At 62.5% G+C, this 115,343-nt stretch carries 75 protein-coding genes and 2 pseudogenes (1 of these 77 running past the window's edge); 36 read left to right on the top strand and 41 right to left on the bottom strand.

From position 1 onward, the window contains the following. The 5 genes from nahK to AD666_RS09405 all read right to left on the bottom strand — a co-directional run. Positions 1–598, bottom strand: partial view of a hybrid sensor histidine kinase/response regulator NahK/ErcS' gene (nahK, locus tag AD666_RS09425; protein WP_082339721.1) — the 5' portion only. The gene continues 2,039 nt to the left of window position 1, outside the view; only the first 598 of its 2,637 coding nucleotides appear in the window; the start codon lies at positions 596–598; the stop codon falls past the left edge of the window. After that, complete coding sequence (nosP, locus tag AD666_RS09420) at positions 528–1,691, bottom strand: nitric oxide-sensing protein NosP (RefSeq protein ID WP_053150719.1); 1,164 nt, start codon at positions 1,689–1,691, stop codon at positions 528–530. The genes nahK and nosP overlap by 71 nt, the downstream gene beginning before the upstream one ends. A gap of 177 nt (positions 1,692–1,868) precedes the next feature. Further along, the gene (locus tag AD666_RS09415; protein WP_053150714.1) at positions 1,869–3,053 is read right to left on the bottom strand and encodes a porin; all 1,185 of its coding nucleotides are present in this window, start codon (positions 3,051–3,053) and stop codon (positions 1,869–1,871) included. Between the two features lie 306 nt (positions 3,054–3,359). After that, on the bottom strand, positions 3,360–4,634 hold the full coding sequence (locus AD666_RS09410) for a glucarate dehydratase family protein (protein ID WP_053150711.1): 1,275 nt from the start codon (positions 4,632–4,634) through the stop codon (positions 3,360–3,362). Continuing rightward, a complete protein-coding gene (locus tag AD666_RS09405; protein WP_053150708.1) occupies positions 4,631–6,028 on the bottom strand; it encodes an MFS transporter in 1,398 nt (465 codons plus the stop codon). Before AD666_RS09405 ends, AD666_RS09410 begins: the two co-directional genes overlap by 4 nt. A 107-nt stretch (positions 6,029–6,135) precedes the next feature. Here AD666_RS09405 and AD666_RS09400 point away from each other — a divergent pair, with 107 nt between their 5' ends. Together AD666_RS09400 and AD666_RS09395 are read left to right on the top strand one after the other, a co-directional pair. Beyond that, positions 6,136–7,032, top strand: a complete 897-nt coding sequence (locus AD666_RS09400) for a LysR substrate-binding domain-containing protein (RefSeq protein ID WP_053150705.1) — start codon at positions 6,136–6,138, stop codon at positions 7,030–7,032. Positions 7,033–7,149: 117 nt separating this feature from the next. Continuing rightward, positions 7,150–7,584, top strand: a complete 435-nt coding sequence (locus tag AD666_RS09395; protein WP_053150703.1) for a nuclear transport factor 2 family protein — start codon at positions 7,150–7,152, stop codon at positions 7,582–7,584. A 103-nt stretch (positions 7,585–7,687) separates the two neighbouring features. Here the strand turns inward: AD666_RS09395 and AD666_RS09390 are convergent, their stop codons facing one another. Further along, positions 7,688–8,611: a LysR family transcriptional regulator gene (locus AD666_RS09390; protein ID WP_053150699.1), complete on the bottom strand. Its 924-nt coding sequence runs from the start codon at positions 8,609–8,611 to the stop codon at positions 7,688–7,690. Positions 8,612–8,739: 128 nt separating this feature from the next. Between AD666_RS09390 and AD666_RS09385 the strand changes: the two genes are divergently transcribed. Both AD666_RS09385 and AD666_RS09380 read left to right on the top strand, forming a co-directional pair. Further along, positions 8,740–8,946, top strand: a complete 207-nt coding sequence (locus AD666_RS09385; protein WP_013693518.1) for a 4-oxalocrotonate tautomerase family protein — start codon at positions 8,740–8,742, stop codon at positions 8,944–8,946. 304 nt (positions 8,947–9,250) lie between these two features. Further along, positions 9,251–9,985 (top strand): SDR family NAD(P)-dependent oxidoreductase, encoded by a 735-nt coding sequence (locus AD666_RS09380; RefSeq protein ID WP_053150695.1) that lies wholly within the window; start codon positions 9,251–9,253, stop codon positions 9,983–9,985. A gap of 54 nt (positions 9,986–10,039) precedes the next feature. Here the strand turns inward: AD666_RS09380 and AD666_RS09375 are convergent, their stop codons facing one another. Together AD666_RS09375 and AD666_RS09370 are read right to left on the bottom strand one after the other, a co-directional pair. Then, entirely contained in the window at positions 10,040–12,181 is a 2,142-nt protein-coding gene (locus tag AD666_RS09375; protein ID WP_053150691.1) for a TonB-dependent siderophore receptor, read from the bottom strand. Between the two features lie 126 nt (positions 12,182–12,307). Further along, a complete protein-coding gene (locus AD666_RS09370; RefSeq protein ID WP_053150688.1) occupies positions 12,308–13,684 on the bottom strand; it encodes a PLP-dependent aminotransferase family protein in 1,377 nt (458 codons plus the stop codon). A 131-nt stretch (positions 13,685–13,815) separates the two neighbouring features. Here AD666_RS09370 and AD666_RS09365 point away from each other — a divergent pair, with 131 nt between their 5' ends. From AD666_RS09365 to AD666_RS09285, 17 genes are all read left to right on the top strand, one after another. Then, positions 13,816–15,051: an MFS transporter gene (locus AD666_RS09365; protein WP_082339719.1), complete on the top strand. Its 1,236-nt coding sequence runs from the start codon at positions 13,816–13,818 to the stop codon at positions 15,049–15,051. Further along, positions 15,048–15,719 carry a GntR family transcriptional regulator gene (locus AD666_RS09360; RefSeq protein ID WP_053150684.1) on the top strand — a complete coding sequence of 224 codons (672 nt, stop codon included), beginning with the start codon at positions 15,048–15,050 and terminating at the stop codon, positions 15,717–15,719. The genes AD666_RS09365 and AD666_RS09360 overlap by 4 nt, the downstream gene beginning before the upstream one ends. Positions 15,720–15,868: 149 nt before the next feature. Continuing rightward, on the top strand, positions 15,869–16,801 hold the full coding sequence (locus tag AD666_RS09355) for a 4-hydroxyproline epimerase (protein WP_053150681.1): 933 nt from the start codon (positions 15,869–15,871) through the stop codon (positions 16,799–16,801). Beyond that, positions 16,798–17,913 (top strand): FAD-binding oxidoreductase, encoded by a 1,116-nt coding sequence (locus AD666_RS09350; protein WP_053150678.1) that lies wholly within the window; start codon positions 16,798–16,800, stop codon positions 17,911–17,913. The genes AD666_RS09355 and AD666_RS09350 overlap by 4 nt, the downstream gene beginning before the upstream one ends. Then, complete coding sequence (locus AD666_RS09345; RefSeq protein ID WP_053150675.1) at positions 17,906–18,142, top strand: 2Fe-2S iron-sulfur cluster-binding protein; 237 nt, start codon at positions 17,906–17,908, stop codon at positions 18,140–18,142. The genes AD666_RS09350 and AD666_RS09345 overlap by 8 nt, the downstream gene beginning before the upstream one ends. Next, complete coding sequence (locus AD666_RS09340) at positions 18,139–19,395, top strand: FAD/NAD(P)-binding oxidoreductase (RefSeq protein WP_053150673.1); 1,257 nt, start codon at positions 18,139–18,141, stop codon at positions 19,393–19,395. Before AD666_RS09345 ends, AD666_RS09340 begins: the two co-directional genes overlap by 4 nt. A 208-nt stretch (positions 19,396–19,603) precedes the next feature. After that, a complete protein-coding gene (locus AD666_RS09335; protein WP_053150670.1) occupies positions 19,604–20,356 on the top strand; it encodes an AraC family transcriptional regulator in 753 nt (250 codons plus the stop codon). Between the two features lie 229 nt (positions 20,357–20,585). Continuing rightward, a complete protein-coding gene (locus AD666_RS09330; protein ID WP_053150666.1) occupies positions 20,586–21,404 on the top strand; it encodes a transporter substrate-binding domain-containing protein in 819 nt (272 codons plus the stop codon). A gap of 10 nt (positions 21,405–21,414) precedes the next feature. Further along, positions 21,415–23,184, top strand: a complete 1,770-nt coding sequence (locus tag AD666_RS09325) for an aconitase X (RefSeq protein ID WP_053150660.1) — start codon at positions 21,415–21,417, stop codon at positions 23,182–23,184. After that, positions 23,177–23,842, top strand: coding sequence for an amino acid ABC transporter permease (locus tag AD666_RS09320; RefSeq protein ID WP_053150658.1), 666 nt, complete (start codon positions 23,177–23,179; stop codon positions 23,840–23,842). Before AD666_RS09325 ends, AD666_RS09320 begins: the two co-directional genes overlap by 8 nt. A gap of 38 nt (positions 23,843–23,880) precedes the next feature. After that, the gene (locus tag AD666_RS09315; protein WP_053150655.1) at positions 23,881–24,531 is read left to right on the top strand and encodes an amino acid ABC transporter permease; all 651 of its coding nucleotides are present in this window, start codon (positions 23,881–23,883) and stop codon (positions 24,529–24,531) included. Further along, positions 24,524–25,246 carry an amino acid ABC transporter ATP-binding protein gene (locus AD666_RS09310; protein ID WP_053150652.1) on the top strand — a complete coding sequence of 241 codons (723 nt, stop codon included), beginning with the start codon at positions 24,524–24,526 and terminating at the stop codon, positions 25,244–25,246. The genes AD666_RS09315 and AD666_RS09310 overlap by 8 nt, the downstream gene beginning before the upstream one ends. A gap of 116 nt (positions 25,247–25,362) precedes the next feature. Beyond that, the gene (locus AD666_RS09305) at positions 25,363–26,391 is read left to right on the top strand and encodes a proline racemase family protein (protein WP_053150650.1); all 1,029 of its coding nucleotides are present in this window, start codon (positions 25,363–25,365) and stop codon (positions 26,389–26,391) included. Positions 26,392–26,467: 76 nt separating this feature from the next. Continuing rightward, the gene (locus AD666_RS09300; protein ID WP_025213515.1) at positions 26,468–27,385 is read left to right on the top strand and encodes a dihydrodipicolinate synthase family protein; all 918 of its coding nucleotides are present in this window, start codon (positions 26,468–26,470) and stop codon (positions 27,383–27,385) included. 150 nt (positions 27,386–27,535) lie between these two features. Continuing rightward, positions 27,536–28,090, top strand: a complete 555-nt coding sequence (locus tag AD666_RS09295; RefSeq protein WP_053150647.1) for a DinB family protein — start codon at positions 27,536–27,538, stop codon at positions 28,088–28,090. A gap of 25 nt (positions 28,091–28,115) precedes the next feature. After that, positions 28,116–28,466, top strand: coding sequence for a DUF6152 family protein (locus AD666_RS09290; RefSeq protein ID WP_053150644.1), 351 nt, complete (start codon positions 28,116–28,118; stop codon positions 28,464–28,466). Then, on the top strand, positions 28,466–28,969 hold the full coding sequence (locus tag AD666_RS09285; RefSeq protein ID WP_053150641.1) for a DUF6644 family protein: 504 nt from the start codon (positions 28,466–28,468) through the stop codon (positions 28,967–28,969). Before AD666_RS09290 ends, AD666_RS09285 begins: the two co-directional genes overlap by 1 nt. Before the next feature lie 54 nt (positions 28,970–29,023). Here the strand turns inward: AD666_RS09285 and AD666_RS09280 are convergent, their stop codons facing one another. From AD666_RS09280 to AD666_RS09260, 5 genes are all read right to left on the bottom strand, one after another. Then, the gene (locus AD666_RS09280) at positions 29,024–30,088 is read right to left on the bottom strand and encodes a 2,3-butanediol dehydrogenase (protein WP_232775920.1); all 1,065 of its coding nucleotides are present in this window, start codon (positions 30,086–30,088) and stop codon (positions 29,024–29,026) included. An 81-nt stretch (positions 30,089–30,169) separates the two neighbouring features. After that, positions 30,170–31,282, bottom strand: a complete 1,113-nt coding sequence (locus AD666_RS09275) for an acetoin dehydrogenase dihydrolipoyllysine-residue acetyltransferase subunit (RefSeq protein ID WP_053150635.1) — start codon at positions 31,280–31,282, stop codon at positions 30,170–30,172. Continuing rightward, the gene (locus AD666_RS09270) at positions 31,282–32,298 is read right to left on the bottom strand and encodes an alpha-ketoacid dehydrogenase subunit beta (RefSeq protein ID WP_053150630.1); all 1,017 of its coding nucleotides are present in this window, start codon (positions 32,296–32,298) and stop codon (positions 31,282–31,284) included. Before AD666_RS09270 ends, AD666_RS09275 begins: the two co-directional genes overlap by 1 nt. Before the next feature lie 35 nt (positions 32,299–32,333). Beyond that, on the bottom strand, positions 32,334–33,311 hold the full coding sequence (locus AD666_RS09265; RefSeq protein ID WP_053150627.1) for a thiamine pyrophosphate-dependent dehydrogenase E1 component subunit alpha: 978 nt from the start codon (positions 33,309–33,311) through the stop codon (positions 32,334–32,336). 2 nt (positions 33,312–33,313) lie between these two features. Beyond that, positions 33,314–34,396 carry an ATP-NAD kinase family protein gene (locus AD666_RS09260; protein WP_053150625.1) on the bottom strand — a complete coding sequence of 361 codons (1,083 nt, stop codon included), beginning with the start codon at positions 34,394–34,396 and terminating at the stop codon, positions 33,314–33,316. A gap of 342 nt (positions 34,397–34,738) precedes the next feature. Here AD666_RS09260 and AD666_RS09255 point away from each other — a divergent pair, with 342 nt between their 5' ends. Beyond that, entirely contained in the window at positions 34,739–36,604 is a 1,866-nt protein-coding gene (locus AD666_RS09255) for a sigma-54-dependent Fis family transcriptional regulator (protein WP_053150622.1), read from the top strand. A gap of 9 nt (positions 36,605–36,613) precedes the next feature. Here AD666_RS09255 and AD666_RS09250 read toward each other — a convergent pair whose 3' ends face one another. The 3 genes from AD666_RS09250 to AD666_RS09240 all read right to left on the bottom strand — a co-directional run bounded on the left by AD666_RS09250 (position 36,614) and on the right by AD666_RS09240 (position 38,658). Next, positions 36,614–36,943 carry a hypothetical protein gene (locus tag AD666_RS09250; RefSeq protein ID WP_053150620.1) on the bottom strand — a complete coding sequence of 110 codons (330 nt, stop codon included), beginning with the start codon at positions 36,941–36,943 and terminating at the stop codon, positions 36,614–36,616. Between the two features lie 101 nt (positions 36,944–37,044). After that, positions 37,045–38,283, bottom strand: coding sequence for a cytochrome c biogenesis protein DipZ (locus tag AD666_RS09245; RefSeq protein ID WP_053150617.1), 1,239 nt, complete (start codon positions 38,281–38,283; stop codon positions 37,045–37,047). Positions 38,284–38,394: 111 nt separating this feature from the next. Next, positions 38,395–38,658 carry a DUF2790 domain-containing protein gene (locus AD666_RS09240; protein ID WP_053150614.1) on the bottom strand — a complete coding sequence of 88 codons (264 nt, stop codon included), beginning with the start codon at positions 38,656–38,658 and terminating at the stop codon, positions 38,395–38,397. 253 nt (positions 38,659–38,911) lie between these two features. On the opposite strand from AD666_RS09240, the gene AD666_RS09235 reads away from it, so the two are divergent. From AD666_RS09235 to AD666_RS09225, 3 genes are all read left to right on the top strand, one after another. Continuing rightward, complete coding sequence (locus AD666_RS09235) at positions 38,912–39,652, top strand: response regulator (RefSeq protein ID WP_003202589.1); 741 nt, start codon at positions 38,912–38,914, stop codon at positions 39,650–39,652. Then, positions 39,649–40,971, top strand: coding sequence for an ATP-binding protein (locus AD666_RS09230; protein WP_053150612.1), 1,323 nt, complete (start codon positions 39,649–39,651; stop codon positions 40,969–40,971). The genes AD666_RS09235 and AD666_RS09230 overlap by 4 nt, the downstream gene beginning before the upstream one ends. Positions 40,972–41,147: 176 nt before the next feature. Further along, positions 41,148–41,663: a DoxX family protein gene (locus AD666_RS09225; protein WP_053150610.1), complete on the top strand. Its 516-nt coding sequence runs from the start codon at positions 41,148–41,150 to the stop codon at positions 41,661–41,663. Positions 41,664–41,767: 104 nt separating this feature from the next. Here AD666_RS09225 and AD666_RS09220 read toward each other — a convergent pair whose 3' ends face one another. The 3 genes from AD666_RS09220 to AD666_RS09210 form a co-directional block, all read right to left on the bottom strand. Continuing rightward, complete coding sequence (locus AD666_RS09220; protein WP_053150607.1) at positions 41,768–42,514, bottom strand: DUF2063 domain-containing protein; 747 nt, start codon at positions 42,512–42,514, stop codon at positions 41,768–41,770. After that, positions 42,507–43,400, bottom strand: a complete 894-nt coding sequence (locus AD666_RS09215) for a DUF692 domain-containing protein (RefSeq protein ID WP_082339717.1) — start codon at positions 43,398–43,400, stop codon at positions 42,507–42,509. The genes AD666_RS09220 and AD666_RS09215 overlap by 8 nt, the downstream gene beginning before the upstream one ends. A gap of 82 nt (positions 43,401–43,482) precedes the next feature. Then, positions 43,483–43,884 (bottom strand): EF-hand domain-containing protein, encoded by a 402-nt coding sequence (locus AD666_RS09210; RefSeq protein WP_053150604.1) that lies wholly within the window; start codon positions 43,882–43,884, stop codon positions 43,483–43,485. A gap of 255 nt (positions 43,885–44,139) precedes the next feature. Between AD666_RS09210 and AD666_RS09205 the strand changes: the two genes are divergently transcribed. Then, positions 44,140–46,713, top strand: a complete 2,574-nt coding sequence (locus tag AD666_RS09205; protein ID WP_053150601.1) for an EAL domain-containing protein — start codon at positions 44,140–44,142, stop codon at positions 46,711–46,713. Between the two features lie 112 nt (positions 46,714–46,825). On the opposite strand, the gene AD666_RS09200 is transcribed toward AD666_RS09205, so the two are convergent. From AD666_RS09200 to gspG, 9 genes are all read right to left on the bottom strand, one after another. Further along, positions 46,826–59,464 (bottom strand): filamentous hemagglutinin family protein, encoded by a 12,639-nt coding sequence (locus tag AD666_RS09200; protein WP_053150597.1) that lies wholly within the window; start codon positions 59,462–59,464, stop codon positions 46,826–46,828. Positions 59,465–59,675: 211 nt separating this feature from the next. Continuing rightward, positions 59,676–60,842, bottom strand: a complete 1,167-nt coding sequence (locus AD666_RS09195; protein WP_053150594.1) for a substrate-binding domain-containing protein — start codon at positions 60,840–60,842, stop codon at positions 59,676–59,678. Positions 60,843–61,242: 400 nt separating this feature from the next. Further along, a complete protein-coding gene (gene gspF / locus AD666_RS09190) occupies positions 61,243–62,454 on the bottom strand; it encodes a type II secretion system inner membrane protein GspF (protein WP_053150591.1) in 1,212 nt (403 codons plus the stop codon). Continuing rightward, complete coding sequence (gspE, locus tag AD666_RS09185; protein ID WP_053150588.1) at positions 62,454–63,872, bottom strand: type II secretion system ATPase GspE; 1,419 nt, start codon at positions 63,870–63,872, stop codon at positions 62,454–62,456. The genes gspF and gspE overlap by 1 nt, the downstream gene beginning before the upstream one ends. A 133-nt stretch (positions 63,873–64,005) precedes the next feature. Next, entirely contained in the window at positions 64,006–66,366 is a 2,361-nt protein-coding gene (gene gspD / locus AD666_RS09180) for a type II secretion system secretin GspD (RefSeq protein ID WP_053150585.1), read from the bottom strand. Continuing rightward, positions 66,363–66,902 (bottom strand): type II secretion system protein GspM, encoded by a 540-nt coding sequence (gene gspM / locus AD666_RS09175; RefSeq protein WP_053150582.1) that lies wholly within the window; start codon positions 66,900–66,902, stop codon positions 66,363–66,365. Before gspM ends, gspD begins: the two co-directional genes overlap by 4 nt. Beyond that, positions 66,895–68,073, bottom strand: coding sequence for a type II secretion system protein GspL (gene gspL, locus AD666_RS09170; protein WP_053150579.1), 1,179 nt, complete (start codon positions 68,071–68,073; stop codon positions 66,895–66,897). Before gspL ends, gspM begins: the two co-directional genes overlap by 8 nt. Then, positions 68,070–69,056, bottom strand: a complete 987-nt coding sequence (gene gspK, locus AD666_RS09165) for a type II secretion system minor pseudopilin GspK (RefSeq protein ID WP_053150576.1) — start codon at positions 69,054–69,056, stop codon at positions 68,070–68,072. Before gspK ends, gspL begins: the two co-directional genes overlap by 4 nt. Positions 69,057–69,064: 8 nt before the next feature. Next, positions 69,065–69,514 (bottom strand): type II secretion system major pseudopilin GspG, encoded by a 450-nt coding sequence (gene gspG / locus AD666_RS09160; RefSeq protein ID WP_053150573.1) that lies wholly within the window; start codon positions 69,512–69,514, stop codon positions 69,065–69,067. Positions 69,515–69,664: 150 nt separating this feature from the next. Here gspG and gspI point away from each other — a divergent pair, with 150 nt between their 5' ends. Then, positions 69,665–70,039 carry a type II secretion system minor pseudopilin GspI gene (gspI, locus tag AD666_RS09155; protein WP_053150569.1) on the top strand — a complete coding sequence of 125 codons (375 nt, stop codon included), beginning with the start codon at positions 69,665–69,667 and terminating at the stop codon, positions 70,037–70,039. 31 nt (positions 70,040–70,070) lie between these two features. On the opposite strand, the gene AD666_RS09150 is transcribed toward gspI, so the two are convergent. Next, positions 70,071–70,502: a general secretion pathway protein GspC gene (locus AD666_RS09150; RefSeq protein ID WP_053150566.1), complete on the bottom strand. Its 432-nt coding sequence runs from the start codon at positions 70,500–70,502 to the stop codon at positions 70,071–70,073. Positions 70,503–70,622: 120 nt separating this feature from the next. Here AD666_RS09150 and gspH point away from each other — a divergent pair, with 120 nt between their 5' ends. Together gspH and AD666_RS09140 are read left to right on the top strand one after the other, a co-directional pair. Then, positions 70,623–71,075 carry a type II secretion system minor pseudopilin GspH gene (gspH, locus tag AD666_RS09145; RefSeq protein WP_053150563.1) on the top strand — a complete coding sequence of 151 codons (453 nt, stop codon included), beginning with the start codon at positions 70,623–70,625 and terminating at the stop codon, positions 71,073–71,075. Next, positions 71,072–71,683: a prepilin-type N-terminal cleavage/methylation domain-containing protein gene (locus tag AD666_RS09140; protein WP_053150560.1), complete on the top strand. Its 612-nt coding sequence runs from the start codon at positions 71,072–71,074 to the stop codon at positions 71,681–71,683. The genes gspH and AD666_RS09140 overlap by 4 nt, the downstream gene beginning before the upstream one ends. Positions 71,684–71,735: 52 nt before the next feature. Here AD666_RS09140 and pgm read toward each other — a convergent pair whose 3' ends face one another. From pgm to AD666_RS09120, 4 genes are all read right to left on the bottom strand, one after another. Further along, positions 71,736–73,376, bottom strand: coding sequence for a phosphoglucomutase (alpha-D-glucose-1,6-bisphosphate-dependent) (gene pgm, locus AD666_RS09135; RefSeq protein WP_053150558.1), 1,641 nt, complete (start codon positions 73,374–73,376; stop codon positions 71,736–71,738). Positions 73,377–73,466: 90 nt separating this feature from the next. Then, positions 73,467–74,864: a PLP-dependent aminotransferase family protein gene (locus tag AD666_RS09130; protein WP_053150554.1), complete on the bottom strand. Its 1,398-nt coding sequence runs from the start codon at positions 74,862–74,864 to the stop codon at positions 73,467–73,469. A gap of 90 nt (positions 74,865–74,954) precedes the next feature. Further along, on the bottom strand, positions 74,955–76,433 hold the full coding sequence (locus AD666_RS09125) for a hypothetical protein (RefSeq protein WP_053150553.1): 1,479 nt from the start codon (positions 76,431–76,433) through the stop codon (positions 74,955–74,957). Positions 76,434–77,095: 662 nt separating this feature from the next. Next, complete coding sequence (locus AD666_RS09120; RefSeq protein WP_053150550.1) at positions 77,096–78,121, bottom strand: zinc-dependent alcohol dehydrogenase family protein; 1,026 nt, start codon at positions 78,119–78,121, stop codon at positions 77,096–77,098. Between the two features lie 256 nt (positions 78,122–78,377). Here AD666_RS09120 and AD666_RS09115 point away from each other — a divergent pair, with 256 nt between their 5' ends. After that, positions 78,378–79,292, top strand: a complete 915-nt coding sequence (locus AD666_RS09115; protein ID WP_053150547.1) for a LysR family transcriptional regulator — start codon at positions 78,378–78,380, stop codon at positions 79,290–79,292. 91 nt (positions 79,293–79,383) lie between these two features. Here the strand turns inward: AD666_RS09115 and AD666_RS09110 are convergent, their stop codons facing one another. Continuing rightward, positions 79,384–80,949, bottom strand: a complete 1,566-nt coding sequence (locus tag AD666_RS09110; protein WP_053150544.1) for a carbohydrate porin — start codon at positions 80,947–80,949, stop codon at positions 79,384–79,386. A gap of 167 nt (positions 80,950–81,116) precedes the next feature. On the opposite strand from AD666_RS09110, the gene AD666_RS09105 reads away from it, so the two are divergent. The 6 genes from AD666_RS09105 to AD666_RS09080 all read left to right on the top strand — a co-directional run bounded on the left by AD666_RS09105 (position 81,117) and on the right by AD666_RS09080 (position 87,970). Next, positions 81,117–82,391 carry an ABC transporter substrate-binding protein gene (locus AD666_RS09105; protein WP_053150541.1) on the top strand — a complete coding sequence of 425 codons (1,275 nt, stop codon included), beginning with the start codon at positions 81,117–81,119 and terminating at the stop codon, positions 82,389–82,391. 23 nt (positions 82,392–82,414) lie between these two features. Beyond that, complete coding sequence (locus AD666_RS09100) at positions 82,415–83,377, top strand: carbohydrate ABC transporter permease (protein ID WP_053150538.1); 963 nt, start codon at positions 82,415–82,417, stop codon at positions 83,375–83,377. Next, positions 83,374–84,216, top strand: a complete 843-nt coding sequence (locus AD666_RS09095; RefSeq protein ID WP_053150535.1) for a carbohydrate ABC transporter permease — start codon at positions 83,374–83,376, stop codon at positions 84,214–84,216. Before AD666_RS09100 ends, AD666_RS09095 begins: the two co-directional genes overlap by 4 nt. Before the next feature lie 26 nt (positions 84,217–84,242). Next, a complete protein-coding gene (locus tag AD666_RS09090; RefSeq protein ID WP_053150532.1) occupies positions 84,243–85,382 on the top strand; it encodes an ABC transporter ATP-binding protein in 1,140 nt (379 codons plus the stop codon). Then, the gene (locus AD666_RS09085) at positions 85,379–86,902 is read left to right on the top strand and encodes a sucrose-6-phosphate hydrolase (protein WP_053150530.1); all 1,524 of its coding nucleotides are present in this window, start codon (positions 85,379–85,381) and stop codon (positions 86,900–86,902) included. Before AD666_RS09090 ends, AD666_RS09085 begins: the two co-directional genes overlap by 4 nt. A gap of 75 nt (positions 86,903–86,977) precedes the next feature. After that, positions 86,978–87,970 carry a LacI family DNA-binding transcriptional regulator gene (locus AD666_RS09080; RefSeq protein WP_053150528.1) on the top strand — a complete coding sequence of 331 codons (993 nt, stop codon included), beginning with the start codon at positions 86,978–86,980 and terminating at the stop codon, positions 87,968–87,970. Between the two features lie 139 nt (positions 87,971–88,109). Here AD666_RS09080 and AD666_RS09075 read toward each other — a convergent pair. From AD666_RS09075 to AD666_RS09040, 7 genes and pseudogenes are all read right to left on the bottom strand, one after another. Continuing rightward, positions 88,110–90,437, bottom strand: a pseudogene (locus AD666_RS09075) (M10 family metallopeptidase C-terminal domain-containing protein); the annotation flags it as partial. A 120-nt stretch (positions 90,438–90,557) separates the two neighbouring features. Beyond that, positions 90,558–91,880: a TolC family outer membrane protein gene (locus tag AD666_RS09070; RefSeq protein ID WP_053150522.1), complete on the bottom strand. Its 1,323-nt coding sequence runs from the start codon at positions 91,878–91,880 to the stop codon at positions 90,558–90,560. 1 nt (position 91,881) lies between these two features. Further along, positions 91,882–93,201, bottom strand: coding sequence for an HlyD family type I secretion periplasmic adaptor subunit (locus tag AD666_RS09065; RefSeq protein ID WP_053150519.1), 1,320 nt, complete (start codon positions 93,199–93,201; stop codon positions 91,882–91,884). Beyond that, the gene (locus AD666_RS09060; RefSeq protein WP_053150515.1) at positions 93,191–94,936 is read right to left on the bottom strand and encodes a type I secretion system permease/ATPase; all 1,746 of its coding nucleotides are present in this window, start codon (positions 94,934–94,936) and stop codon (positions 93,191–93,193) included. The genes AD666_RS09065 and AD666_RS09060 overlap by 11 nt, the downstream gene beginning before the upstream one ends. Before the next feature lie 250 nt (positions 94,937–95,186). Beyond that, positions 95,187–95,590: pseudogene (locus AD666_RS25940) on the bottom strand (RHS repeat-associated core domain-containing protein); the annotation flags it as partial. Between the two features lie 337 nt (positions 95,591–95,927). Continuing rightward, on the bottom strand, positions 95,928–100,271 hold the full coding sequence (locus AD666_RS09045) for a SpvB/TcaC N-terminal domain-containing protein (RefSeq protein WP_053150504.1): 4,344 nt from the start codon (positions 100,269–100,271) through the stop codon (positions 95,928–95,930). 158 nt (positions 100,272–100,429) lie between these two features. Then, positions 100,430–115,343: non-ribosomal peptide synthetase (locus AD666_RS09040; protein WP_082339713.1), on the bottom strand; the 14,914-nt coding region annotated here is incomplete at its 5' end.

Genomic DNA, 115,343 nt, shown 5'->3' with positions numbered 1-115,343 from the left:
GTCCGCCTTCCTGGGTCGGCCGTTCGCTGACCTGCAACCAGCGCCCGTTCTGCAAACGGTACAGCACATGCTCATCGCCCGGCCCCCGGGTTTCCTCGCTGAACAAGCCGTTGGCGGTCATCAGGCGCTTGACCTCGCCCAGTCGCATCCCGGCGATGATGCGCACTCGACTGTGGGCCCAGAATGCCTTGAAACGGCTGTTGAACAACACGATGCGCTGTTGTTCATCGAACAGCACGAATGCATCGGAAATGCTCTCGATGGCGTCGATCAGATGTCGGTGGGCCGTTTCCGCCCGCAGCCGCGCCTCGCCCAGCAAGTGATTGCCGGCCTTGAGCTCGGCCATGGCCTGGTTCAGCGCGTCGGTGCGTTCGCGGACCTGTTCGGCCAACACCACCGAATGCTGGAATGCCGCATACGGATCGCTGCCTCGGGTCACGCCGGATTCCACCCGCTCGATCAGTGCCTCGTTGATGCGCCGCAACTTACGGTTTTCGTGCTGCAGGTGAGCGATTTGCGCCTGCAGGTCAGCGGTGGCCGGGGACGCGATGTCGGGCAATGGCAACTCCGGTAAAGGTCTGGTTGATGTGCATGCCATTGAACTGTTCTCCGTAGGTGTTGAAGCCCATCACCCGTTGTTCCCGCAGAAACTGCCCGATTTGCTCCAGGCCGCCACGGTCCTCCAGCTCCAGACGCCTGAGGAAACAATCGCAACCGATGGTCAGCAAGAGATCGCCGAGGCGTGCCTGCAAGCCTTCGAACAGGTCTTGCAGGTTGGTCAGCAAGGGACCGGGAGTCATGGCCGTCAGGACGATGCCGTTCTCCACCGCGCAGTAGAAACTCAGGCTCAGGTCCGGGTGCACCTGCTGGATGGCCCGCACGTAGTATTGATCGTTGATGCGCACCGCCAGCGGATGCGCCGCGAAGACCCGGTAATCGAGGCCGCTGACCGGCACGCCGATATGCCGGGCGTATTCCTCGGCGGCGGGTTCGGCGTTGAGTTCATAGACCCGGCGAGAGGTACTGTCGGCACCGGTCACCACCAGTTTCTCCTGCCGGGGCAGGATGTGATGGGTGGTAAAGACTTCAAAGGCCAGCCAGGTGTTGATCAACACCACGACGGCCGCACCGCTGTGGAACTGGCCTTCGAAGTACACGTGGGTATGGGTCAGGTAATTGTCGTCGCCGGCCGAACCACCGAAATGCGGAATGTCTCCCAGGGCGGCACTCAGCGCCGCCAGGACCATTTCTTCACGGCTGGACAGGCCATCCAGCAAGGTCAGCGCAAAGCTGTGGCCTTTGATCGGTGCCAGGGCATTGCTGCGACAAGCGCCGGCCAGCCGTTCGACCATCTGCTGGGCGTCGATCAGGCTGAAATGCTCCATCTCACCGATCAATTCGGCGGCAATGGAAAAATGCCGGTGATCGAACCCCACCGCCGTCACACAGTTGCGACCGTACCCCTGTGGGGTGATCTCCCCCGCGCTGGTGCAACCCACCAGGCGAATGCCACCGAAACTTTGCGAGAGCGCCTGGCCCAGGGCGGGCAGATTGTACTCGGCGGAACAGAAAAACAGCACGAACCCCAGGTAGGGATGCAGCAGCTGACGCGCCAGTTCCTGGGCCGCTTGCTGGACATCCGTTGCCTGGGACATCGCGCTGACCACGCCTTCGTTCTGGGCCTGCTGCATGGTTGCCTCCGTGGTGAGAGCCTTGAGTGTACGAAGCCGAGCCGGGGCGACGAATGCTACTTGGGTAGCGGGTGGGCGCTTCCATGGGAGGAGAACAGCGAAGGCCCCGGCCGCGATGCGCACGGCTGGAGCCTTCAAAAACCCGATCCGAATAGCCTTTACAGCCGTTCTATAGGATTACCAGGTCAACACCGCCCCCACCGCAAAGGTGTCGGTGTCTTCGTTCTGGGCGCTGGTGTCGTGGCCGTTGATTTCGAACTGGTTGTACTCAGCCACGAGCTTGAGGTTGTCATTGACGTCGTGGAACAAGGCGATGCCGCGGGTTTCGTAATCGGCACCGCTGCCCACCACGCCGTTACCGTCGTCATCGGTCTTGCCGTAGGACAGGGCCAGCCGGTTTTTACCCAACTTGTACGAGCCCTGGAGCAGGTAACCCTTGCTGTCGACGTTACGCAGCGTGGCTTCGCCGGCGTTGTTGGTGAAGAACGGGTTGATGCCTTTGGCCTGAAACCCGGAGCCTGTGAGCGACAGCCCACCCATCTTGGCCTGGACGCCGTAGCCCAGGCCTTTGGAGGTCACCGATTCGACCGTGGAGTCGGTGTTTTCCGACGTCTGGTAGCTGCCGTTGAGCCAGCTGTATATCTTCGCCCCGCCCAGGTCGAACTGGTAGGTAATCTCGCTCTCGGTGCGTGGGTTTTCCTGGTAGGCCTTGCCGGTGGCGCTGTTGTCGTTGGTGTCCACCGGATCCATGATCCCCACCGCCACTCGCAGCCCATCCATCACAGGAGTCCGGTAGGTGATTTGCGACGTCGGGAACGGATAGGGATAACCGCTGCCGATGTTGCCGAACGACACACCGCCACCGTCCACCAACCCCAGAGTGTCGCTGACCTGGCCGTAACCGGCCAACAGTTCGTCCAGCAGAATATTGGAGCGGGCAAACAGGCCGAAGTCCTTGCCGATCAACACCTCGCCCCATTCGGGATTGGCGACGGTACCGTAGAACTGGCGCACATCGATAGCGGTGTCGGTGCCGTTGGTTTCGCTGTCGTTGATGGTCACCCAGAATGACGCACGGGCGCCAAGCTTGAGGTCATCGACCTGCTTGCCCATGTTGAAGCCCAGGTAGTTGGGCAAAAAACCCATCTTGACCCGCGACTGACGACGATCGAACTGCTCACCGGCGCGGTCCACGTCACTGTTGACGTAGAAGGCATTGATGTAGCCGTCAGTGGAAAACGTGGTCTGGTCCTTGTCGTACAGCATGATTTCGGCCTGGGCCCAGGGCGTCAGCCCAAGGGTCGAAAGGCTGGCGATGACCGCAGGCAAAAAACGGTGGCGGGTATTTTTATTGTTGTGCATGGCGCGCTCCGCAACAGGGGACGGGATGTCGGAGGCGATTATCGAAAGGCTGGTGGCGGCGCCATACGCTGCCTTGGAGGTAAATGGCGGCTGCTTTGGAAGCGCCGGGCCGGCGCGGTTGTTTGGGCGTAAGACTGCAATGCTCGGAGGCGCAATACTTCAGGCCCAACCCTATCCACCTGTGGGAGCGGGCTTGCTCGCGAAAGCGGTGAATCAGTCACAAAATGTGCTGGCTGATACATCACATTCGCGAGCAAGTCCGCTCCCACCGTGGAGGTAGCCACCCGGGCGATGGATGTCTACGCTTTAGAACCTGGGTTTGACGATTTTCCAATCCGGCCGATAGCGCTGCATCTGCCGCACATCGTCGCGCTGGCGGATGCCGCAGCTGAGGAACTGGTCATGCAGCTTGCCCAGTTGATCACGATCCAGCTCCAGCCCAAGGCCCGGCGCCCGGGTTATTTTCACGCAGCCATCGACGATGGGCAGCTTGCCGCCCTTGATGACTTCTTCGTCCGGCTCCTGCCATGGGTAATGGGTGTCACAGGCGTAGTCCAGGTTCGGCACGGCGGCGGCCACATGGGCCATGGCCATCAGGCTGATGCCCAGGTGTGAGTTCGAATGCATGGATACCCCCAGGCCAAAGGTGGCGCACATTTTCGCCAATGCCTGGGTGTCCCTCAGCCCGCCCCAGTAATGGTGGTCCGCCAGGACAATCTGCACGCTGTTGAGCGCCACGCTGCGGCGGAACTCGTCGAAGTCGGTCACCACCATGTTGGTTGCCAGCGGCAGACCGGTTCGCTTGTGCAATTGGGCCATGCCTTCCAGGCCCGGCGTCGGGTCTTCGTAGTACTGGAGGTCATCGCCCAGCAATTCGGCCATGCGGATGGACGTTTCCAGGGACCAGTTGGCATTCGGATCGATGCGCAGCGGGTAGCCGGGGAACGCCTTTTTCAAGGCCTTGATGCACGCCACCTCATGCTCCGGTTCCAGGGCGCCGGCCTTGAGCTTGATGCTCTTGAAACCGTAATCCTGGATCATGCGCCGGGCCTGAGCGACGATCTGCTGCTCATCCAGGGCCTCACCCCAGCTGTCTGGCGGGTAAGGTGAATCGATGTGTTCGGCGTACTTGAAAAACAGATAAGCGCTGAACGGCACTTCGTCGCGAATCGCCCCGCCCAGCAGATCCACCAGCGGAACGTTCAGGTATCGGGCCTGAAGATCCAGGCATGCCACTTCAAAGGCTGAGTAAGCATTGCTGACCGCCTTGCTCGCATGAGACCCCGGCGCCAGCTCCGCCCCGGCCACGCTGGCCGGCCTCTGCGCAGCCACGGTGGCCTGAACGATGGCTCGCAATTGGTTGAGGTTGAACGGGTCCAGTCCAATCAACTGGCTCTGCAGTTGTTGCTGGATCGCCAGGGCCGGCGCATCGCCATAGCTTTCTCCCAGACCAATGTAGCCATTGTCACTCTCGATCTCGATGATCGAGCGCAGTGCGAACGGCTCGTGGATGCCGCTGGCATTGAGCAAGGGCGGATCGCGAAAGGCAATGGGTGTAACGGTGACGCGTTTGATCTTCATACAGCGGCTCCCGATGGGCCAGGGTTCAGGGCTTGGTTTTTTTCCGGCGGGTCGACGGCTTCGACGGTTTCGCGCCGACCGGACAAGGAGTTGGGCGTGTCACGCCCCGGTGTCGTCCGGGCGAAGAAGATCACCACGGCGGCGATCAGCGAAGTGATCGCCAGCCCGTACAGACCGCCCTCGATGGAGCCGGTGGTCTGTTCCAGGAAACCGAAAGCCGTGGGGGCGACAAAACCGCCGAGGTTGCCGATGGAGTTGATCAAGGCAATCACCGCCGCAGCGATACGGGCATCCAGATAGCCCTGCGGGATGGGCCAGAACAACGCCGACGCTGCCTTGAAACCGATGGCCGCGAAGCAGATCGCAACGAAGGCGAACACCGGTCCGCCGGTGGTGGACATGAACATACCGAACGCCGCAATCACCAGGGTCACGGCGACCCAGGCCTGCTGGAATTTCCATCGACTGGCCAGGGCAGCGAAGCCGTACATCGCCACGATGGAAATGATCCACGGGATGGAATTGAGCAGGCCGACCTGGAAATCCCCCAGGCCGCCCATTTTCTTGATCATGCTGGGCAGCCAGAACGTGGCGCCGTAGATGGTCAGGGCGATGGAAAAATAGATGAAGCAGAACAATGCAATCTGACGGTCGGCCAACAGCTTGAACATCGACGGCTTGATCACCTGGGCGGCTTCCCTGGCCCGTTGCTCCTCGGCAATGGTGGCAATCAGCACGGTCTTCTCTTCGGCCGTCAGCCATCTGGCCTGGCTAGGGTGCGATTGCAGCCAGAACCAGACAAAACCGCACAGCACGATGGAGGCAAACCCTTCGATCAGGAACATCCACTGCCAGCCATGCAGGCCCATGCCGCTGATATGCAACAAGGCACCCGACACGGGGCCGGAAATCACCGAGGCAATCGCCGAACCGCTGAGGAAAATCGCCATGGCCTTGCCGCGTTCGTTCGCGGGCAACCATTGGGTGAAGTAGTAGATGATGCCGGGAAAGAAGCCCGCCTCCGCCGCGCCGAGGATGAAACGCAACACATAGAAACTGGTTTCGCCGCGCACGAAGGCCATTGCCATTGCCGCCGCGCCCCAGGTGAACATGATCCGCGTCAGCCAGGCGCGAGCACCGTAGCGTTGCAGCAGCATGTTGGAGGGCACTTCGAACAGCGCATAACCGACAAAGAACAGCCCGGCGCCCAGGCCGTAGGCCGCGGCACCGATGCCCAGGTCGGTTTCCAGGTGGCTGCGCACGAAGCCGATGTTGACCCGGTCGATGTAGTTGACGATGAACATCACCACCACCAGGGGCAGGACATGACGTTTGACCTTGGCGGCGGCAAGCGCCAGGGTGCTGTCATGCGTGGAGTCCGATACGTTACTCAAGGGAGCCTCCCAATCATTGTTTTTGTGGGGAACGGCTCGATGATGGACGGGGCATATTGTTTCCGTCTAATCTAACTTGGCACTTGATTGATACCTGGATTGAATCAATGTTCGAACTCGCCCAACTGCGCTGCTTCACCACCGTGGCGACTGAACTGAATTTTCGTCGCGCCGCCGAACGGTTGAACATGACCCAGCCACCGCTGAGCCGGCAGATCCAATTGCTCGAGCATCACCTGGGCGTCGAGCTGTTCACCCGCAGCACCCGCAGCGTGGCCCTTACGGCAGCCGGTCGGGCATTCTTCATCGAAGCGCAGAACCTGTTGCAACAGGCACAACAGGCCGCCGTGGCCGCGCGGCGATTCGCCCAAGGCGACATCGGCTCGGTCACCATCAGCTTTGTCGGCAGCGCGGTGTATGAATTCCTGCCCAAAGTGATTGCCGAGGCCCGGCTGAAACAGCCCCAGGTCAAGATCGTCCTGTCGGAGATGAACACCTACCAGCAACACGAGGCCCTGCGCGCCCGCCGCATCGACCTCGGGATCGTCCGCTCGCCGCTACTGGAAACCGGTTACGCCACCGAATGCCTGGTGCGCGAGCCCTTCGTCCTGGCAGTGCCCGCCGGCCATCCGCTGGCCCGCGCCGAATCCGTCAATGTGCAAGACCTCGATGCCCAACCCTTCCTCATGTACTCCCACTCCGCCTACCCGCCGTTCAACGAACTGCTCACCGGCATGCTCCGCTCGGCGCGGGTCGCGCCGCAATTCGTGCAATGGCTGGGGTCATCGTTGACGATCCTTGCGCTGGTCAACGCCGGCATGGGCCTGGCGCTGGTGCCCCGGTGTGCCACCAGCGTGGTGTTCAAACAGGTGGTGTTTCGCGAGATCGATTTGGGCGAAGGGGTGCAGAGCGAATTGCATCTGGTATGGCGCGAGGACAACGACAATCCGGCGTTCACCATGTTGCTGGACGGGATCCGCGGGGCGGTTCGCGAAGGAATGTGACATCAACCACGGCGTTGGGCTATTCCCGTTGCCCCAAACTAGTTGTACGATGACCGATGAGCGTAAGCAATCTTCGTCCGCTCCTTTGCCCGACAACTACAAAAACAAGGAAAGATCATGAGAAAAGCCAAATTGCTGATGGGCTTCGTTTGCCTGTTCAGCGGCTACGTCGCCGCCGCCCCCGCAACGGCCGAACAAGAAGTGGCCGAAGCGGTCGATCACCTGACCCAGGCCATGCTTCACAAAGACATCCCACAACTCCAGGCCCTGGCTTCCGAAAACCTGACCTACGGCCATTCCAGCGGAAACATCCAGGACAAGAAAGCCTTCATTGCCGATATCGAAACGGGCAAGAGCGCGTTCAAGAGCCTGGAAATGAAGAACCAGAAAATCACCCTGTCCGGCGACACCGCCCTGGTGCGTAACCACTTCTCGGCCCAGGCTCTCAAGGGCACTGAAGTGGTGCCGACGGAAATCGAGAACTTTCAGATCTGGCAGAAGCAGAAGGATGGCAAGTGGCTGCTTATCGGTCGTCAGGCGTTCCGGTTCTGATCGCGAATCGATTCAGGCGTTTTCTGTGGCGGCTTCCGGGTGAGTGCTTCGCACTCAAGCGGGTGCAGGCGCTCTCGCCACAGGGAGCGCCTTCAGGCGCGGGTCAGGCACCGGCCCACTGTTGCCGGTATTCCAACAGGAACTCCACGAACGCACGCACCCGTTGCGGCACGTATCGACCATGGGGGTACAACAGAGTGAAAGGACGTGACCGACCGCTGTACGGCTGCAGCACCTCCACCAGGCTGCCGTCCGCCAGTTCCTTTTCGATGATGAAACGGTGAGTCTGGAACAGCCCCGCCCCGTGTTTGGCCAGCGTCACGCCACCCAGTACGTCATCCGAACAGCTATAGCTGCCTTGAGCGAAGAGCTCTTTTTCCTTGCCCTCCACATTGAACAGCCAGGAAATCCGCCGCCCGCTGCTGGGCAATTCGAACTGTATGCATTCGTGATCGTCGAGGTCTTCCAGGGTCTGCGGCGTGCCCGCCGTGCGTAGATAATCCGGGGACGCGACCACGACCAGTCGGGCATCCTCCAGCAACCGGGCGATCATCGAAGAGTCCGGCTGCGCCCGCACCCGGATCGCCAGGTCATAGCCTTCTGCAACGAAATCAATGTTCCGGTTGCTTAAATGGATATCCACGCTGACCTGCGGGTAGCGCGCCCGAAAGGCTGGCAGCAGCGGTAGGATCCGGTGATGGCCATAGGTGGTGGGCAGGCTGATGCGCAGTTGCCCGGACGGCACCGATTGCGCGCCCATCACCTCCTGCTGCGCCTCGACCAGTTGCGTCAATGCCTGGCGGCATTGTTCGAAGTAGGTCCTGCCGGCTTCGGTCAGCCGGATACTGCGTGTGGTCCGCACGAAAAGACGCGAGCCCAGGCGCTCTTCCAGGCGAAAGATCGAGCGGCTCACGGCCGCTGGCGTCACGCCTGCCACCTGGGCCGCCGCCGTAAAGCTGCCCGCCTCGGCCGCCAGGCAGAAGAGTTCGATACTGCCGAGCTGCAAGTCTTCGAAGTGCCGCTTCATGATTTATTACACCAAGTATCAACTGAATATTCCCGACGCCTGTTTACCATCCTGCTACGTATAAATACAGTGGCCTTCGGTTGCGCAGGAATTGTCCTGCGTCCATTTCCCAACAACTGGAGTGCAACATGCCTTTCGTGAACGTACGCATTACCCGTGACGGCGTGACCCGCGAGCAAAAAGCCCAGGTGATCTCGGAAATCACCGAAACCCTCCAGCGCGTGCTGGGCAAGGACCCGCACCTGACTCACATCGTGATCGAGGAAGTCGACACGGATAACTGGGGGTATGCAGGGATGACGACGACGGCGTATCGAAGTCTTCCGAAGGAGTGATGAGGGGTAGTGCCTTTCCGAGCCCGGTCCAGCGACCGGGCTTTTTCATTGGTCCTGCATACAATCCTGTGGGAGCGGGCTTGCTCGCGAAAGCGGTGTGTCAGCAGCGAATATGTAACTGAACCACCACCTTCGTGAGCAAGCCCGCTCCCACATCAGCGGTGATGACAGGAAGATTGATTACACCACGTATCAACTCAAGTACCAGAGCCCCCATTTATCAAACTCCGGTGCAGCAATAACCTGATCCCAACCAGCGCCCACACGGGCACAACGGTTCAACTCAACGATCAGGAGTCACAACATGAGCAGCAAAAAAACCGTCATCATCACCGGCGCCTCCAGCGGCATCGGCCTGGGTCTGGTCAAGGCGTTTCTGGATAAGGGGTACAACGTGGTCGGCAACGCCCGTTCCCAGTCCGGCCTCGATGATGCTGCCGCACAACTCGGCCACCCGGCCGGTTTCATCGGCGTGGCGGGCGATATCGCCGCTCCGGCTACCTCCACTGCGCTCATCGCCAAAGCCATCGAGGCCTTCGGAGCCGTTGACGGGTTGGTGAACAACGCCGGGTTTTTCTTGCCCAAACCCTTCGTCGAATACAGCCCCCAGGATCTGGAAGCGCTGCTGGACACCAACCTCAAGGGGCTCGTCTACGCCAGCCAGGCAGCCGCCGCGCACATGGTCGGCCGGCAGCAGGGTTTCATCATCAACATCTCGGCCGCGGTAGCCCTGCAACCGAACATCCAAGTGCCTGCCGCCCTGCCGGTGCTGATCAAGGGCGGCGTCAACCAGATGACCCGTGCCCTGGCGCTGGAACTGTCACCCCATCACATCAAGGTCAACGCGGTCGCGCCCGGCATCATCGACACGCCCATGCATGACCCGGCACACCGCGAATTCCTCAACAACCTGGCCCCGGCTGGTCGTGTGGGCACCATCGAAGAAATCGCCGAAGCCGTGCTGTACCTGGCGGGTGCCGACTTCACGACTGGCGCGATCCTGCCGGTGGACGGCGGGATGAGCACCGGCAAGTGGTAAAAAGAAAACCCCGGAGGCAGGCAAGTCCTCCGGGGTTTTCATGAAGCGCGGGATTCAGAGCGTGTAGGAGATGCCGGCCTGCACGGTTCGCGGTGCGCCTGGGTAAGCGTAGACGCCGCCAAACGCGCCCTCCTCATAATCGGCGTCGAACAGGTTCTTCAAGTCCAGGTTCAGGCGGATCCGTTCGTTGACCTTGTAGTAGCCGAGCAGGTCCACGACGGTGTAACTATCCATGGTAAAGGTGCTGGCCGCGGTATTGCCGGCCCGCTCGTCGACGTACCGGGTACCCAAGCCCAGGCCGAGCCCCTTGAGGCCACCGTCCTGGAACTCGTAGACGTTCAACAGGCTGAAGCTGTTCTTGGGTACGTTGAGCAGGCGGGTGCCGGACGGGATACTGATGTCCTTGGTCACTTCGGCATCGACGTAGGCGTAGCCCCCAATCACGCGCCACTCCGGCGTCAGGTTGCCGGCCACGTTCAGGTCAAAACCACGGCTGCGCACCTCTCCGGCGGCTACGTTGAAGGTGGTGTCCAGCGGGTCGGGGGTGAGCACATTGCGCTTTTCGATCTGATAGATCGCCGCGTCGACGCTCAACTGGCGGTCCAGCGCTTCCCACTTGATCCCCATTTCGTAGGACTTGCCTTCTTCCGGCTTGAAGCCTCCGCCCTCACGACGGGCACCGGTGTTGGGTTTGAAAGAGCGGGCAGTGTTGGCGTAGACAGCCACCGTGTCGGTCAGGTCGTAGGTCACGCCCAGACGCGGAGTGACCGCATTATGACTGGTGTCCCAATTTCGGCTGCCGGGAGGATTCTGTGGGACGAAAGACTCGTACTCATGCTCGAACCGCTCGAAACGTGCCCCTGCCAGTACTTTCAAGCGCTCGGTGAGCGCCACTTGGTCCTGGACGAACACACCCAAGGTTTTGAGATTCTCTTGGTCATCGGTGGGCTTGCGCGTCAACGCAGGACGAGGCTGCCCATAGACCGGGTCGAAGATATCGATCGGGTAGGCACCTGCCCCTGCAGCGGAGCGTTGGATGATGGACTGGTACTGGTAGTCCTCGTACTCGATACCCGTCAGCAACGTATGCTCGAACCCGCCAGTGGAGAAGTGCCCGGTGAGGTTGAGCTGGGTGTCACGGTCGGTCCATTCCAACTTGCGATAGTTGAAGTTGCGCCCCAGGGTACGCCCGTCGGCAGCGATGCCGTTGCCTTCCACCGCATTGCCCTGCAAGGTGCCGTCGAGCCACTGGGTGCCGCCGGCCAGGGTCCAGTCGTCGTTGAGCATGTGTTCGAAGCGCACCTGCAACATATTGTTGTCGTTGTGCAGCTTGCCGGCGTCTTTTTCGCCGAAGAAGGTATCGCGCGAGGCGGTGCCGCGCTGGCCGGGGTAATGGGTCAGGCCACGGTCCAGCGGTGCATTGTTGCGCATGAAATCGCCTTCGAAGGTCAGGCGCGTGGTGTCGTTGAGCTGCCAGGTGACCACGGGCGCGATGCCATAGCGCTCGGTCTCGACGTGATCGCGGAAGGTGTCGCCGCCCTCGCCTATCACGTTCAGCCGGTAAGCCAGGCGGCCCTCTTCGTCCAGCGGCCCGGAGGCGTCCAGGGTGCCTCGACGCATCCCCTGGTCATTGACCTGGCTGCCCAGGGTCACCGTGCGCTCGGCCAATGGTTGCTTGGACACCACGTTGAATGTCCCGCCCGGGTCGCCACGGCCATACAGCATGGTGGCCGGGCCGCGCAGCACTTCCAGCCGCTCGATGGTGTTGGCATCGGGCATATTCGGGTAGCCACGGTTGATCGGGAAACCATTGCGGTAGAACTCTCCGGTGGTGAAGCCGCGCACCGTGAATGTGGTCAGCCCCTGGCCGCCGAAATTGTTGGCCCGACCCACCCCACCGGCGTAATCGAGAGCCTCTTGCAGGCGCGTGGCGCCAAGGTCTTCCACGACGTCGCGGGACACCACTGAGATGGATTGCGGCGTTTCGTGGATCGCCGTATCGGTGCGGGTTGCGCTGGCGGAACGGGTGGCGTGGTAGCCCTTCACCGGACCTTTTGCAGTCTCGTAATCAGCGCTCCCGATGACGTCGGTGGCTTGCAGTTCTAGCGTTGCCGGGCTGGCCGCGACGGGCTCCTCTGCCCAGGTGGATAAGGAGTAAGCCTGAAGCACACACAGTGAAACGAGAATCCGACGCATCGATGCACAATCCTAATGACAGAACACCGGCCACCTGAGGCCGACAAGAATGTGTCGCGAAAGATACAGCAACTCATTCCTATTTGATATACGTTCCCATTAGTATCTTTCCGGACTCCCACAGCGCTAACGCGCTTCCTCTATCCGCTGAAAAAACCTCTGTGCGCGAACATCCTGGACGTAAGCCACATTCAGCCGCAACCAGTCGCACGCCTCCCCCGCCGGCATGAAGCGGGCGCTGTCGGAAAGCTGGACCTGCGTTTCACGCGCAATCTGCTGCACCCGCCCGCTCTCCAGATGCCGGGGCCGGGCCCAGACGAACAGCCCTCCTGTCGGCTCGGCGAACACCTCCCAATGCCCCTTGTCCAGCAGGCGAAGCGTGCTCGCCATTTGCTTGTTCAAGCGCTGGCGCAAGCGCTGGAGCAGCTTGCGATACGCCCCGTTGGCCAACAGGGTCGCCACGACATTTTCCGCCAGCAGAGAGCAACCGATGCCAGTCACCATCTTCACTTCGGCCAGGCGCTGGATGATGTCGGGTGGGGCGACGACATAACCGATGCGCAATGAACTGGAGAGCGTCTTGGAAAAACTGGCGAGGTAGATCACCCGGTCCAGGCCAGCGAGCGCGGCCAGGCGAGTCGTCGCGCCGTTCTGGAAGTCCGCGTAGATGTCGTCCTCGATAAGGCGCAAATCATGCTGGGTCGCCAGTTGCAACAACCGATACGCCACGCCCGGCGCCAGGCTGGTGCCGGTGGGGTTCTGGTACATGCTGTTGATGAAGAAACAAGAGGGTTTGTGCCGCGCCAGCAACCGCTCCAGGCATTCGAGATCAGGGCCCTCGGCGGTCCTGGGAACCGCCAGGGTCCTGACACCGTACAGCCTCAACAGATTGAACAGGTTGTAATAACCGGGGCTCTCCACCAGCACCAGATCACCGGGCTTGAGCAGCGTGCGCACTAACAGGTCAAGGCCGTGGCTCGCTCCTTGGGTGGTGATGATCTGCTGGGGATCGACGTGGATATCAATCAGCCCCAGGCGTTTTTGAATGTGCTGGCGTAAGTGGGCAGAACCCAGCGGGGTGCTGTAGTTGAACAAGGACTGGCTGTCACTGCGCACCACTTGGCGGATCGCCTGGCCCAGGTCGGTGTCGTCGCGCCAGGCATCCGGCAGCCAGCCACACCCCAGCTTGAGCTGCGTCGACGCATTATCGAACAACGACCACGGGCCATCGCCGGTCTCAACGTCCGGTTCCGTCGGGCAGGAACGCTGCTGCGCCACGAAAAAGCCCGAGCCATGGCGGGACTCCAGGACGCCGCTGGCGACCATCCGGTCATAAGCCTTGATGACCGACGACAGGCTCACGCCATTTTCCTGGGCCAGGGACCGGATGGAAGGCATCCGGGCGCCGGGACGGATACGTTGCGCGTTTATCCAGCCTGTGAGGTGCGTCACGAGCTGCCGGATCACGGGCACCCCGGCATTGCGATCGATATTCAGGTCCATGGCGACGCTCTTGGCGAAGTGTTCTCGATTTTTAAGCGAACAGTTAAACACAAATGGTTCGGATGTGTTCCTTGTCCGTGTGAAGCCCGGACGTGATAGTCGCCCAAACGCCTCAACCTTCAGGAAACACTTTGAACACACAGCACCGGCACGCGTGGGGACTGGCTTTCGGTCTCTGCCTGATCACCCTTGCAGTCAACCTGCAAGCCCCGCTCTATACCACCTACGCGCAAGCCTCCGGCTATGGCGCCGGCGCTACGGCGGTGGCGTTTTCATGTTATGTGTTGGGGGTGTTACCCGTCCTGCTCGCCTTCGGTGGACTGCCTGACCGGGTGGGACGCAAACCCTTGATATTGATAGCGCTGGGTCTGTCGATGGTGGCGACTGTGATGACCTTGCTCTGGCCGAATCTGGTCGCGCTGGGCCTGGCACGATTGATGATGGGGCTGGGCACGGGATTGGCCTCGGCGACATCGACGGCCTATATGAGCGAACTGCTGGCAAACGACGAACCCCGTGCCTGCGCCAATCGGGTCACGGCCAGCACGTCCCTGGGCTTTGGTCTTGGCGCAGCGCTGACCAGCCTGTTCCTGCTGATGTACCCCAGTGTCGTTCCAGGGAGCTTCTGGTTGCAATTGGGATTGGCCGCTATCGCAATGGTCGTGGTTTCACGTCTGCCGGACCCTGCGCCGAAGACCCGCCGCGCCCGCATGTTGCGCCCGCCACTGTTCCCGGCCGGCAGCCTGCCCTATAGCTTTTCGATGCTGCTGGCCTGGGCCACCTCAGGCCTGGTGATCGCCATTCTGCCCTCGGTACTGGCCACCCACGATCTACAGCGCTGGTCGGGGCTCTCGACCTTCACGGTCATCAGCTGCGGCTTGCTCTTCCAGCCCTGGGTACGACGGATGCAACCGGCCCGCGCCACCGGGTTGGGCTTGTTGGTCTTGCCCCTGAGCTATGGATTGTTGGCCTGGGGGGCCAGCCAGGGATCGCTCAGTGCGGTACTGCTGGGAGCGCTGGGGGCCAGCAGCGCGTGCTACGGCTTTCTGTACCTGGGCGGGTTGTCGGCGATCACGACCCTGGCAGGGGCGGAAAAAGCCCGGGTCAGCGCCGGATTCTTTCTGTTCGCCTACGTCGGGTTCAGCATTCCCGTGGTGGTGACCGGGGTGTTGGCGGACCATTTTGGCGCTGATGTGGCGTTGATTCTGTTCGGGGTGGCGTTGTCGTTGGGTGCGTCGGTCACGGGATTAGTCATTGTTCGGACAGAAGCGTACGTAACCCGCATCCAAGATCCAGGACAGCTCGACACCCCTTCTGCCAAGTCGTATACCATATCCCCATCTCAGCCAGCCGACCCGTCGCCGTGACCTTATCCAAGTTCAACCTGCCAGACCTGGGCAACACCCCCTCCACTTCGGAAATCATCACCCGTCACCTGCGCGACGCCATCGTGGCCGGGCATTTTGCCGAGGACGAGCCGATTCGCCAGGACGACATTGCCCGTCAGTTCAATGTCAGCAAGATCCCTGTGCGCGAAGCCCTCAAGCGGCTGGAGGCCGAAGGCCTGGTGATGTTTCAGCGCAATCGCGGAGCGATGGTCACGCGCATTTCCGAAGCGGAACTGGCGCAGATGTTCGAGGTGCGGATGCTGCTCGAAGACAAAGTGCTGCGCCTGGCGATTCCGAACATGACCGAAGACACCTTCACCCGTGCCGAGGCCATCTGCCGCGAGTTCATCGGCGAGGACGACGTGGGACGCTGGGCCGAGCTCAACTGGCAGTTGCACGCCTGCCTGTACGAGCCGGCGCAACGCCCCTTCATGGTCAGCCTGATCCGCTCGGTCCACGACAAGCTGGAGCGCTACCTGCGCATGCAGATGAGCCTGTCGGCCGGCAAGGAACGCGCCGATCATGAACACCGGGAAATCGTCGACGCCTGCCGCGCCAGGGATGTGGAACGGGCAGTGAGGCTGCTGGACGAGCACATCGCCGGCGTCTGCAAGACCTTGTTCGAGTTCCTGCCGCCCAGTCATTGAGCCCACCCCAACACCCCCTGTGTAGCTGGAGCTTGTGGGTGTTGCGGCTGTGCCGATTTCGTCATCAGCACCGGATAAAACCATCAAGCCGCCGACCCTCGGTGCGGGCCACGCTTGCGTTCACTCATCTGAACGGGAGCGGCCTGTCCATGAAACGCATTACCGTCATCGATTCCCACACCGGCGGCGAGCCAACCCGCCTGGTCATCGACGGCTTTCCCGACCTGGGCCGCGGCAGCATGGCCGAGCGCAGGCAACGGCTGGCCGAGGAGCACGATGCCTGGCGCACGGCCTGCGTGCTGGAACCCCGCGGCAGTGACGTACTGGTAGGCGCACTGCTCTGTGAACCGGTGGACCCGAAGGCCTGTGCCGGGGTGATCTTTTTCAACAACAGTGGCTACCTGGGCATGTGCGGTCACGGCACCATCGGACTGGTAGCGTCCCTGGCCCATTTGGGCCGGATCGGCCCCGGCGTGCATGCCATCGAAACCCCGGTGGGCACCGTCCAGGCGACCTTGCACGAAGATCGCTCGGTCAGCGTGCGCAACGTACCCGCCTACCGTTACCGCAAGGCACTGAGCGTGGAAGTGCCCGGCATCGGCCCGGTGGTGGGTGACGTGGCCTGGGGCGGTAACTGGTTTTTCCTGATCGCCGACCATGGCCAGCGCGTGGCGGGCGACAACCTCGACGCGTTGACCGCCTACACCTTCGCCGTGCAACAGGCCTTGGAACAGCAAGGCTTTCGCGGCGAAGACGGCGGCCTGATCGACCACATCGAACTGTTCGCCGAAGACCCGCACGCCGACAGCCGCAACTTCGTGCTCTGCCCCGGCAAAGCCTATGACCGCTCTCCCTGCGGCACCGGCACCAGCGCCAAACTGGCGTGCCTGGCGGCGGACGGCAAGTTGCAACCCGGACAGATCTGGCGCCAGGCGAGTGTCATCGGCAGCGAGTTCGAAGGTTCCTACGAACCGGCGGGCGAGCGCATCGTGCCCACCATTCGCGGTCGCGCCTTCATCAGTAACGAAGCCTCGCTGATCATCGAACCGGATGATCCGTTCGCCTGGGGCATTTGTCCGTGAACGAAGCGCCTGTGGCCGATGTGATCGTCATCGGTGCCGGCATCATCGGCGCGGCCTGCGCCAGGGTATTGGCCCGGCGCGGCCTGGAAGTACTGGTGCTGGATGCCGGCTGGCAGGGCGCGACAGCCGCCGGCATGGGCCATCTGCTGGTGCTGGACGACAACCCGGCGGAACTGGCCCTGAGCCAATACTCCCTGCAACGTTGGCGCGAGCTCGCCCGACTGCTGCCCGAGCACTGCGCCATGCGTAACAACGGCACCTTGTGGCTGGCCGCCAATGCAGAAGAAATGGCGGTAGCCCACGACAAATACCGCAATCTGGCGGCCCATGGCGAAGCTTGTGAGCTGATCGGCCGGGCGACCCTGCGCCAGCGCGAGCCCGAACTGCGCGAAGGCCTCGAAGGCGGGTTGCTGATCAAGGGCGACTGCATCCTCTACGCCCCGGCCGCCACTCGCTGGATGCTGGATTCACCGGGTATCCGCCAGCAACGGGCGCAGGTCAGCGAAGTGGATGGCCGGCGCGTGCGCCTGGACGATGGTCGCTGGCTGAGCGCCGAGGCGGTGATCCTCGCCAATGGCATCCAGGCCACCGAGTTATGCCCGGAACTGCCCATCGAACCGAAAAAGGGCCATCTGCTGATCACTGATCGCTACCCCGCCACCGTCACCCATACCCTGGTGGAGCTGGGTTATGTCACCAGCGCCCACAATGCCAGCGGTCCCTCGGTGGCGTGCAACATCCAGCCACGCCCGACCGGACAGTTGTTCATTGGCGCCTCGCGGCAGTTCGGAACCGTCGATCCGCAGGTGGAAGGCTGGATGCTGGCGAAAATGCTCAAGCGCGCCGTCGAGTACATGCCGGGGCTGGCGCACCTCAACGGCATTCGCGCCTGGACCGGTTTCCGAGCCGCCAGCCCCGATGGCCTGCCGTTGGTGGGCCAACATCCGCAGCGCAAGGGGTTATGGCTGGCGGTGGGGCATGAAGGGCTGGGCGTCACCACGGCACCGGCGACGGCCGATCTGCTGGTCGCCCAACTGTTCAACGAAACGTCACCGTTGGCGGCACAGCCTTATCTGCCGCAGCGCTTCCTTGGGGAACCGGTCCATGCCTGAATTATTACTGGATGGTCATCCATTATCCGTCGCCAGTGGAACCAGCGTCGCGGCAGCATTGGCACTGGGCTCAGACGGCAGCAGCCGCACCTCGGTCAGCGGCCAGCGCCGGGCGCCCTTGTGCGGCATGGGCATCTGCCAGGAATGCCGGGTACTGATCGACGGCCAGCGGCGCCTGGCGTGCCAGACGCTGTGCCGAGACGGCATGCAAGTGCAGACCCGACCATGAACGAAACCACCGACCTGCTGATCATCGGCGCCGGCCCCGCCGGCATGGCCGCCGCCCTCGCCGCGGCGAGCAGTGGCGCATCCATTGTGCTGCTGGACGACAACCCACTGCCGGGCGGACAGATCTGGCGCGACGGCCCCCAAGCCAACCTGCCCACCGAGGCACGACGCCTGCGCGAATGGCTGCTCGCCCGCACCAATGTGCGCTGCCATCCTGGCACCCGCGTGATTGCCCGCGCAGCCGACCAGACATTGCTGGTGGAGGACGCCAAACACGGCTGGCAGATCCGCTACGAGCGCTTGATCCTGTGCACCGGCGCCCGCGAACTGCTGCTGCCCTTCCCCGGCTGGACGCTACCCGGCGTGACCGGTGCCGGCGGCTTGCAGGCGTTGATCAAGGGCGGCCTGCCGGTACGCGGCGAACGGTTGGTAATCGCCGGCAGCGGGCCCTTGTTGCTGGCCAGCGCCGCCACGGCGCGGCACCAAGGTGCGCAAGTGCTGCGGATCGCCGAGCAGGCCGGTCGCGCTGCCGTGGCCGGTTTCGTCGCGCAATTGCCCTGCTGGCCGGGCAAGTTCGTACAGGCGTTCAGCTTGTTCGACGGCCACTACCGCACTGACACCCATGTGGTGCAAGCCTACGGGGACGAACGACTCGAAGGCGTGCGCCTGCTGCAACACGGCAAGCCCATCGAGCTGGCCTGCGACCGGTTGGCCTGCGGCTTCGGCCTCATCCCCAATACCCAGCTCGGTCAGGCCCTGGGCTGTGAGTTGACAGGCAACGCCCTGGCGGTGGATAGCTGGCAAGCGACCACCCGCCCCGGCCATTACGCCGCTGGCGAATGCACCGGTTTCGGTGGAAGCGAACTGGCGCTTGTGGAAGGTGCCATCGCCGGACACGCGGCGGTCGACGATACGGCCGCCGCCCGACGCCTGTGGTCGCGTCGTGCACATTGGCAGGCTTTCGCCAGGACGTTGAACAAGGCGTTCGCCCTCGATGCACGGCTCAAAAACCTGGCCCGCGCCGAAACCCTGGTCTGCCGCTGCGAAGATGTGGCCTATGGCGAGCTGACCGGACATCCGAACTGGCGCGAAGCGAAACTGGCGAGCCGCTGCGGCATGGGCGCATGCCAGGGTCGGGTGTGCGGCGCGGCGCTGGAATATCTGCTTGGCTGGACACCGCCGGTGCCGCGTCCGCCCTTCAGTCCGGCGAGGATTGAAACCTTGCTGGAGCTGGAAGAATTCCCGCGCAACTGAATCCTGGTATCTGTATTGGGTCTGCCGGCCTCATCGCGAGCAGGCTCGCTCCCACAGGGATCCGGGGTAGAGAAGTTGCATTTGCGACTGATCTCGACCTTTTGTGGGAGCGAGCCTGCTCACGATTGCGGCGTGACAGCCACCCATTTTTCGAATGACACTGCGCCATCGCGAACCCGCTCGTTCCTACAAAAGGCGCTGCCGGCCCATGTACCCCTCGCTCACCGCTTTCCCACCTTGCGACCTCGATACCCTGTTGCGCAGCCTGCAACCCATCGCCACGCTGCTCGACACCCTGTCGGACGTGGTGTTTTTCATCAAGGACAAGCAGGCCCGCTACGCCTTCGTCAACCAGACCCTGGCCCGACGCTGCGGCTTCAAGCACAGCGGCGACCTGCTGGGCCTCACCGCCGAGCAGGTATTTCCCGAGCGCTTCGGCCCGCTGTATACCGAACAGGATCGACGGGTCCTGGCAAGCGGTCGGGAACTGGCCGACCAACTCGAGCTGCACCTGTACTACGGCAACCAGCCGGTGTGGTGCCTGACTCACAAACTCGCCCTGTGCGACGCCGATGCACGGATCGTTGGCCTCGCCGGCATTTCCAGGGACTTGCAATTGCCCCGTTCCGCAGACCCGGCGTTCCAGAAGCTGGCGGCGGTCGACGCCCACATCAAACAGCACTTCGCCCGCCCGGTCAGCCTCGCTGAACTGACCGCTATCGCCGGGCTGTCGGTGGCGCAGCTGGAACGTCAGTGCAAACGCATCTTCCAGCTCACGCCCCGACAAATGATTCACAAAGCTCGACTGGAAGAAGCCTCGCGGCTGTTACTGGACAAACACCTGCCGATCACCGAAATCGCCCTGCGCTGCGGTTACACCGACCACAGCGCCTTCAGCCGTCAGTTCCGTGCGCTGACCAGCCTTTCACCGAGCCAGTTTCGCGAGAACCAGCGCCAGTAGCCTGTTCCCTTGCGGGGCATCGGCGGCGCACTTGCTCCTATCTGTAACACTGCGATGAAACAGGCTTGTTTGCTGCTGGGCTTCCGTTCGAAGTAGTCTCTTAACTATCAATGACTTAACCACAGCGAGCGGTAAAACACCGAACAGGCACGTTGATTGCTTCATTTAATATCGTATACGAAATCCTAACTACGATATTTCAACGCACCGATTCGACAGCGAGGCACTTATGAAGAACCCTGCATTGGCCGTAGCGTTAAGCGTTGTCCTGACTCCCCTGTTCATCTCCCCGGCACATGCCGACAAACTCGACGACATCATCGGCTCCGGCAAGCTGCGTTGCGCCGTGACCCTGGACTTTCCGCCCATGGGTTTTCGCGACGAAAGCAACAAGCCGGCGGGCTTCGACGTGGATTACTGCAACGACCTGGCGAAAGTGCTCGGCGTGGAGGCCGAAGTCGTGGAAACGCCGTTTCCCGACCGGATCCCGGCGCTCATTTCCGGTCGCGCCGACGTGATCGTCGCATCGACCTCCGACACCCTCGAACGGGCCAAGACCGTCGGCCTCACCGTGCCCTACTTCGCTTTCCAGATGGTGGTGCTGACCCGCGACAACACCGGCATCAACAGCTTCGCCGACCTCAAGGGCAAGGCCCTGGGCAATACCAGCGGTACCTACGAAGCCATCGCCCTGGAAAAAGACCAGAAAAGCTGGGGCAGCGGCAGCTTCCGGGCCTATCAGTCGCAGAACGACACGTTGCTGGCCGTCGCCCAGGGACACATCGATGCGACGGTGGTGACCAACACCGTGGCGGCCGCGACCATCAAATCCGGCAAGTACAAGAATCTTAAAATTGCCGGCGACGCCCCCTACGTCATCGACTACGTCTCCCTCGGTGCCAAGCGCAGCGAGTACGGCCTGATCAACTACCTCAATCTCTTCATCAACCAGCAGGTACGCACCGGCCGCTACAAGGAGCTGTTCACCAAATGGGTTGGCACCGACATTGCGCCGACCAACCTGACCGTTCCTCAGGTCTACTACTGAGGATCGGGACATGCCAAGCACGCCTGTCCGCGTCGAAGGTCGCTGTCTGGTGGAGGGAGCCGCCCAGGGCACCCTGCTCTTCGCCGATGTGAGCCTGAGTTTCTGGGGTGGTGTGGACCCGGCCACCGGCGAGGTGATCGACCGCCACCATCCGCTGAGCGGTGAACGCCTGGGCGGGCGCGTATTGGCGATTCCCGGTGGGCGCGGCTCCTGTACCGGCAGCAGCGTGATGATGGAACTGATCAGCAACGGTCACGCGCCCGCCGCCCTGGTGCTGGCCGAAGCCGACGAGATCCTGACCCTGGGCGTGCTCGTGGCAGAAGTGATCTTCCAGCGTACCCTGCCGGTCGTGTGCGTCGGTCGCGAGGCGTTCGATCGATTGCGGGGCCAGGGCTTCGCGCGCATCGAAGGGAACGGTGTGACCTTGTCCGGACGCCGTCCCAACGATGGCTGGCAAAGCAGGCAGGCTGCCCTGCCATCATCTGCGCCGTCGAGTGTTCAGCTTACCGGGCAGGATCGGGCATTGCTCGACGGGGCGCATGGCAAGGCTGCCCAGGTGGCGATGCAGATCGTATTGCGCATGGCCGCCATCCAGGGTGCGGAACAACTGCTGGACGTGACCCAGGCGCATATCGACGGCTGTATCTACACCGGTCCGGCCAGCCTGCGTTTTGCCGAACAACTGGTGCAATGGGGGGCGAAGGTACGGGTACCCACCACCCTCAATGCCATTTCCGTGGACCAGCGTCGCTGGCGGGAACTGGGCGTCGACCCGCTTCTGGGCGAGCCGGCCAGCGCCTTGGGCGATGCCTATATGGCGATGGGCGCGCAGATGAGTTTCACCTGTGCGCCCTACCTGCTCGACACAGCCCCCAAGGCCGGCGAGCAAATCGTCTGGGCCGAATCCAATGCGGTGGTCTATGCCAACAGCGTACTCGGCGCACGCACCCAGAAATACCCGGACTTCCTCGACATCTGCATAGCATTGTGCGGACGCGCACCGTTGGCCGGTTGTCACCTGGACGCCCGGCGCAAGGCCGGATTGATCGTCGAGGTGCCGGTGTCGGGCGCCGTCGACGACAGTTTCTATCCGCTGCTGGGCTACCACGTCGGTCACCTGGCGGGCCGGAACATCCCGCTGATTCGCGGCCTGGAACACGCCGCCCCCAGCCAGGACGACCTGAAAGCCTTCGGTGCCGCGTTCGCTACCACCAGCGCCGCGCCGCTGTTCCACATCGCCGGGGTAACCCCGGAAGCCCTCGACCCGGATACGTGGGAGCCGGTTTTGCCGGTCAAAGCCGTCGATATCGCGGGCCTGCTTGCCAGTTGGCGCGAGTTGAACAATGCCCGGGACAACCACGTGGATGTGGTTTCCCTGGGTAACCCGCATTTTTCCCTCAGCGAGTTCGCGGCCCTGGCAAAGCTGTGCGCGGGTCGACATAAACATCCGCAAGTAATGCTGGCGATCACCTGCGGTCGAGCGGTACTGGAACAAGCCCGCGCCGGCGGCTATCTCGCGTCCCTCGAAGCCTTCGGCGCTACGCTGGTCACCGACACCTGCTGGTGCATGTTGGGCGAACCCGTGATCCCGCCACAGGCCACCACGTTGATGACCAACTCCGGCAAATTCGCCCATTACGCGCCGGGCCTGGTGGGCCGCGGTGTGCACTTTGCCAGCCTCGCCGAATGCGTCGAGGCGGCGTGCACCGGCACCACCAGCGGCCAGCCGCCGATGTGGTTGCGCCCTGTCAATCGTCCAGGAAACAGATCCCATGTTTGACTACAGCTTCCAGTGGCGCCCCGCCCTGCGCGCCCTGCCCGATATGCTGGCCGGGGCGTGGGTGACGTTCGAAACAGCGGCCCTGTCGATGATTTTCGGCGTGCTGATCGCCCTGGTGCTGACGGTCATGCGCCAGGCGCGCCACCCATTGCTACGCGGGGTGGGCAACAGCTGGGTTTCCATCGCCCGTAACACCCCCTCGCTGTTCCAGATCTACATCCTCTACTTCGGCCTCGGTTCCCTCGGGTTGCACGTCAGTTCATGGCTCGCGCTGCTGGCCGGGATCACCTTCAACAACGCCGGCTATCTGGCGGAGAATTTTCGCGGCGGCCTCAAGGCCGTGCCCGGCACACAGATGCGCGCGGCGCGTTCCCTGGGGATGAGTGCGTTCCAGGCCTACCGGATGATCATCGTCCCGCAGCTGTTGCGCATCGTCTTCTATCCCTTGACCAACCAGATGGTCTGGGCGGTGTTGATGACGTCGCTGGGGGTGGTGGTCGGCCTGAACAACGACCTCACCGGCGTGACCCAGGAATACAACGTCAAGACGTTCCGTACCTTCGAATATTTCGCCCTCGCGGCAGTGCTGTATTACCTGATCGCCAAATCGATCGTCGGACTGGCCCGGCTGCTGTCCTGGCGGCTCTTTCGCTATTGAAAGCATCGTTATTGAAGCATCCTTATCGAGGGCCCGTCATGTTTGCCACAAGCCTCACCGTCAACGACCTGCTGTTCCTGCTCGAAGGGGCCTGGGTCACGTTGCAACTGACCGCATGGTCGATCCTGCTGGGCAGCCTGGCCGGCCTGCTGTTCGGCCTGCTCCGGGCCCTGGCGCCAAGGGCCAGCCTGCCACTGGCCTGGGTGCTGGATGTGTTTCGCAGCGTGCCGCTGCTGATCCAGTTCGTGTTGTTCAACTCTTTCAAGAGCATTGCCGGGCTGAACCTCAGCGCCTTTGCGGTCGGCTGCATCGTGCTTGGAATCTACGCGGCGGCCTATTTCACCGAAATCGTCCGGGGCGGCGTGCTGGCGGTGCCCCTCGGCACGCGGCGCGCCAGTCGCTCCCTGGGCCTGAGTTATCTGCAGGACCTGCGCTTCATCGTCCTGCCGATTGCCACGCGGGTGGCCTTTCCCGGCTGGCTGAACCTGGTGCTCGGCGTAATGAAAGACACCGCCCTGGTGATGTGGATCGGCATCGTCGAACTGCTGCGCGCCTCGCAGACCATCGTCACGCGCATTCAAGAACCCCTGCTGGTGCTGTGCATCGCAGGCCTCATCTACTACGTCATGAGCCTGGTGGTCGCCCGCCTCGGCGCACGGTTGGAAAGAAGGTGGCAGGAAAATGATTGAAATCGAAAACGTGCACAAATCCTTCGGTGATCTGGAGGTGGTCAAGGGCGTGAGCCTGACGGTGGACAAGGGCGAAGTGGTGTCGATCATCGGCGGCTCGGGCTCCGGCAAATCGACGCTGCTGATGTGCATCAACGGCCTGGAGCCGATCCAGAAAGGCAGCATCCGCGTCGACGGCATCGAAGTCCATGACCGCGCCACCGACCTCAATCACTTGCGGCAGAAGATCGGCATTGTCTTCCAGCAATGGAACGCCTTCCCTCACTTGACCGTGCTGGAGAACGTGATGCTGGCACCGCGCAAAGTGCTGGGCAAGAGCAAGCAGGACGCCGAAGCCCTGGCGGTGCGTCAGCTCGAACACGTTGGCCTGGGCGACAAGCTCAAGGCGTTTCCCGGCAAACTTTCCGGGGGCCAGCAACAACGCATGGCCATCGCCCGGGCCCTGGCAATGTCGCCGGACTACATGCTGTTCGACGAAGCCACCTCGGCCCTGGACCCGCAACTGGTGGGCGAAGTGCTGGACACCATGCGCATGCTTGCCGAAGACGGCATGACCATGGTGCTGGTGACCCACGAGATTCGCTTTGCCCGCGATGTGTCCGACCGGGTGGCGTTCTTTTGCAATGGCCGGGTGCATGAGATCGGGCCGCCGGAGCAGGTCATCGGCAACCCGATGCAGCCGGAGACAGCGGCGTTTCTCAGGTCAGTGAAATAGCCCGATAGCCCTTTCGCGAGCAAGCCCGCTCCCACAGGGGATCTGTATGCACCGCGCCCCCCTGTGGGAGCGGGCTTGCTCGCGAAGAGGCCCGAACAAACAACAAGGATCACCCCATGCGCTCATCAAAGATCATCCATGTAGTCAGCTGCCACGCCGAAGGCGAAGTCGGTGATGTCATCGTCGGCGGCGTCGCCCCACCGCCCGGCGACACGGTGTGGGAGCAGTCGCGCTGGATCGCCCGGGACCAGACCCTGCGCAACTTCGTACTCAACGAACCCCGTGGCGGGGTGTTCCGCCATGTGAACCTGCTGGTACCGGCCAAGGACCCACGGGCGCAGATGGCCTGGATCATCATGGAGCCGGCTGACACGCCGCCGATGTCCGGTTCCAACTCCCTGTGCGTCGCCACCGTGCTGCTGGACAGCGGCATCCTGCCCATGACCGAACCCCGGACGCACCTGGTGCTCGAAGCGCCGGGGGGCCTGATCGAAGCGTTCGCCGATTGCCACGACGGCAAAGTGCAACGGGTAGAAGTCAAAAACGTGCCCTCCTTCGCCGACCGCCTCGATGCCTGGATCGAAGTCGAGGGCCTGGGGTCGTTGCGGGTGGACACGGCCTACGGCGGCGACAGCTTCGTCATTGCCGACGCTCAGGACCTGGGCTTCGCCATTCGCCCCGACGAAGCGGCCGACCTGGTGGCCACCGGCATGAAGATCACCCGGGCCGCCAATGAACAGCTGGGTTTCGTGCATCCGCTGAATCCCGAGTGGTCGCATATCTCGTTCTGCCAGATCGCCGCGCCCATCGTTCATGAGGCCGGTATCGCCACGGGCGCCAATGCCGTGGTGATCCGGCCCGGCAAGATCGACCGCTCGCCCACCGGCACCGGCTGCTCGGCACGCATGGCGGTGCTGCAGGCCAAAGGGAAGATGCAGGTAGGAGATCGTTTTATCGGACGCTCGATCATCGGCTCCGAATTCCACTGTCGTATCGATTCGCTGACCGACGTGGCCGGACGCCCGGCGATCTACCCGTGCATCGCCGGCCGGGCGTGGATCACCGGAACTCACCAACTGCTGCTGGATCCCCAAGACCCGTGGCCGCAAGGCTATCGGTTGTCGGACACCTGGCCTGGGGCCTGATTTTGAACTGGCATCGCCCTGTGTGAGCAAACTTTGCTCCCACACATCACAAACCATTAGCAATCGGAGACAATCCATGAGCAAACGCATCAACTGGAGCGGCGTATTCCCTGCCGTCACGACCCAATTCAACGACGATTTTTCCATCAACCTGGAAAAAACCCACCAGGTGATTTCCAACGTCATCCGTGACGGCGTGTCGGGCCTGGTGGTCTGTGGTTCGGTGGGGGAAAACACCTCCTTGAGCGCCGAGGAAAAAATCGCCGTGACCGAAGTGGCGGTGGACGCCTCCCGTGGCCGGGTGCCGGTGATCTGCGGCGTGGCCGAGTTCACCAGCGTGCAAGCTGCCAAGGTCGCCAATGCCGTGCGCAAGGTCGGTGTCGACGGTGTGATGTTGATGCCGGCCCTGGTCTATGGCTCCAAGCCGTTCGAAACCGCCGAGCATTTCCGCTACGTGGCCCGGCACGCCGATGTACCGCTGATGGTCTACAACAACCCGCCGATCTACAAAAACGACGTGACCCCGGACATCCTGATATCCCTGGCCGATTGCGACAACGTGGTGTGCTTCAAGGATTCGTCCGGCGACACCCGGCGCTTCATCGACGTGCGCAACGAAGTGGGTGACCGTTTCGTGTTGTTCGCCGGGCTCGACGACGTGGTGCTCGAAAGCCTCGCCGTCGGCGCCGAGGGCTGGGTGTCGGGCATGTCCAATGTGTTCCCGAAGGAAGGCGAAACCATCTTCCGCCTGGCCCGCGCCGGGCGCTTCGCCGAAGCGATGCCGATCTACGAATGGCTGATGCCGATCCTGCACCTGGACGCCCGCGCGGACCTGGTGCAGTGCATCAAGCTGTGCGAAGCCATCGCCGGCCGCGGCAGCGCCCTCACCCGCCCACCGCGCCTGGCGTTGCCGGAAGAGGATCGGGTGTATGTGGAGCAGATCATGGCCAAGGCCATGGCCAATCGGCCGGCGTTGCCGGATGTGGGGCTTTAGGACCTTCCTCTAGAAATATGAAGGCCTGTGTGGGAGCGGGCTTGCTCGCGAAAGCGGTCTGTCTGGCAAGACTATGCTGTATGTGCCGCCGTCTTCGCGAGCAAGCCCGCTCCCACAAAATTTGTGGCGGCCATGACAGGGAGGCTCCCCATGAACTATTTCCTGGCCCAGGCTCTGAACAATCAATGGGCCAATCACAGGCTGCTCAGTGCCTGCGCGCAGTTGAGCGAGGCTGACTACGCCGCGCCGCGCACAGGGTTCTTCCCGTCCATCCAAGCCACGCTTTGCCACATCCTGGAAGTGGACCGCTATTACCTCACCGCCCTGGAAGGCGACCGGGACGGCCAGATAAAGGATTTCTCCGAGACCCTGGCCTTTGCCCCACTGGTGCATCAGCAGACCCAAACCGATCAGCGGCTGGTGGCGCTCTGCGAAGCCCTGCGGCAAACAGACCTCGCCCGCTGCGTCGACCTGGTGCGGGCCGACGGCGTCGTGCGCGAACGAATCGACCGGCTGCTGTTGCACCTGTTCGAACATCAGATCCATCATCGTGGGCAGGTCCACACCATGCTCAGCGCCACCCACGTCGAGCCGCCGCAACTCGATGAGTTCTTTCTCGATTGCGACCGCCCCTTGCGCAACGACGAGGAACAGCGGCTTCAACTCGATGAACGGCGGGTCTGGCGCGAATATTTGCCTGGTTGAACCGCCCCCAAAAGGAGATCTTGCCATGAACGTTACCCTGCGTTGCATAGGTTTGGCATCGATGCTGACGGCCACGGCAGCACTCGCTCACCACGGCTGGAGCGAATACGACGCCAGCAACCCCTTGGAACTCGACGGCACCATCAAGGAAGCCGGTTACTCCCATCCCCACGGCTACGTGCGCCTGCAAACCACCGACAAAACCTGGACCGTCGTGCTGGCCCCGCCGTCACGCATGGAGAATCGGGGCCTGACCAAAGACATGCTCAAAGCAGGTAACCGGGCCACCGTAGTCGGCTATGCAAACCGCAACAAACCCGATGAATTGCGCGCCGAACGCATCACCATCGGCGACAAGACCACCGAGTTGCGCTGATGCAGGCCTCCCAGGCTGGCGCGCCCCAAGGCTGGATGGACCAACTGGGGGATTCATCCCTGGCGCTGGCCATGCGCAGCGAGCTGTGGCTCTACCCGCTGGTGGAAGTCGTGCACATCATTGGCTTTTCGGTGCTGGTGGGCGCGGTGGTGATGTTCGACCTGCGCATCCTGGGGCTGTCCAAGGGCATCGCCGTGACCGCCCTGGCCCGTCATCTGCTGACCTGGGCCCTTGCGGCCCTGCTGCTGATCGTGCCTGCCGGGCTGATGATGTTCAGCGCGCACCCCCATGACTTTGCCGGCAACGACGTCTTCGTCCTCAAACTGTGCCTGATCGCGACGGTGGGCCTCAACGCCCTGGTGTTCCACGTTGGAACCTACCGCGGCGTGCAGCAATGGAATATCGGCCACAAGGCGCCCGGCCTGGCCAGAATCCAGGCACTGCTGTCCATGGCGCTATGGTTCGCGGTTATCTGCTGTGGCCGGCTGCTGGCCTATACCTGAAAAAAAAGGCGATGGCCGCTTCGACCATCGCCAAATCGCCCACCTCAGGCGCGCTCAGATCCGTGCGGGCGACACAATGATCTTCACGTTGTGTTCCTTGTTGTTGACCAGTTCCTCGAAGCCCTGCCCGACGATCTGTTCCAGCTGGATACGTCCGGTCACCAGGGGCGAGATGTCCAGGCGCCCGTCGGCGATGAAGGCAATCACATCGGCGAACTCACCGTTGTAGGCCAGCGCGCCGAGCACCTGTTTCTCGGTGGAGACCAGTTCAAAGAAGTTGAATGAACTCGGCTCTTCGAAAATGCCCACCAGCACGCATTTGCCGGCCTTGCGGATCAGGTCGATGGCCACTTTGGCGGTGTGTTTGTTGCCGATGCATTCGAAGCTGACATCGGCACCCAGGCCGCCGGTCAGGCGCCGGACTTCGGCCAGGGCGTCGCACTCGTTCGGATCGATCACATGGCTGGCGCCGACTTCCAAGGCCTTGGCCTTGCGTGCGCTGGACATTTCCAGGGCAATCACCTGGGCCGCGCCGGCGGCCTTGGCGCACATGATGGTGCACAACCCGATAGTGCCGGCGCCCACCACCACAACGTTCTGGCCCAGCAGGCTGCCGGCCTTTTTTACCGCGTGCATGCCCACCGCCAACGGCTCGATCAACGCACCGGCCTCGGTCGGGAAACCGGCTGGCAACTTGTAGAGCAAATTGGCCGGGACATTGACCAGCTCGGCGAACGCACCGTTATTCATCAATCCGGTGAATGCCAGGTTTTCGCAAATGTTGTACAGCCCGTGGGTGCAGTAATAGCAGGTGCCACAATGCTGGCAGGCGTCGGCCGCCACCGGCTCGCCGACACTGAAGCCCTCGACACCGGCACCCAGCTCGACGATTTCACCGCAAAATTCATGACCGAGGATGCACTGGCCCTTGATACCGGTCAGCGGGTGCGGCGCGTCTACCGGAATGAATACCGGTCCGGCCACGTACTCGTGCAGATCGGAACCGCAGATGCCGCACCATTGCACGCGGATCTGCACCCAGCCGGCGGGCGGCGATACAGGCAATGGCACATCCTCGACGCGGATGTCGTTGCGACCGTGCCAGACAGCGGCGCGCATGCTGCGGGTAGGTATGGTTGAAACGTTCATGACGTTGCCTCCAGAAAGCTTGGGGCGACGACCCGGTCGTCGCCCGATCGATCAGTTCTCTTGAATGAACTCGAGAATCAGCCGGTTGACCTGCTCGGCCGCTTCCATTTGCACCATGTGGCCCTGGCCCGGTAGCACCTCGACCCGTGCCGCCAGCCCTTGACTGTGAGTCGCCGGGATGATGGCGTCGTCACTGCCCCAGATCACCAGCGTCGGCACGTGGCCGGCCTGGACCACTTCGCGCAAGTCCATCTGCTGGCGCCCCTCGGCAAACAGCGTCGCCGACAGCTGGCGCAGCGCGGCGTCCACGCCCTCCAGGCGCTTGTACTTGAGCATGTCGTCGAGCATCTGGCGGTTGACCAGCTCGGCATTGGAGAACAACTGCACCAGTTGCGGCTTGAGGGCGTTGCGATTGGCGGCGTCGACAAAACCTTGCAGATAACTGCCGTTGATCTCCTGGCCCAGGCCGGCGCTGCCGATCAGCGTCAAAGAACGCACCCGCTGGGGCATCAGGCGCGCGGTGTTCAAGGAAACGGCGCCCCCCATGGAATGCCCCACCAGGTGTGCGACGTTGATGTCCAGATAATCGAGCAGGCTCAGCACCACCGAGCTCAGTTCATCCAGGTCCCCGCGCTGCAAGGCTTTGCCAGACTCGCCGTGCCCCGGCAGGTCCAGGGCGATGACCCGCCGTCCAGCCGCCAGCGCTTCGTGGTTGAACAGCCAGTTGTTCAGATCACCACCGAAGCCGTGCACCAGCACCAGCGGCGTGCCGCCTTCGCCGCGCTCGAAATAGCGGATCACCCGGCCGTCCAGTTCGATTTTTTGTGGCTTCGGTCCGCTGTCTTCATCGGCGGCATCGCCCGGCACGAAGTTGGACTGGAACTGCTCGATGACCGCATCGATCTCGGCGTCGCTGGCCTCGCCTTCCACGACGATGCCGAGCAAGGCGCCGACCGCCAGGGTTTCGTCCTGGCGAGCGACCTGCCGGCGCAATACGCCGGAAAATGGCGCTTCGACGCTGCTGGAAATCTTGTCGGTTTCCACGTCCATCACTTCATCGCCCTTGGCAATGGCCTGGCCCTCTTCCTTGAGCCAGGCATCGACCCGGCCTTCGGTCATCGACAGGCCCCACTTGGGCATCGTCAGGGTATGAATCCGGCTCATCAGCGCTTACTCCATTCGATCAGTTTGAGCACGGCGCTTTCGATCTTCGCCGCGTCGGGGATGTACAAGTCCTCCAGGGAGTCGGAGAACGGCACCGGCGTATGGGGTGCGGTGACCATTTCAATCGGCGCCTTGAGCGCGCCGAAGGCTTTTTGCGCCACCAGCGCCGAGACATCGGTGGCCATGGAACAACGCGGGTTGGCTTCGTCGATCACCACCAGGCGCCCGGTTTTCTCCACGCTCTCAAGGATGCTGTCCTCGTCCATGGGGCTGGTGGTGCGCAGGTCGATGACTTCGCAATCGATGCCCCGCCCGGCCAGGTTGCGGGCCGCGTCCAGGGCGATATTGACCGTACGGCCATAGGACACGAGGGTCACATCCTTGCCATCGCGCAGGAAATTCGCTTCGCCAAAGGGGATGGTGTACAGCTCTTCGGGCACCTCGCCCTGCATGCCGTACAGCAACTTGTGCTCGCAGAAGATCACCGGGTCGTTGTCGCGAATCGCCTGGATCAACAGGCCCTTGGCATCGTAGGGCGATGACGGGCACACCACTTTCAACCCCGGAATGTGCGTCCACAGCGACGTCAGCATCTGTGAATGCTGGGCCGCTGCGCGCAGACCGGCGCCGACCATGGTGCGAATCACCAGCGGCGTGACGGCCTTGCCGCCGAACATGTAGCGAAACTTCGCCGCCTGGTTGAGGATCTGGTCCAGGCAGCAGCCGGCAAAGTCGACGAACATCAGTTCGCACACCGGACGCACGCCGCACGCCGCGGCACCGACCGCGGCACCGACGTAACCGATCTCCGACAACGGCGTGTCCAGCACACGACCGGGAAACTGATCGTAAAGGCCCTTGGTGACACCGAGCACACCGCCCCAGGCATCGTTTTCACCGGGCGCGCCGGCGCCACCGGCCACATCTTCGCCCATGATGAACACGCTGGCGTCGCGGCGCATTTCCTGGGCCAGGGCCTCGTTGATTGCCTGCTGATAGCTGATTTTTCTCGCCATGATGGGATTCTCTGTTCTTGTTTTAAGGGAGGCGTTCAGGGATAGGAGACGTAGACGTCGGTGAGCAGGTCCGCCGCCGCGGGCTTGGGATCGGACTTGGCCTTGTACACTGCGTTTTCGATCAGCAGCTCCACTTCCTTGTCGATCTGGTCCAACTGCTCGGCCGCCAGCAGTCCGGCCCGGGTGGTGCGCTCGCGGAACTGCATCAAGCAGTCCTGATGCTCGCGAAAGTGCTTGACCTCGTCGGGTGCCCGATAAGTCTGGGCATCGCCCTCGAAGTGGCCGTAGTAACGAGTCAGCTTGACCTCGATCAGCGACGGCCCTTCCCCGGCCCGGGCACGCTCGATGGCGGCCCCGGCGGCTTCGTGCACGGCGAAGAAGTCAAAGCCATCCACCGTCACCCCCGGCATGCCGAACCCGGCGGCCCGGTCGGCGATGTGATCGCAGGCCACCGACCAGTTGGAGGCAGTGGCTTCGGCGTAGCCGTTGTTTTCAGCGACGAACAGGCACGGCAGGTTCCACACCGAGGCCATGTTCATGGCTTCGAACACAGCCCCCTCGTTGGAACCGCCGTCACCGAAAAACACCACGGCGACGCTGTCGGTGCCCTTGAGCCGTGCCGCCAGCGCGGCGCCTACCACCAACGGCGCACCGGCTCCGACAATGCCGTTGGCGCCGAGCATGCCTTTTTCGAAATCGGCGATGTGCATCGAGCCGCCCTTGCCCTGGCAGACCCCGGTCTTTTTGCCGTAGATCTCGGCCATCATCCCGTAGACATCCACGCCCTTGGCAATGCAATGACCATGACCACGGTGGTTGGAGGCAATGCAATCGTCATCGCCCAAGTGGGCCATGACTCCGGCGGCGGACGCTTCTTCGCCAGCGTACAAGTGGACGAAGCCGGGGATCTCGCCCGTGGCGAATTCCACGTGCAGGCGTTCTTCGAAGGCACGGATGGTGCGCATCACCCGGTAGGCGTGCAGCAATTGATCGTGGGTAAGCGATGTCGACATTTTTATTCTCCGAGGGTGTCTTGAAGGCTGTATTGAAGGTTCAGGGGGTGTTGCGGATGTTCGCGGCCGATGGCCAGCAGCCGGTGCTGCGCGGCGTAGGCCAGCACAGCGTTGACATCGATGCTCAGCGGTCCGCCGGCATCGAGGGTGATCGTGGGTCGGTCGTTGGCGTTGAATTCGATTTCCCGCTCGCCATCCAGCGCCAGGGTGCCACTGGACAACGCCAGACCATGGGCGACACCCGGCTCCAGCGGACCGGCAGCAAGCACGCCGCAGCCTTGCAGCAGACCGGGGGCCAGGGGCACCAACAGTGCTTCGGTTGACTGCGGGTCCAGGCGCATCCAGGCGCCGCCCGGAGCCTGGCGGGAAACCGGGAACCACAAACCGCACAACGCCGACAAGCCAATGGCTTGCGGTTCGGCAAAGGTCACGAAGACTTCCGCCAGGTCCTGTGCCCGGCTGATGGCCCGGGCGCCGACAAAACGCAGCGGCGACACGGCCACATCCACCAGGGCGATTTCCCGCAGGCCGCGACCGGCTTCGCACACCAGCAAGCGCTTGTTGCGCCGCAGGGCAATCTGCGACGGCACCCGGCCGCTGGCGTACAAGCCACCGGCCAGTGCGGCACTGGTGGCTTCGCGCAGTTCGGGAAAGGCATTGTTGGTGCCAGTGGAAAGGGTCAGCAGCGGGGTGTCCCCCACTTCGGCGGCCACGGCCTTGTGGGTACCGTCGCCGCCGAGCACGGCGATCAACGAAACCTCGCGCTCAGCCATCAGGCGTGCGGCTCGGCGGGTGTCGTCCACCGTCTGGCGCAGGGTAAGGTCAAGGAACTCCAGGGCCGGCCAGTGGCTGCCGCGGGCTTGTCGGCTGTGGCTGTTCTTCAGGACGGCGGCGGCGATGCCGGTCATGTCGGTGGGCATCAGTACCTGCTCGATGCCGGTGGCCCCGAAGGCTGCCAGCAAGCGCTGGATGACCGATACCTTGTCGGTGCTGGAAAACAGCCCGGCGTTCGCCGTCAGGCGGCGCACGTCGCGACCCGATGCGGGATTGGCGATGATGCCGACGGTCAGTGGCGGCCGGTTCATGGCGCCACCCTGGATTGGGCCGCAGAATGGCCTGGGCAGAAAGTCATGGACACCTCGTTGTTATTATTGGAAGCCCGTCCAGCGGGTCGAGGGGGATAGAGCAAGGGGGGTGCCAAATGCAGCGACTATCGCTGAAAGACGCATGCCAGAGCGGTTTCCACGGCCTTTAAGCAACAACGAAACCCGTCCTCGTGAGACGCGACATGTCAGCCTGCACGGACTCGCGATGAGACGGTGAGACGTAGCGTCTCAGCGGGGTTCCACCTCCCGCCGTGCTTGTCTACGCTTGGCTAACGGCGCTTAATGCACCTACAACGACAAGAAGCTGAACCGGAGGCCCCTATGCTTTCCGCTCACTCCCGGGCGCATGTGGATTGCGTCAGCCGCGTGGTGAAGAACGCGGAGCGCTTGCCGCAAAGGCCCGTGCCGGACCTGATCCTCGACTCCTGGCGCCGCTCCATGGAGCAGCACCACCTCGACCCCGGATCCCTACAGGGACCGCGCATCCTGTCCGAGGCCGTGCTCAGGCAATGCCGCGAGCGTTCCGAGCTGTTTCTCAACATCGCCAGCGAGGAAGTCGCCCGTCTCCACGGTCGGGTGCGCGACGCCGACTACTGTGTGCTGTTGACCGATGCCCAAGGCCGGACCATCGACTACCGGGTGGAAACCACGATCCGCAATGACTGCCGCAAGGCGGGCCTGTACCTGGGTACCTGCTGGTCGGAGGGCGAAGAAGGCACCTGTGGCGTCGCCGCCGTGCTCACGGCCAAGGCCCCGGTGACGGTGCATAAGCGCGACCATTTTCGCGCGGCCTTCATTGGCCTGACGTGTTCTGCCGCGCCGGTCTTCGATCCGCACGGGGATCTGCTCGGCGTGTTGGACGTGTCGGCGGTGCGCTCTCCAGACGATCGGCGCTCGCAGCATCTGATCCGGCAGATGGTGGTGCAGAGCGCCCGGGAAATCGAACAGGCGTTTTTCATGAGCAGCGCCCAGGGTTATTGGGTGCTGCGAGCCCATCGCAACGCGGGCTACGTCGACAGCCAGCCCGATTTTCTGTTCGCCTGGGACGACGATGGCTGCCTGCAGGCCCTCAACCCGGCGGCCCGCCAGTACCTGTTGCAGCACTATGGCCAGTTACCGCGACACATCGGTCAGGTCTTCGATCAGGAGCAATTGCACCGTGCTCGCGACGAAAGTCTTTACCCGCTCGCCCATGGCCTGCATGGCCGCTTGAGCGCGCCCCGCCACCGGGCCGGCCCGCGACCACGGGTGGCAGTGGCCGCCATCGAGCTGGACTCACGACTGGCCGATAGCCTGCGCCTGGCCGTGCGAGTCAAGGACCGCAACCTGCCGGTGTTGATCCAGGGCGAGACCGGCTCCGGCAAAGAGGTGTTCGCCCGCCAATTGCACCAGACCAGCCAGCGGCGCGACCGGCCCTTCGTGGCGCTGAATTGCGCGGCGATACCCGAAAGCCTGATCGAAAGCGAGCTGTTCGGCTACGTTGCCGGAGCCTTCACCGGGGCTTCGGCCAAAGGGATGCAGGGCCTGTTGCAACAGGCTGACGGTGGCACGCTGTTCCTCGACGAGATCGGTGATATGCCGCTGACGTTGCAGACCCGCCTGTTGCGGGTCCTGGCCGAAGGCGAAGTGGCGCCCCTGGGGGCCTCACGCCGCAAGGCCGTGGACATCCAGGTGATCTGTGCCACCCACCGCGACCTGGAAACCCTGGTAGCCGCCGGCGAGTTTCGCGAAGACCTGTATTTCCGCCTGGGAGGCGCCCGCTTCCAGTTGCCGCCGTTACGCGAACGCACGGACCGGCTGGCGCTGATCAACCGCATTCTCGAAGAGGAATCGACGCCGTGCGGCGGCTCGGTGCAATTGAGTGGCGCGGCGTTGGAATGCCTGCTCGGTTATCACTGGCCGGGCAATATTCGCCAGTTGCGCCACGTACTGCGCTATGCCTGCGCGGTGTGCGAGACGGGCGTGATCCAGGTCGGCCACCTGCCCGAATCGCTGCGCAACGCAGATACCACGACCGACACGCCGGAGCCGGTCGCCTGCCCGGAACGTCAGGCGCTGCTCGATGCACTGGTGCGTCACCGCTGGAAACCTGCCGCTGCCGCCCAGGCCCTGGGCATCTCCCGGGCGACGCTGTATCGACGGGTGCGTCAGCATGGTATCCAGATGCCCGGCAGGCGCCCGGTATGAAACCCATCCTTAGCGTTGCGCCAGCTCGTGACGGACGCATTGTTCATAGTAGGTTTGCTTGATCGCTGCCGGTTTGAGACGTGAGGCACTGTTATAGGTTTGTTCGGTAATGCCCAAGGCCGTCATGCGCATCCAGGGTCTGGGAAACTTGCGTACCTGCAGTTTCTTCCGGGCGCCGTAGAGACTCACCCCGGCCAACTTCGAGGCCTGGGCACCCGCGGCGATATCCGAACCCCAGCGGCAGACCGATTGCTGGTTCTGCGTCAGCGCCCTGGCCTGGGCCTCGCACGTAACGGCCACCACCAGGAATGTCGTTACGACCCACATAGAGATACGCATAGGTTTGTCGTCCAACTTCATGAAATAAAAGAAGTTTGACGACGTTTAAAGGAGCAAGGGGCCAGCACTGACGCTCGGTCCCCTCGGCACAAATTTGTGCATTATTGCCCCTTGGGTTGATGGGGTCCGGCGGAATCCGCCTTCGCCTCCTGCAACAACTGCTGGATCACCTGTTCCTGTTCGCCATACCGCCCCTCGCCAAAATGGCTGTAGCGCACCTGCCCCTTGGCATCGATGAAGTAATGGGCTGGCCAGTACTGGTTGTCGAAGGCGCGCCAGATCGCATACTGATTGTCGATGGCCACCGGATAATGGATGTTCAGCTTGCGAACTTGCTCGCGCACGTTGTCGATGATTTTCTCGTAGCCGTATTCCGGCGTATGTACACCAATGACCACCAACCCATCCTTCTCATATTTCCTGGCCCAATCGTTCACGTAGGGCAGCGTGTGCTGGCAATTGATGCAGTCATAGGTCCAGAAATCCACCAGCACCACCTTGCCCCGCAAGGACTCGCTGTTCAGCGGTGGCGAATTCAGCCATTGCACCGCCCCCTCCAGCGAAGGCATGGCGCCTTGAGAGGCCAGGGTTGGCATCGATGCGGCGCCGGCTTTGCTGACGACGTAATCGATTGCCTTGGGGACATTTTCCAGCAAGCCTTGCTCCAGTGTTGCCGCCCCTTGGGACGAGGTACTTGCCAGCAAGCGATCATCGGCTCCCGTGCCGATCGCCACGGCGGCCAGCAGCACAACGGCACCAGTGCCGCGGCGCAACCAGGTCGTGATCGGCAACGAAAGCTTGAGCCGGCCCATCAACCCGCGCCCGGCCAGGATCAACGTCCCCAGCGACAAGGCGCTGCCCAGGCCATAGGCAAGCAACAGCAGGCTCGTTTCGGCGCTCGCGCCTTGCAACATGGCGCCGGTCAGGATCACCCCGAGTATCGGACCGGCGCAGGGTGCCCAGAGCAACCCGGTCGCGACGCCGATCAACACCGACGCCAGCGGCCCGGCCATCCGCCCTGCTCCCGCATCGATACGGTTGCCCAGGCTCACCAGTGGTCGTGCCAGCCAGGTGCCGACCCGACTGAACATCAACGACAGGGCAAACAGCACCATCACGCCCAGCGCGACCTGCCGGCCGATACTGCTGGCACGCAGAACCCATTCGCTGCTGGCCACCGCCAGGCTGGACACCAGGGCAAATGTCAGCACCATGCCGGCAAGCGTCAGCAGCACCGAACGAGGGGAACGATCGGCCCGGGCGAACAGAAACGGCACCACGGGGAGAATGCAGGGGCTGAGGATCGTCAGGATCCCGCCCAGGAAAGCGATCAGTAGCATGGCACACCTCAAAGGGAGACTGGCAGACTCGTAAAGCCAGAGAACGGTCTATCTCAACAACGATAACTATTTAAATACAATGAGTTATCCGATATTTATGAGATTCTGGATTCAATTGTCTTCATGGCAGTTATCTGAAAACTTGCGGTAATCCAGTGCCTGCTCGTGTCCTGCCGAGTCCAGATAGGTCATGCGCGCATTCACCACTCCGCAAGCCGGATTGGCGTCTTCGCTGATGGATAGCACCTTCTGAATATCCAGGTGGGTGCCGTAGCTATAGGTTTGCGCCTGGACATTACTTTCGGCCCGGGCCGACAGGGTGCAGATGTTCAGCGCGGCGAAAAGGCAAGTGGCGTAGATGGCTTTGGTGTTCATGGCGCGGTCCTCGATTCATTCAATGGTCTGGTTTTCTGTCGAGGCCCCAGGCTCTGTCTGAAAAGCCTAGGGTTGCCTCGTTGGAAGCCATTGAATGCCCTTGAGGTATCGCGGCTGTATCGAACCCGTCGGCTTTTTGCATCGCTGTGTATCCGTCGTGCGCCAGATACACTGCAATACAATCCGTCTCGGGCCAGGCCGGCCGGCGTCTGTAGACTGACCACCAACGAACCGCCATAAGGGGCTGAACACCATGGATCATGTCGATCATGTGCTGATAGTGGATGACGATCGCGAGATCAGAGAGCTGGTTGGCAATTACTTGAAGAAAAACGGCCTGCGCACCACCGTCGTCGCCGATGGCCGGCAGATGCGCGCCTTCCTGGAAACCACCCCGGTGGACCTGATCGTGCTGGATATCATGATGCCCGGCGATGACGGCCTGGTACTGTGCCGGGAACTGCGCGCCGGCAAGCACAAAGCCACGCCGGTACTGATGCTCACCGCCCGCAACGACGAAACCGACCGGATCATCGGCCTGGAAATGGGCGCCGACGATTACCTGGTCAAACCCTTCGCCGCCCGTGAACTGCTGGCCCGCATCAATGCCGTGCTGCGTCGTACCCGCATGCTGCCGCCCAACCTGGTGGTCACCGAAAGCGGTCGCCTGCTGGCATTCGGCCGCTGGCGCCTGGACACCACGGCCCGGCATCTGCTCGATACCGACGGCACCATGGTTGCCCTCAGCGGTGCGGAATACCGACTGTTGCGGGTGTTCCTCGATCATCCGCAGCGGGTGCTCAACCGCGACCAACTGCTGAACCTGACCCAGGGCCGGGACGCCGACCTGTTCGATCGCTCCATCGACCTGCTGGTCAGCCGGCTGCGCCAGCGCCTGCTGGATGACGCCCGCGAGCCGGCCTATATCAAGACCGTGCGCAGCGAAGGCTATGTGTTCTCGCTGCCGGTTGAGATTCTCGAGGCTTCGGTATGAACCTGCCACTGCGTTGGCCGCGGACCCTCGCGTCGAGGCTGTCGCTGATCTTCCTGATCGGCCTGATCCTGGCCCAGGGCCTGTCTTTCGGCGTCCAGTATTACGAGCGCTACCAGACGGCAAAGACCACCATGCTTGGCAATCTGGAAACCGATGTCTCGACTTCCGTCGCCATTCTCGACCGCCTGCCCGCTGCCGAGCGCCCCGCGTGGCTGCCTCAACTCACACGGCGCAACTACGGGTATCTGCTCGACGAAGGCCTGCCGGGCCAGCCCATGGTGCCCGACGACGCGCCGGTGTCGGTCAGCTCGATCCAAGAGGCCATCGGCCAGGCTTATGCACTGACCTTCACCGACATCCCCGGACCGCAAAAACACTACCAGGCTCATTTGCGCCTGAAGGACGGCAGTCCGCTGACCATCGATGTCCGCCCGGCCATGATGCCCCTTTCCCCTTGGTTGCCGGTGGTACTGCTGGGGCAGTTGGCGCTGTTGATCGGCTGCACCTGGCTGGCGGTACGCATCGCTGTCCGCCCGTTGACCCGGTTGGCCCAGGCGGTAGAAACCCTCGATCCGAACGCCCACGGCATGCGTCTCGACGAAAAGGGACCGACCGAAGTGGTCCACGCCGCCAAAGCCTTCAATGCCATGCAGGACCGCATAGCTGCCTATCTCAAGGAGCGCATGCAACTGCTGGCGGCCATTTCCCATGATTTGCAGACGCCCATCACCCGCATGAAGCTGCGCGCAGAGTTCATGGACGACGGCCTCGAAAAGGACAAGCTGTGCAGCGATTTGACTGAAATGGAGCATCTGGTGCGCGAAGGCGTGGCCTACGCCCGCAGCATCCATGGCGCCACAGAGGCCAGTTGTCGCATCAACCTGGACGCGTTTCTCGACAGTCTGGTCTTCGACTACCAGGACACCGGCCAGGATGTGCAGCTTTGCACAAAGTACACTGCCGTCATCGACACCCGCCCCCATGCCTTGCGCCGGGTGCTGGTCAATCTGGTGGACAACGCGCTCAAGTTCGGCGGCGCGGCCCGGATCGAGGTGCAGGAAGACCGCAGTGGCCAACTGGCGATCCGGGTACTGGACCGCGGTCCCGGCATCAGCGAACAGGAACTGGCTGAAGTCCTCAAGCCGTTCTACCGGGTGGAAAGCTCGCGCAACCGCGAAACCGGCGGTACCGGGTTGGGCCTGGCTATCGCCCAGCAACTGGCGATCGCCATGGGCGGCTCGCTGACCCTGAGCAATCGGGAGGGCGGCGGATTGTGCGCCGAGTTGCGGCTGAGTCGCCAAGTCGCTCATGCAAGCTGAGATGCACCGCTCCAAAAAGGGTTTGCGGTGCAATGGATTTGTATGACTGTGTGTCTGCTGGTGTCCGGCTTACACAACGTTGCAAGGCGCCTCTCTGGCGACACACGCTGCTTACACCCGTTTGAAAGACTCCCTGGTGTTCCCGGCGCGTACCGCCGGTCCCAAGGAGATCCGCCATGTACCCCACCGTTTCAAACACTCTGAAAACATTGCACACCCCTCTTGATCAGGCCGGCCCATGGCTCGCGCCCCTGGGCTTGCGGTTGTTCCTGGCCTGGGAGTTCTTCGAATCCGGTCTGGAAAAATGGAACGGCCAGAACTGGTTCGCCGACATCCAGTCCGCGTTTCCGTTTCCCTTCGATCAACTGCCGGCGAGCTGGAACTGGGAACTGTCGATGTGGGCCGAACTGATCTGTGCCCTCGCCCTGCTGATCGGCCTGGGCACCCGCTTCTCGGCGCTGGTGCTGATCATCGTCACGGTGGTGGCCACTGCGGCCGTGCACTGGCCGGCGGACTGGTCGACCCTGAGCGAACTGGCCCAGGGCTATGCGATAACCAACAAAGGTCATGGCAACTTCAAGCTGCCGTTGATCTATCTGGTGGCATTGCTGCCGCTGGTGTTGCAGGGGGCGGGAAAGTTGAGTGTGGATGCGCTGCTTAAAACCGTGTTGCACCGCCACAACAAAGCCTGACACGGGTCCCTGTGAGAGCGGGCTTGCTCGCGAAAGCGGTCTATCTGGCACTTGGCTACTGAATGTGCCGACGTCTTCGCGAGCAAGCCCGCTCCCACAGGTTTTCACCGAACGCCGACTACCCCTTCAGCCAGCATCCGCCGCAGCAACGCCACCGCACTGTCCATGAACTCGAACGTATTCACCCCCGCCTCCCGCGCCAGCCCCAGTAGCTGCCCTCGCCCGTCCAATCCCGCAAATGCCTCGATGCGCTCCAATAGCCGCCAGGCCAACGGGCTGAGCTCGGAAAAGCGCACCTCGAACCCAGGCGTGCGCCGGATCAGCAACAGCGTCGGCTGAGGCGGCGGTGTCGAAGGCTGATAGTCGGTTGCCAGGCGATGCACCGGCCATTGATAGGCCAACGGCCAGGCCAGGGGCGAGATACACAGGGGTCGGTCGAGCAACAGTGCTTCATCACTGGGCGGCAGCGATTGGGCTTGCGATTGCAGCAGCGCCATTTCGACCCACTCGTAATGCGCCAGCTCAGCCATGAACGGCGGCGAGTCCGGCGATTGCCGGGTCGTCAGATAGCCCACGAACTCCTCCGCGACTTCCCCGAACCGGGGCGTGACGCAACGATGCTCGCGCAGGAAGCCGCGCACCGTGGCGCGCCAGGCCTCCTGCCCCAACAGGCTCACCAGCACCGGAAAGGTCCCGCTGAGCAACGAGCGCATGTTCTCGAAGATCAGGTCGCGATACACCTGCGCCCGCGCGCCGTCCATGCCCTCCGGAACCGGGCAGTGCTCAGGGTCGCGCAGGTAGCGGGTCAGGGCCTGTTGCTGCTGATGCAACGTTTGCCGGGCGTCAGTCATGGGGCACCGCCTGCCGGACGCCGGTCTGTCGCTGCAACTGACGAATCGTCTGCAGTTCGGCCACCAGTGCCGCGTACGGCGGGAAATTGAAGTCCCGTTCGAGCAAGGTCGGCTGGACACCGAAACGCTCGTAGGCCTGGGCCAGGAGGGACCAGACCACCGGTTTGACCGAGGCGCCATGGCTGTCGATGATCAAGCTGTCGGATTCGTCATAGTGCCCGGCCACGTGCATGGCGACCACGCATCCAGGCTCGAGTCCGGCCAGGAAGGCCTGGGGATCGAAGCTGTGGTTGACCGAGTTGACGTACACATTGTTGACGTCCAGCAACAGGTCACAGTCCGCCTCGCGCAAAACCGCGTTGGTGAATTCCAGCTCGGTCATGTCCTGTTGAGGTGCTGCGTAATAAGAGACGTTTTCCACCGCCAAGCGCCGGCCCAGTACATCCTGGGCCTGGCGGATCCGGGCGGCCACGTGCCGCACCGCTTCTTCGGTGAAAGGCAGCGGCAGCAGATCGTACAAATGGCCCTCATCGCCACAGTAGCTCAGGTGTTCGCTGTAGATTGGCACATTGAAGCGGTCCAGAAAGTCGCGTACCTGGCCGAGGAACGCCAGGTCCAGCGGCGCCGGACCGCCCAGGGACAGCGACAGCCCATGACAAGACAGCGGATAGCGCTCGGCCAACCAATGCAAAGCGGCGCCATGGGCGCCGCCTATTGCGATCCAGTTTTCCGGGGCAACTTCGAGAAAGTCGAAGTCCCCCGCCGGCGCCTCGCGCAGTGCGTCGAGTAATCCTCGTCGCAGGCCAAGTCCGGCGGATGGCCTGGGAAGCAAGGGCGCTTCCTGACGACTGGGTTCATACAAAAGAGGGGATAAACGCTGGGACATGGCACGTCTCCTTGGCAGTCAAGAAACCCATGCCCGGGGAGCGAACCTGCTCCCACAGGCATGGCGCTGTTCAAGCCGTGAATCAGGACTCGATAGCCGCTCCGCACTTGCCTTCGCCGCATTTACCTTCGGCGCTTTTCGCCTGGGTCGACAGGTATTGCTTGGCTTCCGGCAAGGAAATGCCGCCATCGTGGTCAGCGTCGATCTTGTCGAACTCGGCTGCGCGTTCCGGTGCGGCGGCAATGAACTCGTCACGCGAAACCTTGCCGTCGTGATTGGTATCGGTTTTTGCGAACTTGTCTTCGCCGCATTTACCTTCGCCGCACTTGCCTTCAACAGGTTTCTTCGCCGTGTCGGCCGCCGCCAGGGTATAGCCCTGGGCCAGGTCATTCATGGTCAGAGCCGATGCCGCGCTGGAAAGGCCAAGGCCGCCGACCAGGGCCAGACCGAGTGCCAGGGATGAATTGCGCGAGAAGTTGAGCATGGGGTATTCCTCGAAAGATCATTGCGCCAGTCTCCGTTACCGAGGCTCGGCAGCGGCTGGCTGGCGTAGTTAATCTGCGGCGTGTATCCGGGCTGTGTCATCGATGAAGGGGAAGGCAAGTAGATGTATCGGCGCAGCCCCGGTACACACTGCGATACAAGCCAGGGCTCATGCTTGCTAATGCCTAAGTAAATCGATCGGTCAGCCGATACCACGGCATGCGGGATATTCTGCGTTTTAGCTGATGGCTTGTTTATGACCGAAGATGCTGGCAACCACTCCACCGACCTGGCCCCGGGATTGCCAACCCGTAGCTTCACTCGACGCACCTTCCCGGCCATCATGCTCCTGCTGTTTGTCATGTCCGCGCTGGCGATCGGTGTGCTGCTCAACATCACCCGTGCCCAGGATCAGCGGGCGCGGGAACAAAGCCTGTTTTTCGCCCAACGGGCCATCGAGGGCATCCGTACCGGCATCGGTCGCGACCTGAGCGACTACTCCAAGTGGAGCGACGCCTACCGGCATCTGCATGTCGAAATGGACAAGGAATGGGCTTATGACCAGGAAAACGTCGGCAGCAGCGTTTATTCGCTCTACGGCTACCAAGCCGTGTTTGTCCTCTCCCCGACCGGCAAGACCGTTTATTCAGTGATCGACGGAAAAGTGAGCCAGGTCGATGCCGATAGTTGGCTGGTGGGAGATCTGCGTGCACTGCGCAAAAAAGCCAGCGCCCCGGAAAATCGCGATGAGGTCGTTGTCGAGATGGCCCATCACGACGGTGCGCCCGCATTCGTCGCCGCGTCAGCCATCACCACTGGTACGGACAACAGCGTGTCCGAAATTCCCGGCCCGCCCAGCCTGCTGCTGTTCGTGAAAGTCCTCGATCCAGCAGCCTTGCAAGACCTTGCATGGGACTTCGCCCTGCCCGACGCCCATATCGCCAGGACGCCTGGACCGAGCGATACCGCTCAGGTATTGCTGGATGACCGGACGCAGGAGGCCCTGGCCTGGCGACCGCAGACCCCTGGCAACGATTTGCGCAAGGTCCTGCTACCACTGTTGGCCGTGGCGCTGTTGATCCTGGTGATCCTTGCCCTCTCCGTCCTGCGCCACGCCCTGATGATGCTGCGTGCCCAGCAACGCCAATACGACAGCCTGCTGGCCCACCGCAAGGCTTTGGAGCGCAGTGAAGAGCGTTTCCGTGACATTGCCGAAGTGTCATCCGATTGGCTGTGGGAAGTCGATTCGACCGGGACGTTGACCTACCTTTCGGAGCGCTTCGAGCAGGTGACCGGCTTCAGCCCCGGCGATTGGCTGGGCAAACCCCTGCACAGGTTGCTGCACCCCCACGGCGGCTCCATTTCCATCGCCCAATGGTTGCTCGGTGGCGCGAACAACACCTCATCCTCTCCGCTGCTGTGCGAATACACCGCACACAACCAGCGCATACGCACCTGTAAGCTTTCGGTACGCGCCATCGAGGCCGGCGCCCTGGGCTTTCGAGGCACGGCCACCGACATTACCGAGGAGTTGCGAGCACTGGCGCAGATCAGGCATCTCTCCCTGCACGATCCTCTGACCGGGCTCGCCAACCGCAACCGGTTGTTCGACTGCCTCAGCGAACACCTGGATCCGGACGACGGCAGGTCGCTGGCCGTGCTGAACCTGGACATGGACCGCTTCAAGCCGGTCAACGACTCCCTGGGACATGCCGTGGGGGACAAGGTACTGAAAGAGGTGGCGCATATTCTCCAGCAGAACGTGCGCGAGACCGATCTGGTGGCGCGCCTGGGGGGTGATGAGTTCGTCATCGTCATGCCGGAGCCGGGCAATGCGCAGGACCTCGACCAGTTGTGTAAACGCCTGATCGCCTGCATGCAGCGTCCCATGCATCTGGACGGGAACACGTTGTACCTGGGCGTGAGCATCGGCGTTGCCTGGTCACATCCCGGAGAAAACCGTGCCGACGAACTGCTGCGCCAGGCCGACATCGCCTTGTATGCGGCCAAGGCCGCCGGCCGCAACACCTGGCGTGTATACGTGGAAGCCATGGGCCACGTGGCCCGGGACCGTCGTCGGTACGAACAGCAACTTCGTACAGCAATGCAGCAGGATCAGCTGGAGCTGCGCTACCTGCCCCGCTTCGATGTGAACGCCGAGCAACTGCATGGTTTCGAAGCCCAGATATTCTGGCAGCATCCCGAAAAAGGCGAGTTGATCGGTGCCGATTTCATCCCCGTTGCCGAGACTTCAGGCCAGTTGGAAGAGCTGGGCACATGGATATTGACCAATACCTGTGACGAAGCAGCAAGCTGGCCAATGCCGGTCAGCGTTTCGCTCGCGGTTTCACCCAAGTGGTTCAGCAGCGGCTTCCTGCTCAACCAGGTACAAACGACCCTGGAGGCCAGCGGCCTGGCTCCCCATCGATTGATCCTGGAAGTGGCCGAAGGCATTTTGCTGGTAGACCACAAGACCGTCGCCGCGACCCTGCACGCCCTCAAAGACCTGGGCGTGCGGATCAACATCGATAAGTTCGGCACCAACATTGCCTCCCTTCGCGAGGTCTTGAACCAGCCGTTCGATGGCATCCGCTTCGATCGCAACATCCTTTCGCAACTCGGTCTGGAACACGACCGGGAAGGCGTCCTGGCAATGATCCGCCTGAGTCGCAGCGTCGGCCTGATGGTCACCGCCGAAGGCATCGAGAATGCCCGGCAATTCAGCCAACTGCGCAGCGTGGCTTGCGACCATGTCCAGGGCCCCTACTTTGGCTCCGCCCTGGCTCGAAAGGAAATGGCCTCGTTCTTCACCACGCCCCGCTGGCTATAACCCCTCCCATGATGGTCCCCCATCCAGACATCTTCTGCACGACGCCGAGCCTCCGTGGGAGCTAGCCTTGGCCGCGATGGCGGCGGCACAGCCAACGCCACCACAGCCCTGTTCACAAACTCAACCGCCCCCGCTCCTCCTCGGTCAGGCGCTGCCGCGTCTGTTCGTCCAGAGGGCCGGCGCCGAGCACTTGCACGGGGCTGGCGGGATCATAGGCCCTGGGCGTTTCGCGGCTGGCGCCGTCGCGGGACGGAGCCAGTTGCTCGGAGCCGAAGCTCACCACTTGCACGGTGAACACCGACGCCTGGCTCTGCCGCGCCGCCGACTGTTGCTGGCGCGCGACCTCTTCCGCCGCTTGGGTCGCCGAGGACGCCGCCGAACTGGCTGAGGTGATCGCTCCCGTGTTCACCGTGGCGGCCAGCGGCACGCCGGTGGATTTGCCCTGGGTCTGGATGTTGGCGGCGTTCACCACGGTCAGCGCCGCGACGTTCACGTTACCCGACACCCGGATCCCCGCCTCGCCCGCATCGATGGTGCCCAACGGCGCGATCAGGTCGATATCGCCGGGCGTCACCTCGGCAATCGGATTGAGGGTAGCAATACCGGCACCGGTGCTCGGCACCGACGGCGACAGGGTCACGTTGCCCCAGGTGTCGTACAGCCGTTTGGGCGGCGTATAGACCACGGTGGTCTTCGAACCGCGACCGGCGTTGATATCGCCCTGGGCCGACCAGCCCAGGATCGAGCCACCAAAGGTGGTCATGATCCGGCTCTGCCCCAGCAGGATGCTGTTGCGCGCATACAACTGGATATCGCCCTCACCCTGGGTAATGACGCCTGCGGTGGACGGCGGCGCGTTGCCCTCGATGCCGAAGGTCTGGCCACCGCCCGGGGTGAGCATCTGAATGCTGCCGCCGAAATCGGTGTGCACACCCGCCCCGCCGAACATCGTAATGTCGCCTTTGTAGGTGATCGCATTGCCCGCCACGTCCTTGTCCGGGAACAACAGCGCGATCGCCTCGCGGCCGCGCAGATAGCTGCCCTGGCGTACGCCGCCGACTTCGTTGTACTCACGCCCACCGGCCTTGAGTTCGGCAAAGTACACATCGCGGGCAAACACCCGCTGCTGTTCGGCCGGCAGCGCGGCGAAATAGGCACGGGCCTGCTCGCTGTCGCCGCTGAAGCCGAAGCGCTGCTCCAGCCAATCCACCAATTCAGCTTCATAGGTCTTGGCGACCTTACCGTTCTGGCTCGCCAGCGGTACACCAGCCAGGGCCTGGTTTGCCGGGTCCAGGTACGCCTTGACGAAGCGCTCGTAATCCGGCCCATTGAGGCCCGCGCCGGCTTGCAGCACCAGGCTCGCGCCGGGGCGCGAATCCCCCGGCACCACGGCGCCGAGGCTGGTGATGCTGACCTTGTCCTCCATCAGGATGTTGCGCCCGGCGGTGATCTCCAGCAGGCCGGGGCCGGCAACGTTGAAGTGGCTGTAGAGGATGTCGCGCCCGGCCGAGACGATGGAGATGTCGGTGGGGTTGTTGTGGATGAAGAGATTGCCACCGACGGTGTAATTCCCCGCCTCCAGGTCATCACTGCGCGATCCGCCCAACGGTATCCCGCTGCTGACGATGTCTCGCCCAGCCATCATCCGGACCGTTCCGGCGCCTTCGTATGCAATTCGCCCCGGCCACTTGCCCGTGGGAACGGATGTCATCGTCCGTCCAGTGGTCACCGCCAGCAGGTCACCGTTGAGCGCATAGAAGCGGGCAGGATCGACATTGGCAGCCCATTCGCTGGAGGCGCTGCTGGTGGCGAAAGCAAGCAGCGGCAATTGGTTCCTGCTGAGGACCACGGGATTACCATCGGCCGAAAGATTGCTGACCTGGATACTGATGCCCCCATCGACTGAAGCGACATAGGCTGGACGAAATGGCGTCGCCAAGGCAGACGACGCGGCACCGGAACGACTGACCGACATGTCGCCGCCGTAGATGGAATCGCCGGCGAGGAATTGCAACTCGCTGTTGATGCCCGGAGCAAGCAGCAGGGCTGGGCGATTGTCGCCGCTGTAGCCTGCTTCATATAACACTGACGACTTTCCATAGTAGAGGCTGCCACCGGCCGCCACGGCTCTCAGGATCGATGGGTAGACCACCGCCAGATCCGTTGCGGTACTAGAGGTGTAAGGTGTCAGGTTACCTCCGGACGACCACAAGTCGATCGCGGTATTGGCCGTCCATAGCGTGAACCAGCTCAGTCCCGACCCGTTCCTGTCACCGTCCTTGAAGCGAGAGGCGCTCATCATCGGTGCACGACCGGGGTCGGCAACGTCCATCACGACAAGATCGCCCGAAGTAGCCAGATCGAAGGTGGCATCGCCCGGCATGAGGGTCAGCCCACCGGTAGCCAATCCTCGTGTGGACTTGAAGGAGTCGTAGGCTCGCGTTTCTCCTGGGGACTGTGCGGAGGCAGCATTGCCGTATTGAAGGTCAATACGGCCGATGGCGCCGCTATCGATCTGCGCGTGGCCCCGCAGGTTGATGACCGCACCGTTGAGATGCCCGTTCACGAACAGGCTTTCTGGATTCAAAGCACCGCCCACCCGCAGATTGAGATCACCGCCGCCGGTCAGTTGCAGGCTGCCATCGGCGCCTACGCGACCCGTGCTGCCCACAGCCAACAGCAGCCCCTGGCTGCGGGGGGTGATGTTTGGATTGAAGTCACTGCCGGCGAGCCGGTGCAACACCCCCGCGTCCCCCTTCACCTGTACGTCCAGATCACCGCCGCCCAGGGTCCCGAAGCCAGTGAAACCGGCCATCTGATCAGCGCCCCCTGGCTCTGTCGACGCGGTATAGCTGCCAAAATTGATCCACCAGGCCGTCGGCTGGCCGTTCACCGGATCACCGTTGCCCTGGCGCCAGAGCCAGTTGCCCACATTGGCCGAGTCCTGGCCGATGTCGGCAGGGTTCGGTCGCCCGACAGGGGTGGCGGCGGGCGCGGTCAAGTTGCCGCTCAGATCACCACCGACTTTGAGCAACAGGTTCCCGCCCGCATCCGGATACCAGGCGCGATAGATGCTCTCTGTGCCGCCATCCACGAGTTTTTCGTAGCTGCCATTTTCGTCGTTGAGTACCTTGCCGCTACTGCCCAATGCCTTGGGCTGGTTGTAGGGATCGCCCGGGAACGTCGGCGCCGACGAAGTGCCGGCGGTGTAGATGCCGAACAACGAGTCCATGCGCAGGCTGCCACCGCTGAGCAGTTCCAGGTCGCCGGTGCCGGTGCGGATGACACTCGGGCGGGTACTGCCGGCGACCAGCTTGTAGTCCACGCCGAGGGCCGCACACAGCTCTGGCGCATATTCACAAAGCGCCTGGACCGAATCGAACCCGAAAAACTGGGCAGCCGACGCATCGATCGGGGCCCCTGCCTTGACGTCATAACCGGATCCCGCCAGCGCCTCCACGGCTGCCTCAGTCCACTTGTAGGAAGATTGCTGCGCGCACATGAACGGAAGGTCGGCACAAAATGCATCGACCGAGGCGTAACCGAAGGCGCCTACGATTTCCTCGTCGATGGGTGCGCCAAGCTCGACAGTGACCCCGGCGTTCAGAAGCTCTGCGACCCCTGCTTCAGTCCAGATGAAAACGCCTTTGGCCGGTACCGGCTTACCGAACATGCCGTAATGACTGTCGGCAAAACGCAAATCGCCATTCACCGGTTCCGGCTGGACGATCCGGCTGTCCGCCGCTGCCGTATCGGCCCCGGCCACCAACCGCAGCGACCAGGACTGCGAACCCTCGGCAAGCATCGGAGCGACGGCCCACATCCGCCCCTGGCTGCCGGCGATTTCAGGACGCAGTTGGATCGACTCGACGCCATCGGGCAACTTCACATCGGTACCGGACGGGATCAGCGAACCACGGTTCAGTGCCAGGCTGCGATCCAGCCTGAGAATATTGCTCTGTGCATTGCCCGCGTCCGCCACGTTGGGCAACGCAACGCCCTTCGGCCAGGTGAAGCCGAGCAACGCAGTGGGCCCGTTCAATACACTGCCGGCCCCCAGTTGCGAGCCGGCTTGCAGGGTCTGGGCCTGGTTCAGCAAGGTGCCCGCGGCAAACAGCAGATTGCCCGAGGCATCATGCACGGCGGCCGCCAATACGGTGCCGGCGGGCAGCTCCAGTGGCTGTTCGAGAATCGCCGCCACCGGCAATCGGGTACCCGCTGCCAACGTCACGCCTTTGATCGGCAAGTCGTAGTTCAACGTGGTCCCCGCCGGGAAGGCCGTGCCTTCGGCCAGGGTCACGCCGGCGCCGGGTACGACGATGTCGCCCCCCGTGAAGTCGATGCCGGGCAGCAACACCCAGCCCTTGTCATCCTGCGTGGCCGGTGGTGGTGCGAAACCGTCGTTGATGCTGCCGTAGATGCTCAGGTCGCCCCCGGCGCGCAGGGTCAACGCACCGGCCTCGCCGGAGCCGTACACGGCGGTTTTCTGCGTGTGCGGATTGACGCTCGCATAGCGATAACCGGACAGGTCCAGGTCGCCCTGCACCACCAGATCACCGTCGGCGGTCGCACTGACGATCTCGACGCCGGGTCGCAAGTGGAACGCGTTGGCATAACGGGCATTGTTCAGGCCGGCGAGTTTGCGTTGCATCAAATCGTCGTTGTCCAGCGCCGCGTTGATGAAGGCTGTGCTGTCCTGATGCTTGCGGTCCAGGTATGCCTGGTCGATGACCTGATAAGGGCGTCCGCTGGCCGCCGGATCGCTGCCATATTCCGCGTCGCTGTACTGCCACATACCATTGACGGCGATGGACCGCGCGCCCTGAATGTCCAGGTTGCCACTGGCGTCGATGGCAATGTCGCCGTGGGTGGCATCCGGGCCGGCGCGGCGGGCATTGAGCTCCAGGGTGCCACGGGCGCGACCGTCATGCTGGCCGGCTGTCGCCGCAATGCCATGGCGCAGGTCGATGCGGGCGCCATCGGACAAGGTCAGTACACCGGCGCGGGACGTCAGGTCGACGATGGCACGGTTTGGCGAATCGATGATCTTGCCGTAGCTGTCCACCCGAAGGCGATTGCCGTGGGCATCGAGTACCGCGTTGCCGCCCAGGGTCAGGGAACGCCCCGCCGCGAGCCGGATGCTGCCAACCCGCTCGCCACTGGCGTCTACCTTGCCGTTGACCAACAGATTGCCGTTGTCGACCGACACACTGATGGTCGAGGCCTTGAGCCCGTCGCCGATCACCAGGTCGCCCTGTTTAAGCTGGAAACCACGGGAACCGTAGACCTGCCCATCGTTCAACCGTTGGTTCAACGCCGCGAACTGCTCGCTGAGGCTGCCACCGCCGCCCAGACGCTGGGCCTGGATTTCCACGCCGCCAGCCAGGTACGGCATGACGGTGCCGCCGGCGTCATATTCGCCCGAGCTGCTGCCCAGGATTCGCCCTTGCAGGTCCACCATCCCCGCCGCCCCATCCAGGGCCACGGCGCTGAGCCGGCCGGCCTGATTGTTGCGGGCCGAGAGGTCGATGCTCGACCCGCTGGCCTGACGAATGTTGCCGTTGCGGCTTTGCAGGATTACCTCGCCACCGGCGCTGTGGCGCGTGACATCGTTGAAGGTGACCCCGCGACCGGCTACGTCGATCGACGCCCCATCGGCCAGGGTCAGGTCATCGGTCGCGCCCAGGGTCAACTTGCCGCTGGGCAACACCACCGCACTGGCCAGGTTGAGGCTGGCACCCTTGAGGGATAACTCGCCACCGAGCCCGGAAACGGTGCCCGGCTTAGCGCTCGTACCCGCTACGTTGATCGCCCCACCCGCGGTGATGCGGTTGATCGAACCGGCCTCGCCGGTCAACAACGGAGTAAGAATATTGAGATTGCCGCCGCTGTAGGAGAAACCTGTTTTCGCGTCATAGGCCCCCTGGCTTTGATACACCGCCAGGCTGCCTTTGTGGTTGGCCGTCAGGCGTTCACTGGCGCTGAGGTTGACGTTGGCAAAGCCCAGAGCCAGGCGGTCCAGGGTGGTGAGCGAGCTGGGCTGGGCAAACGCACCGTAGCCGAACTCGATGCGTTGGGCCTGGATGTCCAGGCGACCGGCGCCGGTGCCGGCTCCGCCTGCAATCACCGAACCCGGCGCGCCGACGGCACCGTTCCAGACCAGGTTGGCGGTCCGGATGGTCGCTACGTCGCTGGCACTGCCCGCGCCATAAATGGCCGGGGTACTGAGCATCAGGTTATTCAGGCGTGACTTGCCGGTAGTCGAATCATAGGTGTCGAGGCTGACGGTGCCGTAGAAATTCAGCGCCTGACTGGCCGACAGTTCGAGAGTTTCCAGGGCCGGAGCGCCATATTGAGTGTCGCCGCGCAACAGGCGATCGAGCACCGTCTGGCTCAGGGTCAGACCGGCAGGCAATACATTGCGCCCCGCTGCATCGCTCAATGCCTGGACCGTGCCGACGTTGATATTGCTCAGAGCCAGGGTCAGGTGACGAGTGCCGTAACGCACCTGGTCGTCCAACGCCAGGCTGCTGCCGGAGGCGGCAACGATGCTGCCTTCGGAGTGAATCCGAGTCACGCCGCTACACGGTGTCAGGCTGCACCCGCCAATATTGACCGATCCTGTAGCACCCGACTGCGGAGCCAACACGTTGAGCACGCCGTTGGAGGCCGCCAGCATGTTGTAATTCTGGTTCTTCACGTTGAGGTTATAGATAAAGCCATCGCGTGCATCGTACGCGGCCTTGCCCTGTCCGATGGTGTTGATGGCTGCGCCTTGCTCCACCAATAGCTCGCCGCCGTCGGCCAAGAGCAATACCTCAGGCGCCGACAGGATCGCACCTTCACGCAACGCAACACTGCGGGACACCCTTTGCGGCGTGATGTAGTTTCCTCCCTGGCCATAGTCAACGTAAAACTGGCCGCCAATCACTTGGCGTGTAGCCTTCAATGCATTGAGGCTTCCCGCATTGAGGGTCACGCCGTCGAAGCCGGCCGTGGCCCCACGCCCATCAGCAACCACTTCCAATGCGCTCCCGGCGCGCCCCACCACCGCAACGGTACCGCCGTAGCCCCCCGTCTGAGGCGCGAACTTGCCTGTGCCGTTGAAGGAAAACGCCTGATCCCCCGCGCCCTTTGCCAGGTTCAATTTCAATGTCTTGGCGTCCACGGGCAGCATTGCCCGAGGCACGCCCAGGCGAGCGGCATCGGCCAGCACAAACTGGGCGTAGCTGGTTTCGTTGTATTGCGAATAACGGCGCAGCACATCGCCCGACGTCAGAATGACCTGGCTGGACAAACTGTTGCGCTGCCCGGTGTTGGCCACCGACAACACTCCGGAGGTGGTCCAGGAACCATTGCGCATCTGTTGCGCGCCCGTCGTGGCGCCCTGCCCCGCCAAGCCATTGACCTCGACCCGGAACGCCCCCGGCAGTAAGGCATAGGTGGACGGCATCAGGGTATAAGTGCCGGCAGCCAGCCCAGGCACACCGGCACCGATGGTGATCTGCTGACCTACCCTGGGATCCACCGCCCCCCCTTCGGCTGCAACCGGCGCGTATTGGCTCTGATTGCCCGGCACGATGGCGTAGACCGGATTGCTGGACAGCCCCGGTAACGTGAAACCGCCATTGACGCCAATCTGCACCAACGGATTGAAACGCGCATCGGTGGAGCCGCCCCGGCCTGAGATAAAACCGGCGCCGAGCAATTCACCGCCGCCCGAGAGGTCGAGTACCGAGCCTTCCTCGGCCGCCACCGACTTGCCGCCGAGAATCACACCGATATTCAGGTCACCGTTGCCGGAGGGCACCGCTCCTTGTCCCAGCAACACAACCTTTTTTCCAGCGTACTGATAACTCTGTCCGTCGACCGTGCCGCCATAAGGCAAGACCAGGCCCAGGCCACTGACCGACGTCAGGCTGCCCGGCAACAGGTCTACCCGAGCCGATATACCCTCCCCGCTGTTTGTACCGACTTCAAGCAACCCCAAGGGTGCTCGGACGACACCACCCTGTTCGATCTTCGCGCTGCCTAATTGCAGGCGACCGAATACGGAATAAGGCACTTGTGGTGTGACCTGGGTGGTACGCCCAATGACCAGGCTACGCGTCGGGTCATAGAGCCTGGTGCTGCTATCGGGTTCAGTTCCCCAACCATATCCCGCCAATATCCGTGCCCCTACCCCGGTTGCCGGATACAGTTGCGCCGCCTGCAAAAGCATGTCCGAGGGCGTCAGTAATTGGGTAGTAAAACCTTCAGGCATATCGTTGCCGGAGAACCCGGCCAGGAAACGCATATCACCCCGGCTGCTTAGCTGGACCTGATCGAAACCTGCCCGCTCAAGCTCAACCGTGCTGCCATCGGCCTGCCTCACGGTGCCTTTGCTGCTGAACATCACATTGCCTTGCACATCGAGCAGATCCGCGTTCACAGAAAACACCGCCTTGTTCGCCAATAGCGATACCCCGCCGCCCTCGACCACCGGCCGGGTGTAAGGATCAAAACTCGGTCGAGTGCTCGCCAGCCCTGTCGCGGTAGAGAGCAACACATGGGGGGCATTGAGCTCGACCCGGGTATTGGCGGGCGCGGTTGCACTCAATCCAAAACTGCGGGCGTACAAGGCAAGGCCTTGGCCGAGGGATATCGAGAGGTCGCCATCCACACTCATCAGGCCGTTGCTTAACAACGACAGGCTGTCGAAACCACCGCCCCGGACTTGATCGATACCCAGCTGGCCGTGACCATAAACCAACGAGTCCGCCGAGGTTTCAGCCGAATCGCTCAGCGAGCTTGCCTGGGCGACTTGCCTCAGAACCAGCTCACGCACGTTCAACACTCGGTCATTGACTGCGCTTCTCAGGTAATAGGGGGTTTCCAGTGCTACCGACAGACTGCCCCCAGCCGCCCCGCCGCCCCCGGAACGGGCGCTGAACGCACCGTCCAGATACAGGCCATTGGCCGACGCCAGGGAAATACTGCCGCCATTGCTCGCTACCAACGTGCGACCCTGGCCCGGAACATCCAGCACGGCCTGGCTGCCATCCGCTTGCAGACGGGCACCGTCGCGCACCACCACAAACAGCTCGGAGGCCGACGTCGAGCCTTTCGCGGCATCGATCTGGCCGCCGACGACAATCTGCCCGCCATCGCGCACCAGGCCGTAGGTCTGGCCGCGCATGCCCCGGGCAGTCACGGCCCGGCTGGAGACATCGATCAGCGCCTGCTCGCCCAGCCAGATGGAACGACCGTGACCCTGGGCATTGACCTGATCGCGAACCGTATCATTGACGCTCAACTCGGTAAGACTGACCCGCCCTCCCCATGCGTTGAGTGTGCCGTTGACGGTCAATTGACCAATACTGCGTAGATCAATGCCTTGGCCCGGATCGACACTGATCACGCTGCCCTTGCCCAGGCTCAATACCGTGCTGGCCATGTCGGCGGCGCTGGAGTTCGCGGTGCCGGCGGTGAGGCTCAGGCTCGCACCGCGACGCTGGGTCAGCACACCCTTGATCGCGTCTTCCTGGTAGAGCTCCGGCGTCCAGCGCTGCAAGGCAGCGCCTGGCTCCGCGTCGCTGCCAGTCACCAACGCCTGCTCACCAACACGGTACACCGGCATCGTCACATCTACCCGGGTCCCGTCGGCCACAGTCAGGCCTTCGTTGCCGGTGATGTCATAGGCCGAGAAACCCTTGTCGAAGAAATCGCCGTCCAGTTGCAGAGTGCCAGGGTCAAGCGGCGCGCTGCTGTTGCCGATCAGCACTTTGCTGGCCGCCAGCTTCAAGGTCCCGCCGCCACTCACGCCGGTACCGCGCAGTTCACCTTCGAGGTTCAAGTCGCCGTTACCGGACGATGCGCCGGTACTCGCGGTCAAGGTCAGGTCACCGCCCTTGCCACCGCGAGTCTTGCCATCGGCCATCACGGCAGCACCGGAGCTGACGTCAATCAGGCTGCCTTGCTGCACATCAATATCGCCACTGCTGCGCACGGACACGGTGCCGCCGTTGATGAACGGCAGGCCTTGGCGGTCGGTGTCGTCGAGCAGCAGATTGCTCCAGCGCCCGGCGGTGTTCAGCTTGACGCCTTCGCCCAATGTAACCATCGCCCGCTGTCCCGTGGCGGGTGAAAGGGTGACGTCTCCCATCTGGAAATTATCGGTTCTGATCTGTTTGAGCACGTTACCCAAGGCAATGCGACCGCTGCGGGCCGTCAGGTCGGCATTCACCTCGACCTGCGGTGCATAAAGCGTGATGTCGCCGCCGTCGGCGACCTTGAGTGCGCCATTGACTTTGATGCCTTCACCCGCCGCCACCTTGACCGCGCCGAGCTGGAAGCCATTGAGCAATTCATTGTCCAGCACCAGCTTGCCTTGCCGGTCGGAGCCAACCGCCGAGGTCAGGTCCAGGCCGGCGGCGATCTTGTCGGAGACTTTGCCGAAGGTGACCTGGTCGAACGTAGGGTTCAAACCACTATTGATCACACCGTTGGTCTTGTCGTAGATCGGCGTGTAGCTGCCCACCCACAATTGAGCCCGACGGGCCACGGCGTTCTGCGACTGCTGATAACCGTCGAGGTTGAGATTCGGCGCCTGGGTCTGGCGTTCGCCCTGGTAGACCTCGCCGACGATCTGGCCTTCCAGCACGGCGTTGCGGGTCGACACCACCAGCTTGCCGGCATCGCGGCCTACGGTGTAGCCCGCCTCGAAACGCTCGCGCGGGGCAATCAGCGGGTTGTAGTAATAATCGGTCTGGCCCCAGCGCTGGCTATGGTCTTCGTAACCTTTGTAGATGCCGGTGTAGAGGATGTCGCCCGGCGCCTTGGACAGCTCATACAGACGGCCATCGGCGCCTTTCAGCCAGGATTGGCGCAAGTAGCCGCTCTGCACATCCAGGGTGCCGCCGGACAGGTTCAGTTGCGCCGCCTGCTGGGTCACCACGTCATTGCCGGTAAACGTCAGGGTACCGCCCTGGGCCGCCCACTCGCCGACGCTATGCCCACGGGTGCCGAGATAACCGCCCACCTCCAACAGACCACCCGCCGTGTACCAGCGGTCAGTGGCGTAGCCGTTGGTGCCCGCCGGGACGTAGACCAGATCGCGCACATCCACCCACACATCATTGCTGGTCAGTTTGCCGCCCTCACGATTCACCGGAGCGTCACGCTGTTCGTTGCCCTGGACGTTGACCTTGATGGAATTGGATTCCATCGCCACCTTGACCCCGATGGCGCCGGACACGTCGATCACCGCGCCATCGCGCACCAGGCTGCGACCGGCGGCGCTGACCGCAACCTGCCCGCCGGTGGCCAGGGTGATGGAACCGTTCTGAAAGTCGACACTGCCACCGCTGACGATCTCGACCCGCGACTGATCGGAGCGGTCGACCACGCTGCTGAGGTTGTTGAACTGGCCGGTGATCAAATTGTTCGGCGTACCGTCCAGACCAGCAGGCCCGGCGTTGCGTTGGCTGTCCAGAGCGCTGCCGCCCGCGGCGTCGAGCAGCACGGCGGTGGCGCTGCCTTGCCCCAGGGTCACGCTGCCGGTGCCGTCGCTGATGGCGTTGAGCAAATGCACGGTGCCGCGGGTGTCTACCGAACTGCTGGCGACGGCCACGCCGTTTTGCTCCACCCGGTGCCCGGTAAGTGTGATGTCGCCAGTACTCGCCTGGATCAGGCCACTGTTGATCACGGTGCCGGCGCTGCTGCCCGGTTTGAGTGACGTCGCGACTTCATTGCCACGGGTGGTCGAACGCAGGTTGCCGCTGGTGCCCTGTCCGCGACGAATGTAGAAGCTGTCGCCGGCCGCGAGGGTGGTCTGGCCCTTGGCGGTGATGATGGAACCGGCGTTCTCCACTTCCGAGCCCAACAGCAAGGCATAGCCACCGCCTGCGGTGGAGGTGGCGGCGCGGTGGGTCTCAATTTGCGCGCCTTGCTGCACTTCGATCTTTCCGGCGGCGTCGGTGAAGGTCGGCTGGGTGCCGGTGGCATCGACGTACAAGCCACGCTGACTGAACTGTTCATCGGAAATATTGGCCGCCACCGCCGCCAGGTTGCGCACGTTGACCTGGCTGCTGCCGCTGAAAATGATGCCGTTGCGGTTGACCAGCATGACCGTGCCATTGCCCTTGATCTGGCCCTGGATCTGGCTGGGTCGGGCTTGAGGGTCATTGACCCGGTTGAGCACGGCCCAGTCCGCTTGCTGCTGGAAATCCACTGTGGTGTTGCGCCCGACGTTAAAGGTTTCCCAGTTGAGAATCGCCTTGTCGGCGGTCTGCTCGATCGTCACCGTGGTCTTGCCACCCGCCTGGGTCTGTTTCGGCCCCTTGGCGTTGAGCCAACCTTGGGTGAGGCTGTTGTCGACCTTGAGTCCTCCCTCGCCCAAGCCGTCTGGCACGACCTGCACCTGCCCGAACGCTGCTTGCCGCCCCGCTGCCTGGGCGGCTTGTTGGGCGGCGATGGCGGCCACGGTGTTGTTGAGGTTGGTCAGCGAACGCTGCAACTGCGCATTGGCCCGTTGCTGTTGGGCCAGCGGTGGCGGCATACCGGGCCGCGCCGTCGTGGGCCGCCCCGCACCGGCGGCCTGGGAGGCCCCCTTGGCGGCAAACCAGGATGAACTGAACGCCGTAGCCGCCTGGGCGTTGCCGGCCACCATCAGCAGCGCAATGGCCTGGGCCAACGGCTTGAGCCGCAGCATCGACAGCTCGCCATCGCGACGGGAAGCATTCAGGTTCATCCGGGGTTTGCAGCGCAGCATCCTACTCATCCTTTCGGTTCGCTCTAAGGGGCGCAACGCAGTGCCATCAAGCTGCCAGCGTTGGTTATAGGGGTTAGGCGGTTGCAGCCGTTCGGGACCGAACGGATGTCATGAAAATTTCATGTGGCTGTGTTGGTACGGGCCATACGCAAAAATCAGCAACGGCTCACACCGTTGCTGATCAGGTATTGCAGGTCGCTCAAGCGTGGGCTTACAGCGGACGACCGATGGCGTTGCAGACGCTGGTGTTGCCGATGCTCAGACCGCTGGAGGCCGTGACGAAGGAGTCACGAATAGCGGTTTTCCAGGCCGAAGGCAGGGGCACGAAACGGTTGGAGGTGATCGCCGAATCGTTGTTAACCAACGCACCGTAGTGGCGGCTGAAGAAGTTGCGCACTTGGGTGGTCTGGGTGGCGTCGGCGTAGCACTGGCTGAAAATCACGTTGGTGAAGCCCAGGATCGGGTAGCCGGTGGTTGGGTAGGCCACGACGCTTGGGTCATTAGGGTTGCTGGTAGCAGCGAAGACCGGTACCCACGCGTTCGGGTTGGCACGGTTGGCGACGGCAGGAACCGCAACAGCGGCGATGGCGGCCGATACGTTGGCGGGGGCTGGGGAAACACCGGCAACGCGGGCTACTTTGGTGGCGTCATCCAGACCGGCCAGCGTCGTTGCAGCATAATCCGGGCTCATGTAAGTGATGCGACCTTGGGCAGCGTTCACGGCAGTCATCACAGCCTGGCTACCAGTGGCCGAGACGGCGCCGGCTGGCAGGCCGCCGCTGTAGCTGGAGGCAAAGTTGGTGGTGATGGCGAAGGTGCCGGTTTCAGCGCATTTGGCGTTCAGAAAACGGGTGAACAGCTCGGTGGTGCCGCTGCTTTCAGCGCGATAGACCACAGTGATCGCGCCCGTACGGCCGGAACCGGTGATCTGGCTCCAGTCGGTCAAACGGCCGGAGAACACGCCGCAGAGTTGGTTGACGCTCAGGTTAACGTTGGCAGTGCCGGTCTTGTTGAACGGAATGGCAACCGAAGTGGCCACCGAAGGCACCTGGATCAGCGGGCCCCAGGCAGCGCCGTGGGCGGTGACGTAGTTGTTCAGCTCAGTGGTGCTGAGCTTCGAATCGCTACCAGCCCAGTGCACGTTCTTGCTGGTGTTGCCAGCCACGAACTTGGTGTAGTCGTTGTTCAGGAAAGCGGCCTTGCCGGCGCCGCTGCCCACGCCGATGTAAGGAGCGAAACCGGCGGTCAGTACGCCGGAAGTCTGGTACAGAGGCTGAGGCAAGGTAGCACCACCGCCGTTGACATCAGCCATGGCAGCCTGAGCGGCGCAGAGGCCGGCGAGGGTCAGGGATACTGCGAGAACGTTGCGCTTAAACATGAAGAATCTCCTTTCATCGTGTTCGTACGTAGGTTGGATGACGCGTTCTTGCCGTCATGGCGCTCGGTCCTGTGCCGCTGGCGGTGGGGTGAGGCCATGGGTTAGAAATTCGCAGTTTCCGGTGACAGATAAAGGAAAAAACCTCGGGAGCATGAGGCTCTTTTTCGGGGGATTTCCTCGGGTGTTCGAGGGCTCTGGGTCGGGCTTTCGGGCGGGTTTTACGAATGCGGGAAACAGACAAATGCTGGAGGCGGCGCAGGACGGTTGCTTGCCTTGAGAAAATGACAGAACAGGGAACCCGAGTTTGGCGCTGACGGGGGTCGGGAGCTGACACACCACCGCAAATATTTTTGAACCACAACGGTTGTGGCGAGGAGCGTGTCATCAAGCGCGGTCAGGTTTATTGCACCAACTGATTGATCTCGATGATCGGCAACAGCACCGCCATGACGATCACCAGGACGACGCCGCCCATGATCACGATCATCAGTGGCTCCAGCAGCGCGGTCATGCCCATGGCGCGGCGCTCGATATCCCGGGACAGGGTCTGCGCGGCGCGTTCGAGCATCGGTGGCAGGCAGCCAGTCTTTTCGCCGCTGGCGATCAGATGGATCAACAAGGGCGGAAAAACCTTTTCCACCCGCAGCGCCGCCGCCAGGTTGACCCCCTCGCGGACCTTGGCCGTGGCATCGCTGACGCTCAGGCTCAGGCGGTCGTTGGACAGCGTCTGTCGCGCGGCTTCCAGCGCCCTGAGAAGCGGCACCCCCGCCGCGCCGAGAATCGCCAGGGTGGAAGCAAAGCGCGCCGTGTTGAGCCCCAATACGAAACGCCCGATCAGCGGCAGGCGCAGCACCCGCGCATGCCAGCTCAATCGCGCCTGAGGGTTGCGCAAGTACAGGCGCCAACTCCAGAACCCGCCGGCCAGCACGGCGAAACACAGCCAGCCCCAGGCACGAATGAAATCGCTGGCGGTGAGCATCGCCAACGTCAATCCGGGCAGATCCTGGCGCGCCTGGGAAAATGCACTGACCACCTGCGGCACCACATAGCTGAGCAGGAAAATCACAATGGCGATCGACACCAGTCCCACCACGCCCGGATAAATGAACGCTGTGAGGATCTTGCCCCGCAGGTTGTTGCGCTCCTCGATGTAGTCCGCCAGCCGCTCCATCACCTGGGCCAGGTCACCGGACTCCTCGCCGGCTGCAATCAACGCCCGGTAGATGTCCGGAAAGTCCCGGGGGCGCGCTGCCAGTGCCTCGGCCAGGCGCATGCCGCTGCGCACGTCGGTACGGACCGCGCTCAGGGTCTGGGCGATGTGCTTGCGTTCGGCCTGTTCCACCGTGGCGCTCAAGGCGGCTTCCAGCGGCAGGCTCGCCCCCAGCAGGCTCGCCAATTGCCGGGTGGCCCAGGCCAGGTCGTTATCAGAGAGCCGAGCGGCGAACAGCCCGCCACCTTGGGCTTGAGGCGTGTTGCGCTCCAACTGCACCTGCAACGCCGTCAACCCACGACTGCGTAACAGGCTGAAAACCGCCCCCTGGCTGTCGGCCTCCAGATGCCCGGACTCGATCCTGCCCTGGGCATCCGCCGCCTCGAAACGATAGCGATTCATCAGGCGTCCCGTGTCACGCGCAGAATTTCTTCAGGGGCTGTCACCCCGCCACGCACCCAGCGCTCGCCATCCTCGCGCATGCTGAACATGCCAGCCTGGCGGGCGGCGGCGCGCAGAGCCTGCTCCCCTGCCCCCTGGTGTATCAACGTACGGATGTCATCGTCGATGCAGAACAACTCATGAATGCCGGTGCGTCCGCTATAGCCGGTTTGGTTGCAGGCCGCGCACCCCACCGGTCGCCAGGTGCCGGGCGCTGCCGGATCGGGTTGCTTGCATTGTTGGCATAGCCTGCGTACCAGTCGTTGGGCCAGCACCCCGAGCATCGACGAGGCCAGCAGAAACGGCTCGACGCCCATGTCGATCAAGCGGTTGATGGCCGACACCGCGTCGTTGGTATGCAGCGTCGCCAGTACCAGGTGACCGGTCAGGGAGGCCTGCACCGCGATTTGCGCCGTTTCCAGGTCACGGATCTCGCCGATCATGATGATGTCCGGGTCCTGGCGCAGGATCGCTCGCAGCGCCAGGGCGAAGGTCATGTCGATCCTGGCGTTGACCTGGATCTGGCTGATGCCCGGCAGGTCGTATTCAACCGGGTCTTCGACGGTGAGGATGTTATGAACACTGGCGTCCAGCCGGGCCAGGGCGGCGTAGAGGCTGGTGGTCTTGCCGCTGCCGGTGGGGCCGGTGACCAGCACGATGCCATGGGGTTGGCGGATCAGATGATCGAGCTTGCCCAGCACGGCCGGGTCCATCCCCAGGGTTTCCAATTGCAGGCGCCCGGCCTGTTTGTCCAGCAAGCGCATCACCACCCGCTCGCCATGGCCGGTGGGCACCGTAGACACGCGGATGTCGATGGGCCGGCCGGCCACCCGCAGGGCGATGCGGCCGTCCTGGGGCAGGCGCTTTTCGGCGATGTCGAGCTGGGCCATGATCTTGATCCGCGACACCAGCGCACCGTGCAGGGCCTTGCGCGGTGATACCACGTCCCGCAGCGTGCCATCGACCCGGTAGCGCACCACCGAATGGCTTTCGTAAGGCTCGATGTGGATGTCGCTGGCTTCGTCCCGGGCGGCCTGGGTCAGCAAGGCGTTGATCATGCGGATCACCGGGGCGCCGTCCTGGGTATCGAGCAGGTCGGTGATCTCGGGGATGTCCTGCATCAGGCGATCGAGGTCCACCTCGTTCTCCGCCGCCCCGACGACCGCCGCCGCGCTGCCGGTGTCGGCATAGGCGCTGTTGAGCAAGCCTTCGATATCCTCCTCGCGCACCCGCTCCAGCCGTACATCGCCGAATTGGCGACGCACTTCGCTGATGGACCAGCCGGGCGTGGAAGGACACACCGTCAGCACCGCGCCTGTATCTAACTGGCGCAACACCAGACGTTGGGCCTTGGCCCAGGCGTATGGGAGAGTGTTCATGGGCACACCCAGAATTGAGAAACCACACACATCCCCTGTGGGAAGCCAGCTCGCGATGGCGCTCTATCAGCTTGCCTGGAGGCTGACCGGGTGGCCCTCATCGCGAGCAGGCCCGCTCTCACAGGATGGGTGTTCATCGATGCGTACCTGGTTCGGCCGGCACCGCCTTGATCGCCGCCCTCGGGGTTTGCAGCCCGACCGGCGTCGCACCGGGAATCGCCCTGGCCGAGGCCGGCAATTGCGGCGCCTGCATGTCCGGCATGGCCCAGCTGCGGTCCGGTTGCAGCAGGCCCTGGGCGCGGCGCATGAAGTCGTAGCGGTTGAGGGTGATGCCGCGCCCGGCCGCGGTGTCGCGGATGATGTAGGGGCGCAGGAACACCATCAGGTTGGTCTTGGTGATCTGCCGCCGCTCATTGCGAAACAACGCGCCGATGCCGGGAATCGTCGACAACCACGGCACCGCGTCGTTGCTCTGACTGTAGCCGTCCTGCAACAGCCCCCCGAGGACCATGATTTGCCCGTCGTCGAGAAGGATGCTGGTGTCAATGGCGCGCTTGTTGGTGACGATCCCGGTGGTGCTCGAAGCGCGGTTATCGACGCTGCTGACTTCCTGGTAGATATCGAGCTTGACCGTGCCGCCCTCGGAAATCTGCGGCCGGACGTTGAGCTTCAGGCCGACTTCCTCGCGGGTCACGGTCTGGAACGGGTTGTTGCTGGTGCCCCCGCCGCCGGTGACATAGCTGCCGCTGACGAATGGAATCGTCTGGCCAACGAAAATGCTCGCTGCTTCGTTGTCCAGGGTCAGCAGGTTCGGCGTCGACAGCACATTGGTGCCGCCCTTGCTTTTCAAGGCGCGGGCCAGGACCTTGAGGTCGAGGATCTTGCCGATGCCGGGGATATCCACGGTGCCATTGACGACCCCGAGATTCAGCCCCTGGGGCAACACGTCGATGCTGGTCTTGCCGTTGAGGTTCAGACCCGTACCGCCAAGGTTGACCCCACCGATCACACCACTGCCTCCCAGGTTACCGCTCTGCCATTGCACGCCGAATTCGCTGGCATCGTCCTCGCCGACCTCGACGATCAGGCTTTCGATCACCACCTGGGCCCGGCGTTGGTCCAGCAGGTCGATGACTTCCCGCAGGTTGCGGTACAACGGATCCGGCGCAGAGATCAGCAAGGTATTGGTAGTGGCGTCGGCCTGGATGGTCACGCCGCCGGCGCTGAAGGCCGGGTTCTGCTCGTTTTGCGTCGATGCCGGGGTATACCCGCCGCTGCCCTGGCCGTAGCTGCTGCCAGTGGCTGAAGCAGTGCCGTTGGTGCTGCTGCCGCCCCCATCGCTGCTAGCCTGCCCGCCCTGGCCGTTGGTGCTGGCCCCCATGCCGCTGAGCACCTGGCGCGAGTTGTCGCTGTCCTCGCCCTCGCTTTCCCCGGTCAGCAGCCCGCGCAGAGCCTGGGCCAGCTTGCCGGCCTGGGCGTTGCGCAGGTACACCACATGCAGGTTGCTCGGGTTGTTCTGGGCATTGTCGAGCTTGTAGATCAGGTTGCGCGCCAGCTCGGTGCGCTCGGGGCTGCCGGCGCGGATGATGATGGCGTTGGAGCGCGGATCGCCGATCACGTTGATCTTCTGGGTCTGGTCGCCGCCCTGGGTTTCCAGCAGGTCGGAAACCATCTGCGCGATATCCACGGCGATACCGTTCTGGACCGGCACCACGTCGGTGTCGATGGCGCTCGGGGTGTCGATGCCCTCGATGAGCTGCGCCACCCGCGTCAGGTTCTCGGCGTAGTCGGTGACAACGATGGTGTTATTGCCGGGGTAGGCATTGATCGGGTTGTTCGGTGAAACGATCGGCCGCAACACCGGGATCAGGTTGACCGCGTTCTCGTACTGCAGACGAAAGGTGCGGGTCAGCATGCCGTTACCGGCCGGTTTGTCGGCACTGTAGATCGGTCCGCCCAGCAGCTTGGCGTCGGCTTCGGGCACCACTTGGGCGATGCCACCGACATCCACCACGCTGAAACCCTGCATGCGCAACGCCGCCAACAGCATGTCATAAGCCTGGCGGGCCGGCACCTGGCCTTCGGACACCAGGGTCAGGTTGCCCTTGACCCTGGGGTCCACCAGGAACTGCTGCCCGGTGGAACGGGACAAGGCCCGCACGACGGCCTGGATATCGGCGTCGACAAAATTCAACGTCACAGGTTGTTCCCCCAGCGGGTTGCGCGCCGGTGTGCTATTGCGCGACTCACGCGCACGGGACGTGAGGTCGACCGGCTGCCGGACCGGTGCTTTCTGCTCGCGCTGGGCCTGGGCCCGCTGGCGGTCGAGCAAGGCGTCGCCGCTGCGCTGAGTGCTGCCCAGGGGCATGCCCAGTTCACTGTCCACCAGCAACGGTGGTTGCGAGGCTGGCGGCGTACTGTTGCAAGCGCTCAAGGCGAGCAGTAGCAGCGGCGCGGCCTTGCGCCAATGACGCGGATATCTGGCCTCCTTCATGAAGCTTCCTTAGCGCCTTGCGCCTGGTCCATGCGAACGGTTCCGGACAAAATGCCGGCGGTGTCGGTGTCATCGGAGTTGGCCGGGGCCGTGCGTTGCAAACGGGCCTCGATCACTTTCAGGGAAAATGCTCCGGGGTTGCTCAAGAGCCAGCCCATCACCCCATCGGCGGGGGCGTCGTCGAACGTCAGTTGCCAGGTTTGGGAGTGGGTTTCGGTTAGCTGCAACTGATAATGCTCGCCCAGTCCGCTGGCCTCCAGGGTCTGGCGCAGGGCCACTTCGAGGGACTGGCCCTGGGAGGGGCCGCCGGCATCGCGAAGCAACGCTTCGAGGGCTTCGCTCTGCGAGCGCAGCTTCGGCGTTTCGACTTGCCAATAAGCGATGGTTTTGAGTGGCGGCTGGATCAATGTCAACCAGACCAGGCATCCGCCCAACACCAGTGCCGCCAGCGTCACCGCCCGTCGTTCGCGCACCGCCAGGCCCCGCCAGACGTTTTGGCAGCGGGCCCTCAATAGCACCAGAGATTGCTTATTCATCGTCGGTTTCCGAAGCGTCGTCGGGAGTGTCCTGGGCGGTCGCCCCGGTCGGGGCTACGCGCAGGGCCCAGCCCTGGTCGATGACAGCGACGTCGATACCGGCCTGGGCCAGGGGCGCTTTCCAGTCGCCTTCGGCGGAAGCTTTCTGCACCTCTCCCACAACCGTCAGGCGCAGCTCATCGTGCTCGAACACCAGTGTCTGCAGGTTGCCCGCCATGAACGGCATCGCACTAGCGGCCTGTTGCACGAGACTGGCGAAGCGTTGCGTCGGGTCCGTCGCGGCCCCCTCGCGGCGAGCAGTGATTTGTTGTCGTGCCTGTTGCAAGGGGTTGAGGATCACCGGCAACGCCGGAAACGCCTGCTTCACCCGCTGGCTCATCTGCGCTTTCAGACGCTGGCCTTCGGCGGCCTGGCGAGTGGCGTAGAGGTTCAGGCCGACGACCCACACGACCAGGGCCATCGCGCACATCGCCACCGCCCGGCCCCAGCCGCCACGCCCGCTCGTCCCCTGGGTCAGTCCGGCATGCAACCCCCACCCTGGCGCAGACCCGACCCAGCGCTGGGCGGCCGGCACGCCCGTGATGGACGGCCGAGGCGGCTCGCCGACCCAATGCAGTCCTGGCCCCACCTCCATCAGCCATTCGTCCAGCGTGCCCTCCAGCAATGGCTGCACGGTGGCTGACTGCGCCCCATGGCGCACCAGCAGGTGCCCGTCATCGATGCAGGCCGTCGGCCCGGCGAGCGCGGGCAAGGCGTACGGCGCCGGGTAGAGGCCTCGCAACCTCAGGCCGGCCTGGCTGAGCAACTGGCCGAGTACCTTGAGCGACTCGCGTTCCAACCACGCAATCTGCACCTGCCCATCGTTGTCCCGAGGGCCATGGGCGACCTGCATCTGCTCGCTGGCCCCCAGCATCAGGGCCTGGGCCGCGCACGTCACGGCCGCTGTGACTTTGGCCGTCGGCAATCGTGGCAACGCCAGGCAGGTCAGTACGCTGTCCCGTGGATGAAGGAAACACTCTACCGGGAGGTTCTTCGCGATCTGGCCCAACGCACGGAGGCTGCTGTGTCCTTGCTCGATCACTTGCCCCTGCCGGTCCAGCCAGGCAAACGCCAGCGGACTGTCCAGGTCCAGGCTGCCCAGTGGCGCCAACCCTATCCGCAAGCGCCTCATACGCCCACCCGTGACCAGATCACCTGGGGCAAGCGGTCCTGGCTGCGCTGCAACAACGCGTCCAGTTCCACCCGTCGATGGCCGCTGCGCGCTTGCCCCCGCAGACGGAACCAGTCACTGGTGATGCCGACCTTCACGGTGGTGGTTTCCAGTTTCGGCATGCGCAGGCGATTGACGAAATCGCCGCGATTGATGAACCAGTGGCCGCCGTCACGCTCGGCCACCAGGGCCTGGGCCTGTTGCAGTGACAGACCCGGTACGTAGGCCGCCAGCACCTGGGCGCTGGCGGTGTTGCCGTTGAGCCAGGTGTTGGCTGGCAGAATCGTGACATGGGGAGCCAGCGTTTCCAGCACGCCCGGGGTGACACCTTTGACCGTGCGAAGATCCTGCAAGGTACGCAGCATCGGTCGAGTAGGCGCCAACGGTTTTGCGGAAGCACCGGGTGAAGTATCACGACCGCTCTCGATGGCCAGACCGGCCACCGTCGCGTTCGTCCGCTCCGGATCAGGCAAGCGTGGGTAGGCCGCAATGACCCGTTCTACGATGCGCGCCCGCACCGTTGCGGCGATACCCAGTTGCTCGCACAACCGCTCGAAGGCTCGCACCTGCTCCTGATCCAGCGTTTCATTGGCGACGAGATTGCGCAGGTTGAACTTGCCTTGCTCATCCTCCAGCCGTCCTTCGAACGGCGTGTCGAGCAGGTGCGATCCCGGTATCACGATGGGTTTGGCCCACGGCTGGCCAAAGCGCGTCAGGGGGTCGCGCTGCCGGGCCTCCCATAACAACTGGCGGCTCCATTGCAGCCCGCCTTGCAAGCGTGCGGTGCCCTGGATACGCAGCTGCTCGGCCTCCAGGCTGCGGGTGAACACGGTCTGGCGGGTCAGCATGCCACCGGCGATGACCGCCACCACCGCGGCGATCAGCAGGGCGCTGATGACCGCCATGCCACGCTGCTTCGCGCCGTTGGGCGAATCCGTGCGCATCACGGCCTTTATAACTGCCAGGAACCGATGTCGGCATTGACACCGTCGCCGTCGGGCTGGCCGTCGGCGCCCAGGGAAAACACATCGACTTCGCCATTGGCACCTGGATTCAGGTAGTTGTACGGGCGCCCCCAGGGATCATTGGGCAGGCGCTCCAGGTAAGAGCGCCATGTGCTGTTCTTGGCATCGGCGGGCCGCTCCACCAGCACCTTGAGGCCCTGGTTCATGCTCGGGTAGCTGCCGTGGTCCAGACGATAGAGCTTCAAGGCCTGCATCAGGCCGCCAATGTCCTGCTTCGCCGCCGTCGCCCGTGCCTGGTCGGGCCGGTCGAGCACCTTCGGCACGACCATGGCCGCCAGGATGCCCAGGATGACCACGACCACCATGATCTCGATCAAGGTGAAACCACGCTGCCTTCCAGGGCCTTGAACGCGGGCGTTGTAACGGGCGATCTGCATCTCGACGGTCCTTCGCTGGATTCGATTCGAGGCGCAGTGTTGCAAGAAAATATGTCAGTGATATTGAAATTGCTCAGGAGCTTGCGTCGTCAATCGGTCATGGACGCCGGCTAGCCTTGGAGGCTTGCCTTCATCGACCGAGCCTGTGCAATGTCCCGCCCTGCCCCGCAAACCGGTTTCACCCTGATCGAAGTGTTGGTGGCCCTGGCGATCATCGCGGTGGCCATGTCGGCCGCGGTACGCGTGGCCGCGGTGATGACGCAGAGCAATGGCCTGCTGCGTGACAAGTCCATCGCCCTGCTGGCGGCCCGCAGTCAGCTGGCACAGCTGCGCCTGGAAGCACGCTTCACCCCGGGCACCCGGGTGTTGGACTGCGACCAGGGACGACTGCTGCTGCGCTGCGAACAGACCCTGCGCCCGGCGCAGAACGGCCGGATGCTGCGGGTCGAACTGACCGTGTCCGACCGTAGCCGCGAAGCGCCGCCGCTGGCCCGGCTGGAGACCCTGGTCGGTCGGGAAAAATGAGCGCGGGACACATGAGCGCAAAGCAGCCCGGTCAAGGGCGCGTCAGGGAAGGCAGGCTGACCGAATCCGGCAACCGGACCATGGACAGCCGGGTCTGCTGATTGCCACGTTCGATCACCACCGCCTGCGCCTCGATCGACACCAAACGGATGCCGGGCGCCACCCGTTCGCCCACCAGGAATTCACGGGGCGGCCCGTCATTGAGGCTCAGGATCGCCACGTCTGCACGAGCGCCGGCCATAACGCCACTGACCTTGATGTCCACCGACGCCGGTTGGCTGGAAAACCATCGCAATGCTGGATTGTCGGGGCGCTCGACCAGACGTTGCGCAGTCGCATCCGGTGTGCGGGATTGAGCGGGTGTCGACAATAGCGAAGACCAGGTCGCCACGCCGGCCAGCGCCGCCAACAAGCCCAGCGCTTGCACAATCTGCGCGAGGGACACGCGCTCGATAAAGGTCATGGGCTGGCTCTCCTTGGTGTTGATTCCGATGCTCAGCGTACGCGCCGATTCTCTCCGTTTTATTTCACACGCTTATCATGTTCGCCATGCACGATGGCGGTCGATGCAAAGGAGCGCGCCATGAGTCGAGGCAGGCAACGAGGATTTACCCTGATCGAATTGATGGTGGTACTGGTGATCATCGGGATTGCCAGCGCCGCCGTGAGCCTGAGCATCAGGCCGGATCCCATGAAGTTGCTGCGCCAGGATGCCGGACGACTGGCACAACTGCTGCAGCTGGCCCAGACCGAAGCCCGTATCGACGGGCGACCAATCACCTGGCGGGCAGATGCCAAGGGATTTGGCTTCAGTCGACGTGCCGACCAGGGCACCGGCCTGGATCACTTCAAGGACGATCCGCAACTGCGCCCGCGTCGGTGGCAGAGTTCCTCCATGGACATTGAAATAGATCCTGGGCCACGGGTTGTGCTGAGTGCCGAATGGATTGCCGAGCCCATACGGATTCGCCTGTCGGACGGTCTCGGCAGCCTCACCGTACAACGCAATGCCGCCGGACGGATAGACATCCAATGAGCAGCCGCCAGAGGGGCTTTACCCTGCTTGAAGTGATGGTGGCGATCCTGCTGATGGCGGTGGTCAGCCTGATCGCCTGGCGCGGGCTGGACAGCATGACCCGGGCCGACAGCCATCTGCAGGCCAGCACCGAACAGACCGAAGAGCTGCTGCGGGTACTGAACCAACTGGAGCGCGACGTGGCCCTGCGCGCCAGCACCGAATTGAGCGAACCGATGAAACCCGGCGTCGACGACGAGCCCTCCAGCGCCCCGCCCGCCCTCACCGTGCGCAGCGCCGAGGGTCGGGGGTTTCGCCTGGATGTCATCCGCGTGGCCGCCGTCCGGGAGGGCCAGCTGCAGCGGGTGCGCTGGTGGCTCAAGGGCGATACGCTTTACCGCGCCCAAGGCCCTGCGCGCAGCCAGTACCCACTGCCCGCTCCCGGACCGGGCGTGGCCGTCCTGAGCGGCGTCAACGAAGCCGGGTTACGCTACTGGGACCTGGAGGAAGGCTGGCGCAAGCTCAGCGGCAACCGCCGGGAAAACCCCGCGGGCATCGAAATCAGCCTGACCCGCCAGACGCCCCAGGGTACCGAGAAATACCGGCAGGTGCTGGGGCCGCTGGAGTAAGCCGGCGTTGCCATCGTTGACCGTTCGCTACGCGAGCCCCCGCTCCCACAGATCAGCTGATAGCGCCATCCACGAGCGCCTGCGCCTCACTCACCAGTTGCTTGAGGTGTTGATCGCCGATGAAGCTTTCAGCGTAGATCTTGTAGATGTCCTCGGTACCGGACGGACGTGCCGCGAACCAGCCGTTTTCGGTCATGACCTTCAGGCCACCGATGGCCTGGTCGTTGCCCGGTGCATGGCTGAGGATGCTCTGGATCGTCTCTCCGGCCAGTTGAGTGGACGCGACCTGATCGGGCGACAGCTTGCTCAACAGCGCTTTCTGCTGCGCACTGGCCTTGGCATCGACACGCACCGAGAACGGTTCGCCCAGCTCATCAGTCAGGGCACGGTAGGCCTGGCTTGGATCACGACCGGTACGGGCGGTCATTTCCGCCGCCAACAGCGCCGGGATCAGACCATCCTTGTCAGTGCTCCAGACACCGCCATCCTTGCGCAGGAACGACGCACCGGCGCTTTCTTCGCCACCAAAACCCAGGGAGCCGTCGAACAGGCCATCGGCAAACCACTTGAAGCCCACCGGCACTTCATAGAGACGGCGTCCCAGACGCCGGGCGACGCGGTCGATCAGGCCGCTGCTGACCACCGTCTTGCCCACGGCCGCATCGGCACGCCATTGCGGACGGTTCTGGAAGAGGTAGTCGATGGCGACGGCCAGGTAGTTGTTCGGAGCCAGCAGACCGCCGGACGGCGTCACGATGCCATGTCGGTCGTGATCCGGATCGCAGGCGAAGGCCACGTCGAAACGCTCTTTCAGACCAATCAGCCCCTGCATGGCATGGCTGGACGACGGGTCCATGCGGATCTGTCCGTCCCAGTCGACGGTCATGAAGCGGAAGGTCGGATCCACCTGAGTGTTCACCACAGTCAGGTCCAGACGGTAATGCTCGGCAATCGCCGGCCAGTAGCGCACCCCGGCGCCGCCCAGTGGATCGACACCCAGGCGCAACCCGGCAGCGCGGATGGCGTCGAAATCGATCACGTTGACCAGATCGGCTACATAGGTGTTGAGGTAGTCATGGCGGTGAGTCGTTTCGGCTTTCAACGCCTGCTCATAGCTGATGCGTTTGACGCCGGCCAGCTGGTTGGCCAGCAGTTCGTTGGCCTTGGCTTCGATCCACTTGGTGATATGGGTATCGGCCGGACCGCCGTTGGGGGGGTTGTACTTGTAGCCACCGCTTTGTGGCGGGTTATGGGACGGCGTGATGACGATGCCGTCCGCCAGGCCCGTGGTACGACCCCGGTTGTAGCAAAGAATGGCATGGGAAACCGCAGGCGTCGGGGTGTACTCGTCGCCTTCGGCGATCATGACGGTCACGCCGTTGGCGGCCAGCACTTCCAGGGCGCTCGCGCCCGCCGGGGTCGACAGTGCATGGGTATCGATACCGACGAACAGCGGCCCGTCGATGCCGTGAGCCTGCCGGTACAGGCAGATCGCCTGGCTGATCGCCAGCACATGCCACTCGTTGAATCCCAGGTCGAATGAACTGCCACGGTGACCGGAGGTGCCGAATGCCACGCGCTGGGTGGCAATCGAGGCATCGGGCCGGCCGGTGTAGTAGGCCGTCACCAGTCGCGGGATATCGATCAACAACTCTGCCGGCGCCGGCTTGCCCGCAAATGGACTGACTGTCATGCAAAACCTCTGAATGGAGTGGCTTGGGAAATGGAATGCAGTTTACTGACAGTTCGACCGTGGCGCGATGGGTTCGATCCATCGCCTGCATTACGCTTGCTCCAGCCGCAGGGCCTCGGCCAACGCCCAAAGCGCGACGTCCATGTCATCCGAACCGCTCAAGGCATGAGTCAGTCGCAGGTGCTGACCATACAGGCCCTGGAGACTGAACAGTTCCCCTGGGGCAATGGCGATCCGTTGGGCAAGCAAACGCTGGAAGACCCGCCGTGGATCCACCCGTCGCCGCGAGTACATCCAGATCGTCGCCCCTCCCTGGGGCTCCACCCACTGCACGCTGTCCTCCAGCCGCCCGCGCAGCATTTGTGTCGTGACAGCGGCGCTTTCGCGCAACAGACGTCGCAATACCAACAAGTGTTGATCGATCCGGCCATTGCTGTACAACCGGGCAATGGCTTTCTGACGAATCGGTGACAAGCGAAATGCCCGCAGCAGGAAGTGCCGCTGCAATTGCAGAGTCAACTGCCGCGACAGCACATATCCGTACGGCGCCTCTGGTCCTACAGTCTTTTCGAAGGTGGAATAAACGATCAGGCGGTCCGGGTCGAGCAGGTCGCGAAAAGGCGTAGCCCTCGTTTCGAACGCCAGGTCCGTGTAGCTATCGTTCTCCAGCACCCAGGCTCCATGCTTCTCCAGCAAATATGCGACGGCGCGACGATTGTCTTCGGGAACCAAAGTGCCCCTGGGCATGTTCAACACCGAGGAGAGCACCACCAGGCGCACCGATTCTTTCGCCAGCAACTGCTCCAGCTGTTCGAGATTGATTTCACCGTCCGCCAGCAACGGCAATTCGACAACCTGGACTTCAGCCGCCTGCATCAGGCGAAGGAGCGTCCAGTCGCAGGGTGATTCGATCAGGACCGTGGCGCCCTTGAGCTCCAGGACCGCGATGAGGATTTCCAGCACGCCCCTCAGGTCGGCGCCGATGTATACGTCGTCGGCATTCCAGCAACGGGCCGGCGAGGATGTGTAACGGGCCGCCAGGACGGTGCGCAGCTCCAGCTCGCCCCAGGGTTGCGAAGGCATCTGGGCAGTGCGTGGATACTGGCGCAACAGTTCACGTTCAAGTAACAGCAGCGGGCTGTCCAGCGGCGCCAGCGAAGCCGGCTCGTCCGCACTGAGCACCCGCATCCCCGGCCGCCGGGCGTTGACATAGAGCGTCTCGAGCAGATCGTCCCCTCCGTCCAGGGGGGCGATGCTAGGCACAGGCAGCGCGTAATAACCGGACTTGGCGATGGGATAGACCCGTCCTTCCTTTTCCAGCAGCGAATAAGCGTATTGGATAGTGGAAATCGACACATTCAGGCGATCGGCCAATTGCCGCAACGATGGCAGACGCACCCGGGCATCTGCGCCCAGCTCGTTGATCAACGTTGTCAGGTACCGATAAACCGCCTGATAGGCGAAATCCGTTTCTCGTCCGCCCTTCATGGCTTCAGGCCCGCCAGTGCAACCGCTACCCGTGGTACCGAAACTGAAACGATCGGATGTGAGCTGAGAGAACCCGCCAAGCGTCGCCCCTCAATGCCCGACCGAACGTTCGCACAGGTCGTCGGCTCCCGTCCCGGTGTCGGACTCGGCAACGTCCTGCTGCGGGTCGAATCCCGGCGCGGCTTCCCGCTCCGGCAGCGCGATGCTCGCGTCGTAGAGCCTGCCGAGCATGTCGATGGACAGACCGCTGACGTCCACCATCCACTGAGCCACCTGATCGGCGATAGCGCCACCTTGCATGGCTTTGTGCAGGTCCGGCATCGCCACCAGCATGCCGGGATGACAGCAGCGCAGGAAATGTTCCAGCCCTGCACCTTTTTCGACAAAGGGCGCGAACAGCATGCACACCAGCTGCACTTCGTTGAGCCCCAGCGTCTTGAGCGCTTCGTGGGCTGCCTGGGCACGACGTTCGGCAATGGCCGAAGGCGGCCCGAACAATTCCCGGGCCTGCGCACAGACATGTTCAGGCAGTTGCTTGCGATGCAGGATCATGATGGCTCGCTGCGCGTAGTCGCCATAGCCCGCCTCGTAGCTGCGCCCATGCAGGTGATAGGCCTGCAGGCCATGCAAATGAGCCGACAGCAGCGGACTGAGGTAGTCGTTTTCCGGCGCCGATGCGATGAAATCGTCGGTCCGTACCCGCAGGAATTCGTTGAACAGCGGCCAGTTGGTTTCCTCCGAGCGGCCCACGATCAGGTCATCGATCCCAATGTGCCCGACGCGCCGGCAGGCCTGGAAGCCGCCCTCGGGTTTCCAGGCTTGAACCCGATGCGCCCCGTAGAAATGCTGAAAGAGGTCGCCGCCAAGGTTATCGAGCTGCATGAAGAGGCTGTCGAAGGTGCAGGTTTGCTCGGTGACCAGACCGATCTTGCGGGTCGCCCGTCGAAAACCCGCCATGAACTGCTTTTGCTGGCGCAGCGTATCGCTGCTCACCAGCGAATCGACCCCTGCTTCCCAGCGCGCCATGTGGCGATAGAACTCCGCCATTGCCAGATAGCCGTCGTCACCGACCTCCAGGGGACTGTCGGGAGAACGGAGGTGCCCCAGAACCAGCATGTCCATGCGATTGGACTCGTGCCCGTCCACAGACAACGGCTGACGGTGGTTGAAGGGCAGCACTTCACGGTTATCGGCCATCAGCAGTTCGACACGGGGATCATCGTAGACGAACAACGCGCTGTAGCAGCGATGGATGTTTTCCAGGGTCGACTGGCGGGTCTCGCTCAACCGCGGCGTGGCAACACGCAGGTTGAAGGTGACCGGATACCTGCCGGCAATACTCAATTGCGCCGCCCTCAGGGCCGTCAGGACATAGAAATTGTCCCGGCTCCCGTTCTGGACGGTCAGCACCCGATAATCGCCGATCCGTTCGATACCTCCGGCGGCGACTATCAGACGTTGAATCAAAAGCTGCAGCGCCGTACGCTCCGCACGGGAATAGAAACTTAACAGTCGCTGCAGAATCTGTTGATACACATGAATCATTGCCTGCTCATGAATTGCACTCATAACCGTTTACCTGGAAATTCAAATATCGGCCTCGCACCCACCAAAGGTGACTGCGTGACGTGATGGGCGAAAGAAACGGTACCGCTACTGCAAAGAGTATTGGTAATACGCTTGATCTTTGCTTGTTGTAATTATTTGATACATACATCCAGCATTAGCCCATTTCCTTTCAGCGGCTCGCTGAAACCCGCACAGTCATTGACTCTAACCGGTCCGCCGGCACGTCCTAGGACATTTCCGACAACGTCCCACAGACAACGAGTACAGAAAACAAAGAACATGCCGAACTTTGGTTGGACACCTGCCCCACATTGTTTTTCTGATATTCGATAAAAGAACCCGGAACAAGAAACAACCGAAACCTCTTGAACAGATATTGAAGGATGAAGACCTTCCCAAAGCGTGTATTGCACCACGACTTCTTCCTTGAGCTGAAAACCAGCGTTCAATTATCAGGACTTCAATAATGATTAGAAGATACAGATTAATGGCAAAAACCAGCTCAGTTGCGCAACGGCAAACGGAGTCGGTTCGAGCGAGAAGGCAGCACCATCATCCGCAACCGCTCACAGCCGTCAGCGTTCGGATAATGGACAGGGATGACCGGTCAGGTCGCAGGGAGCGCAAGAGCCCGGAGCGTTGGCTCTTGCGCGAGACGGGAATCAGGCGGGATCGACAACCTGAAGGGCAACGCGCTCACGGCAAGGACATTCATCCATGTAGCGGTGAGCCTCGACAAATTCCCCGAACGGGAAAACTCGGGTCTTGAGAGGCAACAGTACGCGATCGGCCGTCAATTGGTTGATATCGCGCAGCGCCCGTTGCAACGCTACATGGTCCTGGATAATGCCCAGTTCCGGCTTGCCGGTGAAATTACCAATGCAGTGTACAAAGAACTGGATGTTCTTCTGGAATGCCGCGCAGGCCGGAAATGGCGTCTGGTTGCCGCCTTGCAGGCCGTACAACACCAGGCTGCCCCGCGGCGCCAGCACATCACCGAGCAAAGACATCTGTGGCCCGCCGAGCCCATCGAACACCACGTCGACGCCTCGATTGTCGGTGAGCTTGTTGATTTGCATCAGCAAGTCCTGCTCTTCCGTGACGATGACTTTCTCGGCCCCCAGCGACAACAGATAATCACGCTCTTCCACTGTCTTGGTGGCAGCGATCACCCGCACGCCCAGCGCCTTGCCCAATTGAACAAAGGATGGACCGGCGCAATGGCTGGCGTCGGTCACCAGGGCGAACTGCCCGGGCTTGACCCGTGCCAGGTCGACATAGGCGAAATACGCGATCAGCAGCGGCGTGTAGTGCACGGCGGCTTCGATCGGGCTCAGGACGTCGGGGTACCGGGTCAACGCGGTGCGCGGCAACACGATAACCTCACCGTAAACGGGATAATCGTTCGGACTTTCGGCGGGGAAGCTGGCAACCTTGTCGCCTACCGCCAGATCATCGACACCGTCACCCACGGCGGTCACCACGCCAGCCATTTCATGACCCAGGCCAGAGGGCAGCCGTGCCTGTGACGACGCCAGGTTCTGGCGCCAAAGGGTGTCGTACCAACTGATCCCGATCGCTTCTACGCGGACCTGCACTTCTCCTGGCGCAGGAAGAGCCGTCGTCTGCTCTTCGCATTTGAGCACTTCGGCACCACCAAACTTGTGAAAACGGATCGTGCGGGACATCGCAAACCTCGTCAAAGTAACCTCTAATGCCATGAACTCTATCCGGGCTTTTTACCCATGACCATCAGTGGCTATTAATAGTCGACATGCCTGTCATTGATTCCGCAGCCAAAAAACGAACCAATCCTGTAGGCATCAGCCTAGGAAAATTCAATTAGCCGGTGCAGAGTACCAGCCTTTCCCCGTAAGATTCATGCCGGCCATTGTTCTTAAATGGCCGCTCACGTCAAGCTTGCCGAATCTGCCAGGACCCCAGATGAATCGTAATGACCTGCGTCGTGTCGACCTGAACCTGTTGATCGTGTTCGAAACACTGATGCATGAACGCAGCGTAACCCGCGCCGCCGAAAAGCTGTTCCTTGGCCAGCCAGCCATCAGCGCGGCGTTGTCGCGGCTGCGCAGCCTGTTCGATGACCCGCTGTTCGTACGCACCGGCCGCAGTATGGAGCCTTCGGCGCGGGCCATCGAGATTTTCTCGTTGCTGTCCCCGGCCCTGGATTCGATTTCCACGGCGGTCAGCCGGGCAGCGGAATTCGACCCGGCCACCAGCACTTCGGTGTTTCGCATCGGCCTTTCGGACGATGCCGAGTTCGCCCTGCTGCCCATGCTACTCAAGCGCCTGCGTGCCGAAGCACCCGGCATCGTGCTGGTGGTGCGTCGGGTCAACTACATCCTGATGCCGAGCCTGCTGGCGTCCGGAGAGATTTCCATCGGGGTCAGCTATACCGATGACCTGCCGGCCAATGCCAAGCGCAAGGTACTGCGGCGCAGCTCGCCGAAGGTGCTACGGGCCGACACCGCGCCTGGGCAGTTGACCCTGGACGAATTCTGCGCCCGCCCCCATGCGCTGGTGTCGTTTGCCGGCGACCTGAGCGGTTTCATCGATGAAGAACTGGAAAAGCTCGGCCGCAAGCGCCACGTTGTACTGGCGGTTCCGCAGTTCAACGGCTTGAGCACACTGCTGTCGGGCACCGACATCATCGCCACCGTGCCGGACTACACCGCCGACGCCCTGACGGCCGCGGGGGGCGTGCGCGCTGAAGATCCGCCCATTCCGGTGCGCAGTTTCGAACTGCACATGGCCTGGCGTGGGTCACAGGATAATGATCCGGGAGAGCGTTGGTTGCGTTCGCGGATTCAGATGTTTTTCGGGGATCCGGATAGTCTTTGAAAAAATTTGCCGAGATGGGGGAGGAATGGAGTGCCCTTCCCGCCCACCACCTTGGCAGACGCCTGCATGACGAGCGCCCAAGTGATGCTTCCTAGAACCACGTCTCCATCTGAATCCCGTACTGCCAGACACCACCGGCATTGAAGTCCGTCTTGCCGAACGAATCCGAAGCGCTGTACCTGTCCAGATCCGAAGACCAATTCATGACACTGGCAAACAGGCGCAATTCAGGGCGCGTGAGCAGGTCTCCCAAATCGGGCTTGAATGTCGGTGCGACGGTGAATTTCCAGAAGTTACCGTCGACCGCGTTGCGTTGCATATAGCCCTTGGGATCAAGGTCCATGGTCTGCCAGCTGATCTCGTAGGCCATCTCGAAATTGCTGTTGATCTCATTGGCCAATCGCACGTTCAGGGTCATCCAGCGATAGTCGTCACCCTTGACGTACCGATCCTTGCTCTGCTCGGCCAGCAGGCTGGGACCGATGCGCCAGCCAGCTGCAATCGGGGTTTCGCCGTAAAGCGCCAGGCGCAGGGCGCGAGCCTCGTCGATGAGTTCGCCGTCCGCCCCCACGTTCTTGACCTCCGCGCCAAGGCCTTGCCCATAGAGCAGCGCCGTCTTGAAGAAGCCTTCCCTGCCGAAAAAGTTGCGTTGATGATTGGCGACCATGCTGTGCAGACCGGAATCCGCCGGTGTAAAACCCGCCTCATTGGCACGGGTAGCGAAATCGTTTTTCTTTGAACCGATCGCGTTGAACATCCACTGCCACTGTCCGTTGTCGAAAAATTGGTTGGAGGTCAGGATGTAGCTCTCCACATCCGCATTGACCCCACCCTCACTGAAGTCCCCGTAATTGCGCCCGACCAGGGAATAATTCGAACGCCAGTCCTTGCTCATCTGCACGTCGTAGATCCCGCCGCCGGTACCGGCCAGATAGACGACGTCCGAGTCCAGCCAATGGATATCGAAATTGTCCCGGTCGAATCGCTTGCCTGCCCAGAGGGTGGCGTTTTCGAACATCGGATTGCCCTTGAAAGCGGCAAGATGATCGAGTTCGGTAAAGACCTGGCGCACGTTCAGGTTGCTTTCTTCTGCCGTCCAGTCGTTGGAGCTTTCCACGCCATCGGCGATGGAAACGGTGAATTTGGATCGGGTGCCGTTCTGCGCATACAGCTCTTTTGACAAGTCGATACGCATGTAGGTGTCGTCTTCGTTGCCAAGCCGGCCGACCGCGCCACCGACGGAACCGGCCGGGGTGGTGTAGGGCCCGCCGCGACCGCCGCCCAGCCCATCGTTGATCAGCAATCCGGAGCGCGCATAGCCCTTGAAGCTGAACCCGTCCGTGAGATGCGAGCCACTGCCCGCTTTTTCAACGCGTTGCTGACTGGCTTCGAGCTTTGCCAACCGTTCATCCACCGTGGGCGTCACCGTGTGGGGCGTGACAGACGCTGTCGGTTGCAAGGCTGGAGTGCTGAGTTTGAGTTGTTGCAGCTCCCTGGCGAGTGCCTGGGCTTGTTGTTCGGCAGCAGCGGCGCGCCGTTCCGCTGCACTGGTGCGAGCTTCGAAAGCGGCCATGCGCTCCTCCAGTGTCGCGGCCTGGGCCGTGACCGTTGAGGTCCCGAGCATGCCTGCGATAAACCAGCCTGATGCTTTCTGCATGTGGATTTTCCCTGTCTTGTTTTTATTGTTCTGTCTTGCGAGCGCCCTTTCTTCCTGGGAACCGGGTGTCACATTCCTTCAAAAAAGAGATGCCTGATCGCAAATACGCTGCTACATTTGGCGATGTTAACGTTAACTTTTATAAAAACAAAAATAAAGAGGACTTTATGAAACGACTCAAATCGCTCCTTCCAGCTGCATTGATCAGCGCGTTTGCAGGGCTTCCCGCCCTGTCCAGCGCAGCCGATCTGACGATCTCCTGCGGTGCGGTGGGTGCAGAGCTTCAACTGTGCAAGGAGGCTGTCGAAGCGTGGTCGAAACAGACCGGTCACAGCGTCGATGTGGTTTCCACCCCTAACTCGGCGACCGAGAGGTTGTCGTTCTACCAGCAGATCCTCAGTGCGCAGTCGAGTGACATCGACGTCATCCAGATCGATATGGTCTGGCCGGGTATGCTGGCCAACCACCTGATGGATTTGCGCGAGGTGCTCCCCGCCAACGCCACCCAGGGCTACTTCCAGGCACAGGTGGATAACGCCACGGTGGATGGACGGCTGGTGACCATGCCCTGGTTCACCGACTCGGGGCTTTTGTATTACCGCAAGGATTTGCTCGATAAATACAACAAGCCGGTGCCGCAGACCTGGGAGGAAATGACGGCCACCGCCAGGGATGTACAACTGGCGGAGCGCAACGCCGGGAATGCCAACGCCTGGGGTTATGTCTTCCAGGGCCGGGCCTACGAGGGCCTGACGTGCAATGCGCTGGAATGGATCAGCAGTCAACCGGGCGGCGGCCTGGTCAGTCCGAAGGGCGACATCGTGGTCAACACCCCGGCATCCAGAGCGGCCTTGACTCTGGCAAAGAGTTGGATCGGGGATATTTCGCCCCGTGGGGTGCTCAATTACACCGAGGAAGAAGGACGGGGAGTCTTCCAGTCCGGAAATGCCCTGTTCATGCGCAACTGGCCGTATGCCTGGGCCCTGGTGCAAAGCCCGGACAGTGCGGTAAAGGACAAGGTCGGCGTCGCTCCCCTGCCCCGTGGCGGCGCGACCGGCAGCCATGCATCAACCCTCGGAGGGTGGGGCCTGGCGGTTTCGCGCTACAGCGCCCGGCCAAAGCTTGCCGCAGAGTTGGTGAGCTATCTGACCAGTGCCCAACAGCAGAAACATCGGGCGTTGGTAGGCGCCTATAACCCGGTGATCGAATCGCTGTATCAGGATCCTGAGCTGCTCGCGGCCATGCCGTACTACGCCCAACTGCACAGCATTCTCAACGATGGCGTCATGCGTCCTGCTGCCATCACGGCCGCCCGCTACCCACGGGTCTCCAATGCGTTCTTCGACCAGGTGCACGGAGTGCTCGCCGGCGAGTTGCCCGTCGACCAGGCACTGGCGGAACTGGAAAGTGAACTCACACGGATCAAACGCCGGAACTGGTAAGTCTCTAAGGAAGGAAAATCACCATGTCTGTCTCTTCTGCCCATGCGCCCGGCGCCGAACTCCTGCCGGCCCGGGAAACGCCCCTGCAACGTCGCCGAGTACGCGCCGCCTGGCTGTTCCTGGCGCCGATGCTACTGTGTCTGACCCTGGTCGCGGCCTGGCCACTGCTGCGCACGTTCTGGTTCAGCCTGACCGATGCCAGCCTGGCGGACACCACGGGCGGCGCCTTTGTCGGCTTGAGCAATTATCTGTTCTACAGCGGCTCGGGTTGGTCCGGCGTGCTGGTCGATCCGCAATGGTGGAATGCGGTGCGCAACACGTTGCATTTCACCGTAGTGTCCGTGGGACTGGAGATGGTCCTGGGGCTGCTGGTGGCCGTGCTACTGAACATCAAGTTCACCGGACGCTCCCTGGTGCGGGCGTTGATTCTGATTCCCTGGGCAATCCCGACCATTGTCTCGGCGAAGATCTGGTCATGGATGCTCAATGACCAGTTCGGCATCATCAATCATCTGATGCTGGGCCTCGGGCTGATTGACGCGCCTCTAGCCTGGACGGCAGACGCGGACCTGTCGATGTGGGCAGTGATTATCGTCGATGTCTGGAAAACCGTCCCTTTCGTCACGCTGTTGATGCTGGCAGCCCTGCAGATGTTGCCGGGCGATTGCTACGAAGCCGCGAGAGTCGATGGCATCCACCCGTTGAACGTGTTCTGGCGCGTCACCCTGCCATTGCTGCTGCCCGCGTTGCTCGTGGCCGCGATCTTCCGCATTCTCGACGCCCTGCGGGTGTTCGATGTGATCTATGTGCTGACCTCGAACGCCTCGAGCACCATGAGCATGTCGGTCTATGCCCGCCAGCACCTGGTCGAATTCCAGGATGTAGGTTACGGCAGCGCAGCCTCGACGTTGCTGTTTCTGGTCGTAGCCATGATCGCCATGGTGTACCTGTACCTCGGACGCCGTCAGATGGAGGTCCGCTCATGAACCCGCGACTTCTGAAAAAAGCGCTGCTGCGTCTCGGGTTCTGGTGCCTGATCGGGATTCTGTTGTTGTACGCAATCTTCCCGTTCTACTACGCCATCGTGACGTCGCTGAAGTCATCCACTGCCTTGTTCCAGGTGAGCTACTGGATCGACCACCCCGACTTCTCCAACTATGCCGCAGTGCTCAACCAGGCCTCGTTCGTGCGCGCTATCGGTAACTCGCTGGTGGTTTCACTGAGCGTGGTCACGCTGGCGCTGTTCCTCAGCCTGACGGCTGCCTATGCATTGGGCCGGGTGAAGTTTCGCGGACGAGGCACGGTATTGATGCTGGTTCTTGGGGTGTCGATGTTTCCCCAGGTCGCCGTGCTGTCGGGGCTGTTCGAGGTGATACGTGCTCTGGGCCTGTACAACACGTCCTGGGCGCTGATTCTGAGCTACACGATTTTTACCCTGCCTTTTACCGTTTGGATACTGACCACGTTCATGGGGCAACTGCCCCACGAACTGGAGGAGGCGGCAATCATGGACGGCGCTTCGTCCTGGGTCACCCTGACCCGCGTGTTGCTGCCGCTGCTCTGGCCGGCACTGGTCACCACAGGCCTGCTGGCCTTCATTGCCGCCTGGAACGAGTTCCTGTTTGCCCTGACCTTCACCCTCACCGACACCCAGCGCACGGTGCCGGTCGCCATCGCGCTGATTTCCGGCGGCAGCTCCCATGAACTGCCCTGGGGACTGTTGATGGCGGCCTCGGTGCTGGTCACCGTCCCGCTGGTCATCCTGGTATTGATCTTCCAACGCCGGATCGTTTCCGGTCTCACTGCCGGCGCATTGAAGGGCTGAGGCCCGACAAAGACAAGGAACACATCATGAGCAAATTGAAGCTGCACAACGTGAATAAACAATTGGGTGACATGCGAATTCTTCGTGACGTCAGCCTGGAAATCGCTGCGGGTGAGTTCGTGGTGTTCGTCGGCCCTTCGGGCTGCGGTAAGTCGACCCTGCTGCGATTGATCGCCGGACTGGACTCGATCTGTGACGGCGACCTGCTGATCGACGGGCGCCGGGCCAATGACCTGGAACCACGTGAGCGTGGCGTCGGCATGGTGTTCCAGTCGTATGCGTTGTACCCGCACATGAGCGTCTACGAAAACATCAGCTTCGGTCTCAAGCTGGCCAAGACCGATAAGACCAGCCTGCGCGAGCGCGTGCTGAAGACCGCGCAAATCCTGCAACTGGACAAACTCCTGCAACGCAAACCCAGGGAGTTGTCGGGTGGACAGCGTCAGCGGGTGGCCATGGGCAGGGCCATGGCAAGGGAACCGGACATCCTGCTGTTCGATGAACCGCTGTCCAACCTCGATGCCTCGCTGCGGGTACAGATGCGCAACGAGATAGCCCGGCTACACGCCCGGCTGGGCTCGACCGTCATCTACGTCACTCACGATCAGGTTGAGGCGATGACTCTGGCCGACAAAATTGTCGTGCTCAACGGTGGTCACATCGAACAGATCGGGTCGCCCCGTGAACTCTATGAACACCCGGCCAGCCGCTTTGTCGCCGGTTTCCTGGGCTCGCCCAGGATGAATTTTCATGCAGCGTTCTTGCACGAACCCGGGAAAACCAGCCTGGTTGAAAGCATTGTACTGGGCAAGACCACCCTGCCCTTCGACAGCGCTGGCCTGGCTGCCAACACGCAACTGAGCCTGGGGATTCGCCCGGAACACGTGACACTTGAAGCCGCACCGGAATCCACTGGCGTTGTCGTGGCCAGGGTCGAATACCTCGGAAGTGAAACCTATGTACACGTCGACATCGGCCATGATGAGCCACTGATCTGTCGTTGCGAGGCCAATGCCGGCTGGCAGACAGGCGATCAGGTCAGGCTGCGCCTGGACTTGGACAAACTGCACCTGTTCGACGCCAACGGGGTGGCCTTGAAGCGCCATACCGTTGAAACCCTGCCTGATGGCATTCCCCTGCGCTCGGCAACCGCTGGCGCCCTATGATCCAGGCCCTGAATACCATGAACGCATCCACGTCTCCCACCCCCTGTTCTGCGAATCTCGAACAGGCACAGCGGGCACTTGTCGATAGCCTGTCCCGCGTGATCCACGATTATCGACCCGCCTATCATTTGGCTCCCGTGGCGGGCTGGATGAACGACCCTAACGGCGTGGTGTACTTTCGCGGCGAATATCACGTGTTCTATCAGCATCATCCCTTCGAAGCGAAATGGGGACCGATGTACTGGGGCCACGCCAAGAGTGTCGATCTGGTTCATTGGCAACACCTTCCCATTGCCCTGGCACCGGGCGATGACTTCGACCGCGACGGCTGCTTTTCCGGCAGTGCGGTGGTGTACGAGGACACCCTGGCCCTGATATACACCGGGCATACCTGGCTGGGGGATGTGGGCGACGAACACCTGATCCGTCAAGTCCAGTGCCTGGCCACCAGTACGGATGGCGTCCGCTTCGTCAAGCATGGCGCGATCATCGACACCCCGCCCCAGGACTCGATCATGCACTTTCGTGATCCCAAGGTATGGAAGGAGGATGACCATTGGTACCTGATTGCCGGCGCACGCCAGGGCGACAGGCCCCTGCTGCCGCTGTACCGTTCGGCTGATCTGCATGCCTGGGAGTTTCTCGATTACGTCGATCGTGGCGGCGAGGGCGACGGCTATATGTGGGAGTGCCCGGACCTGTTCCGACTGAACGGGCACGATGTGCTGCTGTACTCACCTCAGGGCATGCAACCCCAGGGTTACGAACGGCTCAACAAGTACCAGACCGGTTACCGGGTAGGCCGGCTCGACAGTGAATGGCACTTCACCGGCGGGCCTTTCATCGAGCTGGATAATGGCCATGACTTTTACGCCGCACAGACATTGGAGGCCGCCGACGGTCGGCGCCTGGTGTGGGCATGGCTCGATATGTGGGAAAGCCCGATGCCGAGCCAGGCACACCACTGGTGCGGCATGCTCGGTTTGCCCCGTGAGCTTGAGTTGCATGCTGATCGTCTGCGCATGTTCCCGGCCCGTGAACTGACTGCCTTGCGCCAGGCGCCACTTCCAGGCACCCCACCGTGGGCCGGTTCAGGCACGCAATGGGTGTCGCACGTCAGGGGCGATGCGTTGGAAATCCATGTGCATCTGGATCTGCGCGGCTGCACCGATGGTCAATTGGGCGTCGCCTTGCGTTGCAGTCCCGACGGTGAAAATACCGAACAAACCCTGCTCTATTACGATGCTTCATTGCGACGTCTGATGCTGGACCGCAGCCGTTCGGGGGCGCAAGTCGACGGTCAGCGCAGCGTGCCGATCGACCCACCGATCGAGCAGTTGCGACTGCGTGTGTTCCTTGATCGTTCGTCCATCGAAGTGTTTGAAGAAGAGGGACGCTTCAGCCTCAGCAGCCGCATCTATCCTCGCTCCGACAGCCTGGGCGTGAAGTTGCTGGCCAGCGGGACGGGTGGGCACGTCGCTATTACCAACGCGTGGCCGCTGGGGTCGAGTTGGCTATGAACGCTATCGCTGGAGTCGCGAGAAGCCAGGACCCTGTGTCATGATTGCGCGTCAACCTGATTGGCCTCACCTCGCATGACTTCAGTCAAAGACGTTGCACAGTTGGCCGGCGTGTCCCTGATGACCGTTTCCAGAGCGCTCAACAGTCCGGAAAAACTGAGCGCCGAAACCCTTCAGCGGGTGCGGCGCGCCATTGATGAGCTGCAATTCGTGCCCAGCCTGTCGGCGCGCAAAATGCGCGGCGATAACCTCCAGGCACGCACCATCGGTGTGTTCGCATTGGATACCGCCACCACCCCCTTCGCTGTCGAGCTGCTGCTGTCAATCGAGCAGACTGCACAACAAGCAGGCTGGAACGTCTTCATCCTCAACCTGTTGAACAACCCGCCTACCGATCAGGACATCGACCTCATGCTGTCGCACCGTCCCGACGGGTTGATCTTCAGTGCAATGGGGTTGCGCCAGGTGAGCATTCCCGAACGCTTGAAGAGCAAGCCGCTGGTGCTCGCCAATTGCCTGGAGGATGACAGTCGCCTGGTCAGCTATGTACCGGATGACGAGACTGGGCAACACCGCGCGGTCCATCACGCGCTGAGCCAAGGCTATCGGCGTCCGCTGTGCATCAATCTGCCAAAACGCAGCCTGGCCTGGAGCCTGCGACAAGCAGGCCTGCAGCGCGCCTGCCAGGCATTCGGGCTATCGACCGAAGCGCTGCTGCAATACGACCTTTCCGATCACGATGCCTACCATGAAACAGCCGCCATTCTTGACCGACACATCATCGAGGGCCGCCCTCAATTCGACATCCTGATCTGTGGTAACGACCGTATCGCCTTTTGCGCCTATCAATTGCTGCTGGGTCGTGGCCTGAAGATCCCCGGCGATGTGGCCGTACTTGGCTACGACAACATGATCGGCATCGCCGAATTGTTCATCCCGCCCCTGACCACGGTACAACTGCCGTATTACGAGATAGGTCGCAAAGCGGCCCGGCACCTGATCGAAACCCTGCAGGTCGCGGGGCCCCAGCCAGTGGATTGCCCACTGGTGGTCAGGGCGTCGCTATAAGCCAGGCGCTGCCGGCTCCGCGCCTCATGCGACGCGGTCCAGTTGCTCGAATCAATATTGCGAGTGAGCAAGCTTGCTCACTCGCAACGGATCGATCTTGCACAGGCAGCCGAAGCGCTTGTCAGGCAACCAGATCGTTGGTTGCGAAGGTATTGACCCCCACCAGCTGAATCTCGAAATCTGCGGCCAGATCACCGTTGACATTGCCGTAGAGCACGTGGTCAACGAAGCGCAACTGCCCGGCGCCGGTGAAGGCATTCGAGTCGATGAAGCTGAACGCATCGTTCAAGGTGGTCAGGCTATTGGCGTCCAGTGTCGACAGATCGATTTTGTCGCCTTGGAGACTGCTGAAGTCGAGGATGGTATCGCTAGCCGTACCACGACCCAGTTCGTTCAACGCGTTGAACACGAATAGATCGGCGCCATCGCCACCACGCAAGATGTCGGCACCAATGCCACCACTCAAGGTATCGTTACCTGCACCTGCGTCGAGTCGGTCGTTACCTCCCCCACCCACCAGTACGTTGTTGCCGCCATTACCGGTCAGCACGTTGCTCAGGTAGTTCCCCCCGGCATTGATCTGGGCGGTGCCGGTCAGCGTGAGGTTTTCCAGGTTTGCGCCCAGATTCCAGTTCACCGAGGAAAGCACAGTATCGGTTTCACTGGCCTGGGTGCTGGTTTCGCTGACGGTATCCTTGAGATTGTCGACCACGTAAGTGTCATTGCCGGCGCCACCGACCAGCGTATCGACACCACTGCCACCGTTCAGGATGTTGTTGCCGCCATTACCGGTCAGCACATTGTTCAGGTAATTGCCGCCGCCATTGATATGGGCACTGCCGGTCAGCGTGAGCTTTTCCAGGTTTGCACCCAGATTCCAGCTCACCGAGGAAAGCACAGTATCGGTTTCACTGGCCTGGGTGCTGGTTTCGCTGACGATATCCTTGAGATTATCGACCACATAAGTGTCATTGCCCGCGCCACCGATCAGCGTATCGACACCACTGCCGCCGTTCAGGATGTTGTTGGCGCCATTGCCTGTCAGCACATTGTTGAGGTAGTTTCCGCCGCCGTTGACCTGGGCAGCGCCGGTCAGTGTAAGGTTTTCCAGGTTTGCACCCAGATTCCAGCTCACCGAGGAGAGGACGCTGTCAACTTCACTGGCCACAGTGCTGGTTTCGCTGACGACATCCTTGAGATTGTCAATGACGTACGTGTCGTTGCCCGCGCCACCGATCATCGTATCGGCACCGCTCCCGCCGTTCAGGATATTGTTGGCGCCATTACCGGTCAGCACGTTGTTCAGGTAGTTGCCACCGGCATTGATCTGGCTGCCGCCGAACAGCGTGAGTCTTTCCAGATTGGCTCCCAGGTTCCAGCTCACCGAGGCGAGCACAGTGTCGATTTCACTGGCCTGGGTGCTGGTTTCGCTGACCACGTCCTGGAGGTTGTCCACCACATAGGTGTCGTTACCAGCCCCACCCGTCATGGTGTCCTTGCCAGCCAGCCCATTCAGTAGATTACCCAACGCGTTGCCAATCAAGGTGTCGTCATTGGCCGAGCCGACTGCGTTCTCGATTTTAGCGCCGTAAGCAATCGCCAAACCTTCGTTGAAGGCAGCCTGGGTGCTGAGGTCCGTGAAAGCCTGGCCAATTTTACTGAACTGACCTTCGTTCAAGTTGATGCGTACTGACCCGCTTTGATTGCTTGCATCGATGGTGTCAACGCCGCCAGCATCCCAGATCGTCTCGAAAATCGATTGATCGGCAGTCCAGCTATAGGTGTTATTGCCGGTTTGCCATTGCATATTGGCGCCGTAGAGACGCTGGATAGCCGCAATGTCCAGCAACATCGGCGTGGTCGGCTCGTAGGAGTACGCCGTGTTGTAGCTCATGATCGTGTTGCTGACATCATCGAGCTGGGAAGCAAGTACCGTGGAGTTCGACAGGCCTGGCGAAAACGGATGTTTGAGGCCGAGTGCATGACCGATTTCGTGCATGAAGACCAAATAGTCGTAGGTACCTTTGACGGGACTAGGATCATTCGTTATCGGACCGAGCCAGACATCACCGCCACTGGGGGTATTGGCGGGAAAATAGCCCCAGGCCGCAGTGTCTGAGTCCATGCCCGCGTAACCGCCGAAGCGCAAGTCACCAACATTGGCAAGGGACTCGCCGACTTCCGTGAACTTGACGTTGGCGACCGACGCCCACTTGTCCAGCGCACTCCTGATGCCGGTTTGCTGCGCTGCCGTCAGAACGTAGCCGGCTTCATACTCATCGAAATCACTGTAGGAACTTGCGAAATAAGAGGTCTCGGTCATGAAACTGTACGTCAAGGACGTAACAGGCGTACCGGCGCTCAACCCAGTGCTCGTCCAATATGTGCCGAAAAGCAAGCTATCGATTTGCGCGTTACCGGTCAACGTTACCGATGATGAAGATGAGTATCCGAGCGGACTAGGCATTTGAAGCTTCCTGTAAGCAATTTGCGGTCTTCCCGATGCGACCGCTACAAAAAAGGGTTATTGTGCATCAGAAACAGCGGCCTTGATATCATTTAGCCACTTATTTCAATGTGAATGTTGTCAATGGGGTGTCACAAGCCATTCATTGACCTTACGAATATCCCCATCCCCCAACCTTCCGCTCCAGCGATGCAGTACGAGCATGCTTGTCACGAACCGGTACTGGGACTGATAAAAATCACGCCTTGCGCGAAACTCTTCCTTGATACTGTCCAGCACATCGACGGCATTCTTGACGCCATAGCCGAAGGCTTTCTCCGTCGCCAATCGTGATTTTTCAGCGGACTCCAGCGCGTGACGTGTCGCCTTGATCCGGCTGAGTTCGGCCGTCATGCCCAGATAAGCGGTGCGGGTTTCCTTGACCACTTGACGCCGCAAGGCTTCCAACTCCTGCTGGGCTACCTCCTTGTCGCTTTCGGAACTCGAAACCCGGGCGCTGGTGGAACCGCCACTGTAGAGCGGCACTTGCAAATCGAGGGAAGCGACGAGGTTGTCCGAACGAGGCGTCAGCGCACCTTCGTAACCGATGTCACTGCGTTGCGCCGTCAGGTTCAGGCCCAGCCGGGGCAGATGGCCGGCCTTCGCTTCACCGATCGCGGCGTCGGCGGCGCGGATACTGTGCTCACGGGCATGCAACGCCGGGTTGCTGTCGAGTGCCGTTTGCACCCAATAGTCCGGCGCTTGTGCCGGCAGGGTGAAAGCCGGGCTGTCGCCGATGCGTTTGAAGGGTTCCTGGACGTCGCGCCCTACCAGCTCGGAAATGGCTTCACGGCTGACCTGGACCTTGTTACTGGCTTCAATCTCGTCAGCCTTCAGCGCGTCCACGCGTGCTTCAAGGTCCAGGGTATCGGTCACCATCGCCATCTGGCGGGCATACAGCGCATTGATCCGCTTGAGATTACGCTCGGTCGCAGCCAGCTCGCTGCGTACCAGTGACAGTTCATCTTCGGCAGCGAGCACGGCGAAGTAGCGCTCGGACAGGTCAATGCTGGCCTGTACTTGGGTATCGTCGGACTCGTATTGACCTTTCTGGGTCAGTTCCACGTACTTTTGGTAGCTGCGCCAGACCTGCGGGTCGTAGATCACCTGGCTGAGCACCATGGCCATGCGCTTGCCGTTGTATTGGATGCGGCCCAGGTCATCCTCCCGTCGACTGCGGTTGACACTGCCGGAGGCGCTGAGCTGCGGCAGCAATCGGCCCAGGGCGGCCCTTTCGTTGCCCTCACCGCTACGGGTCATGGCCTGGGCCCGCAGGATGCGCGGGTCGGCCCCTTGCGCCTCCTGATGCAGTTGCCACAGATCGACATAGGGAAGCGCAGAATCGTTGTCAGCCAGGGCACCCAACGGCAGAAGCAGCAGACACACCGCGATCAGGGATTTCATGTCAATCCTCGATCAACGAACGGGCGAATGCGTTGCTGGCAGGCTGCATCAGATACTGCAACAGGGTCCGTTCGCCCGTATTGATCAAGACTTCGACCGGCATGCCGGGCACCAGTGCAAGATTGCCCAAGGCTTGGCGCCCGCTGTCGGTGAGGGCCACGCGGGCCAGGTAGTAGGCCGTGCCGGTGTCTTTGTTGGTCAGGCGGTCGGCGGATATCTGCACCAATTGCCCTTCGATGACAGGTGTGGTGCTGCTCTTGAATGCACTGAAGCGCATCTTCGCAGGTTTACCCAGTGCGACGCGATCGATGTCCATCGGCGAGACTTGCGCCTCGACGATCAATTCCTCGTTGGCTGGCACGATATCCAGCAGCGCGGTGCCCGGACTGACCACGGCGCCCAGGGTATGCACGGTCATGCCCATGACCATGCCCGACTCGGGTGCGACGATATCGGTGCGCTGGTCGCGGTCCTGCAAGGTGGCCAGACGTTCGCGCAGCTCGTAGACCTTGGTCCGCGCATCGCCCAACAGACCCGCGACTTCACTGGCGAACGCCTTTTTGAGCTGCAGGATCTTCAACTTCGCTTCGTCGACATGGACCCGTGCCTGTGCGATCTCCGATTGGCTTTCGGCAATTTCGGTCCGCAGCCGCGCAAGACTGCGCTCCTGCTCCCGCAGGCGCTGCTTGTCTACGTAGCCTTCGGCAAGCAGTGCCCGCAAATCGACAATTTCCTCTTCATAGGACGCTGCCAGGGTCTGCTTGCTGGCGATGATCGCCTTGAACCCGCGGATCTGTTCTTCGATTTGCCCGATGGTCGTCTCTTGCAGGCCGATTTCGCCCAGCAGCGAAGTCCGTCGGGTCTGGAAAATCCGGGCCTCGCTGTCACGCGCTTCACGTACGCGCGGATCGTTGGGGTCCAGGGTCGGCACGGCCAAGGGCTCGGGCGCCAGGTCCCGTTCAGCCTCGAGCCGGGCCTGCAGTTCGAGCGCGGCGATCAGTTGGCTGCGCATGGCCTCCATTTCCGACCGTGCCTGGGTGTTATCGAGCACCAGCAGCACATCACCGGCCTTGACCTTGTCGCCATCATGCACGCGCAGTTCGCGCACGATGCCGCCTTCAAGATGCTGCACGGTCTTGCGATAGCTTTTAACCGTGACCACGCCCGGGGCCAGTGCCGCGCTGTCGAGCGGCGCCAGCGCTGCCCAGCCGCCGAACAGGCCAAAGGTGACCAGCAGCATAAGATAGCCGACGCGCCGAGTCGGTTTGTCATCGATGGGTAATCCGGACATGTCGACAGAGGGGTGCAGATTATTTTGCATAAAGAGACTCGTCCGCCGCCTTCGGTTGAATCGCCGCAGCCTGATGAGGCGCGGGCGAGGCACTCTGCAATCGTGCCAAGACCAGGTCGCGCGGCCCGAACAGACTCAACTCGCCATGATTGAGCACCAACAGCTTATCCACCTGCGCCAATACCCCGGACCGATGGGTGATGACAAACACCGTGGCCCGGCTCTGCCTGAGTTTCTGCAACGCCTGGGCGAGCATTTTTTCTCCGGCATCATCCAGGTTGGAGTTCGGCTCATCGAGCACCACCAGACGCGGTTCGCCGTACAGGGCGCGAGCCAGGCCGATACGTTGCCGCTGGCCGCCGGACAATCCGCCGCCATTGGCGCCGATCACGGTGTCGTAGCCATCGGGCAGTTGCAGCACCAGCTCATGGACACCCGCCATGCGCGCAGCGGCCACCACTGCCGGCGCGTTGACCGGGCCGAAGCGTGAAATATTCTGACTGATGGTGCCTTCGAAGAGCTCGATATCCTGGGGCAGATAACCGATGTACTGACCCAGTTCGTCCCGGCGCCACTGGCTGATGTCCGCCCCGTCCAGGCGCACGGTGCCGGCCAGGCCGGGCCAGATTCCCAACAGTGCCCTGGCCAGGGTGGACTTGCCGGCGCCGCTGGAACCGATGATGCCAACCACCTCCCCGGCAGCTACCTGGAAGCCCACGCCACGAATGATCGGTTTGCGGCTGTCCGGCGCCCCCACCGACAACCCCTCGACGCGAATCGCCCCTTCAGGTGCCGGCAACGACATGCGCTCAGGCTCTGCGGCGACCTTCGTCAGCAGCTCGCGCAACCGCGCATATTGCGAGCGTGCCCCCAGGAAGCCTTTCCACACACCGATCAACTGATCGATGGGCGCCAGCGCCCGCCCCAGCAAAATGGAGCCAGCAATCATCAACCCTGGCGAAATCTCATGAGTGATCGTCAGATAGGCGCCCAGGCCCAGCACCAAGGACTGGACGATCTGGCGGAACGTCCTGGATACCGCGGAAATAGCCGCCGCACGGTCACTGGCCAGGCTCTGCAGGGTCAGGACCTGATGAATACGCCCGCTCCAGTGCTGGCGCAGGCTCGCAAGCATGCCCATGGATTCGACCACTTCGGCATTGCGCAAGCTCTTGTTGATGAAGGTCGTGGCGGCCATCTGCTCCCGGTTGGCCGCCTGCAATGGTCCACGCGTCAGCTTCTCGTTGGCAAAGGCCAGCGCCCCCAGCAACAACGCGCTCAAGACCCCTATCCACCCGTACCAGGGATGGAAGATGAACATGACCGCCAGGTAGATCGGAATCCAAGGCGCATCGAAGAACGCGAACAGGCCGTTTCCCGTCAGAAACTGCCGCAAGCTCCCCAGATCGCTCAACGGCTGGCCCGAAGCATTCATGCCGCTGCTGTAGAGGGCCTGCTTGAAACTGGCGTCGAACAGTCGCTGGCCCAATAGCGTATCCAGACGCGTACTGATCCGCACCATGATCCGTGAACGCACCCACTCCAGCCCGCCCATCGTGGTCATCAACAGCAGCATGATCAGCGTCAGCATCGACAACGTCGACAGGCTGGCGCTGCCGACGGCACGGTCATACACCTGGAGCATGTAGAAGGACGGAACCAGCATCAGCAGGTTGACGAAAAAGCTGAAGAAACCAACGGAAAGAAAACTGCCTTTGCACAAGGCAAGGGCGCTTTCCAGCTCGGTTTTGGGGTGGGCTGACATGGTTCATTTACCTGAGGCTGGCTGTAGGCAACCTGAAATCGTGAGGTGCTGCAGCAGGAACGGGCACCGTTGGAGTGACCGTGCGATACGGTTTATCGTCGGCTGTATCGGCAGGGCTGGACGGTTCTGAAGGGAAGGATGAACAATTGTGGTGCGGTTGGAAGAACAGCCAAACGCCCCTTTTTCACGCTGCCTGGCTGACACCGAAGCACTTGACCCCGGTGAGGTTAACACTGATCCAAAACACCCTAATAGGATTGCTCTGAACAAATCCATACAAATTCAAACTATCGATTTCTCCGGCCGGATCCGGACTACCCCATCTCTGCAACCACGGCACGTAATACCTGAACCCATAATAATAAAGACCCGTCGCATCCCGCTCCTTGCCCGAATACCGCACCGTCTTGTAACCCGCTTCAACTTCACTTCGCCCGGCAAACCAGGCCGTACCGCCATACGGGTGATAACTTTCCTGGCTGATCACACCCGCGTCGCTATCCAGTTCCAGACAACTGGCCCCAGGTGATCGGTCAGGCCGTAGCGATACTGGTCGTTGGCGATCCCGGCTGGAGGCGCTGTTTCCCAGTGCAATATTTGCATGGCGCTGCGTCCGGCCTGGACACGGATCACATGCAGCACTTCGCCGGAAGCCTCGCGGGAGGTTGGCGGGTGTTGAAGCATCCCCTGCGCTCAATACCCAAAGCCTGGGATCCCACTGCGCAACCAAACGCGCCATTGCATCATAGGCACTGAGGTTGACCCGCTCTTCGGCTTCTGTCGTCTCGACAGAGCGACAAAAGTCGACCCGGCGGATATCCAGCCCCGAGGGTCGACGACCGTCAAGACCGGCGTGTGCTGATGAATGTCGCTATTCACCTGCGGTGCTCTTTTTTCCTGGCTCGCCTCTGCACTTCTCGGTACAGGGCAGCCAGACAGGCATTGGGCGAGACGATGGCATTCCTCGGACACAGGCGGCTGGGGACCTTGGTCATTGTCGGTCTCCTGATGACGCTGCCTGACTTGCCGAGGACTCTTCCAACGTATCGTTCTCATCCTCGGCAATGCTGTACCACCCCAGGTAACGCTGGCGCCGCCAATACCCCATCGCCGTGACCGTCAGGGTCGGGCGCCCAAGAGGATCGTAGAACTGCTGGTCGCAATGACCGAAGCGGCGGAACGATTCGTCGTTGATGTAGCGATGGCCATCGGCGAAGTACGGCCTATAGACGCGCACGGCCAGGCCCTTGTTGTTGTATTCGACCCGCTCGCTGACCCGCCAGCGCTCAGCCGCTGGCGCGGTCACCGGTTGGTCGCCCTCCAGCACCAGGCTGCCGTCGTCGGCGATCTGGTAGGCGATGCCTGGCTCGACCTTCTGCTTGGTCTGCAATGCCCGGCCGAAACCGTCCCAGCACTGCACCACAATGCGGATCTTTCGCTCGGGGTTATCGGGTGGTTCCGGATAGCGGTCGGCTTGCAGGACCACTGCATGTACCGGTTCACGACGCAGCATCCAGCTGAAGGCATCGCGAAAGCACGCGCTGGCCGCGCCCTGCAACGCAGCATCCGGGTCGGCAATGGCTTGATCAGGCAAACGGACTACGGGTTGATAGTCATCCAGTGGCTCGAAACCCACCTCCACACCACGCTCGGTGCCATGGAAGCTGCTGGCTAATAGTTCGCCGAAGCCATCAAAACGGGCCTCCTGGACATTCTGATTCGGGTCGACGATGCGACGAGGCAACACGAACCGGTAGTCCACGTCGGTGACATGGGTGCTGCAATCGTCAGCGGTGGTGATGGCCATCGGAAGGCAATAGTAGGGATCGAAGACGATGTCTGTCGCACCCTGGCGTTCGGTAACACGGGTACGAATCACCCGGTAGAAACCGTCCAGGCCGGCGTAGGTCATGAATCCCTTGCGGGTCGACCACAGTATCCTGTCCGGTTCCTCGGGCAAGAGTGCCTGCATGGGCCGATAACCGAGTCCGGTCAGCTTGTCGGCCAGCTCCTCGGGATCGAGCACGGATTCGTAAGCCCGCAGCGCAGCTTCATCCAGCTCGGCAGACTCCAGGTAATCAGGGAGCGCTTCGAAGCTGGCTTGCCCCACCGGCAAGGTCTGGCCTGTCTGCTGATAACGCTGCACGGACAATTGTGCCAGTACCCGCCTGAAGTCATCCCTGGGCGGCGCATTAAGGCGATCGAACATCGCCTCGAAGGAGATATCTTCGGGTCCCAACATGGTCTTGGACAGTACCAACGCGTTGTCCCGGGACAGGTACGGCAAACCCAGGCGACAGCCCTGCGGATCATCGAGGTGAATAAACCGGGCCCGATGCTCACTCAGGTAGTAGTAACCCTGGGCGTCATCATGGGCGGCTCGCCACCAGGTCCGCTCGTGGGGTTCGCTGAACGGCGGTTCATCGTTGACCGACTTGCGCCGGGCATAATCGACCGTCACTTCGTGGGTCAGCCCGCCATAACGGTCCCACGCCAGGCTGATACGGTGATGACACAGGGGGTCGTCGGGCTGACGCTCATAAGTACAGAGGACGGATTCCAACTCCAGCGGCTGCATCCTGCAATAAGGCTGGTACTCCTCTCTTCCTTGCCACAGGCGTACGGCATAACGATGCTGCCGTATGGAATAGGGGCTTGTGTGCAGAGGATCGCTGGCGTCCGGGCCGAAGACCTCGACACGCAGCGGCAGGCCAGCCAGGGCGTAAGCCATGTCATGCCGTGTCATCTCGTCCGGCTGGCTGATAATGACATCGGGTGCGTCGCCTTGCGGCGCCAGCAACAACGCCGCCCCCAGGGCCGGAGCTGCACTGTCCGAACGATCATAGTCCGGGCCCGAAAGGTCCGGCAGACGGCCGGTGTGGAACCAGATCTTGCGCAGCACAGGCGCGGTAAAGCCGGTGCGCTGCCGTTCATCGCCGGTCACTTCGCTATCGGTCTGCTGCACCAGCCCGAAGCCGCGGAACTCACGCTCCTGACCGTCGTAGAACCCCTGGCGATACTCGAAGCGCTGGGTCAGTCGATTGCCTGTGATCTCATCAAGCTGGACCTGCTCGACAGCCACCGGCATCGGAAATGGCACATAACTGGTGGGCTCCATACCAGCCGCCATCAACACCTGCTTTTCATCCAGCCACTCCTGGGCCGAACTGCGGTAAGTCACCTGGCCCATTGCGCCCATGTTGTTATTGGTCTGCTGCAGCAGATACGGCTTGGCCTGGACAAAATCGCAGCGCCAATGCTGCGGCTTCATATGCGGGACGGTCAGTACCAGGCTGGAACAGCCAAGCCCTTGAAGATCGGCAACGCTGACCTGGCACAAGCGGTCATAGCGCACGCCCGCAGGCCAGGGCAGGATTCGCGGCGAGCTCTCGAAGCCCATGCCGGCGCGATTCATGAAGATCTCGGCATGCTCGCTGGTCAAGTAGATCAAGTCCGCCGCGCCGGAGCCATCCAGGTCCGCCAGCAACACTCGCGCAGCCTCGAAGGACGCCTCGGCATAAGGCAGGCTTGCAAGGCGAAATCCCGGATCGAATCGGCCATGACCACGATTGGGCCAGCAGACGATCTCGTTGTGGCGAATGCGCACCAGGTGCTGCTGACCGCTGCCCAACACATCGCTGAAGGCCACCAGTTCGGTCTGCGCCTGACTCAGCAGGGGAAGACGATCGTTGGGAGCGGACTCAATGTAGTGCGGCGCTTCCCGCCCAATGGCGAACCCTGCCTGCCGACGGCTGGCATACAAACGCACGCTACGTGGGCCGATCAGTGCCAGGTCAGAAAGGCCGCTCCCCATCAGGTCGGCCAGTTGACTTTGCGGGTGGAAAAACTCACGGGGGAACGCCTCGAAAGTGATGAACTTCGACCAACTGCGGTCCGGGTTCAGGGTAAAGAAACCGCTGACCGCGGGTTGTGCCATGACCCAATCCAGGCGGCCGTCGCCGGTGAGGTCCATCAAGGACTGGCGCACCGCTTTACGACTGTCCATCACCGGGATGCCTTCCAGCCGGCGCCATGAATCGTAGCCCACGTCATCGGCGCTTTTCGCAGGCTCGCCGCGTAGCGGTTCGCGGTAGTACCAGGCCTTGTCACTGCGATACAGCACGCCTGGAATGCCTTCGCCATAGAAGTCGACGAACTGGTATTGCTGACCGTCGTTCAAGCCGGGCATGGCCTCGAACGCTTCATAACGACTGTCGTCGTGGGAGAACGGTGAATAGCTGAACTCAACCGGCGGGCGGGACTCGAGACGCCCCTGTTCATCCAGCCCCTGGAGGTGTGCAGCAGCCAGCAGGTTGTAGCCCAGTGCAGTGACCTGGTATTCGAACAGCAAACGTTGGACCAGCAACGGTTCGCTGCCCAACGGCTCGAAGCGATGGAACATCAGGACCTGCCGACAAAGACGCAGGTTGCCCAACAGGAAACCATAACCATAGGTCGCGAAAGGATCGCTGCGTACCGGCCATACGCCGCTCGCCTCATAGGCTGGAATAGCGTCGGGCGCCGTGCTGCGCTCGCCGTAATCAAAGATCAGATCGAAGTGCCATTGCGCCTGTTCCAACTGATCGGGCGCCCAATGGTAAAGATGCTCGAAAGCCTCCGCATTGCCATAGCGCACGCGACTCAGATAGCACTGCGCCCGAAAATCCCGCGGTGTGTCTTCGGGCATTCCGGCGTGATCTTCACCGGCGTATTCGTAGAGGATATGTTCGCCGTGGGCGTTCAGGCTTTCCTCCAGCAGCCACTCGCCGACACGCAGGTGGTCCTCCAGGTCGGTGCTGCGCGAAGAGCTGTTGATACCGTACAGATGCAGGCTGCCATCGGCCCCGTGGACAAGCCAGAATCCCGGAAAGTCATCCACCGAGCGCCAATGCTCGATGCGCTCGAACGAGCCCTCGATGCGGGGAAAATAACGCGCCACCTGATAGTCGGTTCCAAGGTCCAGGCCACGGTAACTGCGCACCGGTGTCCGGATGATGTCGCCGGCATCGTCGCGCTCTGCCAACCAGACAGTGCCATCAGGTCCGAGCATCACATCGTCGTCGGTGTAATCCGGTACCCCTTTGCTGGTTCGCCGCGCCACGCAACCCAACGACAACACCCAGCCGAGTCCGAACAGGCTGTTGCCTACGCTGCTGCCATAGCTGAGCGTCAAAGGAGGAGCGAAACCCCGTCCGGGAGAGATGGGTAACGGCAGGTCAAAGGACGCCTTGCCGCTGGGACCGACATCCCTCCAGCCTTTGCCGATGCTCTGGATCGCACCGCCCCCCTTGGGCAATGAAGGAGGCGTCACGCTGACACTTTCCGGTTGGTCCATCGCCTGGCTCCGAGCGGATCTGCTGGGAGCAATGTGGGCGTAATCCGCCAGGGCATCTACTGTCAGCTTTCACAGTTTTTTAGTGCTTAACGAAATAAAATCAAAGTGAGCTCAACTCATTTCTCTCCCGAATGGATAGGCCGATACGTCGGCGTCCCTCAAAATTCCGTGTCGCCCACCGGCACCTTCAACCCATCCAGCCACCACGCGGCGAAGCTGAACACATCGGGGGCCTTGAGGATCGTGAAGTGATTGCCCTGCCCGTGCCACACCGTCAGGTTGGCGACCAGGCGGCGCCAGCCTTCGATCGTCGCCGCCTGCTCGCGCTGGTTACCCGACTCATCCAGCGCCGGATCATCCACCACTGCCAGCCGTACGGGTCCGGCGTAGGCTTGTTGCGGTTGATAGGGGGTGCGCAACGCTACGGCAAAGGTCCGTACCGGCCCGTGCATCGCTTGGGGTGAGGATCGTTCGGACAACACCCCGGCACGTACCATTCCGTCGTGCAGCAGACGCAGTTGCGTGACATCGTCTGCCTCAGCGAAGGCCAGCGGGTCAATGCCCAGAGACTTGCCACAGGACAGTTGCAGCGCGTCGATCAGCCTTTGCAACGCAGCGGTGGTGGTATAGGCCTTTCCTGCCAGGCCATCGTCGCCGGGCACCTCGCTGTCAATCAGAGTCAGGGAGGCGACCTCTCGTCCGCCGGAGTGCAGCCGGGCCGCCATGGCGTACGCCACCCAACCTCCAAACGAATGCCCGATCAAATGGACAGGGCCCGCCGGGTACAGTTGCTCGATGGCGCGGACATAACACGCCGCAGCCGCTTCCACCCGGCTATGGGGCACCGCCATGTCGTCGAGGCCACGGGGCTGCAGGCCAAAGATCGGCCATTCGGGCCCCAGGGCCTCGGTCAGATGAATGAACCCCGTGGCGCCGTCACCCGCCCCGGGCACGCAGAAAATCGGCGTATGCCCGAGGTGTCCGCTCTGGATGGTCAAGAGTGGTTGATACATCTGGGGTGGCGGGGGCGCCGCCTCTTGTAATGCCTGGTTGATGGCATGGCCCAGATGCTGAATATGAGGGGACTTCATCATGCTCTGGTGATCGCCCGGTACGTCTATGCAACGCACCCGGTCCGACGACAACTCCTCGACCCAACCCAGCGACGGGCTCAACTGCGCCATCTCGGCGCGGCGCTCCTGAGCACGGAACAGATGCACGGGTTGGTGAATCGGATTGATCCGGTAATGGGTCAATGCATGCCCGTGGGCGACCTCGCGGTCCAGGTAATGCCAGATGTCGGCAGACGTCGCTGCGGCCAACTCGGGTTCCAGCAACTGCTGTTCGCGGCAGCGCTTGAGCAGATCCTCGAAATCCATACGCGCCATCTCGGCCTCGAGACGCGCCAAATGGGCCAACTCCGCCTGTTCGCCTGCACCCTGCGTCGTCCAGTGGGCCCTGCAGTGCAACAGCAACTGGCGCTGATGGACTTGTTCGTCACGCCAATATGCCGGGGGCTGGCCCGCCAGACGCGGCACATAGCTGTCGATCAGTCCGACAAACGCGACGGTTTCATCCATTCCCAGCAACTGCTGGGCGACTTCATAAGCCAGCACGCCACCGAACGACCAGCCTGCCAGGCGATAAGGTCCATGAGGTTGTACCGTTTGGATAAGGCCTACCAACCGCGCGGCCAGGCACTCCATGGTGCGCAGCAACGGTTGGCCCGATGTGATGCCGGGCAAGCCGTAGATCGGGAACTCACCACCGATGTGCATGCCCAGGGCCGGGAAATACAGGTCCCTGCCGCTGAACTCATGCACCAGGAACAAGGGTGTACCCCGCCCTGAGGCGCGCACGGTGATCAATCCGTCCGTCTGCTCAACGGCGCCACTGCGCCGGCTCAGCAACTCGCAGACGGACTCGACGCTGGCATGCTGGAAGAGCTCGGCCAGAGAAATGTCCAGATCCTCACTGCGCATCAGGTTGACCAGTCGGACCGCCAGCAGGGAATGCCCGCCCAGCTCGAAGAAGTTGTCATGGCGCCCTACACGTTCCAGCTGCAGCACCTCGGCCCACAGTCCGGCAACGCTGGCCTCCAGTGCATTAGCCGGGGCCTGATAGGCCTGGCTGGGCGAGGCTTCCCACGTGGGGTCGGGCAGCGCCCGGCGATCCACCTTGCCATTGTTGTTCAACGGCATCGCGTCCAGCCGCACCCACGCCGAAGGCACCATGTAGTCCGGCAGCCGCGCTTGCAGATAGGAGCGCAGCGCCGCACTGTCCAGTGTCTCGTCATGCACGGTGAAATAGGCCACCAGACGCATCGATGCCTGCGCTTCTTGCCGTGCCACGACCACGGCCTCCTTGATCCCTTCACAGCCGAGGAGACGGTGTTCGATTTCACCCAGTTCAATGCGAAAACCACGGATTTTCACCTGATCGTCATTACGCCCCAGGCATTCAAGCTGTCCCGACGCAAGCCAGCGCACCAGGTCGCCCGTGCGGTACATCTTCGCCGCGGGTGCAGCACTGAACGGGTCGTCGAGGAATTTTTCGGCTGTGAGCTCCGGCCGGTTCAGATACCCCAACGCCACCCCCAGGCCGCCGATGTACAGCTCGCCGGTCACGCCGGTCGGTACCGGTTGCAGGTGCGCATCGAGTACATAGACCCGGGTGTTACCGATGGGTCTGCCAATCGGCACGCTGTCGGCGTACTCCGCCACGTTGCGCACTTCGAAGGTAGCGGCATAGGTGGTGGTTTCGGTCGGGCCGTAGCAATGCACCAGACGCAATGCGGGCGCCTCGGCCAACAATCGGCGGAAAGCCGCCGGGTCACTGCGCTCGCCACCACATAGCAGGATGCGCAAGCCCTTGAGCGCTTGCGGGATCAATTGTACGTACTGGTTGAACAGAGCGGTGGTCACGAACAGGATCGTCGCTCCGCTTCGACTCAACTCATCGCCGAAAGCGACCGGGTCGAGCAATGTCTCATGGTCGATGACGACCACCTGGCCGCCATTGAGCAACGGCCCCCAAACGTCCATGGTACTGGCATCGAACGCGGGGTTGGAGGCGAATGCCACGCGATCCCTGGCATTGAAATCGGCGTAGCCGTTATTCAGCACCAATCGGCCGACGGCCCGGTGCGGCACTACCACGCCCTTGGGGACACCGGTGGAACCGGAGGTGTACATGATGTACACCGGTGACTCGGAGAACTGCAGCAACTGCGGGTCATGTGCCGGTTGATCTTCAAGGACCAGGGTGTCGAGGTCGATCCGCGGCACCGTATCGGATGCCGCCTCGCTGCGACGAGAGAGTAACGCCACCGCACGGCAGTCCTGCAGCATGAACGCTAGCCGTTCGGACGGAGCATTGATATCCAGCGGCACATAGGCCGCCGCACACTTGCTCACCGCCAGCTGCGCGATCAGTAGGTCCAGGGAGCGTGGCAGCAGGATCGCCACATGATCGCCAGGCTGCACGCCGTGTCCGATCAGATAGTGAGCCAGCCGATTGGCCCGGGCGTTCAGTTCGCCGTAGCTCAGCGACTGCGTCCCGTGCGCCGCCGCCACGACCTGGGGATGATCCGCCGCACGCAGTTCGAACAAACGGTGCACCGTCAGGGCTTGCGGGTATTCATGATCGGTGGCGTTGAACCCGACCAGCAGTGTGTGCCGCTCCTGGTCGTCCAGCAGCGGCACCTGTTCCAGCGCCGCCTGATCGTTATCGACCATCGCCTGCAACAACCGCTCGAAGTAACCAACGTACCGCCGCACCGTCGATTCATCGAACAGCGCCGTGGCGTACTCCAGCGAACCGCCAATGCCACCCTGCCCTTCACTGAGTGTCAGTGTCAGGTCGAACTTGGCGAAGTGGCTCGGCTGTGCCACGGGCTCCAGCGTCAGGTCCCCCAGAGCCAGGGCCGGGCCATCGCTGCTGCGCCAGTTAAGCATGGTCTGAAACAATGGGCTGTGAGCCAGGCTGCGCACCGGCCGGGTGATTTCCACGACTTGCTCGAACGGCAAGTCTTGATGGGCCTGGGCCTCCAGGATGCGCGCCTTGACCCGCGCCAGGAATGCCCCGACGTCCTGCCCTGCGGACGTTTCGATACGCAGCGCCAGGGTATTCACGAACAATCCGATCAACCCTTCGACTTCGGCCCGGGTGCGGTTGGCCACCGGCGAACCGATCACCACTTCGCTCTGCCCCGACAGCCGAGCAAGCAACAACGCCCAGGCACTCAGCATCACCATGTACAAGGTCACGCCATGCCGTTGGCACAACACCTTGAGCCCGGCACTGAGGCGCTCAGGCAGCCAGACCTCGACGGTACTGCCGGCGTAGTCCATTTGCGCAGGTCGTGGACGATCGGTCGGCAGCATCAGCAGGGCCGGTGCGCCATCCAACGCCTGTTGCCAATACGCGCTCTGCTGACGCAAGACTTCACCGCTCAACCAGCGTCGCTGCCACACGGCGTAGTCGGTGTACTGCAACGTCAAGGGTGGCAGCGGATCGGCTTCGCCACGGCTGAAAGCCTGATACAACGCCATCAGCTCGCGAGTCAGTACGCCCATTGACCAGCCGTCAGCGATGATGTGATGCAGGGTCAGCAACAGCACATGATGGTCATCGGCCATGCGTACCAGACGCCCACGGATCAGCGGATCGTCCTGCAAGTCGAAAGGAATCGACGCCTCGCCCTGGACCAGGGCCTGCAAGGTTTCATCGGCCTGCGGATGACCACGCAGGTCTTCAACCCGCAACAGCAGCCCCGCCTCGACCGGCGCGATCAGCACCAGCGCCTCGTCGTTGAGACGGGTGAAGCGGCTGCGCAGGGTGTCATGACGCGCGACGATCCGCGCCAGCGCCCGTTGCAGGGCATCGTCATCGAGCCGACCGCGCAAGCGCAGGCCGATGGGGATGTTGTACGCGGTGTTGGCGCCCTCCATCTGCGCCAGGAACCACAGGCGTTGCTGGGCAAACGACAACGGCAACGATGCCTCACCTGACACTGGGACAATGGTCGGTTGCGAGCTCCGCGCGGCATCGGCCAGCACCTGCGCAACCGCACCAAGCTGCGGGTTGGCAAACAGCTCGCCCAAGGCCAGCTCGACGCCCAGCCGCTGCCGGACCTGAGACACCATGCGCATCGCCAGCAGCGAGTGCCCGCCCAGTTCGAAGAAATGATCCTGACGCCCGACCCGTTCAACTTGCAGCAACTCGCTCCAGATCTGCGCCAGGCAGCTTTCCAACTCGCCCTCGGGCGCCACGTATTGGCGGGTGAAGAACGCGGTAATATCGGGTTTGGGCAAGGCCTTGCGGTCAACCTTGCCATTGGCGGTCAGCGGCAGCGCGTCGAGCCTGACGAACGCCGTCGGTACCATGTATTCCGGTAAGCGGATCTGCAATTGCGCACGCAACTCATCCATCGGTCGCACGTCGACTCGCGCCTGCTCGGTGAAGTAAGCCACCAGCCGTGGCTGTCCGGGTTGATCTTCACGGACCAGCAACACCGTTTCCCGGATGTCCGGTAGTTGATTGAGGCAGTTCTCGATCTCTCCGAGTTCGATGCGTACCCCCCGGATCTTGACCTGGTCGTCGTTACGCCCCAGATATTCCAGGCTACCGTCGGCGCGCCAGCGCGCCAGGTCGCCGGTGCGGTACATCCGCGGGTGCGGCGTCGTGTCGAACGGGTCCTGCAGAAAACGCTCGGCGGTCAGTTCCGGTCGATTCAGGTAACCCCGGGCAACACCGGCACCGCCGATATAGAGCTCCCCCGGGACGCCGACGGGCACTGGGCGACGTTGTTCGTCCAGCACATAAACCCTGGCGTTGCTCACCGGCCTGCCGATGTGCAAGGCATCGCCCGCCTCGACCTTCCCTGAGGTGGCGACCACCGTGGCCTCGGTCGGACCATAGTTGTTGATCACATCGAATGACTGGTTGCGTGGGAACTGGCGCAAGCGGTCGCCACCGATCAATAACGTGCGCAAGGTCGGGTGCCCGAGGTTCTGGCTGAAGGCGTATTCGGCAATCGGCGTGGGCAGGAAACTCACGTCCAGTGGTTGCGCGCGCCACCAGTCAAGCAGCGCGTCGAGGTTCTCGTTGCCGTCCCGGGGCGGCGCCAGGTGCAAGGTCGCGCCGACGCACAGGGCCGGCCAGATCTCCCAGGCCATGGCGTCGAAGCCGAACCCGGCAAGGCATGAAGTGTGACGACCGGCACACAGATCGAACGCCTCGCAATGCCAGTCCAGCAGATTCGACAGCGTGCGGTGTTCGACCATCACGCCCTTGGGCAATCCGGTAGAGCCCGACGTGTAGATCACGTAAGCCAGGTGCTCGGGCGTCAAGTCGCCGACCTGAGGGTCGCAAGCCAGGCTGAGCGGCCAACTGCGTCGATCCAGATCGATCACCGGCACGGCCTGAGCCGGCAAGCGCTCACGCAAGTCAGGCTGGACCAGGATCGCCACCGGGGCGCTGTCACTGAGCAGATACCCCAGGCGCTCGGTCGGATGGGCTGGATCCACCGGCACATAAGCGGCGCCGGCCTTGAGGATCGCCAGCAACCCGATCAATGTATCGAGCCCACGGCGCGCGACAATCGCCACGCGATCATCGGGCCTCACGCCCAGAGCACGCAGATGATGGGCCAGTGCATTGGCGTGCAGATTCAGTTCGGCATAGGTCAGTTGGTCGCCCAGGAAAACCGCCGCCACGGCCTCGGGCCTCGCGGCCACCTGCGCCTCGAAGCGCTGATGGACCGTCAGCCCACGCGGGTAATCCGCCTGGGTGGCGTTGAAACCGACCAGCAGTTGATCCCGCTCGGTCTGCGACAGGACCGGCAGTTGATCGATCGGCGTATCCGGCGCCTGTTCCAGGGCCACGGACAGATGCTCCAGCGCACACTGCAGATAGGCGCAGATCCGCCGCGCCCCGACGTCGCCGCTCGCCAGCAGCGTCAGGCTGAAGGCCTCACCCAGGTCGTCGACGCTCATGGTCAGTGGATAGTTGGTGCGCTCTTCGGCCCGCAAGACCTCGATACCGTCCCAGGCCGCCAACGTTTCTGCATTCGTCGTGGAGGCACTGTGTCGATAATTGAGCAAGGCACTGAACAGCGGCGTTGGCGCCACCACACCGCTGCAGCGCTGGGCCAGGGCCAGCGGCGCATGCTCATGCCGCATCAGCGTGCTCAAACGGGAATGAGTCGCCATGACGGCCGCACGCACATCCCGCGCGCCCATATCCACCCGCAACGGTAGAGTGTTGATGAACAGGCCCAGCGCCCGATCCCCCGCTTCGGCACCTTGCATGCGGCCCATCAACACGGTGCCGAACACCACCTGCGACTGACCGGTCAGCACGCCCAACACCCGGGCCCAACCCAGGTGAAACAGGCTGGCGGCGCTGACACCAAGCTGCCGCGCCTGGGTCCGCAAGCGTTGGCTCAATGGCAGGCCGAGCGGCAGACTGAACTCTTCAATGCCCGTGCCATCGCCCTGCACGTCCTGCAAGCCAAACGGTAACGTCGGTTCTTCGATATCACCGAGCATGTCGCAAAAGAACGCTTCGTGCTCCACCTCGCCGATGCCCAACCGCGCCTGAGCGACATAGTTGCGAAATGGCACCGGGCGCCCCAACTGCGCACCGCGCCCCGACAGACAAGCCTGCATTTCCTGGCTGACCACTGCCAGTGCATTGTGATCGAGGGCCAGGTGATGGAACAGCAGGATCGCAACAATGCGCTGACCACTCTCGTCCCAGGCATGTACCAGATGTAACAGCGGTGCCCGGGTCACGTCGAGACGGAACCGCCGGGCGTCGAAGCGCTCATGCAACTGCGCGAGCGCATCGCCTGCGCCGACATCCAGGGCCACCCCCTCCAGAGGCAACTGTACCTTGCGCAGCACCACTTGCAACGGCGTATCCAGGCCTTCCCACAACACGGCGGTGCGCAGAATGTCGTGACGATCGATCACCGTCTGCAGGGCCTGAACAAACGCCTGGAAACGCTCGGCATCGGCAAATGCAAATTGTCCCTGGTTGACATAAGGATCGCCCTGCCCGGCGCTGATGTGATGGTAAAGAATGCCTTCCTGCAAGGGCGTCAAGGGATAGATGTCCTGTACATTGGCCGCGCCACCGGGGATGCCTGCGACCAGACGGTCCAGAGTGCCCTGGTCCAGCTCGGCCAGGGGCAGCATCGCCGGGATGATCCGCGTGGTACCGGGAACAATTCCGTTGACAGGCACGTCGGCACGTCCGGTCTCGACCCGTGCGTTTCGCGTCATGGCGGCAAAAGCAGCCAGGGTCGGCTGTTCGAACAAGGTGCTGACATCCGCCGCCAGCCCCTCCTGATGCAAGCGCCCGATCAGGCTGACGGCCAGCAGGGAGTGCCCGCCCAGCTCGAAGAAGTGATCGTGACGGCCGACACGTTCTACGTTGAGGGTCTCGGCCCACAACCGGGCCAGATTGATTTCGGTTTCACCGACAGGGGCTTCATAGCCGCGTGTGATGACCGATGTCAGATCCGGTGACGGCAATGCCTTGCGGTCGAGTTTGCCATTGGGGCTCAGCGGCAGCGCGTCGAGGCGCACGTAGGCCAGCGGCACCATGTGACCCGGCAGGTGTGCCAGCAGGTAGGTGCGCAGCGCCTCAAGGTCGATCGCCTGCCCTGGCAAACAGGGGGTGAACCAGGCCACCAAGCGCTTGTCCCCCGGCACGTCTTCACGGACCAGTACCACCGCCTCGTTCACCGTCTCGTGCTGGACAAGCCGGGCTTCGATCTCCCCCAGCTCGATGCGCAAGCCGCGGATCTTCACCTGATCGTCGTTACGCCCCAGGTATTGCAGGGTACCGTCCGGCAGCCAGCGGCCGATGTCGCCAGTCTTGTACAGGCGCGCATCGGCCCGCTCGCTGAACGGGTCGTCAATGAAGCGTTCGGCGCTCAGTTGCGGCAGGTTGAGGTAACCGCGCGCCACTCCGACACCGCCGATATGTATCTCGCCGGGCACGCCCAGCGGCAGCAACTGACCGTGGCTGTCCAGCACATGCAACTGCATGTTGCGGATTGGCCGGCCAATAGGAATCGATCGGTTCCGATAGGTGTCCAGGTCGTTGTCGACAGTGTGCCAGGCGACCACGTCACTGCACTCGGTCGGCCCATAGCTGTTGATGACCACCGGCCGTGGCAGCGGCAGCTTCTCCAGCATGGAGAGCTGGATCGGCTCGCCGCCCAGGACCACCCGCCTCAGGCAAGTCAGCGCGTCCTGCCGGTCGGCATCCACCAACGCATGGAAGGCGCTGGGGGACATGTTGAGGTGGGTGATACCCGCCTCGGCGATTTGCGCAACGATGGCACCGGGATCGAAGGGCTCTGCGGCAAGGTGTAACGAGGCACCGACCATCAATGGCGCGAGGATGTTTTTCTGAGTCAGGTCGAAGTTATAGGACGAGGCCAGCAACACCGCATCGCCGGCGTGGAAGCCCAGGTCATCGAGGTACCAGTCCAGCAGGTTTCGCAGACCGCGGTGCTCGACCATCACACCTTTGGGCCGTCCCGTGGAGCCGGAGGTGTAGATCACATAGGCCAGATGGGCCGGCGTCAGGTCTGCCACTGGCGGGTTGTGGGCCGGTTCGGTCTGCCAGACGCCGGCGTCCAGGTCGATCAATGGCACCGGCCCGTGGGACAGGAGTTCCCTGGTAGCGGCTTGCGTCAGCACCGCGATCGGTGCGCTGTTTTCCAACATGTAGGTCAGCCGGTCCTCCGGATAGGCGGGGTCCAACGGTACATACCCTCCGCCAGCCTTGAGCACTGCCAGCAGGCCGACCACCATGTCCGCGCTGCGCTCGACACAGATCGCCACCCGTGAGTCCGGCTGCACACCCCGCTTGCGCAGGTAATGGGCCAGACGATTGGCCCGCTCGTTGAGCTCGCGATAGCTCAATGACTGGTGACCCTGCACCACCGCAACGTCATCCGGCGTGCGCTGCACCTGGGCCTCGAACTGCTGGTGGATGGCCGGGGCCTGCGGCTCGATGGCGTCAGCGCGACAGAATTCGTCCAGCAACTTGCGGCGCTCGCTTTGCGGCAGGATCGTCACCCGGTGCAGGGGAGCATCCGGTGCTTGCTCCAACATCCCGACCAGACTCTCCAATGTCTGTTGCACATAACCGCAGAGGCGTTGTGCACCGATGTGCGCCAAGGTCACGATGGTGAAGCTGAACGCCTCGCCCTGATCGTCGACATTCAATGCCAGCGGGTAGTTGGTGCGCTCCTCGCCGCTGAGCATCTGGATACCGCTCCAGGCCGACGACGCCCCGGTCGAGTTCTGTACGCGGGTATGGCGGTAGTTGAGCAAGGCGCTGAACAATGGCGCCGGCGCTTGCACGCCGCTGCAACGCTGGACCAGTGCCAGCGAGGCGTACTCATGCCCCAGCAAAGCGGTCAACTGCGCGTGGGTCGCCTTGACCCCGGCGCGCGCGCCCTGCTCGCCCAGGCTCACGCGCAACGGCAGGGTATTGATGAACAGGCCCAACGCCCGGTCGGCACCCTCGCCGCCCTGCATCCGCCCCACCAGCACTGTGCCGAACACCACGTCGTCTTTGCCGGACACTTTGCCCAATACCAGGGCCCAGACCAAGTGATACAGGCTCGCCGCGCTCACGCCCAACTGACGCGCCTGCGCCCGAAGTCGACGGCTCAGGTGCGCATCGACGTTCTGGCGAACCTCTTCGATGCCGCTGCCGTCGCCCTGCACGTCCTGCAAGCCGAACGGCAAGGTCGGTTCGTCGATATCGCCGAGCATGTCGCGGAAGAACGCCTCGTGCTCCTGCTCGCTGCTGCCCATTCGCGTCTGCGCGACATAGTTCCGGTAAGGCACCGGCACGGGCAACGCCTGGCAAGGCCCCGACAAAATGACCTGCATTTCATCGCGCACCACCTCAAGGGCGGCGTGATCCAGGACGATGTGATGAAACAACAGTATTGCCGCGACCCGCCCTTCACCCGGTCCTCGAGCGTATATCAGACGAATCAACGGGGCCTGGGCAAGATCAAGGCGATAATCGCTTGCGCCTGGACGCGCCTGCAACTGATCGAAAACCGAGCCCGCCGCCGTTTCGGACACCCGCTCCTGCACCGCCAGAGTGGCCTCGCGCCAGACGACCTGCACCGGCGCGCCCAGGCCTTGCCAGAGCACGGCGGTACGCAGAATGTCATGCCTCGCCATGACCTGTCGCAACGCGTCGGCGAAGGCCTCTACTCGCTCGACGCTGTCGAAAATCAGCCGTGATTGCAGCAGATACGGATCTCCCGTTTCCGCGCTCAAATGGTGATAAAGAATCCCCTCCTGCAACGGCGCCAGCGGGTAGATATCCTGCACATTCGCCGCTCCGCCCGGCACCGTGGCGACGATACGGTCGATGGCTTCCTGATCCAACTGGACCAGCGGCAGCATGTCCGGCGTGATGCGGGTGCACTCGGCGGGGATCCGGTTGGCCGGCACCTCGACTTCACGACCGCTGCCCACCGCCGTCGCCAGCGCCGCCAGGGTCGGTTGACTGAACAGCCGTCGCACGTCAGCGCTCAAGCCGATCTGGCGCATGCGCTCGATCAGGCTCACCGCCAGCAACGAGTGCCCGCCCAGTTCGAAGAAATTGTCGTGACGACCGACCTGCTCGACCTTCAGCACATCCGCCCAGATCCGCGCCAGGGCGATTTCGACAGGGCCTTGCGGTGCCGCGTATTCAGCACTCGGCCAAGCGCTTTGATCCGGCTCGGGCAAGGCTTTGCGGTCAAGCTTGCCGTTGGCGGTCAGGGGCAAGGCCTCCAGCCGCACATACGCCGCTGGCACCAGGACGTCCGGCAAGCGGGCTTGCAGATGAACCCGCAGGTCCTCGATCACCACCGGACTGCGCTCGGTGAACCACGCCAGCAGACGCTCGTCACGCACCAGCACCACCGCGTCCTGCACCCCGTCATGGCTCAGCAACGCCGCTTCGACTTCGCCCAGCTCGACCCGCACGCCGCGCAGTTTCACCTGGTCGTCGTTGCGCCCCAGGTACTCGAGCGTGCCGTCGGCCAGCCAGCGGGCCAGGTCGCCGGTGCGGTACATCCGCGCCTGAGGTGCTTCGCTGAACGGGTCATCGAGGAAGCGCTCGACGCTCAGTTCCGGCCGGTTCAGATACCCCCGCGCCACACCCGCGCCGCCCACGTACAGCTCACCGGCCACGCCCACCGGCACCGGATGCCGGTGGGCATCCAGCAGGTAAACCCTGGCGTTGGCGATAGGCCGGCCGATGTGCAACACCTGCCCGGCTTCGACCCGGCCAGAGGTGGTCACCACCGTGGCTTCGGTCGGTCCATAGTTGTTGATGACGTCGAAGGTCGGGTTGCTCGGCAACTGCCGCAACCGGTCGCCGCCGATCAGCAGCGTACGCAAGGTCGGGTGGTGCAGCCCCCGACTGAAGGCGTATTCGGCCACCGGCGTCGGCAGGAACGCCACCTGCAACGGTTGCGCCTGCCACCAGCCCAGCAGTTCATCCAGGTGTTCATTACCGATCGTGGACGGCGGCAGATGCAGCGTTGCGCCGACACACAAGGCCGGCCAGACTTCCCAGGCCATGGCATCGAAGCCGAACCCGGCGACGCTGGCGGTGTGGCTGCCGGCGCGTAAGTCAAAGGCCGCGGCGTGCCAGTGCACCAGGTTTTCCAGGGTCCGATGTTCCACCATCACCCCTTTGGGCTGGCCGGTGGAGCCGGAGGTGTAGATCACGTAGGCCAGGTGCGCCGGCGTCAGGCCGGGCCTTTGCGGGTTGCTGTCGGGCAGGTGCTGCCAGTCAGCACTGTCCAGATCCACCACCGGCACGGCACCCAACAGGTCCCGGGTCGAGGCCTGCGCGAGCACCGCCAGCGGCGCGCTGTCTTGCAGCAGGTAGGCAATGCGTTCCGCAGGGTAAGCTGGATCCACCGGCACATAGCCGGCCCCGGCCTTGAGAATCGCCAGCAACCCGACCAGCATCTGCGGGCCGCGCTGGACACAGATCGCCACGCGGTCGTCCGCTTGCACGCCCAGGCCGATCAGGTGATGGGCCAGGCGATTGGCCCTGGCATTGAGCTCAGCGTACGTCAGCCGCTGCTCACCGGCCTGTACCGCGATAATCTCTGGCAGGCGGCGCGCCTGTTCTTCGAATCGGACGTGGATTGTCTGTGCCTGGCCGTACTCGACAGCAGAGGCATTGAAACCGCAGAGCAACAGCTGCTGCGCCTGTTCCGACAGGATCGACAGCTGATTCAACGGCTGTTCCGGTGCTGTCTCCAGTGCCGCCACCAAGTTTTCCAGAGTCGTCTGTAACAAATCGATGACCCGCTGCGCACCGACAGTGACACGGGACAATACCGTCGCCTTGAATCCGTCCTCCAAGTCGTCGACGCTCAAGGTCAGCGGGTAATTGGTGCGTCCCTCGAAGGTGAGAATTTCGATGCCTTGCCAGACCTGCCCGAGCGCTTGCCGCGCATGACGGGTGCCATGCCGATAATTGAGCAGCGCGCTGAACAACGGCTGCGGCGCCGCTACGCCACTGCAGCGCTGGGCCAACGCCAGGGAAGCGTGTTCGTGTCCGAGCAGGGCCGTCAGCCGCCGGTGGGTTCCTTGGATGGCCTCACGTGCCGGCTGTGCGTCCACATCCACCCGCAACGGCAGCGTATTGATGAATACCCCCGGTGTCCGGTCGGCTCCCTCGCCGCCCTGCATCCGACCCAACAGCACCGTGCCGAATACCACCTGCTCCTGGCCGGACGTCGCCGCCAGCAGTTGTGCCCACGCCAGATGGAACAGGCTTGCCGCGCTCACCCCAAGTCCGCGCGCCTGGGCTCGCAGGCGCCAGCTCAAGCCATCCGGCAGGGCCAACGACGACATTTCGATATCGTGCCCCTCACTTTGTACGTCTTGCAAACCGAACGGCAAGGTCGGTTCATCGATCCCGCCGAGCATCTCGCGGAAGAACGCCTCGTGTTCCTCGGCACCGGCACCCAGCCGGGCCTGTGCCACATAGTTGCGGTACGGCATCGGGGCCGGCAAGGAATCGGCCTGGCCGAGCAGGCAGGCCTGCATCTCCTCAAGCACCACCGTCAACGCCGTGTTATCCAGGACGATATGGTGGAACAGCAAGATCGCGACCACTCGCTGCCGTGCCGGGTCCTCGGCGTACACCAGGCGCAACAGTGGGGCCTGAGCCAGATCGAGACGGTAATGGCGTGCGTCGAAACGGGCCCGCAGTTGATCAGGAACGTCGCCGTCGGCCGGGTCGACCACCACTGGCTGCACGGTTAACTCCGCATGGCGCCACACCACTTGCTGCGGGCTTGGGAGGTCTTCCCAGACCACACTCGTGCGCAAGATGTCATGGCGAGAGATGACCTGCTGCAAGGCATCGGCGAAGGTGTGCAAGCGCTCGACACTGTCGAAAGCCATGCCGGATTGCAGCAGGTAGGGATCCCCCGACTCCGCACTCAAATGGTGATAAAGAATCCCCTCCTGCAACGGCGCCAGCGGGTAGATATCCTGCACATTCGCCGCTCCGCCCGGCACCGTGGCGACGATACGGTCGATGGCTTCCTGATCCAACTGGACCAGCGGCAGCATGTCCGGCGTGATGCGGGTGCACTCGGCGGGGATGCGGTTGGCCGGCACCTCGACTTCACGACCGCTGCCCACCGCCGTCGCCAGCGCCGCCAGGGTCGGTTGACTGAACAGCCGTCGCACGTCAGCGCTCAAGCCGATCTGGCGCATGCGCTCGATCAGGCTCACCGCCAGCAACGAGTGCCCGCCTAGTTCGAAGAAATTGTCGTGACGGCCGACCTGCTCGACCTTCAGCACATCCGCCCAGATCCGCGCCAGGGCGATTTCGACAGGGCCTTGCGGTGCCGCGTATTCAGCACTCGGCCAAGCGCTTTGATCCGGCTCGGGCAAGGCTTTGCGGTCAAGCTTGCCGTTGGCGGTCAGGGGCAAGGCCTCCAGCCGCACATACGCCGCTGGCACCAGGACGTCCGGCAAGCGGGCTTGCAGATGA

It is taken from the genome of Pseudomonas sp. Pf153 (genome assembly GCF_001269775.1).
Classification (GTDB): Bacteria; Pseudomonadota; Gammaproteobacteria; order Pseudomonadales; family Pseudomonadaceae; genus Aquipseudomonas; species Aquipseudomonas uvaldensis.
The sequence above is the reverse complement of the archived record's forward strand: the minus strand, read 5'-3'. Positions and strand labels throughout refer to the sequence as shown.

Excerpts from the sequence above, each read along its gene's own strand:
- AD666_RS09080 (WP_053150528.1), top strand. The coding sequence starts at position 86,978 with ATGACTTCAGTCAAAGACGTTGCACAGTTGGCCGGCGTGTCCCTGATG.
- gspL (WP_053150579.1), bottom strand. The coding sequence starts at position 68,073 with ATGAGGCGCTTGCGGATAGGGTTGGCGCCACTGGGCAGCCTGGACCTG.
- gspE (WP_053150588.1), bottom strand. The coding sequence starts at position 63,872 with ATGAACACTCTCCCATACGCCTGGGCCAAGGCCCAACGTCTGGTGTTG.
- AD666_RS09085 (WP_053150530.1), top strand. The coding sequence starts at position 85,379 with ATGATCCAGGCCCTGAATACCATGAACGCATCCACGTCTCCCACCCCC.
- AD666_RS09250 (WP_053150620.1), bottom strand. The coding sequence starts at position 36,943 with ATGCGTATCTCTATGTGGGTCGTAACGACATTCCTGGTGGTGGCCGTT.
- AD666_RS09305 (WP_053150650.1), top strand. The coding sequence starts at position 25,363 with ATGCGCTCATCAAAGATCATCCATGTAGTCAGCTGCCACGCCGAAGGC.
- AD666_RS09255 (WP_053150622.1), top strand. The coding sequence starts at position 34,739 with ATGCTTTCCGCTCACTCCCGGGCGCATGTGGATTGCGTCAGCCGCGTG.
- AD666_RS09385 (WP_013693518.1), top strand. The coding sequence starts at position 8,740 with ATGCCTTTCGTGAACGTACGCATTACCCGTGACGGCGTGACCCGCGAG.
- gspI (WP_053150569.1), top strand. The coding sequence starts at position 69,665 with ATGTCCCGCCCTGCCCCGCAAACCGGTTTCACCCTGATCGAAGTGTTG.
- gspF (WP_053150591.1), bottom strand. The coding sequence starts at position 62,454 with ATGAATCGCTATCGTTTCGAGGCGGCGGATGCCCAGGGCAGGATCGAG.
- AD666_RS09400 (WP_053150705.1), top strand. The coding sequence starts at position 6,136 with ATGTTCGAACTCGCCCAACTGCGCTGCTTCACCACCGTGGCGACTGAA.
- gspG (WP_053150573.1), bottom strand. The coding sequence starts at position 69,514 with ATGCAGATCGCCCGTTACAACGCCCGCGTTCAAGGCCCTGGAAGGCAG.
- AD666_RS09140 (WP_053150560.1), top strand. The coding sequence starts at position 71,072 with ATGAGCAGCCGCCAGAGGGGCTTTACCCTGCTTGAAGTGATGGTGGCG.
- AD666_RS09275 (WP_053150635.1), bottom strand. The coding sequence starts at position 31,282 with ATGAGCCGGATTCATACCCTGACGATGCCCAAGTGGGGCCTGTCGATG.
- AD666_RS09390 (WP_053150699.1), bottom strand. The coding sequence starts at position 8,611 with ATGAAGCGGCACTTCGAAGACTTGCAGCTCGGCAGTATCGAACTCTTC.
- AD666_RS09125 (WP_053150553.1), bottom strand. The coding sequence starts at position 76,433 with ATGAGTGCAATTCATGAGCAGGCAATGATTCATGTGTATCAACAGATT.
- pgm (WP_053150558.1), bottom strand. The coding sequence starts at position 73,376 with ATGACAGTCAGTCCATTTGCGGGCAAGCCGGCGCCGGCAGAGTTGTTG.
- AD666_RS09270 (WP_053150630.1), bottom strand. The coding sequence starts at position 32,298 with ATGGCGAGAAAAATCAGCTATCAGCAGGCAATCAACGAGGCCCTGGCC.
- AD666_RS09095 (WP_053150535.1), top strand. The coding sequence starts at position 83,374 with ATGAACCCGCGACTTCTGAAAAAAGCGCTGCTGCGTCTCGGGTTCTGG.
- AD666_RS09300 (WP_025213515.1), top strand. The coding sequence starts at position 26,468 with ATGAGCAAACGCATCAACTGGAGCGGCGTATTCCCTGCCGTCACGACC.
- AD666_RS09240 (WP_053150614.1), bottom strand. The coding sequence starts at position 38,658 with ATGAACACCAAAGCCATCTACGCCACTTGCCTTTTCGCCGCGCTGAAC.
- AD666_RS09320 (WP_053150658.1), top strand. The coding sequence starts at position 23,177 with ATGTTTGACTACAGCTTCCAGTGGCGCCCCGCCCTGCGCGCCCTGCCC.
- AD666_RS09090 (WP_053150532.1), top strand. The coding sequence starts at position 84,243 with ATGAGCAAATTGAAGCTGCACAACGTGAATAAACAATTGGGTGACATG.
- AD666_RS09045 (WP_053150504.1), bottom strand. The coding sequence starts at position 100,271 with ATGGACCAACCGGAAAGTGTCAGCGTGACGCCTCCTTCATTGCCCAAG.
- AD666_RS09415 (WP_053150714.1), bottom strand. The coding sequence starts at position 3,053 with ATGCACAACAATAAAAATACCCGCCACCGTTTTTTGCCTGCGGTCATC.
- AD666_RS09195 (WP_053150594.1), bottom strand. The coding sequence starts at position 60,842 with ATGTTTAAGCGCAACGTTCTCGCAGTATCCCTGACCCTCGCCGGCCTC.
- AD666_RS09265 (WP_053150627.1), bottom strand. The coding sequence starts at position 33,311 with ATGTCGACATCGCTTACCCACGATCAATTGCTGCACGCCTACCGGGTG.
- AD666_RS09410 (WP_053150711.1), bottom strand. The coding sequence starts at position 4,634 with ATGAAGATCAAACGCGTCACCGTTACACCCATTGCCTTTCGCGATCCG.
- AD666_RS09210 (WP_053150604.1), bottom strand. The coding sequence starts at position 43,884 with ATGCTCAACTTCTCGCGCAATTCATCCCTGGCACTCGGTCTGGCCCTG.
- AD666_RS09335 (WP_053150670.1), top strand. The coding sequence starts at position 19,604 with ATGTACCCCTCGCTCACCGCTTTCCCACCTTGCGACCTCGATACCCTG.
- gspD (WP_053150585.1), bottom strand. The coding sequence starts at position 66,366 with ATGAAGGAGGCCAGATATCCGCGTCATTGGCGCAAGGCCGCGCCGCTG.
- AD666_RS09315 (WP_053150655.1), top strand. The coding sequence starts at position 23,881 with ATGTTTGCCACAAGCCTCACCGTCAACGACCTGCTGTTCCTGCTCGAA.
- AD666_RS09105 (WP_053150541.1), top strand. The coding sequence starts at position 81,117 with ATGAAACGACTCAAATCGCTCCTTCCAGCTGCATTGATCAGCGCGTTT.
- AD666_RS09070 (WP_053150522.1), bottom strand. The coding sequence starts at position 91,880 with ATGAAATCCCTGATCGCGGTGTGTCTGCTGCTTCTGCCGTTGGGTGCC.
- AD666_RS09120 (WP_053150550.1), bottom strand. The coding sequence starts at position 78,121 with ATGTCCCGCACGATCCGTTTTCACAAGTTTGGTGGTGCCGAAGTGCTC.
- nosP (WP_053150719.1), bottom strand. The coding sequence starts at position 1,691 with ATGCAGCAGGCCCAGAACGAAGGCGTGGTCAGCGCGATGTCCCAGGCA.
- AD666_RS09325 (WP_053150660.1), top strand. The coding sequence starts at position 21,415 with ATGCCAAGCACGCCTGTCCGCGTCGAAGGTCGCTGTCTGGTGGAGGGA.
- AD666_RS09115 (WP_053150547.1), top strand. The coding sequence starts at position 78,378 with ATGAATCGTAATGACCTGCGTCGTGTCGACCTGAACCTGTTGATCGTG.
- gspK (WP_053150576.1), bottom strand. The coding sequence starts at position 69,056 with ATGCGCACGGATTCGCCCAACGGCGCGAAGCAGCGTGGCATGGCGGTC.
- AD666_RS09370 (WP_053150688.1), bottom strand. The coding sequence starts at position 13,684 with ATGGACCTGAATATCGATCGCAATGCCGGGGTGCCCGTGATCCGGCAG.
- AD666_RS09060 (WP_053150515.1), bottom strand. The coding sequence starts at position 94,936 with ATGTCAGCCCACCCCAAAACCGAGCTGGAAAGCGCCCTTGCCTTGTGC.
- AD666_RS09375 (WP_053150691.1), bottom strand. The coding sequence starts at position 12,181 with ATGCGTCGGATTCTCGTTTCACTGTGTGTGCTTCAGGCTTACTCCTTA.
- AD666_RS09220 (WP_053150607.1), bottom strand. The coding sequence starts at position 42,514 with ATGACTGACGCCCGGCAAACGTTGCATCAGCAGCAACAGGCCCTGACC.
- AD666_RS09215 (WP_082339717.1), bottom strand. The coding sequence starts at position 43,400 with ATGTCCCAGCGTTTATCCCCTCTTTTGTATGAACCCAGTCGTCAGGAA.
- AD666_RS09245 (WP_053150617.1), bottom strand. The coding sequence starts at position 38,283 with ATGCTACTGATCGCTTTCCTGGGCGGGATCCTGACGATCCTCAGCCCC.
- AD666_RS09280 (WP_232775920.1), bottom strand. The coding sequence starts at position 30,088 with ATGCGCGCCGCTGTCTGGCACGGTCGCAACGACATCCGCGTCGAGGAT.
- AD666_RS09260 (WP_053150625.1), bottom strand. The coding sequence starts at position 34,396 with ATGAACCGGCCGCCACTGACCGTCGGCATCATCGCCAATCCCGCATCG.
- AD666_RS09330 (WP_053150666.1), top strand. The coding sequence starts at position 20,586 with ATGAAGAACCCTGCATTGGCCGTAGCGTTAAGCGTTGTCCTGACTCCC.
- AD666_RS09380 (WP_053150695.1), top strand. The coding sequence starts at position 9,251 with ATGAGCAGCAAAAAAACCGTCATCATCACCGGCGCCTCCAGCGGCATC.
- AD666_RS09065 (WP_053150519.1), bottom strand. The coding sequence starts at position 93,201 with ATGCAAAATAATCTGCACCCCTCTGTCGACATGTCCGGATTACCCATC.
- AD666_RS09100 (WP_053150538.1), top strand. The coding sequence starts at position 82,415 with ATGTCTGTCTCTTCTGCCCATGCGCCCGGCGCCGAACTCCTGCCGGCC.
- AD666_RS09235 (WP_003202589.1), top strand. The coding sequence starts at position 38,912 with ATGGATCATGTCGATCATGTGCTGATAGTGGATGACGATCGCGAGATC.
- AD666_RS09310 (WP_053150652.1), top strand. The coding sequence starts at position 24,524 with ATGATTGAAATCGAAAACGTGCACAAATCCTTCGGTGATCTGGAGGTG.
- AD666_RS09345 (WP_053150675.1), top strand. The coding sequence starts at position 17,906 with ATGCCTGAATTATTACTGGATGGTCATCCATTATCCGTCGCCAGTGGA.
- AD666_RS09340 (WP_053150673.1), top strand. The coding sequence starts at position 18,139 with ATGAACGAAACCACCGACCTGCTGATCATCGGCGCCGGCCCCGCCGGC.
- AD666_RS09205 (WP_053150601.1), top strand. The coding sequence starts at position 44,140 with ATGACCGAAGATGCTGGCAACCACTCCACCGACCTGGCCCCGGGATTG.
- AD666_RS09290 (WP_053150644.1), top strand. The coding sequence starts at position 28,116 with ATGAACGTTACCCTGCGTTGCATAGGTTTGGCATCGATGCTGACGGCC.
- AD666_RS09150 (WP_053150566.1), bottom strand. The coding sequence starts at position 70,502 with ATGACCTTTATCGAGCGCGTGTCCCTCGCGCAGATTGTGCAAGCGCTG.
- AD666_RS09110 (WP_053150544.1), bottom strand. The coding sequence starts at position 80,949 with ATGCAGAAAGCATCAGGCTGGTTTATCGCAGGCATGCTCGGGACCTCA.
- AD666_RS09130 (WP_053150554.1), bottom strand. The coding sequence starts at position 74,864 with ATGAAGGGCGGACGAGAAACGGATTTCGCCTATCAGGCGGTTTATCGG.
- AD666_RS09200 (WP_053150597.1), bottom strand. The coding sequence starts at position 59,464 with ATGCTGCGCTGCAAACCCCGGATGAACCTGAATGCTTCCCGTCGCGAT.
- AD666_RS09225 (WP_053150610.1), top strand. The coding sequence starts at position 41,148 with ATGTACCCCACCGTTTCAAACACTCTGAAAACATTGCACACCCCTCTT.
- gspM (WP_053150582.1), bottom strand. The coding sequence starts at position 66,902 with ATGAATAAGCAATCTCTGGTGCTATTGAGGGCCCGCTGCCAAAACGTC.
- AD666_RS09295 (WP_053150647.1), top strand. The coding sequence starts at position 27,536 with ATGAACTATTTCCTGGCCCAGGCTCTGAACAATCAATGGGCCAATCAC.
- AD666_RS09355 (WP_053150681.1), top strand. The coding sequence starts at position 15,869 with ATGAAACGCATTACCGTCATCGATTCCCACACCGGCGGCGAGCCAACC.
- AD666_RS09285 (WP_053150641.1), top strand. The coding sequence starts at position 28,466 with ATGCAGGCCTCCCAGGCTGGCGCGCCCCAAGGCTGGATGGACCAACTG.
- AD666_RS09395 (WP_053150703.1), top strand. The coding sequence starts at position 7,150 with ATGAGAAAAGCCAAATTGCTGATGGGCTTCGTTTGCCTGTTCAGCGGC.
- AD666_RS09230 (WP_053150612.1), top strand. The coding sequence starts at position 39,649 with ATGAACCTGCCACTGCGTTGGCCGCGGACCCTCGCGTCGAGGCTGTCG.
- gspH (WP_053150563.1), top strand. The coding sequence starts at position 70,623 with ATGAGTCGAGGCAGGCAACGAGGATTTACCCTGATCGAATTGATGGTG.